The following is a 98876-nucleotide window of genomic DNA, read 5'->3' as shown; positions in this document are numbered from 1 at the left end:
ACGCGGAGACATGGAAAACCGCATCAAGGATCAGCAATTGGATCTGTTCGCGGGCCGCACTTCCTGCCACCGCTGGTGGCCGAATCAGTGGCGGCTACTGCTCTCGGCATTAGCCTGGATACTGTTCGAAGAGTTGCGAGAACAGCTCAAGAATACGCCGCTGGCAAAAGCGTCGGTTGGCACCTTACGCAATCGCTTGATCAAGGTCGCAGCTGTGGTGATTAAAAACACACGGCGCCTGCGGTTCCTGCTACCGACGTCAATGCCAGACAGAGAAATCTTCTGCAAGGCAGCGGCGAGACTGGTGCCTATATAGGTGAAAGAGTGCTGCTCCGGCACGGAATAAAGAATGGGGTAAGGGGCAATTGCGCCCGGCAGAACTGGAACTGGTTGCGTTGTAGTCGAGTAGATCAATTAGTGACCTATGGTCGCGGATCTTCGAGAGTCAGAAGAAAATACTGTGCTCTAGGCTGGATCATGAAATATCCGGGCTAGCCCAGGCGATTGCTCGGGTAACTCGCAAGTTTGAGAGCAATAGAAAGGGGTTGGTGGTGCATTATATTGGTATCAAAACCAATATATACAAAGCGCTGAAGAATTTCGATGGCAGACATACTGGCAAGTTTGAAGATATCGTGGCATCTATTGTAGACGTGTGCAATTACCTGTATTCACTCAACCGAGCTGTTCACCACTTGGACAGCAGTAATTACGTTAGCGGCGATCCAGTGTGCTAGCTGGACTGCCTGAATGAAATGGAGCATGTGGGGAATTTCAAGCAGCATCGGATGGCTTAGGTGGTACGATTTTGCTTGTGTAAGTTGTCAATAAACTCAGATGCTGAGAAATACTATTGTAGTAACACGCAGGAAATCGGCACCGGGTCAGATAGGTGTCTAAGAGGGCAACCCAGGATAGACTTTTGGGTAGCTCTTTATGCCGAAACACCTATTTGACCCATTGCTCCGGCTCAAAAGGCCACTTCCTCCACTTCCCGGACCGCCGGCTCAATTTCTGAACGGGAGGCCTTGGCGACCAGTGCTTCGACACTGACGGACTCTTTATTGACACCACCAAAAGCGGCGAGCAGATCTTGGAGCATGGCGGAGATTTCAAGGGTCATCACCGCAAATTCCGTATCGAAACGCTGTGCCGCATCCTCACTGTCGACACTGTCCGCTTTTTCCAATAGCTTATCGCTGAACTTAACGCGCTTGAGGGCAAGCTGCTCATCTGCCAGGAACTCCACCCCACCGCGCCATACCAGGCCGAGTTTATAGACCTGCAGTCCGGCCACCAGGTGGTTGTGAATCTCTTCGGCACACAGCTCCTGGTTTTTGCAACGAATAACACTGCCACTGTCTTTGGGGTCGCGCAGCTCACACTCGTGCCCAAACTCAAAGTGTGCGGGTGCTTCTGTCGCGGTAAGCCAATGGGTCATCGCCTGTTGGGGCAGGTTTTTTGCCGAGAGCGGTATGACGGCGAGGCTGCTGATGGCTTCGCGCAAATTCTCCAGCATTTCCTCTGCCGCAGAGGCGGATGAAGCATCCACAACGATCAGGCCCTCATCGGGGGCGATATATGCATATTGCAGGCGGGAGCGGGCAAAGGCCCTGGGGCGCATCTCCAGCAGTACATCGTCCTTGAGGTTTTGGCGCTCTTTGCGGCCCACCCGGCGGGCCTCTCTCTCGTAAATACCCTGTGCCAGCTCTTCCACCTTTTCATTGACCACGGCTGCGGGAAGAACCTTCTCCTGCTTTTTGGCACAGATCATTAAATAGCCGTTGGTGGCGTGCACCAGTTGACTGCCGTGACGGCCCAGGGGGGCCACCCAGCCATAGCGGGCACTGTCCTGGCTGCCACAGGGCGTGAACGCGAAGGCTTCCAGCAGTTCGCTCAACTTGTCGGCGTCCAGGGTGAATTCTTTGGTGAAACGATAGAGCCGGAGGTTTTTAAACCACATACATCAGGCCATCTGTTGTTGCGTTACATGGGTGGCAGGCAATTATGTAGCATCCCGCTTGGGTCAGCCAGTGGATTTTTAGCAGCTATTGGCCTGCCACCAGCCTATGGGGTTCCTCAATTCGCGGGCTAAGGGGAGGGCGGCGCGGTCTTGGTGTCATCATTCAGCGATACAGCTCACATTGTATAAAATTTGGACGGGTGGATTAGACTAACTGGGACTGGCTGGATAAGCTAAACCCCGGGAAGCACCGGATTTGCGGGGTTTTTACATGCTGCCTGGGACAGTGCTTTAGCAAGGGGCGGGCCTGCGGCGCCCCCTGGATTGTATTGCTGCGCTGGTCAAGGACAAGCAGCCTTGACCTTCGGGCAACACCTTGCCAAGGGACGCCACGGGTTCCGCTGAGGGAGTACTGAATTAACCGGAGGCACCTTGGCAGATTGTTGAAAAAGCCCTCCCTGGCTTTCCTCAGCCCGGGTTTGCGGCGCATGTCTGCAAGCCCTCCACGACAAATCAAGCAGTTACATGCTTGATTTGTGGTCCAAACATTCCTGTTCGGGGCAGTAGGCTGCAGAAAATACTTATTCAACAGCCTGCTAGAAGGCAATGACTTGTTTTCAAAAGCTCGCCTTTTAGGCATTGGAGGAATCCACTAGTTTATATTTCCATACCTGAAGTTTTCTTCTGCCCAGGAATTTTTTCACAAGGATATTTAACTTTTAGTCATTCAATAAACCCACTCCTGGATAAAGTCACCAGGATTATAAAACTACCGGGAGACAATTTCCTGCAGGCTCAGTTTTGGTAACGGCAGGGTGATGGTGGTGTTAGGAAGGGCTTTGTTCTGCATAAAAAGCTGCATATTTTCCAATACTTCGGGTGACGACATAAACAAGTTGTGCCCGCCATACACCACCTTTACCTGGGTCAGGTTGCTGAGGCCGCGTACCGCAGCTTTCTGTCCTTCAGGGTAGGTTCGCCCGTCCAGGGTGCCAGTAAATAATAAGGTAGGGATCGACGATTGCGGTGCGCTGCGAAAGGCATTCCCCAGGTCCAGTTTTTCATCCAGCCTGTTCAGCGCAGGCATCGGAAAATTCAGCCAGGTCCCCAGCAGGCTCGACTCGGCCTGTTGCGTCACCAGTCTCAGTCGCGCAGGAGTAATACCAGACGCCATGTCCATGGCCAGCGACATCAAGGAAAAACTTAGCGGCTTGTCCCGGAAAATACCGCGCTGCAGAACACCTGTCAGGGTGCGGGTGTTGCCTTTATCCAGTTCGTTGTAGGTGAGGATCAACATTGCCAGGTATTGGTTGGGATCGGCAATCATCATACCGGCCAGGCGCTGCATATGGTGTGCCTGAAACAGCATCTGCTGCTCACTAGCATCTTTTTTCGGGATGGCCAGCTTCAGAGGCGCCTCATGCAGACGTCGATGCACTCGTCTAACCAACGCGGGCAAATCGGCCACAGCGGATTTTAGGGGTTGCTGATCGATCACCTGCTGGACACGGGCAAAATAGGCATCTGTGCGAGCAGGCAATTTAACCGTCTGGTTCAGGCCTTCCGCACTGGCAAGGATGACTCTGTTAATCTGTTCGGGAAACAGTTTCATCGCTGAGAGTGCCAGATGGCTACCGTAGGAAATTCCCCACAGGTTAACCCGCCTGGCGTTCAGGTGCTGACGCAGGTCGTTGATATCCCACGCATTTTGCACGGTGGTGTATCCGTACACGTCGATACCCTGTTCCCGCCACCTGGCCAGGCATTCGCGCGCCGCCTGTTGATATCCCTGGACAAATGCTTTCGCAGTGACCACTTCTTTTAAGGGGATAGTGACGGAAGAATCACATCTTGGCGCCTTTTCCGACTCGCCGGTACCGCGTTGATCCAGTGCAATGACATCACCGAACTCCCGCATCGCCATAAACAGTGGAAAGCGCCTCCACTTGGCCGTTCCTATCCCCGAGCCGCCGGGTCCTCCCGCCAGGTAGACCATGGGCGGCCCCTGGAGGTCACCGGTAGCAGCAAAGCGCACATAATTAATGCGGATTTTTCGGCTTTGTGGATTGTTGCGGTTCTCGGGTACCCAGAAATGGCCTGAGAAGGCCTCTGTACTTTGCCCATCATTGGCAGTAAAGGTTATGGGGGTTTCGTTGGCGTAAGTCCGGGTTTCGGCCGATTCGGAATGGTCCTCCGAGGCCAGGGCGCTCAGCGTAGATATGGCCAGGGTTGTGGCTACTAAAGAACCTACAAATCGCATACTATGACTCCTTATCAATGGGTGAAGCCATTAGGTCGTATGCATCGCCCCGATGCCCACCGTTATTCGCCGAGCGGGCGGTTTTACCGGCCTGTACCGTTAAGCGGTAGCGTTTTTTCGATGAACGGCTACAAGGGAAGATGTTGAAATCAGGTCTTTTTGGTCCCTGGCAGTATCTGCTATGGCTGCTGCTATGGATGAGCCCCCTCAGTAGCCTGGCCGAGGTTCCCATCCCCTTTGATGCTGCGCCTATTGTCCGCGTCTGCGAACCTATGGATATACCGGAAGGGGTGCCGGATTTTGACGACCCGGGATGTAGGGATTTACCCCTCTATCAGGTTAACCCCCAACACACCTATTTGTGGCTCAGGCTCACCTTCGATCGCAGTTCGCACTGGCGGCGGCTCACTCCGCCTTACGGGGTGTTTGTGTTGGGCAAGGCGGCCAGCCGGGTCTATCTCAACGGTCAATTATTGGGCAATAATGGCACGCCTGCGGCTGACAAGCGGGAAGTTCCCGGCACCATGGATAAGGTGTTCTATCTGCCCGAAGCTCTGCTCAAGGACACAGGCAATGAACTGATTCTGGAGTTGTCTGGACAGCATAGCCTGGTCGAACTGGGCTACCCCCTGCACTTTATCGGCTTTGGTCACTACCATGACCCCAGGCTTTTCGTGCAACAATACAGGGGGGTGGGGCTGATTTTGACCGGCGCCTTTTTGCTTGGCGCCCTGTATTTCTTAACCGTCAGCTTTGGCCGGCATGGGCATCGCCACCAGAAGTTGTTTGGGGCCATGTGTCTGATAGCCGCACTACAACTGCTGGCGGAAATGTCCCGGGGCCTGGTCCCCTATAGCTACCCCTGGCACGACGTGCGCCTGGTCACAGTCACCGCTCTGTCACTGCTGTTTGGCATGTCGATCCTGGTTTACAGCTCCTACAAAACCATGGCTGATCATGCCCTGCACTGGATCTATGGGGGTTTGCTGGTTACGGTCACGGTTATTATGCTGGCTCCGGGCTTTGATAGTAAAACCACCGCGGGTGTGTTTTTTCCCCTGCTGGTCAGTCTGATACAGCTGCTGATTGTGTGGCGCCGCCAGCGGCAAAATGCCTGGCTGGGCTGGTTCCTGGTGCAGCTTCTGGTTGCTATTACCATCGTAGCCAATAAAGGCAGCTTTCATGAAATCATGCATTTCCTGATCATTGCACTGTTTCTAGTATATTTGTTTGTGCAACAGGCAAAGGAATATCGCCTTCAACAACAGCAAAGTAAGGACGACCAACAACTGATTGCCAAACTGGAATATAAACTGGCCCAGAACAGCCAATCCGACACACCAGCGCGCCTGGAAGTCAGCTCCGCGGGGAAAACCCTTTGGGTGTCGGTCAGCGACATTCTTTACTGCAAAGCGGCCGGCGATTACGTGGAATTACACCTGGTGGAGCAGGGTGAAAAACTCTATTCAGGCAGTCTAAAACAACTCGAGACTGAACTGCCCGATACCTTTATCCGGGTACACCGCTCTTTTCTGGTAAACCTTGAGCAGGTGGTGACACTTAGCAGAAAAACTGCCAGCGAATCCGGTGGCTACCATCTTCAGCTTACTGATGGGCAGGCTATTCCAGTCAGTCGCAGGCTGATGCCCGCAGTCAGGAGTTCGTTAAAGCAAGAAAGTGCTGTCGGGTTGGTTTGTGCCCAATAGCAGGCATGGGGTTCACCTAACCTGGGTAATTCACCAAAACTTTTTTGTGATTAGACCGTAATGGGTGGCGCAGCTTGTATTTTCTGATAGAGTAATAACGCCGGGAAACTGTAAAGTCTTAATTTTTATTAATCTATTTAAAAGAGCAGTCATCATAAGAGCATCTGCTGTTTATCTTATTTAATCGAAGCTCAAGGTTAGAAGAGAACCTGAAAAGGAATTTCTTTTCTAAGAATACAGTACCAATTCGATTAAATAATATTCATTGATGTATATTTAAAGAAATTCGAAAAAATTTGACAGGAAATTTCTTTGTCTCGCTAATCGTCTTGTTATTAGTCCAGCCAGATAAACTACAAGGGTTCATGCTCAGGTAGTTTAAAAAATACTGACAGGATTAACCATCGGATTCAAAATTGAACGGTGGGGTGATATTCATTAGGTCTTGCGCACCTTTATGAGGATTATTTCAATGAATGCAATTTCTTTACGCACAATATGCCTATTATTTGGCTCAGCGCTTTGCCTGTTGTCAATTGGCCAGAGTGAAGCCAAGGATAATGAGCTGGTCGGTATGTGGGAAGGAAAGCGTATTGCGGGACCGGAAATTCAGGGTGATATTATTATTACACGCGAATCGGACCGCTGGCGGATCGATTTATCCGGTTATAATCTGTCAATCCCACTACGGGAGGGTAAACGCAGTACTGAATTATCTTTCAGTATTCCAGGCGGGTTAGGCTCCTTTAATGGAAAACTTGACCCTGCAAGCCATCAGGTCAGGGGCTATTGGACTCAGCCAAGCACGATCAATAACGGAATGCCTTATGCCTCACCGGTGATATTAACGCCTGACAGTGACAATAGGTGGCGTGGGAAAATAGTTCCTATGCCAGATGAATTTTCTGTATTTTTACCTGTTTGGGAGAGGGAAGATGGGGCCCTGGGCGCTTTCTTTCGCAATCCTGATCGCGGCTTTGGTGTGTTTTACAATGTTGACCGAGTGGAACGAAAGGGCGATTCAGTCCGCTGGCTGGGCCGGTTCTTTCGTGACAAGAAGGAAACTGTCCTTGTCGAAGCACAGTATCAACCGGGTCGTATGTCTGTAGATATTCGCGGTAATCTTTATGACCTTAGATTAACCCCAGATGATAACCATAGTCATTTTTATGCGCGCGGGAAAAATCCAGAACCATATGACTATATTCCACCACCTGAAATCCCTGGAGATGGCTGGTCTGTAAGCAGCCTTGGGGCCGAGAAAATCAGCGAGCAGGGAATCTCCAATTTTATCGAGCAGGTCATATTGCCGGCTGCTGATTCGATTGATGACCCATATATTCATGGAGTGCTAATCGCAAGGTCAGGTAGGCTGGTTCTGGAAGAATATTTTCATGGATTCCACAGAAATAAAGCTCATGACACACGCTCTGCCAGTAAAAGCCTCGCCAGTGTGCTTGTCGGGGCTGCCATTCACAATGGAATAGATTTGGAGTTGGGAGATCCTGTGTTTGTTCAAAAGGTTTTAGGCAAAGAAGCGGAGGGAGTTGTCGGTGTGGATCCGCGCCGCCAAAGAATAACATTGGAACACCTGCTGACTATGTCATCCGGGCTGGATTGTGATGATAGTGATGCTTCCTCAAAAGGTAATGAAGACACTATGCAATCACAACAAGAACAAAATGACTGGTATCGTTATACAGCGCATTTGGATATGGTTAGGGAACCTGGTGAGAAAGCAGTCTATTGTTCAGGTGGGATCAATCTGGTGGGAGCGGTTCTGGCAGCTGCCAGTGGGCGTAGCATAGAGGAGCTATTCTTCGATTTCATAGCCAAGCCATTGCAGATTGATCACTACTATTTGAATCTCTCACCGACTGGGCAACCTTATTTGGGCGGGGGAATCTACTGGAAGCCGCGCGATTTCATGAAGCTGGGCCAACTGATGTTAAATAAAGGCATTTGGAATGGACAGCGTATAATCAGCGAGGATTTTGCAGAAGATTCAATTTCTACGAAATATAAAATGGCGAACAGGGGATATGGGTATGCATGGTGGATAACGCGTTACCCTTATAAAAATCGCCAAGTCGAGGCTTTTTTTGCCGGCGGTAATGGTGGTCAAATCGTGATGGGTATTCCAGACCTGGATTTGTTGGTAGCTTTTTACGCTGGAAACTACAGTCACAAGACTTTTCGTAAGATTCAGCAGGAATTTGTGCCTCAGTATATTTTACCTGCATTAAACTAAGGAACCCCTGAGTAATTCACTGACGTGAAACCTGACGTTGCATTGAATTCAGCATAGGTTCCCTAGCAGCCTGTTGTTCCGAACAGGGATGTTCGGGCCGCAAATCAAGTATATCACTGCTTGATTTGTCGTGGACGGTTTACGGACATGCGCCGCAAACCCGGGTTGAGGAAAGCCAGGGAGGGCTTTTTCAACAACCTGCTAGAAGTTCTTTTTTACTGTTCAAGCTCAGCAAGCCGAGTATCAATCTCGGCTATACTTTGAAAACCATCAGGCTTAAGCATGTGTTTGTGGGGGCTTGATCAGAGATTCAGCCGGAATACCCAAGCCTTCATGCAGCTTCCAGATCATTTTTAGCGTGAGCGAGCGTTTGTGATTAAGAATTTCATAGACTCTATTGCTCTTACCAATCATGGGCTCGAGGTCTTTCACTGTTAAACCTTTGCGCTCCATCTCAAACTTGATGGTCTCAACAGGATCAGGCAAATCCATAGGGAAATGCCTGGCCTCATAGGCTTCTATTAGCGTAACCATCACATCCAGCTTCTCACCTTCGGGAGTGTCAGGGTCTGCCATCATCAGGCTTTCAATTTCTTTCAATGCCGCTCGGTAGTCGGCATCCATTTTAATAGGTTTGATGTCCATAACTTTTACCTCTCGTTTCTACCTTTGGGGGCATTTAAATAGTTTGCACGTCAATCTTGTCATATTGCGCATCGGTATCGATAAATCGGATGTAAACCACACAATAGGCATAATTGATCCACACGACCAGTCGGTACTTGTTATTCGCAATGTTAAGTGACATTGGAGCGGTGGTGGCCTGAGTGCTTAGGTCCGGTTTACTTGAAACTGGGTGGTCAAGTCAGGTACAGGCGAGAGGATGTGCTGGAGTATGAGGCCAGTTGCTTGAGAAGGAGTACACTTGAAGCTGTTTGAGTGCTCATAGAGGGAAGCCCGCATTAACCCGCATGTTCTGTGAGTAAAATTGCGGGTCAAATAAAAAGCCCTAATGGCTGGTGAGGGCTCATTAGGGCTCTTTAAGGTGGTGGAGATGGCGGGAGTCGAACCCGCGTCCGTCAGCACTCTGCCAGAGGCTCTACATGCTTAGTTCCGTCTATTGATTTAACTCACGCAGCCCGGCGGGCAGGACGCAATGAGCGAGTCTGTAAAGTTTTAACCGATCCACTCCAAACAGGCTTCACGGCGATCCAGTTCTGTATTACAGCCGACAGCGCGGTACTGGAACCTTGCTGGCGACCGCTAGCGGGCTTAAGCCGCTAGAGCGTAGTTGTCGTCGTTGGCAACTATAAATTGCAGCTTTGGATTTACGTGATTGGCTGCCATCACGGCATGCACCCATGGTTTCGTCACCGGCGTCGAATCCAAGTCATCCCCGATGTGAACCTTGCGGCTTGGTGTCCATTATACCTCAATTGGCGGCGGGGCGAACTGGCGGACAAGGCCCAATTTGCCCCGCGGGTCACATTTTACAGGAGGGTTTGTACAAAGGCTGCCAAAATCAGCAGCGGACAGACGACGCGCACATACCAGGGCCAGATTTTCCAGAACAGGGTCTGCTCTATGTTTTCGTGGCCCTTGCGCAGTTCCTGCAGCAGCTGGTCCCGCCGCCATATCCAGCCGGCGAAGATGCACAGGGATACCCCCAGCAGCGGCTGCCCATACTCGGTACTGATGCTGATGACGAGCCCGAAAAGGGCGTCGAAATTGAAGATAATGACACTGCTGATGGCAAAGATGATCAGGCCCACCAGCAGGGTGGCGCTGCGGCGGGGCAGCTTCAGGTTCTCGATGGAGAAGGCCACGGGGACCTCCAGCATGGAGATGGAGGAGGTGAGGGAGGCGATGGTCATCAGGGCGAAGAAGGCTAGGGCCACAACCAGACCGATGGTACCCATCGAGTCAAACAGGGCCGGCAGTACCTGCAGGATCAGGCCCGGGCCGGCAATGAGGCTGCCGTCGTCGGCGAAGATCTGGGTGCCCGCCTCCTGGGCCACGTACATGGCCGGCAGGATCAGCAGCCCCGCGGTGAAGGCGATACCGACATCTATCAGGGTAACCAGTACCCCCAGGCGTGGCAGGCTCTCCTGCTGGCTGAGGTAGGACCCATAGATCAGCATGGTGCCCACACCCAGGGACAGGGAAAAGAAGGCCTGGCCCATGGCGGACAGCAGCAGTTCCGGTGAAACCTGGCTGAAATCCGGCATGAGGTAGACCTGCAGCCCGATAATGGCGCCCGGCTGGGTCAGTACATACATGATCAACAGCAGTAACAGGATGATCAGCGAGGGCATCAGGAGCGTGGACCAGCGCTCGATACCTTTTTCCACCCCACTGGCGATGATCAGCATGGTGAGCCCGCTGAAAATCGCGGTAAAGGTCATATTGCGTGCGGTACTGCTGCTGGTAAGCCAGTCGGCCGTGCTGCTGGCGCCGATCAGGGTAGCGAATGGCTCCGCCAGGTGGGCGACCATCCAGCCGGCCACGATGGCATAAAAACTCAGGATCAGCGAAGCGATCAGGATGCCGCCAAATCCGGTGAGGTTGGCGAAAAACCGGCTGACTGGCCCGGTGGAAATCTCCCGCAGGGCTTGCACCATATTGCGGCGGGCGTGACGACCGATGGTCAGTTCGGCCATTAGCGCCGGGTAGGCGAGGACGAACGCGAGCAGCAGGTAGATGACAACGAAGGCGGCGCCGCCGTTGCTGGCGGCCTTGGTGGGGAATCCCCAGATGTTGCCGAGGCCCACGGCGGAGCCAGCCGCGGCCATCAGGAAGCCGACGTTGGAGCTGAATTGTCCTCTGGGTGCACTCATGAGAAATCCTGTAATTATGTTCTTGTAAGCGGTTTACCTGTGGTCAGCGGTGCGTCGCGCGCATCAGGCGTTGTTTTTCGCGATTCCAGTCGCGTTCTTTTTCCGTTTCGCGCTTGTCGTGGCTGGCCTTGCCCTTGGCCAGGGCAATTTCACATTTGATCAAGTGCTTTTTCCAATAGAGTGCTGTGGCGACCACTGTGTGTCCCTTTTGTTCCACAGCGGCGATGAGCCTGGACAGCTCGCGCTTGTTCAGCAGCAGCCTTCTGGTGCGGTCCGGCTCGGTGACGAAATGGGTGGAGGCGCTGGGCAGGGGCTGTATGCGCGCGCCGAGCAGCCAGGCCTCGCCACGCTTGAAAATAACGTAGCTGTCGGTGAGCTGGGCCTTGCCCTCGCGGCAACTTTTTACCTCCCAGCCCTGCAGTTCCAGGCCGGCCTCGAACCTGTCCTCAATGAAGTAGTCGTGCCGGGCCTTCTTGTTGAGGGCGATGGTATTCGAGGGTGCGCTTTTCTTTTTGGCCATGAAAACAACGATTGCCTAGATGAAACTGTAACCGAAGAAATTGATTGCGACGGTGTTGATAAAGATCAGCAGCAGGATCAATGGGATGAAGCTGCCCAGAGAGAAGTTGACGTACTTCTGGGATAGCGAGCCCATGAAACCCGTGTCCCCCTCCTGCAATTCCAGGTCCAGATTGCTCTTTTTCCATTTGTAAATCACAAACAGGCACACCAGTAGGCCGTTGAGCGGCAGAATGGTGTTGTAGAAAATCAGTTCAACCAGGTCGAAGAAGGATTTATCGCTGCCGGCGAGATGGATGAAATTGGTGAACCAGTCAACCATACCGAAGGAAACTGCGCAGGCTATGGCGAGCACCAGTTGTACTGCGGCGATCACGTAAATCGCTTTTTTGCGCTCCATGCCGCGCTCGTCGCGCAGGGTCGCCACCGGCACCTCGATAATGGATACCAGGGAGGTGAGTGCCGCAACCAGCACCAGAAAGAAGAATACCGCAGCGAAGATGCTGGCACCCAGGTAGCCGATATTTTCCTGCAGGGCCAGGAATATCTTCGGCAGGAACAGGAAGATCATGCCGGCGGAGGAGTCGCTCAGCTCGGTGGGGTCTATCTGCGGATTAAAGTGGAAGATACTGGGCAGAATCAGCAGACCCGCGGAAAAGGCTACCAGGGTGTCGGTGAGCGCAACGACTTTGGCGGAGCCGGGGATGGAGTCCTTGCGCTTCATGTAGGAGCCGTAGGTGATCATGATGCCCATGCCCATGCCCAGAGACAGGGAGAAGAATGCCTGGGACATGGCGTTCTTGACGACTTCCGCATTCAGTTTGGAAAAGTCCGGAACCAGGTAGTATTTGACCCCCAAAATAGCGTTTTCCTGCGTCAGCACGAAAGTGGCGAGGCCGATGAGCATCACGAACAAAGTGGGCATCAGGGTCTTGGCGGCGCGCTCGATTCCGTCTTTTACCCCCAGGGCGAGAATACCGTTGATCGCCAGCATCAGCACAAGCAGGTAAACAAATACCACCGGTGAGTTGATAAACTGACCGAAGTAGGCTTCGGTGGCGAGCATATCGAGGTTGCCGGTCAGGGTTTCGATCAGGTAGCCGAGGACCCAGACAGTTACCACCAGGTAGAAGACAGCGATCATGAAGGGGGTTATCAGGGCCAGCCAGCCGGGCAGGCTCCACAGGCGGGAACCGCCGGAGAGCTGGCGGTAGGCACCTACCGGGTCCTTGTCAGTTTTGCGGCCAAGGGCCAGTTCCGCCATCATGACCGGCAGACAGATAAACAGGACAAACAGGGCGTAGACCAGCAGGAAGGCGCCGCCGCCGCTTTTTGTGGCGGCCACCGGGAATGCCACCAGATTGCCGATTCCTACAGCGGAACCCGCCGCGGCCAGAATAAAACCCAGTCGGGATCCAAAGTGCTCTCTTGCTGCTGCCATAGTTCTCGCGCCTGCCTGTTATTCTTTTGCCCCGGGGGCAATCTGGGGGCCGCTATGGTTTGTATTTGAGCTTGCGGCCGATTAAAAGTGCGATTGTTACAGGAATTGCCTTGCTTGAGTAGCGCCCCCTGGCAAAATTGGGGTTTGTCCCTGCGGCAGGGCCGGATTGTTACCTGATAGCGGAAGTGAACCAAAAATGGCACAAATAGAGCGCAGTGCGCTGGTGATGTACAGCGCCGAGCAGATGTTCGACCTGGTTAACGATGTGGCCAGTTATCCGCAATTTCTGCCGGGTTGCCGTGGAGCCGAAATTTTGTACAGCGATGAGCATACGCTGGAAGCGCGTCTGGATCTGGCCCGGGCGGGTATCCGCCAGAGTTTTGTGACCCGCAATCAGCTGCGGCGTCCCGAGCGGATGCTCTTGAGCCTGGTGGATGGGCCCTTCGCGGATTTTTCCGGTTTCTGGCAGTTTACGCCCCTGGCGGAGAGCGCCTGCCGGGTGACCTTTTCACTGGCATTCAGTATGAAAAACCGCCTGGTTGCAGCGGCGGCTGGCAAACTGTTCAGCGACCTCGCCAACCAGATGGTGGATGCCATGTGCGAGCGCGCAGCGCGTGTTTACGGTGAGGCGTCATGACTGAGCTGAAAACCATAGCGGTGGAAGTGGTCTACGCGCTGCCCCATGAGCAGCGTCTGGTGCGATTGCTGGTCGCGCCGGGTACCACGGCCCAGGAGGCGCTGCTGCGTTCGGGCATTCCGGAGGAGTATCCAGAGGTGGATGCAAATACGGCCCGGCTGGGCATCTTCGGCCAGGCGCTGGGTACCAGGGGGCTGGCACCGGCGGACCAGTATGTTCTGCAACCGGGGGACCGGGTGGAAGTCTATCGCCCGCTGATCGCGGACCCAAAGGAGGCGCGCCGGCGGCGGGCGGAGAAAGCCAGGGGGGGCTGAGGGCCGGTTTACTGGGGCCAGTCCGCCGGCTGCCAGTCACCGCTGGTAGCGATCAGTATGTCGCCGTTGAAGAACACGGAGAAGTTCTTCTCGGTGACCCTGCCGCGGGGATCGCGCACCCGGTTGACGTAATCCCAGCGGTCGGCGTTAAAAGTATCCTCCAGCAGCGGGGTACCCAGTACAAAGCGCACCTGACGGCGGGTCATGCCGGGCTTGAGCTGATCCACCATTTCCTGGGTGACTATGTTGCCCTGCTGTATGGGAATGCGGTGCACGCCCGGGAACTTGATCAGGCTGCATGCGCTGAGCAGCGCATACAGGCAGGTGATCAGGAGGATTTTCGCGATGGCTGGCATTGGTGACTCCATACTGTATCGCGGTGGCAATGGATCGCCGCCGCGGGCCCAGGGCTTTGTTTTTGTCGCTGGTAAACAGGGTAGTTCTTCGCGGGAGAAAAAAGTTCCCCCGGGACCGCCCGAGCTGCTCAATGGCCTCTTGGGGTTCCGCTGTATCCGCAGGCCGTGGATAATACCCGAAGAGGCGCACCGCTGACAGGCGGGGCGCGGCATACAATGGTCCGGCGGCACTTGGGTTGGCGAAAATCGGGCCCAACGGCGGACAAAAGGAACCCTGAGGGGGCAGGATATTCATGGCGAACGAGAATCAAGAACTGCGCAAGGCGGGGCTGAAGGTCACCCTGCCCAGGGTCAAGATACTGCAGCTGCTGGAGAGCGCCAGCGATCAGCACCTGAGCGCTGAAGACGTGTACAAGATGCTGCTGGAGGCGGGTGAGGACGTGGGCCTGGCCACTGTCTACCGGGTCCTGACCCAGTTTGAGAGTGCGGGCCTGGTGATGCGGCACAATTTCGACGGCGGCCACTCTGTGTTCGAGCTGGATCGGGGCGACCACCATGACCATATGGTGTGCACTGACACCGGCAAGGTGATCGAATTCCACAACGAGGAGATCGAGCAGCTGCAGAAACGGATTGCCGAAGAGCACGGCTATGAGCTTACCGGCCACAGCCTGGTGCTGTATGTAAAGGAAAAGAACGGTAAGAGCTGAACCGGCGCCCCCAGGGCGTCAGGCCCGGGTCAGCATTTCCCCGGCGTGAGCCAGCGACTGCTCGGTGGCCTCGCCGCCCAGCATGCGCGCCACTTCACCGCGGCGCTCGCCATCCCCCAGTTCCCGCAGCGACACCAGAGCCGCTTTTCCGCTGCTGTGCTTTTCCACCAGGTAGTGGCGGTGTGCCCGCGCGGCCACCTGGGCCAGGTGCGTCACGCAGATGACCTGGCCGCTGCGGTCGTTGCGGGATTCGCCCAGCTGGCGCAGCAGGCGGCCGACCACATCCCCGGTGGCACCGCCAATACCCACATCCACCTCGTCAAATACCAGGGTGGGGGTGCGGGAGGTCTGGGCGGTGACGACCTGAATGGCCAGGCTTACCCGAGACAGTTCGCCGCCGGAAGCGATTTTGCCCAGGGGTCGGGAGGGCTGGCCCGGGTTGGTGGCAATCAGAATTTCCACTTCTTCCAGGCCGGTGGCAGCGGGTTTTTCCAGGGGCTGCAGGGCCAGCTCCACCCGCGCGTGGGGCATGGCGAGGTCCGCCAGCTGGCGGTTGACCGATTGCGCAAGGGATTCTGCCGCTTTGGTTCTCAGGGCGCTCAGCCTGGTGGCCGTGTCGCGGTAGTGCCGCTCCAGGTTGGCGCAGGTCTCTGCCAGCTTGTCCAGGGCATCCGGGGTTCCCATCTCATCCAGTTCTGCCTGCAGCTGCTGTTGCAGTCCCAACAGCTCATCCGGCTGCACCCGATGCTTGCGCGCCGCCTGATAGATGGCGCTCAGGCGCTCCTCGACTTCGGCGAGACGCTCCGGGTCCATCTCGAAGCGGTCGATATGGCGGGAGAGGCTGCTACTGGCTTCATCCACCTGGATGCGGGCACCGTCGAGCATCTGCGCCACTTCGGCCAGTGCCGCCGGCTGTTCCGGCATGGCCGACAACAGCTGTAGCGCGCGATGGAGCTGTTCGGCGATATCCCCTTCACCCCCGTTCAGCAGGGCGGCCAGCTGATAGCTGCCGTTGAGGATCTGGCCGGCGTTGGCCAGCTGGCGCTGTTCACTTTCCAGCTGTGCTATCTCCTCCCCCTGCAGATCCAGTTGCTGCAGTTCCTCCAGTTGATATCGCAGCAATTGGCGCCGGGCCTCGGTTTCCTCGGCGCTGTCGGCGAGGCTGCGGTAGCGCTGGTAGTGGTCCCGCCAGCTTTTGTAGCGACTGCGGGTCTCGGCTGTCAGCTCCTGGGCCTGGGCGAATTCGTCCAGCAGGCGGCGGTGGGTATCCCTTTTCAGCAGCGACTGATGCTCGTGCTGGCTGTGAATATCAATCAGCTGCTCGCCGAGGGCGCGCAGTTGCAGCAGTGTCACCGGCTGTCCATTGATATAGGCGCGCGAGCGCCCGTCGGCGCCGATGGTGCGGCGCAGAATGACCTCGCTGCCGGTATCCAGTTCCTGTTCCTCGAGCCAGGCGGACGCCTCGGCGTGGCCGCTGATGTCGAAGGTCGCGTGGATATCCGCCCTGGGGGCGCCGGCGCGCACCAGTTCCGCACTGCCGCGGTCACCGAGCGCCAGCCCAAGGGCGTCCAGGGTGATGGACTTGCCCGCTCCCGTCTCACCGGTCAGGGCACTTGTGCCCGGGCCGAATTCCAGCTCCAGCTGGTCCACTAGGGTGAATTGGCTGATCGACAGGTGCAGCAACATAGAAACGGCTTCCCGTGGCTCTTGTTATCGTGAGCGGGCGGGGCGCCAGAACTGGGATAATCGCGCCGATCCGGCATCTCCGCCCCGCCGCCGACTAGTGGCTGTTTATACAGTATTTGTGCTGCCCCCGCCACCTTGGCGGCGCAGTGCCAAACAGCGCCAAAATACCCCTTGAAGATTGCGGATAAGGCCCCATATTGCACAGCAACGCCCACACTGGGGCAGATTTCCATGTAACTGACAATCCACGCGACGGAGACAGCAGTGGCCAGAGAGCGCAGCGAAGAAGACCAGATCGAACAGGGGGCGGCGGATACAGAGTCGCTTGGCGCGGACACAGATACGGCGGAGGAGAGTGTGGCTGCCGACCTCGAGGAGCCTACGGAGGAGGCGCAGCACCAGGCCGAAGAGGCCCTGCACGCGGCTTCGGAAAGCCCCGAGGCACTGCAGGAGGAGATCATCGGCCTGCGCGAACAGCTGGCTATACAGAAGGACCTGGCCATAAGGGCGCAGGCGGAGGCGCAGAATGCCCGCCGCCGCGCACAGCAGGATGTGGAAAAGGCGCACAAGTTCGCGGTCGAGCGATTGCTGCAGGATCTGTTGCCGGTGGTGGACAACCTGGAGCGGGCGCTCACCAGCATCGATGTGGACGACGAGGCCAACAAGGCGGTGGTGGAGGGCATTGAACTCACCCACAAGTCCTTTTTGGACACCCTGAACAAGTTTTCGGTGGAGGTGGTGGACCCGGTGGGGGAGCCTTTCGACCCGGAGTTGCACCAGGCCATGACCCAGATACCCAATGGTGATGTAGAGCCAAACACGGTGCTGGAGGTGTTCCAAAAGGGGTATCGGCTCAACGGTCGCCTGGTGCGTCCGGCATTGGTGGTGGTCAGCAAGGCGCCCTAGGCGAATCTGTGGTGCGGCCTTGATTTTTACCGGCCGGCACCAATATAGCTGACATCAGAGGATTTATTCGCGCACGGCAGACAGAACAGAAGTGGCGGTGCGCATCAAACGAGGATTTTACAAATGGGAAAAATTATCGGCATCGACCTGGGCACCACCAACAGCTGTGTAGCGGTATTGGATGGCGACAAGGCGCGCGTGATCGAGAATGCTGAGGGCGATCGCACAACCCCCTCCATCGTCGCCTTTACCGACGACAACGAGATACTGGTGGGTCAGTCCGCCAAGCGCCAGGCGGTTACCAACCCCCAGAACACCCTGTTCGCGGTCAAGCGTCTGATCGGCCGCAAGTTCAAGGACGACGTGGTGCAGAAAGACATCACCATGGTGCCCTACAAGATTGTCGAAGCCGACAACGGCGATGCCTGGGTGGAGGCGAAAGGTGACAAGAAGGCGCCGCCCCAGGTCTCCGCCGAAGTTCTGAAGAAGATGAAAAAGACCGCCGAGGACTTTCTCGGTGAAAAGGTGGATGCCGCGGTGATCACCGTGCCGGCCTACTTTAACGACTCCCAGCGCCAGGCCACCAAGGATGCCGGCCGTATTGCCGGCCTGGACGTCAAGCGCATTATCAACGAGCCCACGGCGGCGGCGCTGGCCTACGGTCTGGACAAGAAGGGCGGCGACCGCACCATCGCGGTCTACGACCTGGGTGGCGGCACCTTCGATATCTCCATTATCGAGATCGCGGACGTGGACGGCGAGAAGCAATTCGAGGTGCTGTCCACCAACGGGGACACCTTCCTCGGCGGCGAAGACTTTGACCTGCGCCTGATCGACTATCTGGCGGAGCAGTTCAAGAAAGAGCAGGGCATCGACCTGAAAGGCGATCCCCTGGCCATGCAGCGCCTGAAAGAAGCTGCGGAAAAAGCCAAGATCGAGCTGTCGTCCAGCCAGCAGACCGAAGTGAATCTGCCGTACATCACCGCGGATGCCACAGGTCCCAAGCACCTGGTTGTAAAACTCACCCGGGCCAAGCTGGAAAGCCTGGTGGAGGACCTGGTGACCCACTCCCTGGAGCCGGTGAAAATCGCCCTGCAGGACGCCGACCTGTCCGCCTCCGGCGTAGACGAGGTGATTCTTGTGGGTGGCCAGACCCGTATGCCGCTGGTACAGCAGAAGGTCACCGAGTTTTTCGGCAAGGAGCCGCGCAAGGACGTCAACCCGGACGAAGCGGTGGCCATGGGTGCCGCTATTCAGGGTGCGGTGCTTTCCGGTGACGTGAAGGACGTTTTGCTGCTGGACGTGACCCCGCTGACCCTGGGCATCGAGACCATGGGCGGTGTGGCGACCCCGCTGATCGACAAGAACACCACCATCCCCACCAAGAAGTCCCAGGTGTTCTCCACTGCGGAAGACAACCAGACGGCAGTGACCATCCATGTGGTGCAGGGCGAACGCAAACAGGCGGCACAAAACAAATCCCTGGGCCGCTTCGACTTGGCGGACATTCCACCGTCACCGCGGGGCATGCCGCAGATTGAGGTGACCTTCGATATCGACGCCAACGGCATACTGCACGTACACGCCAAGGACAAGGCCACCGGCAAGGAGCAGTCCATTGTGATCAAGGCCTCCTCCGGCTTGTCCGAGGACGAGATCGAAAAAATGGTGGCAGATGCCGAGGCCAACGCCGAGGCGGACAAGCAGTTCGAGGAGCTGGTGCAGGCCCGCAACACCCTCGACGGCATGATCTCCGCCACCAAGAAAACCCTGGAAGAGGCCGGTGACAAGGCTACTGCCGAGGAAAAAACAGCGATCGAAGCGGCCATCACTGAAGCCGAGGAAGCGGTCAAGGGCAACGATAAGGAAGCCATCGATGCCGCCACCACCAAGTTGACCGAGGCTTCCGGCCCGCTGGCGCAAAAGATGTACGCGGAGCAGGCACAGGCGGCCCAGGGGGCGGAAGCCGCCGGCGGTGAACAGGAGCAGCAGTCCGCGGCCGGTGATGACGCCGTGGACGCCGAGTTTGAAGAAGTTAAGGACGACAAGAAGGAGGGCTGATGATCACTCGCTGAATATCAGCGAATCCCTCCCGGGGCGCGGTGGCATTCCGTAGGAATCGGCCCCCGCGCCCCTCTAGTTTATGTGTTGCCGGTATCCCGCCGGCAGCCCCCGGCCGGACTGCTGCGGGGTGTTGTTACCCCACAGGGAGGTCGCACAAGAACAAACGGGTCGGCCCGGTGACCGGCTCTGGGCATGAGCAATATGGCGAAGCGCGATTACTACGAAGTCCTCGGTGTCAGCAAGGGAGCGGACGAGAGAGAACTGAAAAAGGCTTACCGTCGGGTGGCGATGAAGTACCACCCCGACCGCAACCCCGATGACAAGGAGTCGGAGAGCCGGTTCAAAGAGGCCAACGAGGCCTATGAGGTGCTTTCGGACCCCCAGAAGAAAGCCGCCTACGACCAGTTCGGTCACGCCGGCGTAGAGGGTCAGATGGGTGGCGGCGCCGGTGGTTTCGGCGGCTTCTCCGATATCTTTGGCGACGTCTTCGGCGATATCTTTGGAGGTGGCGGCGGCCGCCGCGGCGGACCGGCGCGGGGCTCGGATCTGCGCTATGACCTGGAGCTGGACCTGGAGGACGCTGTGCGCGGCACCAGCGTCAAGATCCGCGTGCCCACCCTGGTCAGCTGTGGCAGCTGCGATGGTTCCGGGGCCAAGGCCGGAAGCAAACCCCAACCCTGCGGCACCTGTGGCGGTGTCGGCCAGGTGCGGATGCAGCAGGGCTTCTTTTCGGTCCAGCAAACCTGCCCCAACTGCCGCGGCCGCGGCACCGTTATCAGCGACCCCTGTAGCAGTTGCCACGGTGCGGGCCGGGTGGAGGAAACCAAGACCCTGTCGGTCAAGGTACCGCCGGGGGTGGATACCGGCGATCGCATCCGCCTTGCCGGCGAAGGTGAGGCGGGGCCGGACGGGGGACCGCCCGGTGATCTGTACGTGCAGGTGATGGTGCGGGAGCACGATCTGTTCCAGCGCGACGGCAAGAACCTCTACTGCGAGGTGCCGATCGGCTTTGTCGCCGCGGCTCTGGGCGGCGAATTGGAGGTGCCCACCCTGAACGGCAAGGTGAAGTTAAAGATTCCGGCGGAAAGCCAGACCGGCAAACTGTTCCGCCTGCGGGGCAAGGGCGTCACCCCGGTGCGCGGCGGGGCCCCCGGCGACCTGCTGTGTCGAGTGGTGGTGGAAACCCCGGTGAACCTTTCCGGCAAGCAGAAAGAATTGCTGCAGGAATTTTCCTCTACCCTCAGCGAACACAAGAATTCACCGCGCCAGACCGGCTGGTTTGAAGGGGTGAAAAACTTTTTTGGCGATATGAAACTCTGACCCGATCCCCGCAGGTTATTGCAACCGGCCGGGCGGCCCATAAGCCGCCCGGCCGGTTGCGAAAAGCGGGAAACGGAGCTGCTTCAGGGGTTGTACGCCATTAGGCGCCGGTTAAATTCCTTCTGAAATTCCATCTGTATTTCCTTTAACAATTCAAACTGTTTGGCATCCAGTACCGGCGCCAGTTTGGCGCGGAACTCGGCACTGATCCCCAGCATTTTTGCACTAAGCTCTTCTTTCTGGACCCGGCTCAGTTTGGGCCTGGCGGTCTTAGAAAAGCCGTATTGCGTCAGCAGACTTCTGCGGCGCTCAGAATCCTGATCGAAAATGGGCAGTATCACACTCTCCTGCTCGGGGGTAAGCTTGAGGCGCAGGGTGACCGCGTTGACGATGTCGTCGTGCCTTTCCCAAAAGTCATCTTCGGAGCCCTCCTGTGCCAATGCATTTGTGGCACCGAAGGCGAGCCCCAAAACGAGCAGGCCCGTCAGGAGAGAGCGGGGTATACCGGAGTACAGACGCATAACTGGCGCTCCTTTCGTTACTCTTCCACAAGCGTAGCAGCTTCTCTGTGGGCGCACCGGCGCGCCTGGAAGCTGCGGAATCAAGCCGTTTTTTTGACATAAGGATCCAACTGCTTATGTGCGAATGCTATTTGCCCCGGCCGTTTGCGGGCCATAGCTCGGCGTCGGGCTGGCGAGTTAGAATGTGCGGTTCAACTCGGGCACGGAGGGCGCAATGACCATTAACGTGGGTGTGACAGGGTTTGGTGGACGTATGGGCCGCGCCCTGGCGGAGGTATTGGCACAGAGCGGGGAGGCCGTGCTATCGGCGGCAATTGTGCGGCCGGGCTCCAGTCTGGTGGGGGCGGATGCGGGCGAGGTCGCGGGGTTGGGCGCGAGCGGGCTCGCCGTCGGCGATGCCTTGGCAGAGGCGGAATTTGACGTTCTGATCGATTTCACCACACCGCAGGCAACCCTGGCCAATGCGACTTTTTGCGCCGACGCCGGCCGCCCCATCGCGATCGGCACGACGGGCTTCACCTCCGGGGAAAAGGAAGCGCTTCTGGCGCATGCGGAGAGGATACCCATGTGCCTGGCCAGCAATTTTTCCACCGGGGTCAATCTCTGCTTTAGCCTGCTGGAAACCGCCGCCCGTGTGATGGGGGATTTTGCCGACATCGAGATAGTGGAGGCCCACCACCGCCACAAACTGGACGCACCCTCGGGGACGGCGCTGAGTATGGGAGCCGTGGTGGCACAGACGCTTGGGCGCGATCTGGACAAAGTCGCTGTATATGGCCGCGAAGGCCGGGCGGATGCCCGCTCGAGTGACACTATCGGATTTGCCACAGTGCGCGGCGGCGATGTGGTGGGTGAACACACGGTGATGTTTCTGGCCGATGGCGAGCGGGTGGAGATCAGCCACCGCGCCAGCAGCCGCCTGGCATTTGCGCGCGGCGCAGTCACCGCGGCAATGTGGCTGCTGGGGGAGGACCGGCGGGGTTCGCGGGCCGCCGGACACTATGATATGCGCGATGTGCTGGGGCTGAGGGCTTGATTGTGCTCCCGAGTTGAGGTGGCAATCGTGGAAAAACTTGTTGTCGGCAGTGAGGAGTGGTGCGGCCTGGCTTCCCTGGGAATTCCCGCTATCAAGGCGCGGGTGGATTCCGGGGCTAAAACCTCCTGCCTGCACGCCTACAATATTCAGACCTTCAAACGGGACGGCGAACCCTGGGTGAGCTTTGAGGCTCACCCGCTACAGCATTTGCGCCGTCCGTCGGTGCGCTGTGAGGCAAAACTCCTGGACCGGCGCACGGTGCGCTCCTCCTCAGGCGATGCGGAGAAGCGCCCGGTAATCCGCACCTCGCTGTCCGTTGGCGGCAGTGTCTGGGATATCGAACTCACCCTGACCAACCGCGATAGCATGGGTTACCGTATGCTGCTGGGCCGCGAGGCCATGCTCGGCCGCATGATGGTGGATCCCTCGGAGAGTTTTTGCCTGGGGGAGATCAGCCCCAGTGAGCTGGAAGAGTGCTATCGCGACGAGCACCATATCGCCGGCACCGGGCTGCGTATCGGCCTGCTGGCCTCCAATCCCGACCTGTACAGCAACCAGCGCATCATGGAGGCGGGTGCCGAGCGCGGCCACCGCATGAGCTTTCTGGACGTGCGCCAGTGTTATATGAAGCTGGACCCGAACGAGCCGGAAGTGCATTACCGGGATGGCCGTATCCTCAATACCATGGACGCAGTCATACCCCGTATCCGCCCCAGCCAGACGTTTTATGGCTGTGCGCTCACACGGCACTTCGAAAGTATCGGCGTCTTCGCGCTCAACGATTCGGCGGCCATCAGTCAGTCGCGGGACAAACTCTTCTCCCTGCAGCTACTGCAACAGAATGGCCTGAATATCCCCACTTCCGGTTTCGCCAATTCTCCGGTGGATACCAACGAGCTGATTGAAATGGTGGGTGGGGCTCCGCTGGTGGTGAAGCTGCTGGAAGGTACCCAGGGCCGCGGCGTGGTACTGGCGGAGACGCGCAAGGCCGCCGAGTCGGTGATCAATGCGTTCAAGTCTCTCAAGGCCAACCTGCTGGTGCAGGAGTTTGTGCGCGAGGCCCAGGGGCGCGACCTGCGACTGTTTGTGATCGACAACAAAGTGGTCGCGGCCATCCAGCGGGAGGCGGCGCCGGGTGAGTTTCGTGCAAACATCCACCAGGGCGGCACCGCATCGGTGGTCAAGGTCACTACGGAGGAAAAGCGCCTGGCGGTCAAGGCGGCCAAGGTGCTGGGGTTGAAAGTGGCGGGGGTGGATATTATCCGCTCCAGGAAAGGGCCCCTGCTCCTGGAGGTGAACTCTTCGCCGGGGCTGGAGGGCATAGAAAGCGCTACCCGCAAAGATATCGCCAGCGCCATGATCATGGCGATCGAAAAGGCGCTGAAATGGCACTCTACGGCCATCGAGGCGGAAGAGCTGCGGCCCGCTATGTCGCGCAGGGAACCCTGACTGTTCCGGATTTCGACGGCTGGGGGGCTATTGCTGTGTGACCGCCACTCTACCCGGCCGTAGCCTCTGGTCCCCAGTGCCACTTTCGGGTAGAATCTACGCCCGGTTTGGACCGGCCCCGTATGTGGGTTCGCCCCGTGCAAAGGCCCTGGTCCCGGTTGCGACCGGCGGTAAGATGCCGGCCACTGAAAGTGAGAGCCGCGCGTGAAAGATTCAGACAAAGCGAGATGAAGCTGCACAGTTTCATCTCGCTTTTTTATAGGGCGCGCAAACACCTGCCTCAATGGGGCAGAGCCGAGTCCCGCCGCAGTGGTTTGGCCGGTGTCAGCGCCTGCCAGCCCCGCCCGGAAGCCGTTCACGAGATTGGAGAGCGATTTGACTAACAGCATCCCCAAGCCAGAGCCCCTGATGCCCCGCAGAACCCCGGCCCTATTGGTGCTCGCCGACGGCAGCGTGTTCGAGGGGCGCGCGATTGGGGCCCACGGCAGCTCCGTTGGCGAAGTGGTGTTCAATACCTCCATGACCGGCTACCAGGAGATCCTCACCGATCCCTCCTACGCCCGCCAGATAGTGACTCTGACCTATCCCCATATCGGCAATACGGGTACCAACCGCGAAGACGAGGAGTGTGCCGACATCTGGGCCGCCGGCCTGGTGATCCGCGACCTGCCACTGCTCGCCAGCAGCTTCCGCAGTGAGCAGTCCCTGGAGGACTATCTGCGCGGGCGCAATGTCGTGGGCATCGCCGATATCGACACCCGCCGCCTGACCCGCCTGCTGCGCGACAAGGGTGCGCAGAGTGGCTGCATCCTGGCCGGGGAGGACATAGACCGCGAAGAAGCCCTGGCCAAAGCCAGGGAGTTTGCCGGCCTGAAAGGTATGGACCTGGCCAAGGTGGTCAGCACCAGGGAATCCTACCCTTTTAACGAAGGCACCTGGGAGTTGGGTGAAGGCCACAGGGCCGCGCCGGAACAGCCCTTCAAAGTGGTGGCTTACGACTTCGGCGTAAAGCGAAACATCCTGCGCATGCTGGTGGACCGCGGCTGCCATATCACAGTGGTACCGGCGCAGACCCCAGCCTCCGATGTGCTGGCGATGAATCCCGACGGCATCTTCCTGTCCAATGGCCCCGGCGATCCAGAGCCCTGTGACTACGCCATTGCCGCCATCCGCGCCTTTCTGGAAGCGGCTATCCCCACTTACGGCATCTGCCTGGGACACCAGTTGCTGGGCCTGGCGGTGGGGGGCAAGACTGCCAAGATGAAGTTCGGCCATCACGGGGGTAACCACCCGGTGCAGGATCTCAACAGCGGCAAGGTGATGATCACCGCGCAGAATCACGGCTTCGAGGTGGACGCGGGCAGTTTGCCGGACAATGTGGAGGTAACCCACAAGTCCCTGTTCGACGGTACCCTGCAGGGCATCCGCCTGCGGGACAAGCCGGCTTTCAGTTTCCAGGGACACCCGGAAGCCAGCCCGGGTCCGCACGACGTGGCTCCCCTGTTCGATCAGTTTATCGATCTGATGAGCGCGCGCGCCTAGCAAAAAGTTTTGTCAGTAAGACACGAATGACATTGAGCACTGCCGGCCCGGCCGGTAGCAGAACGGAAGAAAGATGCCAAAACGCACAGATATCCACACGATTCTGATTATCGGCGCCGGCCCCATCGTAATCGGCCAGGCCTGCGAATTTGACTACTCCGGCGCCCAGGCCTGCAAGGCACTGCGCGAGGAGGGTTACCGGGTCATACTGGTGAACTCCAACCCGGCCACCATCATGACCGACCCGGCCATGGCCGATGCCACCTACATAGAGCCGGTGGAATGGCGCACCCTGGCCAAGATTATCGAGCAGGAGCGGCCCGACGCCATACTGCCCACCATGGGGGGGCAGACGGCGCTGAACTGTGCCCTGGACCTGGACAAGCACGGCGTCCTGGAGAAATTCAATGTCGAACTGATCGGTGCGGATAAAAACGCCATCGAAAAGGCGGAAGACCGCGACCTGTTCGACAAGGCCATGCAGGCCATCGGCCTGGAGACCCCGCGGGCCAGGATAGTGCACTCCATGGAGGAGGCGAAGCTGGTGCCGGAAGAGTTCGGCTTCCCGGTGATTATCCGTCCCTCCTTCACCATGGGTGGCTCCGGTGGTGGTGTGGCCTACAACTGGCCGGAGTTCGAGGAAATCTGTAAGCGCGGCCTGGACCTTTCCCCCACCAACGAGCTGCTGATTGACGAATCCCTTCTCGGCTGGAAAGAGTACGAGATGGAGGTGGTGCGCGATAACAACGACAACTGCATCATCGTTTGTTCCATCGAGAACTTCGATCCGATGGGGGTGCACACCGGTGACTCCATCACAGTGGCGCCGGCGCAGACCCTCACCGACAAGGAATACCAGCTGATGCGCAACGCCTCCATCGCGGTATTGCGCGAGATAGGCGTGGAGACCGGCGGCTCCAATGTACAGTTCGGTGTCTGCCCCAGGACCGGCCGCATGGTGGTGATCGAGATGAATCCCCGCGTGTCCCGCTCCTCGGCGCTGGCCTCCAAGGCCACCGGTTTCCCCATCGCCAAGGTGGCGGCCAAGCTGGCGGTGGGCTACACCCTGGATGAACTGCAAAACGATATTACCGGCGGAGCCACACCGGCCTCGTTTGAGCCCTCCATCGACTATGTGGTGACCAAGATCCCGCGCTTCACCTTCGAGAAATTCGGTGAAGCCGATGCGCGCCTGACCACCCAGATGAAGTCCGTGGGCGAGGTGATGGCCATAGGCCGCACTTTCCAGGAGTCTTTGCAGAAGGCCCTGCGCGGTCTGGAAGTGGGCAGCTTCGGCCTGGAGAGCAGGATCGATCCCAGCGAGGACGGCGCCGAGAACCGCCTGCGCAAGGAACTGTCCGTGCCCGGCGCCGAGCGCATCTGGTATCTGGGCGACGCCTTCCGCATGGGGATGAGCGTGGAACAGGTCTATGAATTGTCCGCCATTGACCCCTGGTTTTTGGTGCAGATTGAGGAGCTGATCAGGATAGAGGAGCCCCTCAAGTCCCTGCCCACCTCGGCCTTGACCGCTGAGCATATGCGCTTCCTCAAGCGCAAAGGCTTCTCCGACCGGCGCCTGGCGGATCTGCTGGGCGTGAGCCAGAAGACAGTGCGGGAATTCCGCCACAAGCTGGGTGTATTCCCCTCCTACAAGCGCGTGGACACCTGTGCCGCTGAATTCAGCACCTCCACCGCCTATATGTATTCCACTTACGACGAGGAGTGCGAAGCGGCCCCCTCCGACAGGAAGAAAATCATGGTGCTGGGCGGTGGCCCCAACCGTATCGGCCAGGGTATTGAGTTCGACTACTGCTGTGTGCATGCCGCTCTGGCCATGCGCGAGGACGGTTACGAAACCATCATGGTCAACTGTAACCCGGAGACAGTTTCCACCGACTATGACACCTCCGACCGTCTCTACTTCGAGCCGGTCACCCTGGAAGATGTGCTGGAAATCGTCGGCAAGGAAAAGCCGCGGGGCGTGATCGTTCAGTTCGGCGGCCAGACACCGCTGAACCTGGCGCGCTACCTGGCCGCCGAAGGGGTGCCCATCATCGGCACCACCCCGGAGCAGATAGACCGCGCCGAGGACCGCGAGCGCTTTCAGCAGATGATCAAGCGGCTGGGCCTCAAGCAGCCGAAAAACGCCATAGTACGCTCAGTGTCGGAGGCGGTTCTGGCCGCCAACGATGTGGGCTATCCGCTGGTGGTGCGCCCTTCCTATGTACTGGGCGGCCGCGCCATGGAGATCGTCTACAAGGAAGACGAGCTGCTCAACTATATGAAAGAGGCGGTACAGGTGTCCGATGATGCACCGGTGCTGCTGGACCACTTCCTCAACGCCGCCATCGAAGTGGATATCGACGCCGTATCCGATGGTAAGGACGTGGTAATTGGCGCCATTATGCAACACATCGAACAGTGTGGCGTGCACTCAGGTGACTCCGCCTGCTCCCTGCCGCCCTACAGCCTGCCGGCGGATGTGCAGGACCGGATGCGCGAGGAAGTGAGAGCCATGGCCCGGGAACTGGGCGTGGTGGGCCTGATGAACACCCAGCTGGCCTATCAGGACGGTGAGATCTATGTGATCGAGGTGAACCCCCGCGCCTCCCGCACGGTGCCGTTTGTGTCCAAGTGTATCGGCACCTCACTGGCCAAAGTGGCCGCCCGCTGCCAGGCCGGCACCAGTCTGCAGGAGCAGGGTTTCACCGAAGAGATAGTACCGGACTACTTCTCCGTCAAAGAGTCGGTATTCCCCTTCAACAAGTTCCCCAAAGTGGACCCGATTCTCGGTCCCGAAATGAAATCCACCGGAGAGGTGATGGGAGTTGGCGCCACTTTTGCCGAGGCGTTCGACAAGGGCCTGCTGGCTGCCGGTGACCGGCTGCCGGAGTCCGGTAAGGTGTTTATCTCCGTGCGGGACTTCGACAAGCAGGAAGCCATCGCCGTGGTGCGGGACCTGGAGGGACTCGGATTTGAGCTGGTGGCGACCCGGGGCACTGCCCGGGTCTTGCAAGATGCCGGTATTCCCGTTACAACCGTCAATAAGATGAGCGAGGGCCGTCCGCACATCGTCGATATGATCAAAAACGACGATATTGCATTAGTGGTGAATACCACCGAGGGACGCCAGGCCATCCGCGATTCCGCCGATATCCGTCGCAGCGCTGAAAATCATCAGGTGTGTTACACCACCACGCTGGCGGCGGCCAAGGCCATGGCTCTGGCCATGCAGCTCGGTGAGCCCCTCGAGGTGCGCCGGCTGCAGGACCTGCATCAGCGCGTGACCGAACTGCCGGAATAAAGCTACGTAAACGGCAATCGCCAGTGGAGCCCGCCGGAACCCGATTTACCCTCGGAGTTTTCGCCGGGCCGCGGCTTGCTTTGACCAAAAGTGGAGGTTCCAACTTGAACCGGGTACCAATGACCGTAGAGGGTGCCGAAGCGTTGCGCGCTGAACTGGAAAACCTGAAAAAAGTACAGCGCCCCGCAGTGGTGCAAGCCATTGCCGAGGCACGCGAACACGGTGACCTTAAAGAAAACGCCGAATACCATGCCGCGCGCGAGAAGCAGGGCTTTCTCGAAGGCCGTATTCAGGAAATCGAAGGCAAGCTGTCCCACGCGCAAGTGATCGACGTCAAGGCCATAGAGCCGGGTGACAAGGTCATTTTTGGCACTACCGTCACAATTATCCACTTGGATAATGACGAAGAAGTGACTTATAAGATTGTCGGTGATGACGAAGCCGATGTGAAAGATCGCAAAATTTCCGTCAATTCCCCTATCGCCAGAGCACTGATCGGCAAGGAGGTCGGGGATATTGTGGTGGTACACACCCCGTCCGGTGCGGTGGAATATGAAATTGACGCCGTGGAGCATTTGTAATCGGCAGCTGCTGCAAAAGCTGGCTCCATAGCCGTTGTTATATGCCTGGCAAAAGCCTCTGGAAAGCAAGCGGTTCCAAGTAATGGTGCAGTTTTTCAGGGGCGACAATCCAATGGATGAGGGGCCATCTATTGGATTTTTTGCTTAAAGAGTCTGGTTGCCCAGATGGCAAAGCAACTGGCGGGGCCTCCTTCTCCGGGTTAGCAAGGCTTCCGATTTGCTTTCTTTACTGGGTGGCCTCGACAAAATGGACAGCCCCATATCCCTTCTGTGACCGTTTCAAGCACTCTCCTTCTGCTGTTTTAGAAGGCGTTGGTCCCTTTATCCTTCTGACCGTCTGTGATAAAAATTAAGCGGGCTAATAGCTTGCTGATAGGGAATCACCTATTCCGGATATCTGAGCTGGGCAAATGGGATGGGCCACTGGATATGCCAGGATTTGCCAATCATCAGGTATTTTTCGTTCTGCCTGGGCCCCGGGGTGTACTGGACAGTATTGAATGTTGCTGCTTTTGAGGGCATTAGAAATCAATCATAAAAACTGTAGCTTTGATAAGGTATTAAAAAAATGAAATATCAGGCATTAAATTTAAAGGAGAAATTTTCACTGTTCGATGAGCAATGGATGCCGAAAGTCATTGCCGAAATAAATGACTATCAATTTAAAATTGCAAAACTAAAGGGTGATTTTATTTGGCATGATCATAAAGAAACTGATGAAGCCTTTATTGTTTTGGAAGGAAATCTCCTTATTGAGTTTAGAGATGGAAAAGTGGAGCTGTCTGAAGGGGAAATGTTTGTTGTACCTAAGGGAGTTGAGCATAAGCCCTACGCCGAAGAGGAGGTAAAGTTACTGATGATTGAGCCGCGTGGAGTAAAGAATACCGGTGACGAAGGTGGGCAGCGCACAGCACAAAATGATATCTGGATTTGATATTTTACAATAAACACATTGGCGCTGATCGCAGATAGATCAAGCTGCCCTTCAGTGGCTGTTGTGAGGCATTGTGAATATGATGGGTAATTTTGGTACAACGATTATTGTAAATTTGGCGCATTCAAGTATCTGGGTAGATAGTTTAGTTGCGTTTCCATTTATCGAAAGGTGTTTTGGATCATCCAGTCCTTCTTAGCTTATCAATTTAAGCAGAAGCCCTAAAAATTCACTGCTGCCTTAAGTGTTAGATTTAGGTATTGAAAATCGATAAATTACAGTTGTTTTCTTGCAGGTTAGGTTTGATTTTTGTCTAACAATTGCGTCAGTTGGCATGTTATATGTAATCCAGTAGTTCATAGAGATTTCCATAGCTAGCCGTATACAGAGGCTGTAGTACTAACTATGTTTCAGGGCATGGGCTGGCATGGAAACTACCGAGATCATATCCCAGTGAACAATCCCTCAGCAGCTTAAAAAGAGAAGACGCCTATTGGCTAAAATTTTATCGTCAAAGACGAAAAGAGACCTGGATCACTATTAGTAAAGCAGTTGAGGGAGCTTTGCAATACACGATTCATCATTTTTATAAATCTTAGAGAGACCATATATGGATAGTAAAATAGTATCGCTTGGACAGCTGGCTTTAACGATGTCTAATGTGCAGCGGGCACTGGAATTTTATCGAGATATTTTAGGTCTGAAGTTCTTGTTTTCACCTGCAGAAAATTTGGCCTTCCTTCAATCTGGTGAAGCGAGAATAATGCTCACTACTTCACAAGGTGCAGGAGAGCCGGGTAAAAATTCTATTCCTTATTTTAATGTGTCCAATATAGTGGAGTTTTATGACTCCGTTTTAACTAAGGGTGCAATTGCAGAAAGGGAGCCTCAGATTGCTGCCCAGATGTCGGATCACGAACTGTGGATAGGTTTTATTAAGGATCCAGAGGGTAACTTGGTAGGACTAATGGAAGAGAAATGATCAGTGCTTGACAAGCTCGCCAAAAACCATTTCGCTGAATTTCCCTGCGCTAGGCTCTAGCTGGCTCTTTATATTGGCGTTTGATTCCAATCATGAGATCAAAAAAATCTTATAAGGAGAGTATGAATTGATACGGGGATGAACAATTGCATTGTTGTGTCTGGTAGCCGCAGTTGGATGCTATGTTTTCGAAGTTCCAGATGGCGGTATCATATTTTTTACTTTGGGGATAGTTTTTGAGGGCTTACTCTGGATACGGTTGTCCAAGTACAGGTCTCTGAAAGAGTAACGATGCTTGTATAAAGTAATGTCAGTCAGGCTTGATAAGATCCGGCTTTACACCCGGGTGCCATGTGATTGCTCGGGGTTGTGCTTAGTTTGCCTTTCTGGATGAGTGACGCGGGTTGCTCCAGCGATAATTTTGAATAAGCTTACCGTGGCAAATAGATCATTCTTTGTTCGATTCGACTACCGGTAGCGATTGTGCCGCCTTCTGCTGGTAGGATTGTGTCAATTCAGCATCTGATTTACGGGGGAACCCATTGACCGACATACTACCATCACTGCCGTTGTGGCTATGGTTTCTGCTGGCGCTGCTGGGTTTATTTGTGGCGCGCAAACCGGTGCAACGGGCCTTTATGGCACTGGCGCGCTTCTGTCACCAGTCTCTGCGTCTCGCGGCGGTTTCGGTGGCCGACGGCGAGCGGCGGCTGCGGCGGCGCAACCGGGAGGTGCTGCTGGCCGCGGGTCGCGAGGCCGCCGAGCGCCGTGTCGAGCGGGAGTTGGATCATGTGGAAAATGCCGTCAAGCGGGAGCTGGCTCGGTACCCTGAACTGCACCGGCGCCTGAGTGAGCAGCTAACCGCCATCGATAAAGACTATGCACTCAGTGTGGAGGTCCCGCCGGAGCCCGGCAACTGGTCAAAAGCTATCCGGGCGGTGGCGGAAATTCCCGCCAGCAGGGACCCGGTGGTGTGCGATGTACTGGAGGCGATCCGTCACTCCATGCACAAGGCGGAAGCCAAGGCGTTGGAAGTCTATCGGGAATCCGCCCGCGAGCGGCATCAACTGTTGCGGCGCATGATGCCCGCCTGGCGCTCCATTTTGTCGGCCCTGAGCGGCGTCAACCGGAACGTGGAAACGGTGATACGGCGAGCCGGGGACCTAGACCGGCATATGAATCGTCTGGAGGAGATACAGCGGGGCAGTGACAGGGCGTCGCGCAGGCTTGCGGCGTCCGCCACAACCCGGTTTTTTGCCTCGCTGGTGGCCTTGTCGATTGCCGCGGCGGCAGCAGTGGTGCACTTTCACCTGATCGCGTTGCCGGGGGTGGTGGGCAATGCCGCGCATATCGTAGGTTTCGGGGCTGCGGAGGTGTTCGCGCTGGTAGTGATCCTGCTGGAGATCTTTGCCGGCCTGGTGGCGGTGGAGTGTCTTCGAATTACGCAGTTTTTCCCCGCTGTGGGCGCCCTGGATGACAGGCCGCGCAGGGGTATGCTGTGGGTCGCGTTCACAGCCCTGTTGGTCCTGGCCGCGGTGACAGTGAGCCTGATCTGGGCGCGGGTGCTTGCGCCCGGGGAGGGGGGTGTTACGGAGGTTGCGAATTCCAGTGCCTATTGGTTGTACATCACGGCGCAGATGGGGCTGGGTTTGGTGTTGCCCTTCGCACTCGCGGCTGTGACTATTCCCATGGAGACTTTTATCGTCTCGGCGCGCACTATGGTGGGGGTGCTGAGCAGTCTTCTGTTGCGGATACTGTCCCTGGGGCTGCGCCTCTGTGGCACGGGCGCCCTGGTAGCGGGCGGGGTGCTGGTGCGCCTGTACGATATAGTGATTTTTTTACCCTTGTGGCTGGAGCGGAGGTTCCTGGATTGGCGCGCGGAGAGGGGCCGCCCGTCGGGAGAGCCCGAGGCTTCCTGACAGGCTTCGGTGCCAGCCAGTGAATACGGCAATCAAACCGGTGTGAAAATGTCTGTTCGACTGCCCGCTGAACAATCTCTGGCGCGTATAGTGCCAACAGGTCCTAGTGTCAACAGGCCCTAGCTTTTTTATTTGCCGCAGAGGGCCAATTCCCAGGGCTGAGTTCTATGTTATCGCCGACGCTGTTTTGTATTCTCCTGATATTGCTCTGGCTTTACGCCCGCGGGCGACCGGCACCGCCTTCGGTGATGGCGTTCCCCACGCCCGAACGGCCACTGGTGATCGCCCACGGCGATGAGGGTGGCAGAGGTTTCTACCCCGGCAACACATTGCTTTACTTGCGCAAGATGGTCGAACTGGGCGTGGATGCTCTGGAAATCGACCTGGCGCTGACAAGGGACGGCCAACTGGTGTTGATCCACGACACTGAGGTGGATCGCACTACCGAGTCGCGGGGTGCGGTTGCTGCCATGACGCTGGCGCAGTTGCGCAATCTGAACATGGCGCACAGTTGGAGTCGGGACGGCGAGAGGTTTCCCTACCGGGACAAACCGCAGGTAATTGCCACTATCGACGAGGTATTTGCCGCTCTGCCCACTACTCCACTGGTGATCGAGCTCAAAAATGACGATGCGCGCGCGGCCAGGGCGTTGTGTGCGAGCGTGCGCGCGGCGGGTAGCGAGCGGCGGGTGATAGTGTCCTCCTTTCATGGCGGCGTGGTGCGCGAGTTCCGCCGCCTGTGCCCGGAGGTGGCCACCGGCGCAGTTAGATTCGAGGCCATGTTGTTCTTCGCCGCACACCTTTTTCGCATGGAGCGGCTGCTGCGGCCAGCCTATCAGACGATGCAGCTGCCGATGCGCTATCACGGCATTCCGGTGTTCTCACCAAAGCTGGTGGCTGCCGCCCGCAGATGCCGTTTGCACCTATCAGTTTGGACTGTGAACGACACTGTGGATATGCAGCGCTATGTCGCACTGGGTGTGGATGGCCTGGTCACCGATCGGCCGGACAGATTATTACAATTACTACAAACTCGGCAAATCGCCAAGCAAACAGGAGAATAAGATGAAACGACTTTACCGGTTACTGGGGGCAATGTGTTGTCTTGCCGCCGTTCACGGCCAGGCACAGGACCGTTTTGCCGACGTTACCATCAACAGTGAAAAGGTGTCGGACAACCTCTATATGCTCACCGGGGCCGGTGGTAATATGGCCCTTTTGGTGGGGGATGATGGTGCTTTTCTGGTCGATGACCAGTTCGCCCCGCTCACTGATCGTATCGTTGCCGCAGTCGCTGAAGTTTCCGACAAGCCGCTGAAATTCGTGATCAACACTCACTGGCACGGCGACCACACCGGTGGCAACGAAAACCTGGGCAAACAGGGAGCGCTGATCGTCGCCCATGAAAATGTGCGCAAGCGCATGAGCGCCGACCAGTTTATGGAGACTTTCGGTCGGGAGGTGCCTGCCGCACCGCTGGCCGCACTGCCGGTCATCACTTTTACCGATGCCACTACGTTCCACTGGAATGGCGAGGATGTGCGGGTGCAGCATGTGGACCCGGCCCACACCGACGGCGATTCCATTGTGCGGTTTGCCAACGCCAATGCGGTGCATATGGGTGATACCTATTTCAATGGCAGCTATCCCTTTATAGACCTGTCGGCGGGCGGCTCGGTGGACGGTGTGATCGCGGTGATGGACCGGGTGCTGGAGCAGGCGGATGATAATACCCGCATCATCCCGGGCCATGGTACGCTGAGCAACAAGGCGGAGCTGCGCGCCCAGCGGGATCTGCTGGTTACCCTGCGCGACCGGGTGCAAAAGCTGATTGATCAGGGCATGAGCCGCGATGAGGTTATAGCGGCACAACCGACCAAGGAGTTCGATCAGCAGTATGGGCAGGGTTTTATGAAGCCGGACGTCTGGACCGGTATTGTGTTCGACTCACTCACCAGCTCCTAACGGTTTGTTGAAAAAGCCTGCCCGGTTGTTCTCAAGCCGGGTTTGCGGCGCAGGTACACAAACCCTCCACGACAAATCAAGCGGTTATCCGCTTGATTTGCGTTCCGACGATTACTGTTCGGAACAGCGGGCTGTTGAGCAATACTTTTTCAACAGCCTGATAAACTGCCGGGGGCGTGAGGTGCGGGCCTCTGGGGCCCGTGTTCCCTCACTCAGGATTTGATCCGGTAGCCGCTGCGAAAGATCCACCAGATACCGGTCATGCACAACAGCATAAACAGCAGTGTCATGCCCAGGCTCACCACCACATTCACGTCTGACACTCCGTAAAACGCCCAGCGAAAACCGCTGATCAGATAAACCACCGGATTGAACAGGGTGATTTTCTGCCACAGCTCCGGCAGCATGTTGATGGAGTAGAAGGCACCCCCGAGGAAGGTCAGTGGAGTGATCACCATTAGCGGAATCACCTGCAGTTTTTGGAAGTCGTCGGCCCAGACGCCGATGATGAATCCAAACATGCTGAAAGTCACCGAGGTCAGCAGCAGAAATCCCAGCATCCAGAAAGGGTGGAGTATCTGGTAGTCGACAAAGAAGCGCGCGGTGACCAGGATCAGGGCGCCCAGAATCATCGATTTGGTCGCCGCCGCCCCCACATAGCCGGCTACAATCTCGAACGCCGACACCGGGGCGGAGAGAATCTCGTAGATGGTGCCGGAAAATTTGGGGAAAAAGATCCCAAAAGACGCGTTGGAGATGCTCTCACTCAGGAGAGACAGCATAATCAGACCCGGAATAATAAAGGCGCCGTAGCTCACTCCCTCGATAGCGCCCATGCGCGAACCAATGGCCGCACCGAAGACAATGAAGTAGAGGGAGGTGGAAAGCACCGGGGAGGCGACGCTCTGCATCAGTGTGCGCCAGGTGCGGGCCATTTCAAATTTGTAAATTGCGCTGATGCCGTACCAGTTCATTGTGCATCTCCTTCCGCAGCCGGGGCCACTGTATCCCGCTGCTGTACGCGGGCGTCCCGGACCAGATCGACAAAGATCTCTTCCAGGGAACTCTCGCGGGTGTGCAGATCGCGGAATTCGATTCCGGCCTTGTCCAGGCGGTGCAGCAGTGTGGCAATTCCGGTATCGCTGTTGTTGATGTCGAAGCGGTAGACCAGCTGGTTGCCGCCGTCAACCAGCGACAGAGGCAGATCTTCGAGGGAGGCCGGAATCCTCTCAACCGGTGCCGGCAAATGCAGGGTGAGTTCTTTTTCCCCCATCCTGCGCATCAATGTGTGCTTTTCCTCCACCAGCACCACTTCCCCGTGGTTGATGACGCCCACACGGTCTGCCATTTCCTCTGCCTCTTCGATGTAATGCGTGGTGAGGATGATGGTCACACCCGACTGGCGCAGTTGATGCACCATGTCCCACATGTCCTTGCGCAGTTCCACGTCGACGCCCGCTGTGGGTTCGTCGAGGAACAGAATAGAGGGTTCATGGGACAGCGCCTTCGCGATCATCAAGCGGCGCTTCATGCCCCCGGACAATGCCACTATCCGGCTGTCTTTTTTCTCCCACAGGGACAGCTGGCGCAGCAGCTGTTCAATATAGACGGGGTTGGGGGCCTTACCGAACAGGCCGCGGCTGAAATTTACCGTCGCCAGCACACTTTCGAAGGCGTCGGTACTGATTTCCTGGGGAACCAGGCCGATTTTGGCGCGGGCGGCGCGGTAATCTGACAGGATATCGTGCCCATCGGCCGCAATAGAGCCACAGCTGGGGCTGACGATTCCGCAGATGATGCTGATCAAAGTGGTTTTGCCGGCACCATTGGGGCCCAGCAGGGCAAAAATCTCCCCTTTGTGAATGTCCAGGTTGACGTCCCGCAGGGCGGTGAACCCACCGCTATAGGTCTTGCCGACCCCCCTGACTGTAATGATTGGCTCCACGATGGCTCCTTTTCTATTTTGGTATCCAGCGCGAGCCGGGCCAAGCTCCCCGAGCGCGCCGACTCCAGTTTACTACCGGCACCAGTAATAGCTGAACCAGTCGGGACAAAAACTTGACCCGGATCCCCGGGCTTTTCTGTACAGGCTGTTCCTCCGGCCTTTTATTGATACTTTCCACCATTGCTCTGTTCCACACTTGCCAATAACCGCGATGGAGTGTAAAACCTCAAGTTAACTTATGGTCAATAGTCGAGGGTAGCGGTGCAGCAGAAAAGCCAGGGGCGAGTCCAGATGGAGGGCCTGACAGTGGGTGAGGTGGCAAAGCGCAGTGGTGTAGCTGTCTCCACACTGCACTTTTACGAGACTAAAGGGCTGATTCGGAGCTGGCGCACCACCGGCTATCAGCGTCGCTTCAAACGCGATGTGTTGCGCCGGGTGGCGGTGATCAAGGTGGCCCAGAGTGTCGGTATCCCCCTGGCCGAGATAGGCGATGCGCTGCAGACTCTACCCGCGGGCCGTACACCGAATGCCTGCGACTGGAGTAAACTGTCAACGCAGTGGCGGCAACAGCTGGAGGCCCGGATACGCCAGCTGCAAGGGCTCCGTGACCGGCTGGATGGTTGTATCGGCTGCGGTTGCCTGTCGCTGGAGGCGTGCCCGCTGCGCAATCCGGGGGATGCCGCCGGGAAGGAGAACAGTGGCCCGGCCTACCTGCCCGGGCCATAGCAGACTGTTAAAATTCGAAGAATTTCGACGCCTGCTACCGGAATATGGATGTTCCGGCAAAATCGGCGACGGCTAAGTCGTTGATTTTGGGAGAAAAGTGAAAATCACATTTTTCGCTTTTCGTGTTTTGAAACAGGCAGGATGCCTTTTTCAACAACCTGATAGGGGGTTGGAGAAAGGCCTGAATGCCCGTTGCCCACTCGCGTTCCGGTTCCAGCGTCGTTTGGAACGGGCCCTGGCAGGGCCGTGTAGCTGGTCGTTGTGCTCTGGCGGGCTGCTGACAAAAGTCAGGAAAGGCTTTTTCAGCAGTCTGTCCGCGTGATTGAGCAGGCTTTCAAGAGCGGCCAACCTGTCGATACGGGACCATCTATTGGATTGCCGGGTTAAATGGTTGCCGCAGTTGGCGCCTGAAGTGATTTTTACGCCAGGTTTTCCAGGCCTTGTTCATCGGGGTTCAGGTAAAGCGGTAAGATGTGTTGGCTTGTGGGCAAGGTAGGGAGCCACCTGAGCGGGGAACGGCATCTGGCTGGGTACTGTTTGCGAGAGCTTGGGCGTGAAGCTCAGTTGCCAGCTGTTACATCGCCCATCACCGTTGTATGGTGATTCTGCGGAGTAACAAAAGCCCGGGGAAAAGCAGTGTGAAAGTACATCAACAAAGGAGTGGTGAAAAATGGAATTGATTATTTTTGTGATTGTCATGGTGGCGATACTTGTGCTGCCGCTGAAGATGGCAGCCGCCATGATGGGGGCAAAGAATACCGGAGTATTTTACTGCCTGTTTGCGCTGCTGCTGGCGTTGATAATACAGAGAGTCGTGGGGGGTATGCTGCCGGGTGTGAGCGACAGTGTTGGCCTGTTGCTGACCATTCCACTGGCGGCCATCGCCTATATGCTGGTTTTGGGTACGGGTTTTCTAAAGGCGATTATTATCGCATTGTTGCAGGGTATTATTACCTTCTTTGCCATGCTGCTGTTTGCGGGAGTATTCGCGGGTATTTAGCGTCCAGGGCAGGCTTCTCACTGCAGAGGCAATACAGCATTATCTCTCCTGGTTGCCAGGCCGGAGATACGGGGCAATTTGCGCGAAATTGATTCCACTTCAATGCTTCGCTCCGGTACTCGCCTGGGGGTCCATGCTTTGGCGGGGTTAAGTCCCGATGGGTAATTTCAAAGGCTTAAGTTAGAAAGCTGAAGAGAGCTTTGTTCTATCTATCCGTATGGATTCTATGGCTGCATTTTGAAGTGCTTTCCGCAAGATGGGCGCCGACCTGGACCATTTATCGGCTTTTAATTTACCTGTAAGGTGCAAAAAAATTTTCCTCACACTGCGCGGGCACGGATTTTATCTGTTGGCAGTTCAAATCACTATGCTCTGGGGTTTTGTGAGTTTAATCACAGAACTCGGCCTGATTTTCTTTGTGTTCACTGGGGGAAGATATATATAGTCGAGGCGTCTCTGATGATATTTGTTCGCGTTCCTCTGCCAAAAAATACGTTGTAGTAAGGCTGTTGGCAATGCATGAGATTGGCTATTAGTCCAATTGGAAATTATGGGGGCGAAACAGTATAGGGATATAACCAAGTATAAATTCTCATGGAGGGATCTTCCAATGCGACTACTAAACAACACACAACCTCGAGGAGGTAGCTGGATTGCAGGCCTGATATTGCTTTCGTTGGCAATATTTACGCCAGGGCTTTTTGCCGCTGGTTTGCCTGGAGATCAGCAACCATTGTTGCGTTGTGGTACCAAGCAAGTTAATGCGTATCAAGCGGCATTGCACACAAATTATGTGAAGGACATGCACAATGCGCTGAGTAGCTATCTACCCTCCCAGCGCAATGTGGCCAATGTCAATGTACATTTCCATGTTATCGCCGATAGCTCTGGCAATGGTATTGTTCCTACCATGGTGATCTTCGACCAGATGGATGTATTGAATACCGCCTATTCAGGGACACCTTTTATTTTTAATCTGGCAACGATTACCGACTCGGTAAACGACAGCTGGTATACGGCCACCCCGGGTACCTTCGCCGAGTTTGAGATGAAGTCGAATCTGCGTATTGGTGGTGCTGCGGATCTCAATATCTATCTGACCAGCCCCGCTGAAGGTTTCCTGGGCTGGGCAACCTTCCCCAGCGACTATGCCTCCAATCCCACCGATGACGGTGTGGTTATATTGAATGATGCCCTGCCGGGTGGTATTGCCGCGCCTTACAACGAGGGCGATGTTCTGGTGCATGAAGTGGGCCACTGGGTGGGTCTGTTCCACACTTTTGAGGGCGGCTGCAGCAATCCGGGGGACTTTGTCGACGATACACCGGCGGAGTTCGGCCCGGCCTTCGGTTGTCCGGTGGGGCAGGATTCCTGCCAGGGGCCCGGGTTTGAGGGTTTGGACCCGATCAACAATTATATGAATTTTACCGACGATTCCTGCATGTTTCGCTTCACGCCAGGTCAGGTTGACCGCGCTGATCTGCAAAGTGCGTTTTACCGCGGGCTCTGATTCCCGGTCTTCCCGGGGATCGAAATATCCCCGATTGATGTTGGCCTAGCAGGGATTCATGTACATTAACCCGGTAGCTACATAAGTTGCCGGGTTAATGGTGACAAAAGCGGTGGCACTTCCTATCGGTATTGATGTTGTGAGACAGGCAGTTAAGCTGGTTGTTGAAAAAGGCATGCTGCCTGTTTCAAAACACGAAAAGCGAAAAATGTGATTTTCACTGTTCTCCCAAAATCAACGGCTTAGGTGTCGCCGATTTTGCCGGAACCTCCATATTCCGGTACCAGGCTTCGAAATTCTTCGAATTTCAACAGCCTGCTAGGTGGTTTCGCCGTACCTCACTGCCAGCCATCCCCTGCAAATTGTTTATTCTCTGTCCACTTCGAACTCACGGGGTTTTCGCTGATTGCCCTTTGGCTTTCGGTGCCGGAAGTCCCGCGTGAGTAGGGGGAGGCGCTTTTTATCAGGTATCTTAGCCCCTGTGATAAAAACGTGAGAATTTTGTGATCGGCAGTAGATATTTCCCGCTTAGTCTGAAATGCGCTGTTTAACCTTCAACCGCAAAAGCAAAGACTTTGGGGATAGCTATGAAAATAAAGTCCGTTCTCGGTGCCCTGGCACTGGCAGCCGTCGCGACCGGAGCCCAGGCACAAACCGTTTCAATGACAGTCACCAATCTTACTCATGGTATTTATTTCACTCCCTTGCTGATATCCGCCCATGGGAGCGAGTTTCACCTGTTTGAAGCCGGTGCCATGGCCACCCCGGAACTGCAAATGATGGCCGAGGGCGGCAATATCAGTGGGCTGGCCACTGCTGCGGGGGCCATGGGCGCGGTCAATGTGGAAAACCCGGCCGCGGGGCTGTTGGCGGCCGGTGCCAGTGTGGATGTGGACGCGTTCGATACCGGCAGTAATGGCTACCTGTCCATCACTGCGATGCTGCTGCCCACCAATGATGGTTTCGTTGGGCTCGATGGCTGGAAGATTCCCACCGAGGCGGGCACCTATACCCTGTTGCTGAATGCCTATGATGCCGGTACTGAGGCCAACAACGAATTGGTGGTTGAGGGCAGCGGCATGCCTTTTGTCGCCGGCATCCCAGCCAATCCCGGTGCCAATGGTGGTAACGGGGGCACAGGGGTGACCGCAGACGAAGTTAACCAGCGGATACATATCCACCGCGGGAATGTCGGGGATACGGACCCCAATGGCGGTGCCAGCGATCTGGATGCGCGTATCCACCGCTGGCTGAACCCCGTGGCCAGGGTTGTGGTAACCGTCCAATAACGGTGGCAACGGGAGAATTCACTATGAAAAGAATGAAATTGAGCGCTTTGCTGGCACCTCTGGCAGTCGCAGCCCTGTTAGTCGGCTGTGACAACGACAACAGCTCGGCCGGGCCGGTCAACCCGCCACCCGCTCCGGAACCCGAGCCTGAACCCGTCACGGTGACTTTTGAAGTGGAGGTCACCAATCTGACTCACAACCAGCCTTTTTCACCGCTAGCCATAGTGGCCCACGACGACAGCCTGCGTGGCTGGACTCTAGGCCAGGCTGCCGGCGACGGCCTCGAACTTCTGGCTGAGGGCGGGGACAACAGCGGGTTCGTGATGGAATTGGAAGATGCGGGCAGCTTCGCTTCCGCCAGCGCGGAAGGGCCCTTGGGTCCCGGTGCCACCGAAACCCTGTCCCTGAGTTTGACTGAGGAGGAGGCGTTGACGCTGACCATTGTCACCATGCTGGTCAATACCAACGACGCCTTCACCGGCGTTACCGGGGTGGATGTTTCATCCCTGGCGGTGGGCGATTCTCTGCAACGACTGGCTCCGGTATACGATGCCGGGACTGAGTTTAACAGTGAGCTGGCCGGTACCATTCCCGGTCCCGCTGACGGTGGCGAAGGCTTTAATGCCGAGCGCGACGATGTGAACTTTGTCGCACGCCATTCCGGGGTGGTCACCCAGGCGGATGGTTATGCCGAATCAGTGCTGAACCAGTCGCACCGCTTTGATCAGCCCACTATGCGCTTGAGGATCACCCGCACCGAGTAATAATCGCGGCGTTGGCACGACAGAAGAGTCTGGCTCCTGCCCGCCCCCCTCCGGGGCCGGGCAGGTACATGACTGACGACCGGTGGGCTGCCATGAGCAAACGTATTCTGGTGGTTGAGGATGACCCGGACATCCTGCGACTCCTGCATCTGCACCTGGAGAACCTGGACTATTCGGTAACCTCCTGTGACAACGGTGAGAAGGGCTTGATGCGTGCCCTCAACCAAAAATTCCATCTGCTGGTGCTCGATGTGATGCTTCCGGGCCTGGATGGACTGGAGATCTGTCGCCGCCTGCGGGATGCCGGCCACTCCCTGCCAATCCTGATGCTGACCGCACGCAATTCAGAACTGGACCGGGTGCTGGGGCTGGAACTGGGGGCGGATGACTACCTGCCGAAGCCGTTTGGTGTGCGGGAGCTACAGGCGCGGGTCAAGGCGCTGTTGCGCCGCACTCTGCTCAATGACCAGGCGCAGCATCGGGCCGAGGCAGATAGTTTAATCCGCTGTGGCCGCTTGCGTATCGACTGTGACAAGCGCCTTGCAACCCTGGATTCACGTCAACTGGACCTGACCGCGCGGGAATTCGACCTGCTTTACTACCTCGCCAGCCACCCGGGCCACGTATTCAGCCGCACTCAGATTCTGGACGCGGTTTGGGGTTATCAGCACAGTGGCTATGAGCACACGGTAAATTCCCATATCAACCGCCTGCGCGGCAAATTGGAGCGAAATCCATCACAACCGGAGTATGTATTGACGGTCTGGGGGGTGGGATACAAGTTCAATGATGCAATTTCTGCGTGATGCTTTTTATCGGCGCCTCGCATTGCTGCTGCTGTGCAGCTTTGTGGTTGTCGGTGTGTTGTTCCTGCTGCTGATGCACTATATGGTCAACGCCTACCAGGACGAAGTGGCGCAGAATCTGCACCGCGAGCTGGCCCGCCACCTGGTGGATGAAAAAGCCCTGTTCGTTGACGGCCAGCCGGATCGGGACGGACTCTATCACCTGTTCCACAACCTGATGGTGCTAGGGCCAAACTTCGAGTTCTACCTGCTGGGCCCCCAGGGCGAAATCCTTGCATATTCCGCAGACCCCACTCAGATCAAACGCCAGCAGATTGACCTGGAGCCTGTTCGCGCTTTTCTGGACAGTTCCGCAAAAGATCCGCGCACCATTTATGGCCAGGACCCTCGCGACCGCGGGCGGCTCAAGGTTTTTTCCGCTGCCCCGGTGGAGCGGAATGGACAGCTCAAGGGTTACATGTACGTGATTATCGGCAGCGAGATATTCGACGACGTGGCCCAGGGGGTGTGGCAGAACCACATTGAACGCTGGGTGGTGGCGGTTTTCCTCAGCGGTCTGATTCTCAGCCTGATCGCCTCTCTGTGGGTATTTGGCCTGCTTACCCGCCCGCTGCGGCGCCTCACGGGGGACATGCAGCGCTTTCGTGCAGTCGGCTTGCAACAGGAACTGGCGCCGACACCCTGGGATACCAATGCCAACGACGTGGTTCACCGTCTCGGCAGCACTTTCAATGAAATGTCTGTGTCGCTGCGGGAGCAGTACCGGCGCATTAAAACCGTGGATGAGATGCGGCGCGAATTGTTGACCCATATCTCCCACGATCTGCGCACGCCACTGTCGTCACTGCAGGGTTATCTGGAAACCTGGCTGTTGAGCGAGCAACTGCATCCGGAGGAAAGCCGGCGCTATGTGGAAACAGCCTACCGCAACAGCAAAAAAGTAAACCGGCTGGTGGAACAGCTGTTCGAACTGGCGTGTCTGGAAAGCGCCGATGTACCGATGAATATTGAAAAGGTGGTGCTGGCGGAACTGGTGCAGGATGTGCTGCAAAAGTTTACCCTGAAGGCGCGCGAGCGCTGTGTGGGAATGGATGTGACGCCGCGGGACACCGCTATTGTGGTGTACGGCGATATCGAAAAACTGGAGCGGGTCTTTTCCAACCTGGTGGAGAATGCGCTGCGTCACTGCGGACCGGGGGACGAGATTATCGTGCAGTTGCAGCCCCGCGGCAGCCGGGTTGCGGTGAGTGTAAAGGACAGTGGCAGTGGAATTCCCGCCGCGGACCTGCCGCATATATTCGATGCACACTACAGGGCTGCTAACAGCGTATACGACGGCAACCGACAGGGCGGCCTGGGGCTGGCCATTACGAAAAAACTACTGGCGCTGCACCAGGCGGATATCTGTGTTCAGAGCACTGAAAATCGCGGCACCGCCTTTGAGTTCCAGTTGCGCTGCAGCTGAGCTTGGCAGCAGCTACTGCACACAGGGACACAATTGTGTCGGCGCCGCCCCGGGTATCCAGGCCGCAGCACTATTTACCCGGCAACCCACTAGCAGGATATCTTTTTCAAGAACCTGCTGAAGGAGATCCCTCATCCATTGGGTTGTAGCCCCCGAAGGCTTTCGCAAATACTTAAAATAGCTTGCTTTCAAGAGTTTACCCTCGGCGGCCGCACACCCTCGCGGCCTATTAACCCGACAATTGGGCAAAAAAAAGCCCCGCAGTGCGGGGCCTGTTGGGTATAAGTATTTAAGGCCGCTTACCAGATAACCACGCGCTCCTCTTCCGGCAGGTACATGCCATCCCCCTCCTTGACGTCAAAGGCGGTGTAGAAGGCCGAGATATTCGGCAGCACGCCCCTGACCCGGTATTTTGCCGGCGAGTGTGGGTCGGTTTTCAGGCGCTCGCTCAATGCCTCGTCGCGGATCTTGCTGCGCCAGACCTGGGCCCAGCCCATAAACAGGCGCTGGTCGCCGGTAAAGCCGTCGATCACCGGGGCCTCCTTGCCGTCGAGGGACATCTTGTAGGCTTTGTAGGCAATACCGAGGCCGGACAGGTCGCCGATGTTTTCACCCAGTGTCAGTTCACCGTTGATGTGCTCTCCCTCGAGGGGCTCGAAGCTATTGTACTGGACCACCAGCTTGCCGGTCAGGTGCTCAAAGTTGTCCCGGTCGGAGTCGGTCCACCAGTTGTTCAGATAGCCTTTGCCGTCGAACTTGCTGCCCTTGTCGTCGAAGCCGTGGCCTATCTCGTGACCGATTACGCCGCCGATACCGCCGTAGTTGACCGCATCGTCCGCCTGCATATTAAAGAATGGTGGCTGCAGTATGGCGGCCGGGAAGACAATCTCGTTCATCGCCGGATTATAATAGGCATTGACGGTCTGTGGTGACATGCCCCATTCGTGCCGGTTGATGGGCTGTCCCAGCTTGCCGCGCTCGTACTTGGCTTCGAACAGGTTCGCCGCCAGTACATTGCCAGCCAGGTTATCGGCACTGACTTTCAGGCCGCTGTAGTCACGCCACTTGTCCGGATAGCCGATCTTGGTGGTGAAGTTGGCCAGCTTGTCCAATGCCTGGTGTTTGGTTTCTTCGCTCATCCAGGTCAGGTCTTCGATGGAATCCCGGTAGGCCGCCTTGAGGTTATCCACCAGCTCCACCATGCGCGCCTTGGCTTCGGGGGGGAAATATTTTTCCACATACCGTTTGCCCACCAGTTCGCCCACGGAACCATTGACGAACTGTACCGCGCGCTTCCAGCGCGGCTCCATTTCCTTGATGCCGCGCACTGCGGTGCTGTAGAAATCGAAATGGGCTTGAGCCAGTTCCGAATTCATATAGGGCGCCATGGCGGTCAGAACCTTGACCTTTAGGTAGCGGCGCCAGGTATCCATATCGGTGTCGTTGATAATCTTGCTGGCTGCCTGCAGATATTCCGGCTGGCCCACGGCAACATGGTCGGCTTTGCCCAGCATCGCCTTGGACAGGTAGCTTTGCCAGTCGACGGCCGGCATCAGGTCGGCCAGTTCGGCGGTGGCTTTCTTGTTGAAGTACTTTTCCGGATCGCGGTTATCGACACGGGTGCGCTGGTGTTTCGCCAGGCTCTTCTCCAGTGCGTAAATTTTGTCGGCAAATGCACTGGAATCCTTGAGGCCGGCGATATCCTGCACTTTCACCAGATAGTCCATATAGGCCTGTTGCAGCTTTTGGCCTTTCTCGGATTCGTCAAAGTAGTAGTCGCGATCCGGCAGGCCAAGGCCACTCTGCCACAGAAAGGCTATGTAGTTTTCCACATCCTTGATGTCCTGGTAGATGAACACCCCGAGTGGAACCTGGTAGCCCACAGTATCGGCATAAGCGAAGTAGTCGGTCAGGTCCTTGCGGCTGTCAATAGCATCGATTTTCTGCAACTCTGCGGTCAGCGCATCCAACCCTGTTGCTTCAATTTGCTTTTCGTCCATAAAGCTGTTGTACAGGGCACCAATCTGCCGGTCATCGGCGCTGTTGGCGCCTTCACTCGCTTCCATGATCAATGCCTTGACCCTTTCGGTGCTCTGGTCACGCAGGATACTGAATCCACCCCAGCGGGATTTGTCTGCGGGGATCTCGGTGTTGTTCATCCAGTTGCCGTTGACATAGGCAAAGAAGTCGTCCTGGGGACGCACACTGGTGTTCATGGCTGCGAGGTCGATACCGGACCCGAGGCTTGCCTGCTGTACCGCGGTGCTCTCGGTGTTGTCCGCCATTCGGGCACTGGTGTCAGGGGCCTCTGACTTGGAACAGCCGGCGAGAATGCCGGCGATGGCGAGGGGAAGGAGTAACTTGTTCATGAAAGTGTCTTCTCTGGCCTGGTTATAATAGGGTGCCGATGTTATGCCGGCCGGCCAGGGTGGGGCAACCGCCGTGCGATTAGCGGCCACAGTCATGCGGTAGGGGTGGGCCCTGGAGGCTGGTCCAGGGGGGAGGTGTCGCCGACCTCCCCCGGCAGCTTAGCCCCCCTATGCTGTACTAGCAGGTTGTTGAAAAAGGCATCCTGCCTGTTTCAAAACACGAAAAGCGAAAAATGTGATTTTCACTTTTCTCCCAAAATCAACGACTTAAGCGTCGTCGAGTTTGCCGGAACATCCATATTCCGGTACCAGGCGTCGAAATTCTTCGAATTTCAACAGCCTGCTAGGCCGGCGAACTGGTCTTCGCCGGGTAGTGACCGGGGTCAATCCGGCAGGCGGAAGGTGATCGGTAGGGTGAATTCATAGGTATCCTGCGCCAGTTGCGGCGGTACTGCGGGGTAGGGGGCCGCAGTTTCCACCGCGGCCACCGCCGCGCGGTTGAGGCTGCCAAAGCGCGATTCCTGCATGGTCTGTACTTCGGTCACATAGCCTCTGGAGTTGATGATCACTTTCAGGCGTACACTGCCTTCCTGCCCGCGTTCCTGGGCGCGTTTGGGGTAGCGGATGTGCTTGAAGGTGTGGCGTGCGAGCACTGCCTGGTAGACCTGTCGTGCCAGCAGTATATCCACGGTAATGGGGGCCTCTTCTTCTTCCTCAACAGCTTCTATTTCGCTCTCCGGGGTGGCTTCTTCGGGCGGTGGCGCTGCGGGTTGCGGCTCGCTGCGCTGTGGCGGTGCAGTGTTTGGAGCGGGGGACGGCGTCGGTTGCAGTGACGCGAGCGAGGGCGGAGGAATCTCCGCAGCCAGTTCCGGCCTGGCGGGTGCAGCAGTAGTCGTGACTGCGGGCGCTGTTGCGACAGACTCCTGGCTTGCTGTTTGCTCGGACTCAGGGGGTGCGGCGTAACTGGTGCGAACCTCTTCAATACGACCTTCGCTCGGTGCCAGCAATTCGTATCTGTCCAGCAGGGAGCCGGAGACTTCACCGGCGGCCAACAGTGCTTCGCGAAAATCCGTGGATGGGGGAACAGGGCCTACCCAGGCGCGCAACAGAGTGTTGAAAAAGTTTCTGCTGTCGATGCTGCGCAGGGCCACACCGTCGAGAGCAATGGTGGTTACCCCCGACTCGCCGGAAAAGTCCACGCTGAGCTGGTCGCCCTGGTATAGCCGCCCCTTGAGAAGGTTGGCGAAAGCCACCATATTTTCCGCCTGGTTGCTCAGGGTATCGCCGGGATTGTTTATGGCGATACTCTCCACCCACTGATTGCGCAGACTGCGGGAGGACAGGCTGTCGGCGACAATGCGCACCTCGATCCTGCGGTTGGTATTGTTGTCCAGGAGCAGGCTGGTGGTATTTGCGGGGACATCCGAGTAGACCGCCACTATGTAACGATCCTTGTTGAACTGTTGCTCCAGGGCAAGTCCGTTCAAAAGGGGTTCGGCTTGAGCGGATAGTGCCGTCGCGAACACCATGAGGGCGATGACATATTTTATCGTTTTCATGGCTTAGAGGATTCCTTTTTACCGGATGGGAAGGATCCGGCGGATAGGATTACTGGCACCCCCCCTCCCCGGAGCGCACCGGCCAGACCGGCAGAAGGAGACAACTGCTCCAACTGCACAAAAAAGCGGAGTTGAAATTGATCTGGACTGAGTCTAACTCTACTGAAACTGCAACGGAGTTCAAGTCCGGAATGGGCAGAAAGTCTCGTTTTAGAGACAATGGGCTTGAGGGGGGAAGACAGTGGCCATCCTGGAGATACACTGCCTCCGCCGATAAATAGTTACAGCCTGGTTTGGATTGCGCTCCCGGTATTCAAGAGTCGCTTTCCGGGTCCGCAGGCATATGGAACCCCCCGGCCTGGCGGCGACACCTGCCGGTGCCCACTATAGGACTGTCTGAGGCGAGGGTTCGCCTTGACCGGGGGTTGGCTGACAACGGAACCTTATCTTAATGATTGATTACTTGAACCATGAACACTAAACCACTCAGTGACTTTCCGCGGGAATCCATTGATCGCCTTTTAAATGTCATTCATTTGTTTCGCGACATTCGCGCTGCCAGTGAGTGGCAGTATGACGTACTGCTAAAACGCTCCCAGTTGGTCACTTTGCAATCAGGCGAAAAACTTTTCCGGGCCGGCGACGTCGATCAGTGGGTTTACTTTCTTCTGCGGGGAGAGCTGCACGTACATATGCCGTGCGGCGACGGCAAGGATCCACCCTCCGGCAAGCCACTGGCGGTGATTCGGCCCGGTGAACTCTTTGGTGACCTCTCCATGCTGCTGGCTGAGCCGCGCAGTGCAACCATTGTCGCTGCCCCCGACAATGGGGAGATGCAGGTGTTGGGGCTGGATTGCGCACTGTTCAGCGATCTGGACGACTTCTCCTTACTGCACCTGACCACCAAACTGGTGTTTTACCGCAATATGGTGCACTCACTGCGCTGGAAGCTGGAGGTCTACCGTTCCAGGTACCCGGAGCATGAGCTGGCGGATAGCCACCGCAGGCTCCGGCTCTATACCGGCGCCAAGAATACTCGCGACGAATTAGTGGCGCTGGCCGGGCAAGCCGGAGCCCTGGCACGGATACTGCTCGACTGGAATGTCGAATTCGGCAGCGGGGAGCTCGTCGATGAAGAAACGGATATGGCGGATTTTCTCGAATCCCTCCTGAACTGATCTGATCCAACCGATCGACGGTATTACTAACCCGGTAACTCAATAGGTTGCTGGGTTAATCATAGCCGGTAATGTCGATCCACCTCCCAATCCCATCTCCCGTAAGGGAAGGGGTAGGGCCCGTGTGTAATTTGTTTGTGCCTTCTGAGGAGAAGTAGTGTCTGCGACTGCCTTTTACGGGCGGACGCTGACGAATTCCGCAATCAGAGTGATTCCACCCGCACCTTTCCTGGGGCCCGGCCGTATACTGTTTAAGGCACCTCTGGTTTATCGGAGGAGTGGACTGGGCTTGCACCGAATTAATAACCCGGCAGCTCAATAAGATGCCGGGTTACTGGGGTACAAGGATGTGTCACTGCCGGCAGGGGCCGGTGCAGCCCCTGAAGCGCAAGTGATCCTGCGTAATTCGCAGCTTTTCAGGAGTGACAATCCTATGGATGGGGGATCTCCTCTTCCTCTATTGGGTTGCCGGGTTAATAACAAGTGGTGGCTTAATCTTTCCGAGTACAGCTTTGGGCAGAGCGGCCCCTGGTTTTTTATATGGGTGTCTATTACATGGATTTTTTCACATCGATCTGGCGGCAACGCAACTACCGCATAGCGATATCGTTTGCCTTGCTGGCACTGGCCTGGCTGGTGACTGGCGTATTGAAGTCAGAGCCACAGAATAGGACTGCCGCAGCGACCGCCGGGGCGGAGGCAAACAGCAGTCCCCTGCGGGTTGTGGTGCGCCGGATCAATGCGCAACCCTTTATCACCCGTGTGGTGGTGAACGGACGCACCGAGCCCAACCGCAGTGTGCGCTTAAAGGCAGAACTGGATGGGGTGATTGTGCGCCTACCGGTGGCGGAGGGCGAAGCGGTAGTGAAAGGACAGGTTATCTGTGAAATTGGTGCCAGGGACCGGCCTGAGCGTCTGGTCCAGGCTAAGGCGGTATTGCGCAAGGCGGAGCTGGATTACGCCGGTGCCGAAAGACTGCAGAAGAAGGGGCTGCAGTCGGAGACCGATATGGCCCAGCGCGAGGTGGCGCTGGCCAACGCGCGCGCTGAACACAAGCGGGCCGGCCTGGACGTTGACAACCTGCAGATCCGCGCCCCTTTTGATGGCGTGGTCAACCGGCATGCAGTCGAACTCGGGGACTTTGTGCGCCGCGGCGACGAATGTGCAACGCTGCTGGACCTGGACCCAATGCTGGTGGTGGGAGAAGTGGCGGAGTCCCAGGTGGCCGCTCTGTTATCCGGCGGACCGGCCAGTGCCCAACTGCAGGAGGGACAGCTACTCAGGGGGCAGTTGCGCTATATCAGTCGGCAGGCGGATGCGGTGACCAGGGGTTACCGGGTGGAGGTAGCCGTGGACAACCATTCCGGTGCTCTGCGCGGGGGGCTCAGCGGGCGGCTGGTGTTGCCCATGGGAGAAGTATCGGCGCACCGGATTAATTCCTCCCTGTTAACGCTGGATGATGACGGCAACCTGGGAGTCCGCACCATCGACGACGACAACCGGGTGCAATTTGTCCCGGTGGGTTTGGCCGGTGACAGCGAAGACGGGGTCTGGGTGACGGGCCTGTCGGATCCGGCGGCGCTGATCACGGTGGGGCAGGAATATGTCAGCCCGGGCGATGTCGTGGCAGCAGAAATTGAGCCAGCGGCTAGTCATCTGTCAGTATCCATACCGCTCGAGCGGCAAGGCGCTGTGCCCGCGACGGACAGCCAAACGCCACAGCGTGGAGAGGGGCAATGAAACTGTTGGAAAGTGCGGTGCGGCGCGCCCGCAGCACGGTTTCACTATTGTTGCTGGTGCTCGTCGTCGGCATTGTCGCGCGGTCTATGATGACCATTGAAGCCAACCCCGAAGTCAACCCTCCATTTGTAGTGGTGCAGGTGCGCCATGAGGGAATTTCGCCGGAAGATGGTGTGCGGTTGCTGGTCCGTCCCCTGGAGCAGGAACTGAGAAGCATCGAGGGTGTGGAAGAGGTTATCTCCACAGCGCGCGAGTCCCTGGCATATGTGGTTCTGGAGTTCGATTCCGGGATTGACGTCGACGATGCGATAGACGAGGTCCGCACCGCAGTTGATCGCGCCAGGGCCGAACTGCCGCGCGAGGCAGATGAGCCCATGGTGGAGGAAGTGGCGGCGCAACCGTTTCCCGCCATTGTGGTAACGCTGGCTGGCGCTCGGGTGGGTGAGCGGGCGCTGCTGCAGGCGGCACAGCGCCTGCAACGCAAAATCGACAATATCAGTAGCGTACTCGATTCCGATTTGCGCGGTAACAGAGAAGAGGTGGTGGAGGTCTCCATAGACCCTGTGCGCCTTGAGCACTACGGCATTACCAGCAGGGAGCTGATCAACGCGGTGCTCGGCAATAACCTGCTGATCACCGCCGGTGAGCTGCAAACGGACGGCGGTCGTTTTTCGGTCAAAGTGCCGGGCCTGATCGAGTCGGCGCGGGATGTTTACGGTATTCCCCTGCGCAGTTCCGGTGCCGGTGTGGTCACTCTGGGCGACGTCGCCAATATTCGCCGGACTTTCAAGGATGCCGAGAGTTTTACCAGTGTCAACGGCCGGCCCGGCCTGGCGATCAATGTGAACAAGCGCAATGAGGCCAGCTCGGTGGAACTGGCGGATGCGGTGCGGGTTGCGGTACAGGAGGAGCTGCCCTACCTGCCGCGGGGAATAGAAGTCAATTTTGTCTTCGATCAGTCGGAGTTTGCCCGCGACATGGTGAGCGAGATGCAGGGCAATATTCTCACGGCGATGCTGCTGGTGATGATTATTGTGGTGGCCGCGCTGGGGTTCAGGTCCGGCATGTTGGTGGGATTTGGTATTCCCTTCTCGCTCCTGTTTGGCTCCATTGTCACCTGGTATTTGGGCTACTCATTCAATTTCATGGTGATGTTTGGCATGTTGCTGGCGCTGGGCATGCTGATTGATGGCTCTATCGTGATCACCGAGTACGCCGATCGCAAGATGGCGGAGGGCATGTCGGCCGGTGTCGCCTATAGGCTGTCCGTGCGGAGGATGTTCTGGCCGGTGGTGGCCTCCACCGGCACCACACTGGCGGCTTTTCTGCCGATCATGTTCTGGCCGGGTGTGGTTGGTGAATTTATGCGCTATCTGCCGGTAACCGTATTTGCGGTGCTTGCGGGTTCGCTTTTGTACAGCTTGTTTTTTGCCCCGGTACTGGGCTCCCTGTTTGGCAGGGGCCACCTCGATGTCTCCAGACAGCGGTACCTTCGACAATTGGAAAACCAGCCGGAAAAACTGCGCGGATTGACGGGCACCTATGCGCGGATACTCGGCGCTGTAGTTCGCCGGCCGATATGGGGCCTCGTGATTACCCTGCTGATCCTGCGGGGTATCCTGTTTGCCTACGGCCAGTGGGGCGTCGGCGTGGAGTTCTTTACCGACACGGAGCAACAGTACGGCAATGTTGAGGTTCGGGCCCAGGGTAACCTTTCGGTGGCGGAGAAAAAACAGCTGGTCGGGCAGGTTGAAAGCGCCGTACTGGCGGTGCCGGAGGTGCGTGTGGCCTACACGGCGATAGGCTCCGGCGGCCTGACCGGCAACAGGGAGCAATCACCGGACATGATCGCCAATATACTGGTGGAGTTGTACCCCGCACAGGAGCGTGAGCGCCGCAGTAGCGAAATCTTTGCCGACCTGCGCGCGCGCAGCGCAAATCAGGCCGGTATCAAGGTGAGTGCCAATGCGTTCGAGGGGGGGCCACCGGTGGGTAAGGATATAGTGCTCGAGTTGCGCTCGCGGGATTACGATACCCTGCTGGCGGAAACCTGGCGCCTGCAGCGGGCGATGGAAAGAGAATTCAATGGTTTGCGGGATGTCGTCAATACAGCACCGCTGCCCGGTATTCAGTGGGAGGTTGAGGTGGATCGCGCCAAGGCCGCACTCTACGGTGCGGACCTCACTGAAATTGGTCATGCCGTGCAACTGGTCACCAACGGTGTACTGATGGCGGAGTATCGTCCGGACGATAGTGATGACGAAGTGGATATCCGCATCCGCTATCCGGCGGATGCCCGCGGGCTCTCCGCGCTCGGCCAGTTGAAGGTAAATACGCGGGCCGGCGCAGTGCCCATCAGCAGTTTTGTGCATACGCTGCCCAAACCAAAGGTGGACAAGATCGAGCGGGTGGACGGCATCACCAGAATGCAGGTAAAGGCCGACGTCGATGAGGGAGTACTTGCTGACGATAAGGTGGCTGAATTACGCGCTTGGTTGGAGCAGAATCCCCTGGACAGCAGGGTGGCGATATTGTTTCGCGGCGCCGATGAGCAGCAGAACGAATCCATGCAGTTTTTAGTGGTGGCATTCCTGCTGTCGCTGTTCCTGATGTTTATCCTGCTGGTGACCCAGTTCAACAGCTTTTACCAGTCGCTGCTGATACTGTCGTCCGTGGTGATGTCCACCATAGGCGTATTGTTGGGGCTTCTGGTGACCCAGACCACTTTCAGTGTAATCATGACCGGAGTCGGTATCGTCGCACTGGCGGGTATCGTAGTGAACAACAATATTGTGCTGATCGACACCTTTAATTTTGTGCGCAACAGCGAGCCCGGGCTGTCACCGGCAGCGGCGGCCATCAAAGCAGCGGCCCAGCGGCTGCGGCCGGTATTTCTCACTACCGCCACCACCATCCTGGGCCTGTTGCCGCTGGCGCTGGGGGTCAGTATTGATATGGTGAACCGCGACGTGGTCGTGGATGGGGTAATCGCCTCTTTCTGGGTAAAACTCGCCAGTGCGATCGTTTACGGCCTGACCTTTTCCACCCTGCTGACTCTGGTGGTGACGCCCATCATGTTGGTGCTGCCGGGACGCCTGCGGGATCTGGCCAGCCGGTGGTTGCCGCTACGCGCTGGAGGGGCACCACTGGGGAGAGGGTGAGCGGCTGTCCGGTTTTTCCAGTGCTGACGGCAGGGTAACGACAATTATCTCAGGAGTGTCCAGTATGCCAGCGGAGTGGCCGACTGAAGTAGTCAGACGGGCAGAGTCACTGCATATGGAGTTGTGCGCTGACATTGACCGCTTTGTCGATTGGCACCAGTTGCCGGAATTCTTTCGGCCACTGGTGGAGCACTACTATCTCCCCTTGGCACTCTGGCTCTCTGACTGCAAGCGACAGCAGCATACGCTGGTGGTGGGTATCTGCGGTGGTCAGGGTTCAGGTAAGTCCACCCTCGCTGAGTTTTTACATCTGGCCTGGGAGTATCTCGGTCTTCGCAGCGCGGGTTTTTCCCTGGACGACATTTATCTGACCCGGGCGCAACGGGCCCAATTGGCGGCGGATGTACACCCGCTTCTCGCCACTCGTGGAGTGCCCGGCACACACGACATACCGCTGGGCATGGACATCATTGATCGACTGTGTGGACTCGGTGGACCAGGTCCAGTGTCGCTTCCCATGTTCGACAAGGGCGCCGATGATCGAAGGCCGCGGTCTCTCTGGCCAGTCCAATCCGTGCCGGTGGATATTTTGCTGCTGGAAGGCTGGTGTGTCGGGGCCCGCCCTTGGAGGGGTGGGGAAGCGCCAATTAATACCCTTGAGCAGCATGAAGATTCCGATGGCAGTTGGCGCAACTTTATTAATAAGCAGCTCCGCGGCCCCTACCGCGATCTGTTCGCACGCCTGGATAGACTGGTAATGCTGAAAGTGCCGGATATGGACTCTGTGCTGGACTGGCGCTCCCTGCAGGAGCAAAAACTGCGTGCGCGTGGCGGCAAGGGAATGCGCGCAGATGAAATTGGGCGGTTTATCCAGTATTACGAGCGGATCACTTTCAATATGCTTGCGGAGATGCCACAACGGGCGGACTGCGTCCTGGAGTTGGGGCGGGATCACTCTATTTGCGGTGTGCGCCTGAACCCCGGGCCCCCAGGGGATAGGGTTGAAAAGCAAAAAACCCGGCGCTAGTGGCCGGGTTTTTTGTGCGGTGGGTGAGGCCCGCCGCGATGGTCTTCGCTCAACCGGCGATTATTTGGCTTTTGGCGGCCGGCCGCGACGCCCTGGGGTTTTCTTTGCCGGGGCGGCTTTCACAGCGGTAGCCTTTTTCGGACGGCCGGGTGATTTCTTTGGACGGCCGGGTGATTTCTTTGGACGGCCGGGTGATTTCTTCGGACGGCCGGGAGATTTTTTCTCCTCCCCGGTGCTGGCGGCCGCTTTCTTTGGTCGACCCGGCTTCTTTTTGGCTTTAGCTGCCGCCTTTTTCTTTTCAGCAGCGGCTTGCTTTTTGGCCTTGGCGGCTGTCTTTTTCGCCTCGGCGGCTGCTTTCTTCTTGGCGGCCGCGGCCAGAGTCTTAGCTACCGCGGCTTCTTCCTTGGCCACAGCCTTGGCCACCTGGCTGGCAATCTTATTGGCAGACTTGATGCTTGCCAGCTGCGCTTTGGCGTCCTCTGCGGCTGATTTGGCTTTGTCCGCAGCCGACTTTGCAGCTGCGACGGCAGCCATAGCGGCCTTGAGCTGTTTCTGCTGGGCAGCAGTCTTCTTTTTGGCGCGAACAGCTTTAAGCTTGGTCCGAGCGGTTTTTGCTTTGGCGGCGGTCTTGGTTGCGTCTTTGGACAGCTTGTCAGCAGCCTTGGTTGCATCTTTTTCCTGCTTTTCGCGCGCGCTTTCCAGCTTGGACTTGAGCGCTTTCAGCTCCGCCTCTAGTGTTGCAACAGTTCCAACCGTTGCCTTTGCTTTCTTACGTGCAGCCATAAAATATCCCTGTGTTCAATTGTTGTGGTGGGTGAAAAAAATCTTCGCGCTAATTGCATCGTATTTATATACTGAAATGCAAGTCCTTTAAGGCGATTTTACTGTGATATGAATAAATTTAAGGGTATTTTTACATTCATCGGCTTCATTTGGCTGTGGATTTGCGGCTTTTGGGCGGTTTATCAATATTGTTATTCCGGACAGGTTGCCTGGCTGGGAGTGTTATTGAGTGCCTGGAGTTTGCCGGTGTGGATGTGGCTGAGGTATTGCTGGCCACTCAGATTTAGTGGAGATCAGCGCGAATCCCCGGCCTTCGCGATGGTCCTGCTGGGGTTGGCAGTCGCCCTGCTTTTCGACCGGGGATATGGGCCGCCCGTCTACCTGACAATCTACAACCTGTTTCTCCTGTTACTGTATCTGTTTCACATGAGTGCCGTGAAACACCCCTCGCTACCACCGGTGAATGGCATATTTCCCGGCCTCAGTTGTGTGGGCGGTATCGATTGGAATGCCACCGCAGCAGCGGGACAAAGGGGGATGGAAGGGGTGCTGTTGTTGTTTTTGCGCGGCACTTTCTGCGCAGACAGCCTGCGACAGGTCGCGACACTAGGCGCTTTACGGTCCAGCCTGGAAAAAAACGGAGCCATGGTAGTGCTGGCCAGTACCGAGAGTGAAGTGCACTGGCAGAAGCTACAGGCGGAAGGTCTACCTGTGGAAATTATCCAGCTGGCGGCCGGGGCAAAAGAAAATATGGCCTTTGTCGCCGCACAGGCTATGCCGGTCTGGCTGAGGCTGGCCGCAACTATAGTGCCGCGGTTTCGCTACCTGGCGGATTCGACAGCTGTGTGTCGCCCGAGCGCCTGGCTGCTGGATAAAGACGGCTATGTGCTCTGGCGGCAGCCGGCGGCAAACTACCGGCAGCCGGCTGAGATGTCAATGTTGCGCAGCCAGTTGTTCCGTCTGGGTGAATGACCGCTGCTCGGCACTGTGGTTCCAATTGTGAAACAGGGAACTAGCCATCAGTTGGGGGGATGGCTGTTGGTATCTGAGTGCCAGAAAGAGCGAATTACTCGCCGAATAATGGACAGTAGTCCAAGTCTTTTGGCCTGTTATCCCGGCGAGTTGTCTCAGGTAGGAGCAAAGGATGGGCGTTACAGGGGTCCGTAAGGGAGGTAGCGGTTGCTGGAGTGTTGTTTAATCCACTGCAACTGCTCCCGCTCCAGTGGTGCGCGACGCTGACGCAGCGCCCTTGCCAGTGGGATTACTGCCGATTCCGCGCCGGCATCCCAGCCGGGCAGCTGTTGTTCGGCGAGGGTAAAAAACTGTATCAATCGCCACAACTGGGAGTTATCCCAGCGCGCGGTTTCTTTCTGCCACGCGGATGCCGACAGTCGAATGAGGTGGGATGCCTGCAGGGCATCGCTGTCCAGCGTTTCCTGCAGCGGTGACTGTGCCTCTACTGAATCGATAAACTGCAGCAGTAGTTCGCGCTTGATGTCGCCGGCGGTGCCACTCTCTGTAACCGTTTGTTTTGGTTCCCAGCTTCCAACACTCATTGCTCGATACCCTTCCGGTTGTTGTCACTGGCTATTATAAAGGGTAGGGGCGCAGGTTGCCGAGGTGAGACTGCTTGGCAAGAAGCGACAATAGACGGCATATGACTATGACAATGATTTAAGAGGTCAGAGATGGAATTTACTGTGCAACCGCTGCCGGCCAGCAAAAGAGTGGCACTGGTGGCTCACGACCACCGCAAGCAGATGCTGGTCGACTGGTGCGGGCGCCACCGCCAGCTCCTGCAGAGGCACCGGTTATTGGCTACCGGTACCACGGGCAATTGGGTTGAAAAGGCCACTGGCCTTCCGGTGGAAAGACTCCTTAGCGGACCTATGGGAGGGGACCAGCAGCTGGGGGCGAAAATCTGTCAGGGTGAGATAGACCTTTTGGTGTTCTTCTGGGACCCCTTTGAACCCATGCCCCACGACCCGGATGTCAAAGCGTTGCTGCGGATAGCGGCGGTATGGAATATTCCTGTGGCCTGCAACGCGACCAGTGCGGATATGATGGTATCGTCGCCATTGATGAATGAGGAATTCGAGCGACAGGTGCCGGACTATCAAAGTTACCAGTCTGCACGGGGCAGCGAATCCCCCCTCTGAGTGCTCAAAATTTGCTCTTCGTGACAAGTTTGATCTACTAACTCATTGAATTTAAGGAATTTTTTTTCACGCAGTTATGTATGACTTGCAAATCGGGCAATTTCGCGGCAATCTTGCCCACCTGATCAGACCGGTCAAACCGGCGCCATTCGCATTAGATATTAGATAACTGTACGGTGTTTTATGAGTAGACGACGCGGTAAGGCCGTAGAAGAGGAAAAAGCTGATATCGACCTCACGCCCATGCTGGACGTTGTGTTTATCATGCTGATCTTCTTTATTGTGACAGCCTCCTTTGTCAGGGAGAAGGCATTGGACGTGAATGTGCCGGATCCCGATCAGCAGGTGGAGACACCGCCGGATCCCGACAAGCAGAACATCCTGCTGACGGTAAATGCCAACGACGAAATTTATATGGGGCAGAGCCGTATCGATACCCGTGCCGTGCGTGCCCGTATCGCCCAGCTGTTTGCAGAGAATCCGCAGGCTATAGTGATTGTGCGCGCGCACAACAAGTCCAGTGCGGATACCTATGTCCAGATCGCGGATGCGGCCCAGGAAGTCAGCCCGGGCATTCAGGTCTCTCTGGTACCGTTTGAGAATTGATTAGGTCACTGGGGTGACGGCCCCGGCGAACTGCCGGTATTGAGTCATCGCTGCCACCTAGTCCAGCAATCTGTAAGCGAGCCTCATCCGAGGCTCGCTTTTTTGTATCTACCGCTATTCACAAGCCAGGCGGCTCTACTCTCCTGCCCTTTAGCAGGTCCGGAAAAGTAGCTTTCAACCCTCTGTTGTCCCGAACAGGGATGTCCGGGTCGCAGATCAGGCGTGTAACTGCTCGACTTGTCGCGAAGGGTTTGCGGACAGACGCCGCAAACCTGGATTGAAATCAGCCAGGGAGGGTTTTTCCAACAACCTGTTTGAAACAGCTCCCATTGCCCTCAGTGGGACAATCAGAACTCAGACCGAATTGCCCAGAGGTCCGGGAACACGGGGTTGAACAGGGTGCCCTGCAGATACCCGACGCCGCTGGAACCGCCCGTCCCCATCTTGTTGCCAATGGTTCTTTCCACCATTTTCACATGGCGATAACGCCATTGCTGCAACGAGGTGTCGATGTCCACCAGTGCCTCACAGATCTCGCTCACCAGCGGGTCGCGGCGGTAAATGTCGATAAGCACCTGCTGCACCTCTGTGGATGGCTCCGCCGCTTTGGTGAGATCCCTCTGCAGGGCGCTGGTGGGAATAGGCTGGCCTTCCCGGGCGAGAAAATTCAGAAACGCGTCCCACAGGGTGGGGCTTTGCAGGCGCTTTAACAGGCGATTGTAGTGCTCGGAGCCGGTTTCATAGTTGTCCAGCTTGCCGGCATCTTTCGCACCGTAGAGGAACTCCAGCTCGCGAAACTGGAATGACTGGAAACCACTGGCGCTGGAAAGGCGATCACGAAACGACAAAAACTCCAGCGGGGTCAGGGTTTCAAGGATATCCACCTGCTGGATCAGGGTCCGGTAAATAGTGTCGATACGCTTAAGGGTGTGAAGGGCACGATACTTTTCTCCATCGTTGAAGAGACGCATGAGAAAGTCCAGTTCGTGCAGCAACTGCTTGAACCACAATTCGTAGCTCTGGTGGATGACGATAAACAGCAGTTCGTCGTGCTCTGGTCCGTCGGAAAGGGGTTGTTGGCACTGGAGTAATTCATCGATTTTTAAATAGGAACTGTACGTAACGGTCATAAGAGGGTGATACCTGATTGTGTTTTGACCAGCTTTTAGGCTTGTTCCGGCAAGGAAATCTTGGCCGTAATAACCGCCAGGACGCTTGGTCCGGCTGCCAGGCAAAACTGAATTTGGGAAAAATATAACTATGGCCGCATTATAAGCCGGGGGCCTTGGGAGTGGAAAAACAATCCGGGGCCGGTCCCGGTAGCGCCAATTGGCGGGATAAAGCCGTGCCGGGACGCCTCGCCGCTGGCCTTTTGGGGAGGTCCCGGGGCAGTCGCCGTCAACCAAACTGGTCGAATCGGGACTCCTACTGTGTGGAGAAGCGGTTACCATGTGCAGATGTATTCGCGGCCCGGCGCCATCTCAATCCCGACCAATGGAGTTGTCCATGGAAAGTACATGCACTGAGATTCTGTCCCAAGTCACTGATCGCGTGCTGGAAATCACCATCAACCGCCCGCAACGTAAAAACGCACTCACCATGGCCATGTACTCTGCCATGGCCGAATTACTCAACACAGCCGCGGATAGTCCCGAGGTCCGCGCTGTTGTGATCACCGGCAGCGCTGGGGTGTTCACCAGCGGCAATGACCTGGCGGACTTTCTCGGTGGTTCGGCATCCGGCGATGAGTCGCCGGTATTTCAGTTTATGGTGGCACTGTACAATTTCCCCAAACCGGTGGTTGCGGCAGTGAATGGGCCGGCGGTGGGTATCGGCACCACTATGCTGCTCCACTGCGACATGTCGTTTGCCGGTGAGGATGCGATGTTCCAGATGCCTTTTGTTAATCTGGGCCTCTGCCCGGAATATGGCTCCAGTTATTTCCTGCCGCGGATGGCGGGGCATGCCAAAGCCTCGGAACTCTTGTTACTGGGCAAAAAATTTGGGGCACAGGAGGCCGTACAACTGGGTATATGTAATGCCGCAGTGTCCGCCGATGAGGCTATCACCCAAGCGCGGCTGGCGGCGGAGGAACTCGCGACCAGGGCTCCGGCGGCGGTGCGCCTGACCAAACAGCTACTGCGTCGGGCAACCCATGCGGAGGGTCTGCAGTGGATGCAGGAGGAGGGCGCGCAGTTTCAAAAACGACTGAATTCGGAGGAGTTCAAAGAGGCGGCCACCGCGTTTATGGAGAAGCGCCCGGCCGACTTCTCCCGCTTCGACTGAGGGTATCCCCCGCCTGCTGCCTGTTTGCCGGTCTTATTTCGCCGCAATGGTTGCCGGTGACGCCGCGGGGTCGGATCAATGCTTATCAGGCTGTTGAAATTCAAAGAATTTCCACGCCTGGTACCGGAATATGGATGTTCCGGCAAAATCGGCGACGCCTAAGTCGTTGATTTTGGGAGAAAAGTGAAAATCACATTTTTCGCTTTTCGTGTTTTGAAACAGGCAGGATGCCTTTTTCAACAAGCTGCTATGGCATATTTGGTCGCGGCAGTGGCGAATAGATTCGCCGCAATGAGGTCAATGGAGAAGCGGCGATCTGCTCAGAAATCAAACAGTTCTGTGATCAGGTTGCGGCGCTTTTTTTGCGCCAGGGGTGTAGCTTCAGCTTCCGCTATGGCTTTCGCTGGCGTGGGCAGCGGCATTTCACCTCGCGACCGCTCAACCAGTTTGTCCAGTTCTCCCCGGTCGAGCCAGACACCGCGACATTTCGGACAGTAGTCAATTTCTATGCCGCTGCGTATCTCGCTGAGCATGCCTGAATCCTTGCAGGCGGGACATAACATAAAGACCTCCAGTAGGCACTTGAGCGGGTTGCAGAAGCAGCCGCCACTGCGGGCTCTGCCGGGCGCCTTATTAAAGACTATACCAATACCGCCCGGTTGGGGTGGCTGCGGCTCTGATACTGCCTTACCGCGCGCCAGCTGCCTATAGCTCCCAGCTTGCAATCCGGCGAGGTTGTCACCAGCGCACAGTTGCCTGGATCAGTGGTGCAGATAGTCCCTTACCTTATCCGGGTGGTCCGTAAACAGGCCGTCAACCCCTAAATCCTCCGTATACATCCGCACAAGCTCCTCAAAACCCTCTGTGGCGGGAAGCAGCAGGTCATCCGCGCGAAAAGTGTAAGGGTGAACCGCCAGCCCGACGGCGTGGGCCCGGGCCACTACACCATTGTCGCCAAAATTATCCCCCTGTTTTTGCACCAGCATCATGGCCCAGGGGCCTATGGCATCCGCGTAGCCCGCAATCCGTTTCAAACCGCCTTCTTCCAGCATCCAGTCGTAGTTGTAGTGGACCAGTTGTCCATCCACTTCGATCTTCTTTGTGCCCCAGGATGTCAGGGCGATCAGTTGTACCAGCGGTATGCTCATGTTCATTCTGGGCAGCAGTTCGCGTTCGATACGCTGCAGCTCTTCTGCATCGAAGCTCTGTAAAAAGATTTTTTGCTGAGGATTGTCGTAGCCGTACTGTTTGAGCAGGGCCAGGGTCAGTTTGGCAATATCCTTGCCCTCGCGGTGGTGAAAAGCCGGATTCTTGATCTCGGGATAGATACCTATATCGTAACCGAGCGATAGATTCAGACCCTGGATCATCTCGATCTCTTCGGCCAGAGTGGCCAGCTTGAAGCTGGACCGCCAGAGTGGAAAGCGCTGGGGATACCTGGGGACTGTCTCGCCGTTGCGTCGGTCGAATGCCTCGGTTACGCGCAGGCGCTTGATTTCCTCCAGGGTAAAGTCGATGGTGTAAAAGTGGCCGTCCGGGCGGGCGCGGTGAGGGAAGACATCGGCCACGTCAGTGACATGATCGAGATAAATATCGTGTAAGACGATAAGGTGGTCGTCTTTGCTGAGCACCAGATCCTGTTCTATATAATCCGGCCGCATGCCATAGGCCAGTGCCTTGGATTCCAGTGTGTGCTCCGGCAGATAGCCGGAGGCGCCCCTGTGGGCGATGACCAGCGGTGCCTGGCCCCGGTCAAACTGGGCCGGGCTGGCGGCGGCGAGCACAGCCGGCAGTAGCAGGCCGGCGGCAATGGAGCAAAGGCTTCTCAACAAAAACATAAGTGGGTCCTATCTGTGAGTGAGATCGATGGTATTGTCACCCTTGAGAAAGCTGTGCAATTACGCGGAATCGGCTGCTTTTCAGGGGCTGCGCCCGGCAGCGGCGCATCCTTGCACTGCCTTAGCGCGGCAATTTGTTTAGAGTCGGGTTAATAACAGAGGATTATGACCATAGTTTGGCAGCCCACAGCCACTAGACCAATGCGTCGATGTCGGTATACAGGGTGACGACCGGGCGGCTCAGGTTATTCGGGTACAGCGATATGCCGCCTCCGCTCGTTTGAGGCAATACCGCTGGCTGCAGTTGTTATTGCCGCTGGCCGATTACTGGACTATCTTGATCCACTCTCCCGGCTGTGGTTCGCCGCGGGGGTAGTAGCCGTTGAGCAGGCGCAACTGCTCCTCGGGGTAGTCGCCAATCTCCATGTGCCGCGCCAGGGATGCGAAGGTGGTTTTGTCGTTTGCCTGGACATACCGCAACCGCTTGATATCGGGCTGCGTCACATCGCTTTCGCGCAGTGGCCGGAAGCTGCGGATGCTGGTCAAAAACAGATTGTCGTACTGCTCCGGCTGTTCGTCCTCGGCCCCGGTGTCGCCGATAATTTTTCCTTCCATAAGGTATTGGCGGCTGCCGTAAAAAATAACCGCTACCCGGTCCGGCGCCTCTGCGCCTTTATCCTTGAGCTTGCCGGTATGGCCCTTGAGTCGATATTGGTTGAGGGCCTCATCCTGAACCAGGCTCCGCACGTCGTAGGCCTCCCTCAGGGCCATGGACGGCGGCTGGTTGCTCTGCCGGCTGGAGACTTTGATGGTGATGCTGGCGGAGTTGTCCGGTGCTGTGCCGATAATCGCCGAGCGCCGGTTCTCCACCGTCCAGTTGTCCGGAAACAGCAGCGAGAACCCCAGGCGTTTGTGGCTGAAGCGGTTCTTGTCCGACTGACGGGCGTTTTTACCGTATACCAGACCATCGGTTTTTTCGCGGTAATATTCCATTTTTACCACTTTCTTGTCCTCGGGCAGCTGGCCGGCCGCTTGAACCACTTCCTGGAGTCGGATGTCGTTGCGCGGGTGGCTGGAGAAAACGCCGTGATAGGTTTTGGGCTCCTTGCCCTCGATACGGGCGCGGCGGCGGGCGAAGGTTTCCTGGTCTTTCAGCAGGCCGATGACGTTGATCATCGCCTGGGGGTCGTAACCGGCGTTATACATATACTGGGCGCCGAAGCGGTCCGCCTCCAGCTCCATTTCGCGCCCATACCCTTTCACCGCCGCAGTGCTCCACAGGTTGGCCACGTCGCCAACCACACCGCTGCCGGTTACCAGCACCGACAGGACCGAAGCGACGCTGGCGCCGGTGGCGGCGGTTCTCTGACGCACCGCGTGGCGCGCCGTGATGTGGCCCACCTCATGGGCGAGCACGGCCGCCATCTCCGCCTCCGAATGCAGGTAGGTCAGCAGTCCGCGGTTGATGTAGACATAGCCTCCGGGCAGAGCGAAGGCGTTGATGTCCTGGCTGTCGATGATGGTGAAGTGATATTTCAGCTCCGGCCTGTCGCTGGCGGCGGCTACTTTCTGGCCCACATGGTCGACGTAGGCGGTGAGCACCGGATCCCGGTAAATGGGTGTGCTGTCGATCAGCTTTTGATGCATTTCACGCCCGACCGAGATCTCCTTTTCCTCCGACATCAACACCAGGTCGGGGCGGTTGGTGGCCGGGTTGAAGGCGCAGCCGGTGGCCGCGGTGATCAGGGCCGCGATGGCAATCTTATAGAAATAATGCATCGGTTTTCTCCTTAGCAGGTTGTTGAAAAAGGCATCCTGCCTGTTTCAAAACACGAAAAGTGGAAAATGTAATTTTCACTTTTCTTCCAAAATCAACGACTTAGGTGTCGTCGATTTTGGCGGAACATTCATATACCGGTACCAGGCGTCGAAATTCTGCGAATTTCAACAGCCTGTTAGGACTTGCGCCCGGCTGCTCCCGACGGGAGCAAGAATTCCTGCAACTGCGATGCCATGCCCTTGCAGGCATTGGTCTGCACACGGGCGATCAATGGAATCGGGATCACAATTGCCGGCATGTAGGAGGTACCCTTGGCGTCCGCACTGAGCTTGCCCGACAGTTCCCGATCGCGGAAATCCCACACCGAAGCTTCATAGTCGGATTCCTTGTCCCAGGTTCCGAAGCCGAAACAGCCGGCGCCGCCGGTGCCGATGGAGCAGCCGATGGAGCCGGCGCTGGCGGTGGTCTCGGTGGAGCCGTCAATCCACACTATGTACTTTACGCCAAAGGCTTCCAGCCGCTCGCGCAATTGCGGGTTGTTCATCAGGCGGTCCAGGGAGCGCAAATGCATTGGCGCGGTGCGGGGCTCGAACCAGGGGTACATGGCGTCCACAAAATGCTTTTCCGGAATCACGGTTACGCCGAGTTCCGGGTCGTGCAGTTCGCGGCCGACACAGTCGATCAGGCCCGGTTCTGTCTCGTAATCACTGGAGTGGCGCCGGCCCAGGATGACCACAGAATCGCCCCGGGCGAGTTCGCCGCTACTGCGGCGATATTCGTCGATGACGACTGTGGTACAACCACTCAGCAGAGCGAGCCCGCAAACAAAAAGTGCTTTCATGGCGGTGACCTCCTGTTAATCCGCAATTTCCTGCGCGGCTGCCTCTGCCTGCTGCAGTGACAGTGCGCGCCTTTTGGCGACCAGCAGCGCCTGCATTTCCGGAACCCGAGTAAATCCGGTGTAGAGGGTGGCACCGGCGTCCCGCAATGCAACGTTGATTGCCTGTGCCAACGCCGCTTCCGGGGACTGCAGGAAGGCGGTCGGCGTCTTGCCGTAGGCGGTGATCACCCAACTGGCGACCGAGGTGCCATCCGGTGCATAGGCGTTGATGTCGTACTTGATCCACACTTCGAAAATGTTGACCCGGGTCTCCCGCGGCATGGTGAACTGGAGTTCGCGGATCTCCGGTACTATGACCAGTTCGACGTCTCCGGGCAGATCCTGGGGATAGCGGGCCAGGGGTATGGTCTCGGTGAACATGGCGCCGAGAACCGTTTCAAAGAGGTTTCTCTGTGCGCGGCCGGTGTCGATATTCCACTCGTCCCGGTCTTCGCTGTCCTCGTGGTGCCTGTGCTGGCGGAATTCCTCGCTCAGGTAGACGCCCACGGTCAATGGGTGTTGCGGGCCCAGTGGGCGGGGAAAGCCCCCGTCTACGCGCACTGTGTGCGTGCAGGCGGCTGCCAGCAGCGCCACGGCGATTAGGGTGATTTTCGCGACTTCTGAAAATCCGTTTGTGACTTTGGCCATTGTCTACTCCTCGACTGGCTGTCGGCTATCTGAAATCGTTGAGTCCTACAAAAGTGCCGCCATTGCGATAGGTGAGTTCCCGCATCAGGGCGGCGAAGCGCAGGCCAGTGGTTTGCAGGTGCGGTGGCCGCGAGAACTGGATCGGGAACCCTATGGCGTGAATCCGTATGTTGCGCTTGGATTCACCGTATTGGGCATTCACCCTATCCACTGCCAGCATCACATTGCGGATCGATTTGCCGGTGAATTCATCGCCGAGTACATAGATGCTGATTTTCTTGTTGGGGTCGTAAAAACTTCGCACTGCCTTCTGAATGCCCTCGACCGGGCTGGAGTTACTGAAGGGGTTCCAGGAACGCAGGCGCTTGAGGATGGCGTCGCGACGCCCCGGGGTGTCGGGAATCCACTTGTTGCGGTAGTTGGAGAACATATAGTCCCCCATGTCATTCATCACCTGGATACCCTTGACGTTGGGATACAGATCCAGGGTATTGACCATCTCGCCCATCATCCGGTCCCAACCGTAGTTGAACATACTGCCGGACGTGTCGATGATGAAGAGTATGTACTCACTATCGACGGGGATACCGCCAATCACGTTATTCTTGCGCTGGTAGTTATCCCCCAAAAGGCGGCGCATTTCTTCGGTGAGGCTTTGCAGGGCCACGGTGAGTTCGCCGCGCACGCGCCCCTCCTCGGTCTCCCCTTCGGTTTTTGCGGCAAACTGAGCCTGCAGAGTGTCGAGTCTGCCGCGCAACTGCGCGATGCGCTTGCGTTCTATGTCCAGTTGTTCGCGTTTGGCGTTGAGGTCCCGATTCAGGACACTGGTCTCGCCGCGGATCACGGCCAGCTGGCGGCGCAGCTCCGCCACCTGTCCGTCCAGGTCCTGTTCCGCCTCCTCCAGGATCACCGGCTCCACCGTCTTGGCGATCATCAAGAGCAATACTATGGCACCGAAGCCACAGCAGATGACGTCCAGAAACGATATGCTGAATTCATCCTGGTTGCGTTTGTTGCGGTTTCTTTTCATGGCCAGTCCCTCGAAGGTGCGAGAAAAGAGCCCTGGGTCTCCATGGCGAGCTTCCAGAATTCACTGGCCGCGAAGGGGTCCCCCTCCATCGGCGCAAGGATTACGTTGACGGGAACATTTTTGGGCAGAACCTTTACCGCCTGCTTAAACAACCTGCGGCGGTTCTTGCCGGAAATCGTGTTTTGACGCGGTCTTGACATGCCCTGGGTGGGCAGGCCGTCGGTGATCAGGATGATATTGTCCGGCAGGGGCGTCATACCGTTGATGGCGTTGAAAACTCTTTCCAGGCTGGTACCGTCGGCGGGCACTATCTTGTCCAGCTCCTTGATGACTTTATCCAACTGGTCGCGGTCGTCCACGTTCAGCCAGCGGTCCTCGGTACCGGGTATCGCGGCCTGGAACCCGGTATTAAAAGTGTAGATCTGGTATTGGCTGTCCTGGGGAAACTGGGCCGTCAGCCAGGAGACGGTATTCACCGCGCGGCGCCATTTTGCCGTTCCGCGCTTGACGCGGTTGGACATGTTGCGGGTGCGTATTACTTTGATCAGTTCGTCGCCGAGCATACTGGCGGATGCGTCCAGCAGGATCAGAATGCGGTCGCCGCCAAGGCGCAGGCCAGTCAGATACTGCCGGTCCCCTTCGCCCACATATTTGCGCACATTGTTGCCCAGCTTTTTGTTTTCCGCCTCCAGGTCTTCCTTGGCCTGTTCCAGCTTGCGCAGCTTTTCCTGCAGGCGCTTGATATCCTGCTTTTCCGTGTTGCTGTCTATTTCGGCGATATTGCCCTTGATTTCCTCGATTTGCTCGATGATCCGGCGGGCCAGGCCCTGTGTGTCAGCCAGTTCATCACTGGTGACATCCAGGGTATTGCGCGCCAAAACCAGATGCTCGCGGCCGAATCGCACTTCCTCTTCCAGCAGGTTGACCTCTGCGGACAGATCCTGGTTCTCGACTTCGATATCGTGGTCCGAGCCGTGTTTGATAATCAAAAAGATCAATGCTACGGCGCCAAAGCCGCAGGACATGATGTCGAGAAACGACAGGCTGAAGGTGGTAAATCGCCGTTTCTTACGCGCCATATTGCTCCACACTGATTGCGGTAATCACTTCTTCCGGATCCGGGCCCCCGATTCTGTCCCCAGCGCTCAAGTTCACCGGCGTGGCTATCTCCTCGCCGTTGAGCACCAGCTGCGCGCCCGCATCGACACGCAGCGCCAGGCGTCCGGCATGATTGGTGATGGTCGCTGCCGGGTGCTGTGGCGGAGTAGGGGTGACCTGTAGTTTGCCGGTCTGCCAGCTGACAAACAGCGGCTGCTGCGCGGCGAGCGCACGACTGCCGAACAGCAGGTGTGTTGCCGCTGCCTCGGTGGTGCTGATCTGCACAACGACCTCTGTGGGCGCCGCGGCACTGAGTGCCTTGACCAGGCGCGGGGCCTGACTATCGCTGCGAATTTCCTTCCAGCGGCCCTCTGCCGCGGTGGCGATGCTGTTGTGAGGCAGCAGGTGGATGCGCTCCGCCAGCTGCGCGCCGCCGGGAATCTCGGCCCAGCGGTGGGAGACGAATACGATACCCTTGGGGTGGGATAGATTCTCGATCAGCGCGCGCACGCGGGACAGGAGTGGCGCACTGGCATCCTGGAGTTGGCGCAGGTTGACTTTGGCGGTGCGGTCATCGAGTTCCGCCATTATTTCGCCCTGGCGCATGGCGCGGCCGACCCACTGTGGCATCAGATCGTAAAGTTGCTGCTCCGCTTCCGCAGAATGCAGCGGGTCGAAGCGGCACTGCATGATAAAGGCGTCGGTAAATACCCGCGCCCAGGCGTCCTGGAAATTCTGCAGGCCGCTGTCATTGACCGTTTCGGCGCTTTCCAGCACCGCCTGTTCGCGGACCGAGACGCGGCTCACCAGTGTCTGGTGTCGCTGCAGTTCGACGTGCAGGTGTGTGCCGCTGGGGGCAGCGCCACTGACACAGGCAGCGGCGGTATCCACCAGTCCCGCAACCTCGACGGAGCTTTCCCTGACAATCCCCAGAAGCAGGGCCAGTTGTTCGTGGGTGAAGTTGCCCGGTACCGCGAGAACCACCTCCTGCGGCAGGTCGCAGTGATCGGCGATATCCTGCAGATGGCAGTAAGCGAGATCGGCGTGGTGGCGGCAGCGGGCATTCTCTGATTTTAGGGTTTCGAGGCTGAGGCGGCGCCAGAATTGATTGTTCACCTGGGTGGGATGGCTGCGCGAGCGCATCAGGGCCGCCGTGCCCACAAGAATTTTCTGCGCTTCTATGACCGCCACACCGGGGCTGTCGAGCACTTCATCGCAGCCCGAAAATACCCGCAGGCCGCAGTCGTTGATTTCCAGTACACCTTTTGTCATCACCGGCTCCTGTCCTCCGGCCGGAGTCTGGCCTCGACTCCGGCAAATGCCACACTTTATGTGCGCATACAATTACACCTGGGTTTCCACACGCGTCTAGCTGACCTTGAGGAAACGCAGCAGATTGTTGTCGCAATAGTTCTGCGCGTCGAGAACCAGCCTTTCCTGCATCAGTTGTAGCTGGTGGGTGAAAAACATAATCACGATACTGATCACCAGGGCAATAAAAGTTGAATTGAATGCAACGCCGAGGCTGACAGTGACCCCGGCGATATCGCCCTCCACGGCGCGGTGAGCCTGGGACAGGGCTTCACCAATACCGCGCACAGTGCCGATAAATCCGATCGAGGGAATGGCCCAGGTGATATAACGCACCATGGCCAGCTCCGAATCCAGGCGGTCCCCCTCTGTGTCACATATTTCCTTTACTGAATTGGAGACGGCGGCGACGTTGCGGGTGGAGCCGAATCGCTGCAGGGCCGTCAGCAGTGCCCGTGGCAGCAGGAAGCGCCGCTCTTCTTCCGGCAGTGCCTGTATAGGGCGCGACAGGTCGCGGGCGTCTTCCGGCAAAATCGGCGTGCCCTCGCTGACATTGAGCAGTGCCTTGTCCAGCAACTGGCGTTCGCGCAGGCTGCGGCGCGCTTTCAGGCCCATTATGGCCATGGCCCAGAGCATCAGCACGAAACAGGCTTCCTGTTCGTAATCGCGCATGACGATGTAGAGTGAGCGCTGCTGTACATAGGTTTCACCCGCGGCCTCGCGGGCCAGCTGCTCCTCGATCAGAGCATCTGCATTGGGTCGGATTATGGCCACGTAAATCGCGTGCACCAGGATGATCGAACCCAGCAGTGCGAACAGCTGGAACAAAAAATCGGACGATTTAAATTTCATGGTGTGTCTTGCCTAGGTCCGGTTGTCGCCATTGTAAAAATCCCGCTCGGGCTGCTGCCTTGATGCCCGGCCGCCACTAGCGGCCTTCAAATATCCACTGGATAGGAGACTGACAGGTCCTCTGAGATCTCCTCGGTTGCCCGGTAGTCATCGGCATCGCTCTGTGTACTGGATTCACTGTTGCGGGCCTGTGCTGGAATAGTTTCCTGCTGCCCGGGTTTCCGCTCCGATTGCTGTTTCGTTTGCTGCTTCGGCTGCTGTTCCGCTTGCTGCTGCCCAGCTGTGTCTCCACTTGTCTGTTCCTGTGCCGATACCGGCAGAGAGAGCAGGGTGGCTACGAACAAAACGAGTAAAAATTGCATTGATAATTCTCCTAGGCCCTAGTCTACCCAGCGCGCCAGGCGGAAGCCGACGTCGTCCCGGGGTTCCGCACCATAATCGCGATAGGACAGTCGCAATTCGGTCAGGCCCGCGTGGCGCCAACTGGAGCCGCGAATAACATGGTAATCGCCGTCCTGCGGGCCCACAGGATTTTCCTCCCTGCGGGTGGAGAGACCGGTGCCGATGGTATAGAGGTCGTTGACCCACTCGGAAACATTGCCACCGAGGTCGTGGATGCCGATGGCATTGGCCGCATAGGAGCCCACCGGGGCGGTGGCTGCGTAGCGGTCACTGTATGTGCGCAACACCGCTGGCACCAGTTGGGCAGCGTTGCTGTCGGCGTAATTGCCGGAATTTTCGCGCACGGGCAGATTGTTGCCCCAGGGAAATTTGCGCATGCTGCCGGAGCTGTCGTCGTAGCGGGCGGCCCAGGCCCATTCTGCCTCCGTGGGCATCCGGTAGCCGTTGGCACTGATATCGAAACCGGTTACGCGCCCGGCGGAAATCTGATACACGGGTTTTAGACCTTCGCGCTCGCTGAGCCAATTGCAGTAGCTGGCGGCATCGATCCAACTGACATTCACGACCGGTAGCGCATCGTTATCCAGACTGACCCCGTTGACGTGACTGGAGCTGTGCATGCGCTTGAAGCGGCGATATTCGCGATTGGTGACTTCGGTCGTGCCTATGTAGAAGGGGCGGGTCAGAGAAATGTTGCGCAGCACTTCATTGGCGCGTCGCCCCTGTTCTCGCCGGGAGGAGCCCATGGTGAATTGGGCGTTGGGGTGGAACAACTTGAGACGGCCGCCGTCACTGCTGGTGATTTCCGCAGGTATACGGCTCCAGCGCGCCTGTTCGGCGGTGAGTAGAACCGCGCGAATACTCTGTTGCAGTTTTGCACTGGGCACTATGGTAGTCCGATACGCTTCATAGCCATCCTTGCGCACCACTATGTTGTGACTGCGCGCCGGCAGGGTGAAGCTTCGGCCGGTATTGCCGGCGAGTTTACCGTCGATGAACACCTGCGCATTGTCCGGGTTGCTGGTAATCCGCACCTCACCGAATACGGCGGTGAGGTCGACGTTCATATCCCGCTCTGTACTGGCACTGATGTCGATAGTGCGCACAACCGGCGCATAGCCGTCTTTGAAAAATCGCAATTGATGGCGGGTGCCGGAGGTCAGTTCCAGATCCATTGGCGTCTGGCCGCGAAATTCCCCGTTGACGGTGACGCTGGCTCCCGACGGGATACTGGTGAGGCGCAAAAGGCCGTCGGCGGCATGGAGGTCCACCGGCGCCAGCCGCTGGTCCACACCGGCAGTCACGGCTACCGGTACTGCCTCTGTTTTGTACTGCCACAGCGAAAGCTCCACTATCCGGTCGCCCTGTATCAGTTCCGCGGTCAGCGGTGTTTTCCCCAGCACCTGCCCCTCCACTGTGACGGTGGCACCGGCAGGGTTGCTGCTGATTTGTACCTTGGCCCAGGCCGGGCGCAGCTTCGCCTCGATTCGCTGAGTATTGTCCAGGCCCTCCACTTCGATTTCGCGCGTAAACGGCAGATAGCGGTCGGTGAGCACGGTGATGCGTTTGTGCCCGGCGGCGATGTTTCGGGCCAGCCCCTCCTCGCTGGGTATCTCCTCGCCGTCGATTAGTATCCGCACCGCTACGGGCGGGTCGGTGACGACCTGCAGGTGGCCTGGCAGGCGCTCCAGGGTGACTGCGTGGCGGCTGTGTCCTTCACCGGTTACCTCCAGCTCGCCGCTCTTGGGGAGATAACCGCTGGCACTCACTGTGTAACGGTAGTGGCCGGGCAGCACCAGGTGGCCGTCGCCCAGGGGCAGCGCCAGTCCGCTGATTCGCACATTGGCATCCGCCGGCTGGGTTTCGATAATGAGTGAGCGTGCGAGTAGCAGATAGACCAGCATCAGAATGCCGAGCAGCAGTGCTCCGGTAACCGCCAATAGGCGTGGCGACAGCAGAAGTCTTCTGCCACCGGCCTCTTCATGCAGCGGAGAGAAGTCAGCGGGCTGGATGACTACCGAATGCTTCTCTGGGCGCTCGTCACTGCGAGCGGGTACCGCTTCCTTCGCTGTCATTTATGGATTCCTGTTACTGCCTGCTTATCGGCTTGTCGCTATTGTGTGACAATCCTGTCATCCTGGGTGCAGCCTGGGTTTCAGCGAGGCCCTTCAAGTGCCTTGTTCCGTGTCCTACAGCTTAGCCCGCAACCGGTCCGGCCATGCCTTTCGGTCAGGCGGTTGGCGTATAAATTACTTTATTGCAGATACTGGCGCCGCGTTCCAGTCCAGCATTCCCCGGCAAAAAAGTACAAGGAATTGGATGGGAAAATACCCTTGATGGTTCTGCCGGTCAGCTGTTATTGGCGCTGATTATTTTTTCTGCGCACTGTATGACCACCACGGGCGTCTCCGCACCGGGTTCCACGGTAAATTCGCGCCGCACGTCCCGGTAGCCGGCGCGTGTGCCCACTGCGGTATAGCGACCTGGTTTCAGCGCAATCTCCCGCTCGAGAAAGTTGCCCAGTTGCCCTACGTGGTAAATGGTCACCTGTGTGCTGCTGTCGGATCTGAGCCTCACCGATACCGGAACCAGGGACTTGGCCAGAGCAGTGGTGAGGGCGTTGATCTGGCCCTGCAACCGCGGCGTGTCGCTGTGGATCTGGCGCGCGTCCGCGAGGACTTTGCGGGCGTACTGGTTGCGTTTGCTGGCACCTAGGGAGAGGGGGTCGTCCAGCAATTCCTGCAGCTGGTCGTCGAGCTTTGCACGGGCATCGGCCTGCGCCTTGCCGGTGATAGCCGCGACAAGGCTGGCATCCATTTTAATCAACTCCGCATAGTGCACGACGGCCTGGTGCCACTGTTCACTCTGTTCCGCCTGATGCGCGCTGGAAAACAGCCGCTCGATCTGCTGCTGTTCCAGGCCGTTGTCGGCCTGCTGCAATCCGGCGGCCGGGTCCGGGGATTGAGGTTTGAGGGACTGGGCGCTCAGGAAAGCGGTTTTTGCGCGGGCGAAATCCCCGGCGGCGATGGCGGCATAGCCCGTCGACATCGCCTGGGTGTAGTTTCGTTCGCCGATAGCGGCTGTCACCTGGGGCAAAAGCTCCCTGGCCGGGCGGGTCTCGGGATCCAGGCGCAGCGCTTCACGCAGTGCTTCCTGCGCTTCGTCCAGCTCACCGGCTGCAAAGGCGTCCCGGCCGCGGGTGAACTGCTGCCATACCTGCGGCAGTTTGGCCGCGCGGTCGAGACCCTGCAGGCCCCGGGGGTGGCCCTCGGAAATCGTCAACACCAGTTCAAAGGCGGCCTGTGCGGTTTTGGCGTCGCCGCGCTCCAGCGCTGCCTGGCCGTCGGCCAAATGCTGTTCGATACGGGCGGGAATACTGTCGCGCAATTGTTGCAGTGCCGCGAGAGACGCCGAATATTTATCCAGGGCACGCTTGAATTGGCGCTTTTGGTAGATACCGTCCGCCTCTTTGGCGAAGTCCAGTGCCGTCTGAAATTCGTCGTTCGCCCATTGATCCACTTTGCGCTCTTCCAGCTCTTCCTGCTGTATCAGGATATCTGTCAGTATCTCCTGTACCCTGCGACGCTGCTGCGCGATCTCTGCGTCGCTGTAGGGGGAATTCCGGATCGCTGGTGTCGCCTGCCGGACCTGGTCAGTCGCGGTTTGGGTAATCGCCGGGTTAGTGGTGGTGGGCTTGCCCACCATTTGCGGCAGCACGAAAAAGACGGCAAAGATGCCGGCCACCAGCAGTGCGCCCGGCACAATGATCTTCAGTCGCGGAGGGATTCTGGGCTGACGCTTGGGGGTGGCGTCGGTCTCCCGGCTGGTGTCGTCACTTTGCCCGCCCCCGAAGCTGAATTCCGCCGGGCGGATCAGGTTGTCGTCTTGCGAGGATGAATTGCGGTGTTGCATACCGGGTCCGCCGGGCTGTGGTTATTTTAGGGGCGCAGGAAAACGCCTGCCGATCAGGATACCCACGCAGGTACATGGGCGTTCACTGGATCAGATTTGGGTTCCCAGTGCCCCTGTTTCCGCCTGATAAATTTCTCTCAGTAATTCGCGCCACTGGCGATACTGGTTTTCCACTGTGCCGGTCAGGGTTACCGTGCGGTCCTCCAACTCGACAATTTGCGGTTCCACCTCTGCCTGCATGGAGTCGCCCAGCTCCAATAGCGCTTCCATATGCATTTTGGCTTCACTGCGGCGGTCAAAGCCACTCTTGATCAGGTAGCCGCCACCGGCGATCCCCACCTGACCCGCCGCTCGCGCACTGCCGGCACCAGAGCCCGCCGCCGCGATACCACCGATGATGGCTGCGGCACCCAGGATGGTGTGATTACGCGCCTTGCGTTTCAATTCGCGCATCTGCTTGACTTCCTCGTAGCTGAGCGCGCGCCACTCCTGGTAGGGTTTTTCCATCGATTTGACGAAAGTGCCGTAGTAGCCCTGCAAGGTATCGACAAACAGGTAGTCGCGCTCCCGGATGCGCCGTACGCGGTTCAGCATCGGGTCATTCTCCGCCGGTAGGGCGGTGAGGTGATAGATGCCATCCTTACTTCTGCTCAGATAGCGATCGAAGGCGTGGGGAGAAAAACTGCGTGCAAACTTTATTTCGGAAATGGTGCGCAATTCCGCGATCTGCCGGTTGGAGAGCTTGCGCCGATACGCAAGCATATCGTTGGCGACATTGTTATAGATGCCCTGAAACGCATCCCCCTTGGTGGGGTGTTTGCGATCGTAGGCGTAGTGGGATGCGTGCTCGGAATAGCGCTTGCTAAACCAGCGCTGTCCACGGGAATCGGTAACAGTGATATCCAGGGTCAGTGTTTCGCCATCGGATTGCACAATCACACCGGTTACGGTGACGTCTATATTGGTGCGTATACTGGGAATAACCCGCACCGCTCCCCAGCCCTGGCTGGACTGCAGGGCCTCCGATAGTTTGACCGCCACGTAGCGGGATTCCGCCTGGCGCAGCTCCGGAAACACCAGCGTATCCTCCCCGGCTTCCACCCGGTCCAGGCCTGGGTTGAATTGCACCACCCCCACGTCCAGAAGGCGGTTTTCGGCAATTGTCGCGTCTTCGACAGTCAGTGGGGTAAAGGCGGTGGTACGCACCTCGGTGGTGGTGCAGGCAGTTACCGCGAACAGTGCCAGGATGGGCAGCGCGCGCACCATGGCAGTATGGAATAAACCGGAAATAGAAAAGTCCATGTCAATTTCCCCTGCGGTTACCGCTTGGCGTTTTTGTATTTGCGATACTCTTCCCACAGTTTTTCCCGCAGCTCCGGATCCGTTTCTCGGGTGGCCGCTTCGCGGATTTGCCGTGCCACCACGTCATCGTCGTTGCCGTCGGGAATATCCGCGGGTACCACCGGTGTGGTTCCCTTGTGGTCGAATTCGCCGATACGCCCCGCGGTCGGTGCGCCAGGGCCCGTAACCTGCCCGCTGGAGTTGTTTTGCTCGGCGCCACCGCCCTCCGGGCCACCGCCCGGGGGCTGCGGTATCTCCGCTTCAGCGGATTCGATCAGATCCTCCAGCGATTCGCCCAGGGGAGGTTCGTCCATGGATTCTTCATCATCCTGTGTATCCGCCGAGGGACGATTGCGGACATAATCCCGCTCGCGGAGGATCATGCCGTCGTAGCTGACCATGGTGGCGTCGAACTCACCTTCCAGCTCCGCCACACGTTCTGCGGAGCTCGCCGGGGCTTCATTGGGAGCGGAGCCGGACGCTGCCGGGCCGCCGGCGCTGGCCTGGGCTGCGCTCCTCGACGACGAACTGCCGCCACTTGCGGACGATGGGTTGCCGGAGGGCGCGGCATCGCTGGCTGCACTGCTGCTGGAGGAACTGGAGGATTCCTCTTCAGAAAAATCAATTTCGTCCGGCGGCTGTCCCTCCGCGCTGGTGGACGGGTCCGGCGGCATATTCCGCTGCTCTGGCGGCGTGTCCGCGTCGCTGTATGTCGGGGTGGCGCCACCCGGTTCACGCCCTCTTGGGTCCGGCGAGCCGTCGCGCGCCGATTCCCGGCGGCGGGCAGAATCTTCTCCGCCGTCGGAGCCACCGCTGGTCTGTCGACCCGGGTTCCTGCCGGATTCAATGGTCGGCATGGGGTTGCCCGCAGCGCCGGGCGGGCGCGGAGTACTGCCGGGAGACGTCCCTGCTGTCTGTGGCTGGCTGCCGCTGGGCGAGGGGGATGGACTGCTGGGCGAACTGGATTGCGATGACGATGAACTGGAGGAGGATGACTGGGATGGCTGTGCCGGCGGCTGCTGCTGAGTCTGCTGGGTATTACAGCCAGAGATAATGGCGCCAACCACCACTGCAGAGGCCAGGGCGGGCCAGCGGGATTGTTTGCGGCCGGGTCGCTGCGCCGCTTTCCATATCGTCATTTTATGTCTCCTGAGGTGCCGGGCAAATGCCGCCGTTCCGGTACTGTCTGGACGGTGATCGCCGCTTGGGTTGCCGGGTTTCGGTGCCGCGCCAGTGAGCGGATCAATCGAAAACAAATCGCTGCACTATACCTTTGGTGTCCACCGGCTCACCCTGTTCAAATCTGGGACGAAATTTGGCGCGTTTTAGCGCGTTGCGAACCCGCGAGCGGATACTGACCCGGTCCGACGGCCGCGCGTGCAGAATTTTGATATTGCGCGCCTTGCCGAACGCCGTCACATCATAGGACACAGTGACATAGGATTCCGACAGTAGCCGCCGATCCTCGTCCAGCATCGGCAGTGAAGGCAGTGCGGTGGGGCGCCCGAAAATTTCCTCTATCTCCTGGTTGCTGGCGCCATTGTCCCACAGTGCCTGGTAGGCTTCGCCATAGGTTTTCTTGGCGGAATGCCACTTGTTGAACATCATATACCAATCGCCCAGTTCCACTTTCGCTTTTGCGGACGCCGCCGGGGGCGACTGCGGGTTTTTCTGATACACGTCCACGATGCGGGCTATGGCTTTTTTCCCGCTGGCAAAGCTGTTGAAGCGATAGTGGTCCAGTTGGGAGCGAAGCTGGGGCTGTGGTTCGGAGGCGCCGGAAAAGCTGGTTTTGATCACCACTGGTTCCTGCGGTTCCCCGTCGTAGGTGGAGAGATAGTAGTTCGTCACCTTAAGGCCGCGCAGGGCATCCACCAGGCGTAAATCGTTGGCGCCGAAATTATTGGTGATGATGTCCACCGCCAGCGAGTAGAGGTTTGTGGCACTGATCAGGTGCTCTGACATGGTGCCGCCTTTTTCCTCTACGTAAGCCTGCAGGTGCCAGCGGCTCAGGTTGTCGATCACCGGCAGCATGCGGGGATCATTCTCGCCGTAGTTTCTTACATAGAGCCAGTAGAGGTATTGATGGTTGTCGTTGGCATCCTCCCATTGATCCAGCGCTATCTGGCTTTCGATCATGCGCTCTATCATTGCCACCTGATTGAGGGAATAGAGACCCCCGTTAACACGATTGATCAGCATGGCGCGGCGGAATTCCCTGATCGCCTCCTGGTGTGCCCCGGACCTCTGCAGCGCGGTGCCAAGGCCGAGCAGCTCTTCGTCCATGCCTGCACCATAGGCGCCGTATTCCGCCTCTATCTGTTCGATGCGCTCGCGGTACCTGTCTATATCCCCGGAGGGGCGCAACTGTCTTTTGACGGTTTGCAGCGGGGTTGAGGCCGCCTCGATATAGGCGGGAGGCGGCGCATAGGCGTCTGCATCTTCCCGCGACCCAGCCTCCGCGCAGACGCGGCCACACAGCAGAGCTGTGGCTGTAAACATCAAGCCGATAGCAAATTTGTTGCTGGTATCTGTCTGTGTCACGGTCGAACCACTTCTGTTCCATGTTGAACTTCACCCACTCTCCACCACAGTAGACGGCGAGTTTGGGCACGGCTATCCGCTCTGGCACTGGCGCCGCGCGGAGTTTCTCTCCCTGAAGTGTGGTCCTATATCCCTGACGGTGCCCGGAGTGATTTAGTTCCGGTCTCCAGAGTGGTCGGAGGTGTAAAACTGCGCCGTTCTGGAGTTTGCGCTCCCGGCGCCTGTTATCCGGCGCCTGGGATACGTACAAATTTGAGTATAGCCAACGGCAGATGGCCTTCTGCCGGACAGTTTGGAATGGCTCGCCTATTGTTTTTATCTACGGAGGGTAACATCACTTCGGTTTGATCGTCCGAATATAAAGCCGTGCATGGATCACAAAAATAGGATAAAAAATACGTCAACAGGCAACTGCATTGAGTGGTGGCCACCTGTGGATCCGAATATCCCCCCCCGGTTTCGGCTTCCTCAGTGCCCCTGGGGTAGTCGCCGGCACACCTGTTCCCGACGACCTGCGAGCGTGATGGCCTTATGGAGCAATTCGGTTATTTTTGGTGTTTCTGTCCTAGCAGCATCGGTTTAACAGGGTTGTGCTGTGCGCACTAGTACAGATGCTTGGGCGGCGCATTTGGATTGCTTGCCGTGAGAGGCGATAATCGGCGCGTCAGATTTACAGGAGAGTCCCGGTGAGTGTAACAATTGATCCCGCCGTTGCAGCTTGTTTGCGCGGCTTCGAGCCACCGGAGAGGCTGGGTTTTGGCTCTGTAATGGCGCCGGTCATGTTTCGCGCAACCTGCCAGGACGGGGTGTGGAGTAGTGGTGAACTGCGTCCCTATGCCCCCCTGGCTCTGGACCCGGCGGCAAAAGTATTGCATTACGCGCAATCCTGTTTTGAGGGATTGAAAGCCTATCGGGTCCGGGGGAATGAGGTGTGCCTGTTTCGACCCGAGCGCAACGCCGACCGGCTGGCGCACTCGGCGGAGCGCCTGTGCATGCCGGCGGTACCTGTGTCGCTGTTTATGGAGGGTGTTAGGACAGTCGCCGCCTACTGTGCCAACCTGATTCCCGCCAGCAGCGGTGAGTCCCTCTACCTGCGGCCAATACTGCTTGGCACACAGCCGGACCTATCCGTATCGGCCAGCAATGCGTTTGAATTCCTGGTGATCGCCAGTCCTTCGGAGGCCTACCATACTGGAAACATGCGCCTGTGGGTTGAGCGACAGGATGCCCGTGCCGCCCCTGGCGGCACCGGTGACGCCAAAGTGGGAGGCAACTATGCGGCCTCATTGCGGAGTACTGCGCAGTTGAAGCAACGCGGCTTCGACCAGTCCCTGTGGCTGAACCCGGCCGACCACCGCTCCATTGATGAGCTTTCCGGGATGAACTTTTTTGCGGTAATGGAGGGAGAACTGCACACCCCGGCGCTGAATGGCTCCATCCTCCCCGGGGTGACCCGGGACTCACTGATCGCCATCGCACGCCATCATGGACTGGTGGTACACGAGCGTGCGATGGATATCGACGATGTGTTGGCGCTGGTGCAGTCGGGCACCTGTAGCGAAGCCTTTGCCTGCGGCACGGCAGCCATCGTCAGCCCTATCAGTGTGCTGGGGGATGGCGAGGCCAGCTACCAGTTGCACCAGGTACCCGGCCCAGTGTCCGAAATGCTGCGTGGTGCCCTGCTGGATATCCAGGAGGGGCGGGCCGAAGACCGGTTTGGCTGGATGCAAAGGGTTGAAGCGGTGTCTTTAGACGACTGATAGCTGTAGAGCGCGCCACTTTTGTTTCTAAGCGGTCTTTCCTGTATTTCACTTGATTTCGCGCTGGTTCCCCAGCGCGATATTCGCTAACCCGTATCCCTTAGTGCTTTCCCCAAACGCTGCTGTATTATTTGCTGCAGCGATACTGCCGGACTCTATTACCGGGTCAATTTGTAGCAATCTTTAATACCCAAGTGTTTCCTGCAGAAACGCTTGGGGAAAGTTCACCGCCAGCCGCCCTTCAGTCGTTGACTTGAACGACCGAAGTGCTACAACTGGAGCGGCAAGATAAGAAAGGCTGGAACTTTGGGAATGACCTGTTTGCGGTATTCTCACTTTGATAGGCAGTATCCAGATCAAATTGAGTCTCAGGGTCTCGCCCCGAAATTCCGTGCAAAGAGCGAGGAAAGACGGGATGTTGAGCCATATGTACGGATTGCTGATACAGCCGCGTAGGCAGTGGCAGCAAATAGGAAACCTGTCGGAAAAAAATCTCCGTCGGCAAATTACCTATGTCATAGTGTTGGCGCTGTTGCCGGCGCTGGCCTGGTATTTTGGCACCACCAGGGTGGGCTGGAGTGTCGGTGGCGGAGAGCCGGTGCGTATCACCCGTGAGAGCGCCCTGTCGCTGGTAGCCGTGTTCTATTGCACAATGGTGCTGGCCGTGGTTGCCATTGGTTACTTCATCCACTGGATGGGTAAGACCTATGGCGCTGAAACTTATCCAATGAAGGGTATAGTGATCGCCGGCTTTACCGCCACGCCAATTTTCCTTGCCGGCGCCGCCGGTTTTTATCCGCTGCTGTGGCTGGATATTCTGCTCGCTACCGGGGCGGCGGCCTATGCGGTTTACCTGCTGTATCTGGGGATACCCATAGTGATGGGGGTATCGGAAGAGCGCGGTTTTCTGTTCGCCAGCGCCATAGTTACCGTATCACTGGTAATGGCAGTGCTGGTCATGGTGGGAACTGTGTTGTTCTGGAGTTTCGTGTCTGCACCGGTATTCCACTGACCTCGACCCCATACCCGGCTTCAGGCATTAGGGCCAGCTCAGTGAGTGTGAGCCGGCCCTAGTCAGTCGATATATCCTGCGCCAACCGGCTGCTGACTTCTGTTCCAGCCCCGCCCGGGTTGTAGCGCAGCAGGAGTTGGTAACCGTTGGCCAGCTGCCGTTGTTCCGATGTGGCACTGCCGCGTTCCAGTTCAATTTCCACCAGGGATCTCGCCACCTGCACCGGCTCCATATCGGTACAGTGGATGCTCATTGCCTCTATATTGGCATCGGCACTGACGACGGCATACTCGACAATCTGCAGGAGCAGGCGCTGGCCCTCAGCGCGCAGGACATAGCCGGGCCCCTCTGCGAGTTTCAGGTGATATTTTGTCGCTCCCCAGGGGCCGTCACAACGGATGGCCTGGTATTCCCTGGAGGCCTCTTCGCCCGCGATCACTCCGGAGCTGAAAGCATCGAAGTCACTGTCGAGCCCCTGGCGCGCAGTGAGCCTGTCACCGGATGGAGTGACTATCTGCAGTTCCAGCAGATCGTCAGCCGATGCTGCCGTGCTGCAGCAGGCGCTAAGCAGGAAAAGAAAGGCTCGGGCATTCATGGTGATCTTTGGTTTCCAGGCTGACGGTTGTAGAAAATCCCGACTCAGTCCGCCGGGAAACTGGGCGTTTAAGCAGAGACTCCACAGACACTAACCCGGGGTGGGCCTCGCGGCAAGAATCAGTTCCACCGGCGCGCTTGCCCACCGCGGAACGATTGGATAAGCTCTTTGGGCGACTGGCGTCTCCAGCAATATCTGCAATCTAATTGGTACAGGCGTACCGTTTAAGTCAATGAGTGGCAGAATCCGAGTGCGTCGGGCGGAAAAACTCGAATAACAAGGAATACACCATGAAGATCGCAGCATACGTGGGTGTGTCACTGGCCGTGCTGATAGCCGCCGGCTGTGCCCCGGAATCTGACCCCGATGGCGAACAACCACAGTCCCAGTCGGCCTCCGCCGACTTCCAGAAGCAGCTGCTCAAACAGCTCATCTCCGCCCGCCCCGGTCAAGTGATCGAGCTGCCGGCAGGGAAATTCCAACTGAACCGCAGTCTGTCGCTGAACGTCGACGGGGTCACCATTCGCGGTGCCGGTATGGACGAAACCGTGCTCTCTTTCAAAGACCAGATTCAGGGAGCCGAGGGTTTGCTGGTTAATGCCAGCGATTTCACCATTGAGGACCTCGCCATTGAAGATACCATCGGCGACGCGCTAAAGGTGAATGAAGGCAAGAACATCATTATCCGTAATATCCGGGTCGAATGGACCAACGGACCTGCCACCGAAAATGGTGCCTATGGCATTTACCCGGTGCAAACGGAAAATACCCTGGTGGAGGGAACTGTGGCTATCGGAGCCTCTGATGCGGGTATCTATGTGGGGCAGTCGCGCAATGTCATAGTGCGCAATAACCGCGCTGAATATAATGTGGCGGGCATAGAGATCGAAAATACCATCGGCGCGGATGTATATAACAATATTGCTACCAATAACACCGGCGGTATCCTGGTGTTCAATATGCCCAACCTGCCGCAACCAGGCCATAGCACCCGTGTTTACGACAACAAAGTCTTCGCAAACAACGTGGACAATTTTGGCCATGAGGGCACTCCCGTAGCGGCGGTACCTGCCGGCTCCGGTATAGTGATCAACTCCAATGACAATGTGGAAATTTTCAATAACGAAATCGCCGATAACGATACCGCCAATGTCATTGTCAGCAGCTATTACACCGCGGGCTATTACTCTGATAAATCCACGCAGAAGGATTTTGATCCTTACCCCGAAGGTATTTATATCTATGACAACCAGTTCAAGGGCGGTGGCAGTTCCCCGGATCACCTGGAATTGAAAGCACTCAAGCTGGCCAAGTTCGGTTTCAATGGCAGCTTGCCCGATATTCTGTGGGATGGTGTCGTGGATCAGGCGAAGCTGGTGGAGGGCGAGTTGCCGACGGCGCTAAAACTCTGCATAGACAACGGCGATGCGGGTATTGTTAACGTGGATGCCGCCAATGATTTTAAAAATATCTCCACAGAACTGGCACCACACCAGTGTACCCTGGCGAAGTTACCGCGTATCGAACTGGAGTTTGATAAGCCCGCGGATCAAGAGGTGGACGTCGTCCAGGTAGAGGCCGCAGATGCGTAGTTTTTCCCTCGGTTGGGCGTTGGCGCCGCTGTTCGCTATCGCGCTCGGTGGCTGCGATGCGCCGCGCCAGCAGGTCACCATTCACGCTCGCGAGGCGGTGCCGGATCATCTCAGTGACTGGCACCTGGTTGAAGCTTCCGGTGGTGAACTGCGACTCGCCGACGGTGTGGTTCCTTACGATCTGAACACGGCGCTATTCACGGATTATGCGCACAAGCTGCGCACCCTGTGGATGCCGGAGGGCACTGCGGCACAGTACGGTGATGAGCGATTCGATTATCCAGTGGGCACCATCATTACCAAGACCTTTTACTATCCGCGCAATAGCGGCGATGCGGTACTGCGCACGGAGGATCACAGCGGCGATTATGTGCAGGGCAAAACCGGTGAAACACTGGATTTGGGCCGGGTGCGGTTGATGGAGACCCGACTGCTGATCAAGCGGGTCGATGGTTGGCAGGCATTGCCCTATGTTTGGAATGCTGCGCAAACCGATGCGGTGTTGGAGATCGCCGGTGATACTGCGCCGCTGATGCTGGTCGGCGTCAATGGGGAAACTCAGAGCTTCACCTATGTGGTACCCGATGCTAACCAGTGTGCCGGTTGTCACGCGGACAATCATACTGAAAAAGCCGTTATGCCACTGGGGCCGAGGGCAAGGCACCTGAACAAGGACTACAGCTATGCCAACGGGGTTCAGAACCAACTACTGCATTGGCAGCAGATCGGCTATCTCAGTGGCCTGCCGGGGGCGGAAGTGATTCCTCGCAATGCGGATTTTGCAGATACGAGCTTGCCGCTGGAAGCACGCGCGCGCTCCTACCTGGACATCAACTGCGGCCACTGCCACAACCCTTCCGGCGCAGCGGATACTTCAGGTCTGATGTTGCATCATGCCGAAGTCGACCGCCGACGTCTGGGCTTGTGTAAGCCACCGGTGGCCGCGGGAACCGGCAGCGGCAATCGCTTGTTTGCAATAGTGCCGGGACACCCGGAGGACTCCATCCTCAATTTTCGGGTCGAGTCCACCGATCCCGGGGCGATGATGCCGGAACTGGGACGAAGTCTCGCGCATGAGGAGGGTGCAGAACTGCTGCGCGAATGGATCGCTGCCATGTCGGGTAGTTGTTCCTAGCAGACTGTTGTCCCGAACCGGAATGTTTGACCCGCAAATCAAGCTTGTAGTGGTTTGATTAGCTGTGGAAGGTTTACGGATATGTGTAGCAAACCCAGGTTGAGACAGCCAGGGCAGCCTTTTCCAAAAATCTGCGAGGGCCAGCGGTCAAAAAATCAACTGCCCACTCGGAATCGCGGTCTGATTGAGCGGGGTGCAAGGGGCTCGGAAACTGCGAATTGAACGGTCAATAAGGGCTTGGCTTACGCAACAAGGCGTTACTCCTAAATACAGGTGGTTGAGCTGCTGCGCTCACCGACTCAGTCTGCGGCACGAATCATCCCAATAGTCACGCGGTATAAGTAGCGCCGTATTCCCAACCCCTGGTCGGAGCACTTTCCCGGTGACGGTATAAATGGCTTAAATACACTGTGACTCGACCGCCTCATCTTGGGAGCGGCCCAAGTTTCTATTGGGCGCAGGCGGCAGGGAGGGCCTTCCATTGGGAATCCGGCCCGGCTGATCGTCTCCTGCGTTGTTCGCCTATCTACTCTACCAGTGGTCTGATTTGACTGCTTTTTCATCAATCTATCAATCCAATATACGAGCCACCTGCTAGTTGATCCATTGATCAGTAGCCGTTAAAGCTTTTCCAAAATGTGATCAAGTTTATAGGCATTTCTGGCATTTTTTTAAAAAAAACAGATATAACAATAAGTTAACTGCATTTATGGGGGCTAACTACAAAGTTAATTTCATTGAAATCAAAGAAATTTTGAAAAAGGGATTGATATTCCGCCCAGACATGCGATGATAGATATTCATACCAATTGGTACGGTTTAAATGCTTGTTGTTATCAGTGGTGTGAAAATAGGTGTGTACCTTCACGCGAAAACGACTAAAAAATAATCGCATGGGAGAATAATAGTGATTCTAAATACAAAATATTCTGTTCTGTCGGCTTGTATTTCCATGGCGATTTTGGGTACCCCCATAACGGCCGCCCAATCTGGCAGTGAGCCGGGAAGTGATAGTCTTGAGGAAGTGACGGTTACCGGCATAAGGGGCAGTCTACAGAGCAGTGTAGATGCGAAGCGGAATAACAGTGCAATCGTCGATGCAATTACCGCGGAAGATATAGGCAAGTTTCCCGACAAAAACGTGGCTGATTCGCTGTCCCGTATCACCGGGGTGTCGGTAACAAGGGATTTCGGTGAGGGTGAGAGAATCGCCGTGCGGGGCACCGACCCCAGCCAGAACCGGGTGTTGTTGAACGGGGCCTCTGTCACCTCCGTGGACTGGTTCACACTGTATCGCGCCAGCCGCGCCTTCAACTACTCTATCCTGCCTTCCAGTGTGGTGTCCTCACTGGAGGTTTACAAGTCGCCCCAGGCGGATATTCAGGAGGGTTCGCTTGGCGGTACCGTTTACTTGAAAACCCGCCGTCCGCTGGAATTGAACGCCAATACCCTGTCTTTGAATGCCGAGGCACAGTACTCGGATATTTCCGGTGAAATCGATCCCCAATTTAGTGGCCTTTACTCCTGGAAGAACGAAGACGAAACCTTTGGGGCACTGATATCGCTGACTCGCCAGGATCGTAGCGTGACCCGCATCGGTCGCGAAACACTTGGCTATGATCGCGTACAAGTGCCGGGTGTAGCGGGCGACCCCGCCGATAGCAAAGTCTGGTTCCCCAAAACTGTAAATCACGCAATTTTCGTTCAGGATCGTCAGCGGGAAACGGCTCTGGCATCTCTGCAGTGGCGCCCTACCGCCCGTATCGAGACAACATTGAATGTCCTTGATACGTCTCTGGAAGCCAACAATCAAAACTATTCCTATCTCGCTACCTTTAACGATGGTGGCAACCGTATGTTCGATGCCAGCAGCGCTGTGGTCGAAGGCGGTGGCGTGGTGGCCGGTCAGGCGCTGCCCAGTGTAGGGGAAGACGGTTCCCTTGGCGCCGGCCCCGAAGCACACACCCAATGGTTTGGGCGCGATTCCTCCATGCAAACCCGGTCTTATGATTGGACTGCAGACTACTCTGGCGATAACTATGTATTGAGTGGCCGCCTCGGCCGCAGTACTTCCGACGGAGGTACGCCACGCCAGCGCTATATGTTGCTGCGCAACTATATGGACCGCGTGACCTTTGACCAAAATCTGAATTTAGGGCTTTACATCGAGGGTGACCGCCAGGAGTCGGAACAGGAACGTGGCCAGCGTCAGCTCGCCTGGTTTAATGAAATAGGCACCGAGTACAGCGACGAGGAAAATTATGGTGGCTTTGACTTCGAGTTGATGCTCGATGGCGACATCTTCCAGAGTGTCAAAACCGGTGTTTTTCTGCGCGATCATACCAAGGGTCAGAAACAGTACCTCACCTCTTTCCATTGGTGGCGCGATGATCAGCGCAACCCAGATGGTTCAATCAAAGCGGGTGAAGAGCGCTGGTTTACGCAGTGGAATGGTGAGCAGACTACCCTTGACAAGCTGGCCGGTAGCGAATCTATTGATGGCTACCCACTGTTTGATCTCGGTGAAGCCTACAGACGGTTCGACCCCACTGGGGCCTTTAGCGGTGCGCGCGTGCCGGTACTGGCGTCCACTTGGGAAATCGAAGAGGACATTACCGCAGCCTATGTAATGGCGGAATTTGACCTTGACGCGCGCATATCTGGCGATATGGGCGTTCGGGTTGTCTACACTGATTTGACCTCGAGTGGCTATACGTGGCAGAACGGTGATGACGTATTTGTCGCGGGCCAGCTAGTTGGCGGCTACGACGGAACCCTGGGGAATGCCGGTGTCGATTACAATCTGCGCTGGGATTCCATTGGCCACGATTACTGGAATATCCTCCCGAATCTGAACCTGACCTTCGAATTAAATGACGAAATGAAGCTGCGCTTCTCCGCCAGCCGTACCATGGCTCGTCAGACGTTCAATGACATCGCCTATCAGGAAACCTATTCCACTCTGACCCGGGCCGGTACTCGCGGCAATCCGCAACTGGATCCGACGGTGGCAAATCAATACGACTTTGCCTATGAGTGGTATTTTGGTGAGGGATCTTATCTGTCCGCCACCTATTTTTTCAAGGACATCAGTAACAACCCCACTGCGGTCAAGACGACTGAGCAGCGCTTCGATCCGCTGCTTAACGATACTATTGATATTGAATTTACCCAACTGGATAACGGTGTGGGTGCGGAAGTTCAGGGGGTCGAACTCAGCTACCAACAGATGTTTGGCAATTTCGGTTTGGTGACCAACTATACCTATACCGATGCGCAAAGCTCGGAAAAGCGGGACCCACTCAACAAGCCCGGTTCCGGTGTGGTGTTGGGTAATTCCGAGCATATGTTCAACATCTCGCCCTTCTATGAAAACGATAGTTTCAGCGCACGGTTGTCCTATAATTTCCGCTCCTCTTACCTCGACAATGTCCACTTCTTCGGCAACGAGTACTGGACTGACGATTACGGGCAGCTGGACTTCTCTGCGAACTATGCGCTGAACGACCGGCTTAGTTTCAATCTGGAGGGAGTCAACCTGACCGGAGAGAAGATTCGCCAGTATCATATTGAAGAGGCACAGTTGGCATCTCTTTACGAAAACGATACACGTTTCGTGTTTGGTGTGACCTATCAGTTAGACTGATTTTACCTTGTAGAGGCTCATTGCGCGGCCTCCTTTTTCTTGCGGGGGCACTAGCCCCCATTTTTATTTTCCAGCGGAAATTGGATTTTTTGCAATACAGCTAAAAAGCTTGGGGATCGGTCTGTGAATAACCTGAGTGCCAGGTAAATTGACACAATATTTAAAGTTGGAAAACGATTTACTTGTGGTGCGGGTAGCTCCCCGCGGCGCCGAGTTGCGCAATATAAAAGACAAGTTCTCCGAGAGGGAAATTCTCTGGAGTGGCGACCCCAAAGTCTGGTCCGGGGTTGCCCCCATTCTATTTCCGGTAGTGGGCAGGTTGCGCACCGGAGGATTTCGCCATCGGGGAAGGTTTTATCCTATGCCCATTCATGGGTTTGCTGCCGGCAAAAAGTTTTCCCTGGTGCGACACAATCGGGTGGAGCTTATCCTCGAGTTGCATGACTGCGCACAAACACGTGCCGTATATCCCTTTGCCTTTTGTCTGCAGGTTACCTTCTCATTGGAAGCTCAAGTGCTCAGTGTTGCTTATCAGGTAAAAAACACTGGCTCCGATACCATGTATTTTTCTATTGGTTCACATCCCGCCTTCGCTCTGCCGGGTGCCACTATGGAGAAATCTGAGGCCGAAGTGCTGTTCGACCGGCTCGAGCGCCCTTATTGCCACCGGATTCGCAACGGCTTGCTGAGTGAGGCCGGGCCTGTGGACCTGGATGGCCAGTGTCTGCGGCTGCACTCGGGCACATTTGAGAACGATGCGATCATTTTTTCTCAAGTGCGGTCCTCTTATATTCAGATACTCAGTGGTGGAAAGCAGTTGGTGGTTATGAATACCGGTGGTCTGCCATATTTGGGCCTATGGGCGAAGCCCAATGCACCCTTTATCTGTGTTGAGCCCTGGCTGACACCCGACGACACAAATGTGGCACCGGAAAATCTGGCGCAAAAACCAGGCTTTCAGGCCTTGGCTTCAAGGGAGATTTTTCGATGTGGCTACCAGATTTTTTGCTAACCGGCGATAAAAGTAGTTTGACTGGTTACTAAAAGTAGTAGTGGCTGCTCTTGCATGTTCTCTAGGGTCAACAGTCAGGTAATCACCGATGTGGAGCGGTTGTCGTTGTCCACACTGTTTCCCATGGCATCGGCAAACCATTGCGCCACCACTTCGGTGCGGGTGATGGCTGTACCTACGGTTACCGCCCAGGCACCTAGGCGTTTGGCCTGGGCGCATTGCGCCGGCGTATTGAAGCGCCCCTCTGCCATCACTCGTGGAAACTTTGCAGCCATGGCCTGTAACAACTCAAAGTCCGGCCCTCGGGGAATGGGTCCCCCGGTATAGCCGGAGAGGGTAGTGCCAACAATGGCGGCGCCAGCCGCAAAGGCCTGCTCCGCTTCGTGCATACGGCTACAGTCAGCCATGGCGACCTTGCCCAGTTGGTTGATTAGACTGATAAGGATGGCGACCGGCTCCGGTCTTACCCGTTCAGTGGCATCCACGGCGATAACATCTGCACCAGCCTGTGCCAGCGCACGCACATCCTCGGAAAGGGCGGTGATGCGCACCGGGCTGTCGTTCAGGTTCCGTTTGACGATACCGATCAACAATGTGCCCGGCAGTGCCACCCGGACTTTGGCGAGGCGTGAGATCCCCTCGATTCGAAGTCCATCTGCACCGCCGGCAACCGCAGCTTTGGCGAATCGCAGGACTATGTCATCACAGTCCATGGGGCCGCGATCTACGGGTTGGCAGGATACGATCAGCCCCGTTTTGAGCTTTGCATCAATGGCGGCAATCGGGGCATTTGCTGCACGATTCATCATTCGTATACCGTGGCCAGGCTTGTGCCATTGCGTTGGACCAGCACGTTGAATCGATAACGATCAGCGCGGTACAGACTTTTGGCCAGTTCAATAATACGGCCCTGCTCATCATAGACAGTGCGTTCCGCTAACAGGGCGGGGCTGAAGGTGGGAATTTGCAACAGGTCTGCCTCTTCCTCATTCACTACTGTGGCGCTGATTTGCTGTTTGGCCTGGTCCACCACAATTTCATATTGGCGGTGCAGGAGGTCGTACAACGAACTGGTATGGAGTTCTTCAATATCGAGGTCGGGAAAGATCGACTTGGGCAGGTATACGCGCTCGATAGCTACGGGACAACCATCCGCCAGTCGCAAGCGGCGTACCAGAAACAACTCGGCACCGGGAGCCAAATTGGTCTTGCTGGCGATCTTGACATCGGCTTTAACGACATCGTTGAACAGTAACCGGTTGGAGGGTTTCAGGCCCAGTTGCTGCATTTCTTCGCTAAATGACATCAACCTGAGCTGGTTTGCCAGGGGCTTGGCGAGCACGAAGATGCCGGCACCCTGCCGGATCTCAATACGTTGCAATTCCTCCAGGTACTTGAGCGCACGGCGCAAGGTGTCTCTGGACACCTCAGTGAGTTCCGCCAGTTCCCGCTCACCTGGCAGGCGCGCTCCCGGAGGCTGCTGATCGATCAGTTGAAGCAATTGCTGGTGCAGGCGCTGCTGCTTGCGTGTCATTGCCATGGGGGATCTTTTTCCGGCAGATAAACAACCAATACTTCCGTTTGGTGTGAAATTATTGTTGAGACTTTACAGATAGTATACCAAATGGTTTGATTTGGAAAGCATAGTTCGTTAAAGTCGTACCAACCTCAGTGAGAATTTAATAATGAGAGTCAGTCCTGCTGCAACTATGCGGGCGCTTCTGGTCACTCTTATGGTGGGAGTTTCCAGTAACGCGGCTGCTATCACTCAGATCCAGTTCTGGACTATGCAGTTGTCGCCTTTCTACGACGACTATGTACACGGCCTGATTAACGAATTTGAGCTTCGACACCCGGGTATCCGAGTCAAGTGGGTCGATGTACCCTGGAAGGAGATGGAGAAAAAAATGCTGGCCTCGGTCGCGGCTGGTACTGCTCCGGACGTGGTTAACCTCAATCCGCAGTTTTCCGCCAAGCTGGCTGAGTTTGGCGCTTTGGCAAATCCAGAGTGCTATCTGAGCAAAGGAGAGATTGCCAACTATCTACCCAATATCTGGAATGCCAACCGCTTTGAGGGCCGGGCTTTCGCCATTCCCTGGTACCTCTCTACCACAATCACCATTTACAACCGCGCCCTACTAGCTGGCGCTGGCGTGAGTGTACCAAGGAACTATGTCGAGCTGCTAGCCGTTGCGCGCCGTCTGCACGAAACTCTCGATAAATATGCCTATTTCCCGGCGATGGATGGCAGTGGGCCTCTGGAAGATATGATGGCGATGGGTATACCCCTGTTGGCGGCTGATGGCAGGGCAGTGGGCTTTGACAATGCACAGGGTGAAGCCTTCTTCCGTTTCTATCGCGATCTATACCAGCAGGGTTTGATTCCGAAAAATGTGCTGACCGAAGGGCACCAAAAGGCCGTTGACCTTTTTCAGTCGGGAGAAGTGGCGATGATCGTTACCGGGATGCAGTTTTTGCAAACAATTCGCACTAATGCCCCGCAATTGTACGCGAATATCGGTGTGGCCTCGGAGCCGAAGAGTGCTAGCAGCAAGAGCAACGTCGCGGCAATGAATTTGGCTGTGCCTAAGACGTCGGCACACAAGGCCCTTGCCTTTAAATTTGCGGAATTCGTTAGCAACCACGAGAATCAAATGGCGCTCGCGCGACAAATACCCATCTTGCCTTCCACTGCCGACAGCTATAGGGACTCGTTTTTTACGCTACCGGACAATCCCAGTTTGATAGATCGTGCACGCTACCTTTCGGCCCAGCAGGTTCTCAAGGGCGAAGTTCTGGTGCCACCACTGCCGCATTACAGCAAGCTAAGGACCAGTTTCGTATTCAACCTGCAATCTGCGATGGTTGGGCAACTATCCGTCGAAGAGGCGGTTAAACGTACTAGTGAGACATGGAGCCACTTTCTTCAAAGCGAGAGGCGCAACCATCGCGCGGGCGTTGACCGCTCCGATCAGGATTGTCGAAATGAATAGCGCCGGGTCTTTGTATATTGGAGCGGATCTGGGGGGAACCAAAATCCGAACCGCGGTATTCGATCGCGAGTTACGAATACAATATGTAGACCAGGTCTCCAGCGCGGCCAACGGAGGGCGTGATCGAGTGTTGGCCACGTTGGAGGCGGCGCTGGCACAGGCCTTTGATTGGGTAGCGAAAAATAAAGTGGCCGTATCGGTGGATGGAGTCGGCATCTCCACCGCCGGCATTGTCGATTCGCGCAACGGAGTCATTTTGGATGCAACGGATGCAATTTCCGGTTGGCGCGGTACTCCATTAGCTGCGTGGCTGCAGGGCAAATTCCGCACTTCGGTTGTGGTGGAAAATGATGTCAACTGCGCTTTGCAGGGTGAACTCAGTGTCGACTCTACTCTGAATAGTCAGCGTGTGGTAATGCTCACTTTAGGTACCGGCCTGGGTGGCGCTCTGGCTGACAGGGGTAGGATTATTAGTGGTGCGCACGCGGCGGCCGGCCACTTTGGACGTATGCCGGTGCCGAGCCCATGGGAGCCAGGAGCCATAGTGCCTTTGGAAAGCCTGGTATCCGGTTCGGGGCTGGCAAATATTACCAGTCACCTGAATAGAGCGCGTGAGTTCACCGATGGCCGCTCAGTACTCGAGGCGTCTGCAGCGGGCGAGACACATGCCCTAATGGGCCTGGACCGATTTTGCGATTTTCTGGTAATGGTGTTGGAGCAGCAGTATTGGGCTCTGGACCCCGACATCTTTTTGATCGGCGGCGGCTTGATTGAGGCACAGGACCAATGGTGGCCCCTTTTGAACGATAAATTATCACGTTGCCCGCTGCCTATCTCCGTTCAGCCTGCACGATTAAACAGCGATGCTGGTGTCCAAGGTGCCGCTGCATTGATCAGAGCGGCAATGGAACCCGCGGAGAATGTTTATGCAAATTGAAGGTCCCCGTCGTGAAACCGCGTTAGAGAGTAATCCTTCAGTGCTGGATACAGGTACCCCGGCAGTTGTAGATAGCGCACTGCTCCGTCGTTTGAATTTCAGCAAACGACAGGGCTCGGCAGGCGGATCAATTGCCAGTGACTTGGCGCCCTACCTGTTCCTATTGCCGGCCTGCTCCTTGATCGGCGCCTTTGTCTTGTATCCGATGTTGCATGCGCTTGCAGCCAGCCTCACGGATTACAATATGATAACTGACTCCCGGTTTGTGGGAATAAATAATTACAAAATGTTGTTACAGGACCCATTTTTCTGGAACAGCTTAAAAAATACTCTTTTATATTTATTGGTGGTTGTGCCTGTACTGGTCATAGCACCAATCTTCCTTGCGCTGCTGGTCAATAAATCCATCCCTGGGGTAAAGCTATTTAGAGCCATATTTTATCTTCCGGTAATTACCTCGCTTGTAGTTACCGGTTTGATTTGGAAGTGGGTTTATGAGGAGCAGGGTATTCTCAACTACTTTCTTCTCAGCAGCGGAATAACCGATGATCCAGTGGCGTTTCTTACCGAACCTGCAAACGCACTCTTTTCGGTGATGGCGGTTACCATCTGGACGGGGCTGGGTTATTACATGGTGATCTATCTCGCTGGACTCCAGTCTATACCCAAGCACTTGTACGAGGCGGCGGAAGTGGAGGGCGTGTCAAGTTGGCGGCAGACGCTGTTTATTACCATTCCGATGCTAAAACCCTCCATTGCTGTGGTTGCCGTAATGTCATCCATCGCGGCCATGAAGGTTTTTGAGGAGGTTTATGTTATGACCCAGGGTGGTCCTTTGGATGCGACTAAAACCCTGGTCTACTTCATTTACCAAACAGCCTTTGAAGAATTCGAGATGGGGTATGCATCTGCTGCTGGAGTAGTGCTGTTCCTGCTGACGTTGATACTGTCGATGATTAATTTGTTTTTGCTGAGAAAAGACCGATGAATAGTTCTGCTATGGCCATGGCGGGACGCTATTTGGGGCTTCTCTGTGTTGCGCTGTTGACCATGGGGCCCTTTCTGTGGTTATTGTCCACTGCACTCAAATCGGGCGGTGAGAACATTTTTGCTTATCCTCCATCGCTGCTGCCCAAACAGCCGACACTACAAAATTTTGACCGTGTTCTGGAAACGCAGCCATTCCTTTTATACCTCAAGAACAGTGTGCTGGTGGCTGTGTTGTCAGTTGGTGCGAATCTAATTTTTGCCTCGCTGGCCGCCTATCCGCTGGCGAGAATGGAATTTCGTGGTAGAAATTTGATGTTCTTGATGCTGCTCAGTTCAATGATGATCCCATTCCAGCTGCTGATGATCCCAGTCTACAACATTGCCATTAACCTGGGATTGCAAAATTCGTACCTTGGTCTCGTGTTGCCACACGCCTGCACAGCATTTGGCGTGTTTCTAATGCGACAAGCTTTTCTGGGGATACCAAAGGCCCTGGAAGAATCGGCAATACTGGAGGGACTCAGTCGAATACAAATCTGGTGGTTTGTGTTGCTGCCACTGGTGAAACCCTCATTGGCAACCTTGGCAGTTTTCAGTTTTATCGCTGTTTGGGGAGATTTTTTGTGGCCATTGATCATTTTAGATGACCCGGCTTATTACACTCTGCCGCTGGGTGTGAACCGGCTGGCAAATACCTTTTCAATGGATTGGCGTCTGGTTGCTGCGGGAGCAGTTTTCTCAATTATACCGATACTTGTGGTGTTCTTGTTCAGTCAAAAATATTTTATCGAAGGCGCGATGCGCGGTGCGGTGAAAGGTTGAGGGGGTTGGCCATGACCAAAGATGTTGCTGTAGTGGTGCAAACCCACTGGGATCGGGAGTGGTATTACCCCCATCAGACCTTCCTGGCAAGGCTACTCCGGGTTATGAAACATGTAGTGGAACAACTGGACGCTGGTCAATTACAAGGCTTTTTATTTGACGGTCAGGTTTCGGCCATAGAGGATTTTTATCGGGCTGCAGAGCCGGTGCTTGCACAGCGGGTGTCCCAGTATGTGAAAGCAGGACATATTGTTATTGGCCCCTGGTACATTATGGCCGATGAGTTTCTAAGTTCCGGAGAGTCACTGGTCCGGAACCTGGAGTTGGGTATGGCACGTGCTGCCAAGCATGGTTACTGCCAGCGAATAGGATATTTGCCGGACACTTTTGGGCATATTGCGCAAATGCCGCAGATTTTGTGCGAATTCGGAATTGATGAAGCCGTAGTTTGGCGTGGCATTGATGCGAAACAGTCTGAAGTGGTATGGCAAGCCCCAAATGGCAGTAGTATTTTTACCGCGTTTTTGACCGAAGGTTATTACCAGCATCCATTCAACACGGCGGACTGGTGCGGTGCGCTGGATGCCTACCTGGAAAAAATAGTGAACTGTAGTGGTGGTGAATTACTTCTTACCCAGGGCGGTGACCATCTATTAACTGTAGAAGACCTGCAGAAAAAAATCGACCTATACAATGCAGAGCAGGACGAATACCGGCTGGTGCAGCGTAGTCTGGAGGACCATATCGGACGATTGCGGCGCAATGGCACACGGCTCGAATTGCCGGTAGTGAACGGCGAATTAAGGGATAATCAACTTACATTCGTGTTGCCAGATGTTCTCTCCACACGCCAATATTTAAAAGTTCAAAACCAGCTTGTGGAAGACCGGCTGACAGGCCAGATTGAGCCATTGTTGGCAATTAGCCAGCCCGAGCAGTACCCACGCCATTACCTGGAAAAAACCTGGCAGCTCCTGATTGAGCAACAGGCCCACGATTCTATTTGCGGTTGCAGTATTGATGAGGTGCACCGGGAAATGGAAGTGCGTTTCAGTCAGTTACATCAACGGTTGGACGCGCTGCAACACCAGGCGCAAATGGCGCTGGGGATGCGCAATGATTGTTTAAGTGCGCACCGGAACTGGGGTGCCCCCAGTCCGTTTGCCGACGACAGCCAATTCACCTTATTTAATCCTTCGCCAAAATCCCGCCAGGGTTGGCAATGCTTCGACCTCTTCTTGAGCGGGCGGGAGCGCACCAATATTACCCTGCGGACAGTGGCTGGAGAGTCGTTGCCCACGGTATTGCTGGGTACAGAAAAATGCAGTGAATTTCATTCTCCGGTGGACGATTTTCCGGAAAAAGTAGCAGGGTATCGCTATTTGGTGGCGATAAACTTCCGACTGTCGGGTTTGCAAATGGTGGCTTGTGAAGCCATAGAGCCGAATTGGGCTAAGCCTGCCGTAGCAGCGGCGGAATGGATAGAGAATAGTTACTACCAAATTTCCGTTAATGGAGATTGGCTCCAGCTGACAGATAAGCGAAGCGGGCGGTGCTATGAAGATATGCTGTCTCTGGTAAGTGAAATGGACGCTGGCGATACATACAATTTTTCGCCAGTGGGTGAGAAAGAGTATCGTGCGGAAATTGTCAGCGCTCGCGGCCGGTGCTTTGATTCTGAGAACTTGGGGGTACAAGTTCAGGTGCTCGATATTGGGTTCCGGTTACGCCAGCCTCAAGGCTTGACAGAGGAGCGCAATATTCAAGATGAGCGAGTTGAAAGCAGCGGCCGTTTAAGACTTCGCCTGATGCCAGACGACGACCTTATCGAGGCTCAATTGGACTGGCACAATAACGCCCGGGATCAGCGCCTGCGTTTGCATTTCGCATTGGGTCAGCTTGTGGCTGATACCTCTGCTGACTGTGCCTTCCACTGGCTCAAGCGTGCGAAAGTCTATAGAGACAGCGCACCAGTAAGTGGCCAAAGAGAAGCTCCGGTTGCGGTATTTCCTTCACAGTCGGCTATCACTGCAGGTCCGCTGGGATTTGTGCATCGCGGACTTCATGAAGGTGAGATCGTTTCGGTGGCGGGGGAGGATCGCCTGGCCGTAACGCTCGTCCGCAGCGTTGGCTGGTTATCACGGACAGACCTGAAAACCCGTGGATTGGGGGCTGGCCCCAACTTGGCGACACCGGAGGCCCAATGCCTGCGTCCGCACAAATTTGAATTTGCCTTTACTTTACAAAAGCCAGAGAGTCGAACTTTACTCAATCGCGCTAATTCTTGGCGTAAACCTGTCATGGGGTTGCGCGGTCATGTGGCCACAGCGTGTCCGGAACTACATTTGCAAGAAAATTCGCTGCAGGTCAGCAGTCTGCGCAGCATTGAGTGGGATGGAGTTCCGACCCTGGAGTTACGCCTCTGGAACCCCAGCGGGGGTCAGGTTGAGGCGAAATTCAACACCGCCGGCTTTACCCGCGTGGATCTCTCTGGTAGAGCACTGAACGAGACCATGGTGGTGACACCACACCAGATAGCGACTTTCATTATTCCCCTCGCGAAACTGCCTTTTGGCGGGGGAGCGTTGTGAGTAATTGCAAGATTCTGGCCCTGCCGGTAGACGGCCGCCCGGTTACCCGGGAGCAGGTACAAATGCTTGCGCGGATTGCCGACTGTGAGTTGCTTTGTCCACCGGTGAATGCGCTCGGTCACTTTCGTCGCCCGGCAGACCGGGGGTCGCTTGTGGAATGGATTGCGCGATATGCCGGAGAGGTACAGGGCTTTATTATTTCCCTGGATATGCTGGTGTACGGGGGGTTGGTTCCGAGCCGGTTTATTGATGATGAGTTTGAATCTCTCAGTGTCCGACTGAAGTTATTGGAAGATTTGAAGCGTCAGTACCCCGATAAACCCCTGTATGGCTTCTGTGCGACGATGCGCATATCGAACAACAATGAAAACGAGGAGGAGAAGCTCTACTGGGCCGAGTATGGCACCGATCTTTGGGCCTGGTCTTTTCACTCGGACCGATTTGAGTGCAAGGGTAACCGCCAGGACCGAGAGCGGGCGGAGGCTTTTCGCAATCGGATTCCCGAATCTGTTCGGCGGGACTATTTGGATACCCGGGCGCGCAATTTTGCAATTACTTTGCGAGCATTGGAACTGGTTG

At 56.7% G+C, this 98876-nt stretch carries 81 protein-coding genes, 1 other RNA gene and 2 pseudogenes (1 of these 84 cut by a window edge); 48 read left to right on the top strand and 36 right to left on the bottom strand.

The genetic code is table 11. The annotated features are described in order from the left end of the window. Positions 1-316: transposase (locus ABVT36_RS08070; protein WP_368456095.1), on the top strand; the 316-nt coding region annotated here is incomplete at its 5' end. Between the two features lie 654 nt (positions 317-970). On the opposite strand, the gene rdgC is transcribed toward ABVT36_RS08070, so the two are convergent. Beyond that, positions 971-1963 carry a recombination-associated protein RdgC gene (gene rdgC, locus ABVT36_RS08065; protein ID WP_368456094.1) on the bottom strand — a complete coding sequence of 331 codons (993 nt, stop codon included), beginning with the start codon at positions 1961-1963 and terminating at the stop codon, positions 971-973. A 769-nt stretch (positions 1964-2732) separates the two neighbouring features. Beyond that, on the bottom strand, positions 2733-4223 hold the full coding sequence (locus ABVT36_RS08060) for an alpha/beta fold hydrolase (protein ID WP_368456093.1): 1491 nt from the start codon (positions 4221-4223) through the stop codon (positions 2733-2735). A gap of 197 nt (positions 4224-4420) precedes the next feature. On the opposite strand from ABVT36_RS08060, the gene ABVT36_RS08055 reads away from it, so the two are divergent. Continuing rightward, positions 4421-5929 (top strand): LytTR family DNA-binding domain-containing protein, encoded by a 1509-nt coding sequence (locus ABVT36_RS08055; protein WP_368456092.1) that lies wholly within the window; start codon positions 4421-4423, stop codon positions 5927-5929. 472 nt (positions 5930-6401) lie between these two features. Beyond that, on the top strand, positions 6402-8180 hold the full coding sequence (locus ABVT36_RS08050; protein ID WP_368456091.1) for a serine hydrolase domain-containing protein: 1779 nt from the start codon (positions 6402-6404) through the stop codon (positions 8178-8180). A gap of 276 nt (positions 8181-8456) precedes the next feature. Here ABVT36_RS08050 and ABVT36_RS08045 read toward each other — a convergent pair whose 3' ends face one another. The 6 genes and pseudogenes from ABVT36_RS08045 to ABVT36_RS08020 all read right to left on the bottom strand — a co-directional run bounded on the left by ABVT36_RS08045 (position 8457) and on the right by ABVT36_RS08020 (position 12977). Continuing rightward, positions 8457-8825: a type II toxin-antitoxin system HigA family antitoxin gene (locus ABVT36_RS08045; RefSeq protein WP_368456090.1), complete on the bottom strand. Its 369-nt coding sequence runs from the start codon at positions 8823-8825 to the stop codon at positions 8457-8459. 34 nt (positions 8826-8859) lie between these two features. After that, positions 8860-8979: pseudogene (locus ABVT36_RS08040) on the bottom strand (type II toxin-antitoxin system HigB family toxin); the annotation flags it as partial. Positions 8980-9226: 247 nt separating this feature from the next. Further along, positions 9227-9578: a transfer-messenger RNA gene (ssrA, locus tag ABVT36_RS08035) on the bottom strand. 92 nt (positions 9579-9670) lie between these two features. Next, a complete protein-coding gene (locus ABVT36_RS08030; RefSeq protein ID WP_368456089.1) occupies positions 9671-11017 on the bottom strand; it encodes a sodium-dependent transporter in 1347 nt (448 codons plus the stop codon). Positions 11018-11060: 43 nt separating this feature from the next. Then, on the bottom strand, positions 11061-11537 hold the full coding sequence (gene smpB, locus ABVT36_RS08025; RefSeq protein ID WP_368456088.1) for an SsrA-binding protein SmpB: 477 nt from the start codon (positions 11535-11537) through the stop codon (positions 11061-11063). 15 nt (positions 11538-11552) lie between these two features. Further along, positions 11553-12977 carry a sodium-dependent transporter gene (locus tag ABVT36_RS08020; protein ID WP_368456087.1) on the bottom strand — a complete coding sequence of 475 codons (1425 nt, stop codon included), beginning with the start codon at positions 12975-12977 and terminating at the stop codon, positions 11553-11555. Positions 12978-13173: 196 nt separating this feature from the next. On the opposite strand from ABVT36_RS08020, the gene ABVT36_RS08015 reads away from it, so the two are divergent. Together ABVT36_RS08015 and ABVT36_RS08010 are read left to right on the top strand one after the other, a co-directional pair. After that, the gene (locus ABVT36_RS08015; protein WP_367151769.1) at positions 13174-13614 is read left to right on the top strand and encodes a type II toxin-antitoxin system RatA family toxin; all 441 of its coding nucleotides are present in this window, start codon (positions 13174-13176) and stop codon (positions 13612-13614) included. Then, positions 13611-13928, top strand: a complete 318-nt coding sequence (locus ABVT36_RS08010) for an RnfH family protein (RefSeq protein WP_368456086.1) — start codon at positions 13611-13613, stop codon at positions 13926-13928. The genes ABVT36_RS08015 and ABVT36_RS08010 overlap by 4 nt, the downstream gene beginning before the upstream one ends. Before the next feature lie 8 nt (positions 13929-13936). On the opposite strand, the gene ABVT36_RS08005 is transcribed toward ABVT36_RS08010, so the two are convergent. Continuing rightward, on the bottom strand, positions 13937-14284 hold the full coding sequence (locus tag ABVT36_RS08005) for an outer membrane protein assembly factor BamE (RefSeq protein ID WP_367151771.1): 348 nt from the start codon (positions 14282-14284) through the stop codon (positions 13937-13939). Between ABVT36_RS08005 and ABVT36_RS08000 the strand changes: the two genes are divergently transcribed. Both ABVT36_RS08000 and fur read left to right on the top strand, forming a co-directional pair. Then, on the top strand, positions 14274-14480 hold the full coding sequence (locus ABVT36_RS08000) for a hypothetical protein (protein WP_367151773.1): 207 nt from the start codon (positions 14274-14276) through the stop codon (positions 14478-14480). The genes ABVT36_RS08005 and ABVT36_RS08000 overlap by 11 nt on opposite strands. A 97-nt stretch (positions 14481-14577) precedes the next feature. After that, complete coding sequence (gene fur / locus ABVT36_RS07995; protein WP_367151774.1) at positions 14578-14994, top strand: ferric iron uptake transcriptional regulator; 417 nt, start codon at positions 14578-14580, stop codon at positions 14992-14994. Positions 14995-15012: 18 nt separating this feature from the next. On the opposite strand, the gene recN is transcribed toward fur, so the two are convergent. Then, positions 15013-16680: a DNA repair protein RecN gene (gene recN, locus ABVT36_RS07990; RefSeq protein WP_368456085.1), complete on the bottom strand. Its 1668-nt coding sequence runs from the start codon at positions 16678-16680 to the stop codon at positions 15013-15015. Positions 16681-16944: 264 nt separating this feature from the next. Between recN and grpE the strand changes: the two genes are divergently transcribed. The 3 genes from grpE (at position 16945) to dnaJ (ending at position 20970) form a co-directional block, all read left to right on the top strand. Further along, positions 16945-17586 (top strand): nucleotide exchange factor GrpE, encoded by a 642-nt coding sequence (gene grpE, locus ABVT36_RS07985; RefSeq protein ID WP_367151777.1) that lies wholly within the window; start codon positions 16945-16947, stop codon positions 17584-17586. A 123-nt stretch (positions 17587-17709) separates the two neighbouring features. Further along, on the top strand, positions 17710-19647 hold the full coding sequence (gene dnaK / locus ABVT36_RS07980) for a molecular chaperone DnaK (RefSeq protein WP_367151778.1): 1938 nt from the start codon (positions 17710-17712) through the stop codon (positions 19645-19647). 204 nt (positions 19648-19851) lie between these two features. Continuing rightward, complete coding sequence (gene dnaJ / locus ABVT36_RS07975) at positions 19852-20970, top strand: molecular chaperone DnaJ (protein WP_367151791.1); 1119 nt, start codon at positions 19852-19854, stop codon at positions 20968-20970. An 83-nt stretch (positions 20971-21053) separates the two neighbouring features. Here dnaJ and ABVT36_RS07970 read toward each other — a convergent pair whose 3' ends face one another. After that, the gene (locus tag ABVT36_RS07970) at positions 21054-21491 is read right to left on the bottom strand and encodes a hypothetical protein (protein WP_368456084.1); all 438 of its coding nucleotides are present in this window, start codon (positions 21489-21491) and stop codon (positions 21054-21056) included. A gap of 214 nt (positions 21492-21705) precedes the next feature. Here ABVT36_RS07970 and dapB point away from each other — a divergent pair, with 214 nt between their 5' ends. The 11 genes and pseudogenes from dapB to ABVT36_RS07915 all read left to right on the top strand — a co-directional run bounded on the left by dapB (position 21706) and on the right by ABVT36_RS07915 (position 35203). Then, positions 21706-22527, top strand: coding sequence for a 4-hydroxy-tetrahydrodipicolinate reductase (gene dapB, locus ABVT36_RS07965; RefSeq protein WP_368456083.1), 822 nt, complete (start codon positions 21706-21708; stop codon positions 22525-22527). Positions 22528-22545: 18 nt separating this feature from the next. Further along, a pseudogene (locus ABVT36_RS07960) lies at positions 22546-22953 on the top strand (ATP-dependent zinc protease); the annotation flags it as partial. An 84-nt stretch (positions 22954-23037) separates the two neighbouring features. Continuing rightward, positions 23038-23976, top strand: coding sequence for a 30S ribosomal protein S6--L-glutamate ligase (gene rimK / locus ABVT36_RS07955; protein ID WP_368456098.1), 939 nt, complete (start codon positions 23038-23040; stop codon positions 23974-23976). 408 nt (positions 23977-24384) lie between these two features. Next, entirely contained in the window at positions 24385-25518 is a 1134-nt protein-coding gene (gene carA, locus ABVT36_RS07950) for a glutamine-hydrolyzing carbamoyl-phosphate synthase small subunit (RefSeq protein ID WP_368456097.1), read from the top strand. Positions 25519-25591: 73 nt separating this feature from the next. After that, complete coding sequence (carB, locus tag ABVT36_RS07945; RefSeq protein ID WP_368456082.1) at positions 25592-28822, top strand: carbamoyl-phosphate synthase large subunit; 3231 nt, start codon at positions 25592-25594, stop codon at positions 28820-28822. Positions 28823-28926: 104 nt separating this feature from the next. Further along, positions 28927-29403, top strand: coding sequence for a transcription elongation factor GreA (greA, locus tag ABVT36_RS07940; RefSeq protein WP_367151789.1), 477 nt, complete (start codon positions 28927-28929; stop codon positions 29401-29403). A gap of 568 nt (positions 29404-29971) precedes the next feature. Then, a complete protein-coding gene (locus tag ABVT36_RS07935; RefSeq protein WP_368456081.1) occupies positions 29972-30337 on the top strand; it encodes a cupin domain-containing protein in 366 nt (121 codons plus the stop codon). 610 nt (positions 30338-30947) lie between these two features. After that, on the top strand, positions 30948-31319 hold the full coding sequence (locus tag ABVT36_RS07930; RefSeq protein ID WP_368456080.1) for a VOC family protein: 372 nt from the start codon (positions 30948-30950) through the stop codon (positions 31317-31319). A gap of 542 nt (positions 31320-31861) precedes the next feature. Then, positions 31862-33238 carry a hypothetical protein gene (locus ABVT36_RS07925; protein WP_368456079.1) on the top strand — a complete coding sequence of 459 codons (1377 nt, stop codon included), beginning with the start codon at positions 31862-31864 and terminating at the stop codon, positions 33236-33238. Between the two features lie 167 nt (positions 33239-33405). Further along, positions 33406-34302 (top strand): glycerophosphodiester phosphodiesterase, encoded by an 897-nt coding sequence (locus tag ABVT36_RS07920; RefSeq protein ID WP_368456078.1) that lies wholly within the window; start codon positions 33406-33408, stop codon positions 34300-34302. Position 34303: 1 nt separating this feature from the next. After that, entirely contained in the window at positions 34304-35203 is a 900-nt protein-coding gene (locus tag ABVT36_RS07915; RefSeq protein ID WP_368456077.1) for an MBL fold metallo-hydrolase, read from the top strand. A 212-nt stretch (positions 35204-35415) separates the two neighbouring features. Here ABVT36_RS07915 and ABVT36_RS07910 read toward each other — a convergent pair whose 3' ends face one another. After that, positions 35416-36177, bottom strand: coding sequence for an ABC transporter permease (locus tag ABVT36_RS07910; protein ID WP_368456076.1), 762 nt, complete (start codon positions 36175-36177; stop codon positions 35416-35418). Continuing rightward, positions 36174-37148 carry an ABC transporter ATP-binding protein gene (locus ABVT36_RS07905; RefSeq protein ID WP_368456075.1) on the bottom strand — a complete coding sequence of 325 codons (975 nt, stop codon included), beginning with the start codon at positions 37146-37148 and terminating at the stop codon, positions 36174-36176. Before ABVT36_RS07905 ends, ABVT36_RS07910 begins: the two co-directional genes overlap by 4 nt. Before the next feature lie 261 nt (positions 37149-37409). On the opposite strand from ABVT36_RS07905, the gene soxR reads away from it, so the two are divergent. The 7 genes from soxR (at position 37410) to ABVT36_RS07870 (ending at position 44708) form a co-directional block, all read left to right on the top strand. Beyond that, positions 37410-37874, top strand: a complete 465-nt coding sequence (gene soxR, locus ABVT36_RS07900; protein WP_368456074.1) for a redox-sensitive transcriptional activator SoxR — start codon at positions 37410-37412, stop codon at positions 37872-37874. A 670-nt stretch (positions 37875-38544) separates the two neighbouring features. Next, a complete protein-coding gene (locus ABVT36_RS07895; protein WP_367152330.1) occupies positions 38545-38874 on the top strand; it encodes a hypothetical protein in 330 nt (109 codons plus the stop codon). 802 nt (positions 38875-39676) lie between these two features. Next, positions 39677-40384 (top strand): zinc metalloprotease, encoded by a 708-nt coding sequence (locus ABVT36_RS07890; RefSeq protein WP_368456073.1) that lies wholly within the window; start codon positions 39677-39679, stop codon positions 40382-40384. Positions 40385-40971: 587 nt separating this feature from the next. Next, entirely contained in the window at positions 40972-41673 is a 702-nt protein-coding gene (locus ABVT36_RS07885) for a spondin domain-containing protein (protein ID WP_368456072.1), read from the top strand. 23 nt (positions 41674-41696) lie between these two features. After that, on the top strand, positions 41697-42437 hold the full coding sequence (locus ABVT36_RS07880; protein WP_367152682.1) for a spondin domain-containing protein: 741 nt from the start codon (positions 41697-41699) through the stop codon (positions 42435-42437). Positions 42438-42529: 92 nt separating this feature from the next. Next, positions 42530-43243 carry a response regulator transcription factor gene (locus ABVT36_RS07875; protein ID WP_367152681.1) on the top strand — a complete coding sequence of 238 codons (714 nt, stop codon included), beginning with the start codon at positions 42530-42532 and terminating at the stop codon, positions 43241-43243. Further along, positions 43224-44708: an ATP-binding protein gene (locus ABVT36_RS07870; protein WP_368456071.1), complete on the top strand. Its 1485-nt coding sequence runs from the start codon at positions 43224-43226 to the stop codon at positions 44706-44708. Before ABVT36_RS07875 ends, ABVT36_RS07870 begins: the two co-directional genes overlap by 20 nt. Before the next feature lie 299 nt (positions 44709-45007). Here ABVT36_RS07870 and ABVT36_RS07865 read toward each other — a convergent pair whose 3' ends face one another. Together ABVT36_RS07865 and ABVT36_RS07860 are read right to left on the bottom strand one after the other, a co-directional pair. Beyond that, positions 45008-47077, bottom strand: coding sequence for a M13 family metallopeptidase (locus ABVT36_RS07865; RefSeq protein ID WP_368456069.1), 2070 nt, complete (start codon positions 47075-47077; stop codon positions 45008-45010). Between the two features lie 383 nt (positions 47078-47460). Further along, the gene (locus ABVT36_RS07860) at positions 47461-48636 is read right to left on the bottom strand and encodes a TonB family protein (RefSeq protein WP_368456068.1); all 1176 of its coding nucleotides are present in this window, start codon (positions 48634-48636) and stop codon (positions 47461-47463) included. A gap of 470 nt (positions 48637-49106) precedes the next feature. Between ABVT36_RS07860 and ABVT36_RS07855 the strand changes: the two genes are divergently transcribed. The 4 genes from ABVT36_RS07855 (at position 49107) to ABVT36_RS07840 (ending at position 55742) form a co-directional block, all read left to right on the top strand. Next, positions 49107-49814, top strand: coding sequence for a cyclic nucleotide-binding domain-containing protein (locus tag ABVT36_RS07855; protein ID WP_367149145.1), 708 nt, complete (start codon positions 49107-49109; stop codon positions 49812-49814). 555 nt (positions 49815-50369) lie between these two features. Next, positions 50370-51554 (top strand): efflux RND transporter periplasmic adaptor subunit, encoded by a 1185-nt coding sequence (locus ABVT36_RS07850; RefSeq protein WP_367149146.1) that lies wholly within the window; start codon positions 50370-50372, stop codon positions 51552-51554. Continuing rightward, positions 51551-54715 (top strand): efflux RND transporter permease subunit, encoded by a 3165-nt coding sequence (locus ABVT36_RS07845; RefSeq protein WP_368456067.1) that lies wholly within the window; start codon positions 51551-51553, stop codon positions 54713-54715. The genes ABVT36_RS07850 and ABVT36_RS07845 overlap by 4 nt, the downstream gene beginning before the upstream one ends. Before the next feature lie 64 nt (positions 54716-54779). After that, positions 54780-55742: a phosphoribulokinase gene (locus ABVT36_RS07840; protein ID WP_368456066.1), complete on the top strand. Its 963-nt coding sequence runs from the start codon at positions 54780-54782 to the stop codon at positions 55740-55742. Positions 55743-55802: 60 nt separating this feature from the next. Here the strand turns inward: ABVT36_RS07840 and ABVT36_RS07835 are convergent, their stop codons facing one another. Next, positions 55803-56525 (bottom strand): hypothetical protein, encoded by a 723-nt coding sequence (locus ABVT36_RS07835; protein ID WP_368456065.1) that lies wholly within the window; start codon positions 56523-56525, stop codon positions 55803-55805. Between the two features lie 225 nt (positions 56526-56750). Between ABVT36_RS07835 and ABVT36_RS07830 the strand changes: the two genes are divergently transcribed. Next, on the top strand, positions 56751-57497 hold the full coding sequence (locus ABVT36_RS07830) for a hypothetical protein (RefSeq protein WP_367149150.1): 747 nt from the start codon (positions 56751-56753) through the stop codon (positions 57495-57497). Between the two features lie 179 nt (positions 57498-57676). Here ABVT36_RS07830 and ABVT36_RS07825 read toward each other — a convergent pair whose 3' ends face one another. Next, complete coding sequence (locus ABVT36_RS07825; RefSeq protein WP_367149151.1) at positions 57677-58081, bottom strand: hypothetical protein; 405 nt, start codon at positions 58079-58081, stop codon at positions 57677-57679. Between the two features lie 132 nt (positions 58082-58213). On the opposite strand from ABVT36_RS07825, the gene ABVT36_RS07820 reads away from it, so the two are divergent. Together ABVT36_RS07820 and ABVT36_RS07815 are read left to right on the top strand one after the other, a co-directional pair. Next, positions 58214-58684: a methylglyoxal synthase gene (locus ABVT36_RS07820; RefSeq protein ID WP_368456063.1), complete on the top strand. Its 471-nt coding sequence runs from the start codon at positions 58214-58216 to the stop codon at positions 58682-58684. Between the two features lie 183 nt (positions 58685-58867). Next, positions 58868-59290 carry an ExbD/TolR family protein gene (locus ABVT36_RS07815; RefSeq protein WP_367149154.1) on the top strand — a complete coding sequence of 141 codons (423 nt, stop codon included), beginning with the start codon at positions 58868-58870 and terminating at the stop codon, positions 59288-59290. A gap of 347 nt (positions 59291-59637) precedes the next feature. Here the strand turns inward: ABVT36_RS07815 and ABVT36_RS07810 are convergent, their stop codons facing one another. Then, complete coding sequence (locus ABVT36_RS07810) at positions 59638-60420, bottom strand: tryptophan 2,3-dioxygenase (protein ID WP_368456062.1); 783 nt, start codon at positions 60418-60420, stop codon at positions 59638-59640. 376 nt (positions 60421-60796) lie between these two features. Between ABVT36_RS07810 and ABVT36_RS07805 the strand changes: the two genes are divergently transcribed. Further along, positions 60797-61576, top strand: a complete 780-nt coding sequence (locus tag ABVT36_RS07805; RefSeq protein WP_368456060.1) for an enoyl-CoA hydratase — start codon at positions 60797-60799, stop codon at positions 61574-61576. Between the two features lie 320 nt (positions 61577-61896). On the opposite strand, the gene ABVT36_RS07800 is transcribed toward ABVT36_RS07805, so the two are convergent. The 15 genes from ABVT36_RS07800 to ABVT36_RS07730 form a co-directional block, all read right to left on the bottom strand. Beyond that, on the bottom strand, positions 61897-62139 hold the full coding sequence (locus tag ABVT36_RS07800; RefSeq protein ID WP_368456058.1) for a zf-TFIIB domain-containing protein: 243 nt from the start codon (positions 62137-62139) through the stop codon (positions 61897-61899). Positions 62140-62337: 198 nt separating this feature from the next. Then, complete coding sequence (gene glpQ, locus ABVT36_RS07795) at positions 62338-63414, bottom strand: glycerophosphodiester phosphodiesterase (RefSeq protein ID WP_368456057.1); 1077 nt, start codon at positions 63412-63414, stop codon at positions 62338-62340. A 324-nt stretch (positions 63415-63738) separates the two neighbouring features. Then, positions 63739-65193: a M48 family metalloprotease gene (locus ABVT36_RS07790; RefSeq protein ID WP_368456055.1), complete on the bottom strand. Its 1455-nt coding sequence runs from the start codon at positions 65191-65193 to the stop codon at positions 63739-63741. Positions 65194-65369: 176 nt separating this feature from the next. Further along, positions 65370-66035, bottom strand: a complete 666-nt coding sequence (locus tag ABVT36_RS07785; protein WP_367149161.1) for a hypothetical protein — start codon at positions 66033-66035, stop codon at positions 65370-65372. A 15-nt stretch (positions 66036-66050) separates the two neighbouring features. After that, on the bottom strand, positions 66051-66722 hold the full coding sequence (locus ABVT36_RS07780; protein ID WP_368456053.1) for a hypothetical protein: 672 nt from the start codon (positions 66720-66722) through the stop codon (positions 66051-66053). Positions 66723-66747: 25 nt separating this feature from the next. After that, positions 66748-67752: a VWA domain-containing protein gene (locus tag ABVT36_RS07775; protein WP_367149165.1), complete on the bottom strand. Its 1005-nt coding sequence runs from the start codon at positions 67750-67752 to the stop codon at positions 66748-66750. Further along, on the bottom strand, positions 67749-68831 hold the full coding sequence (locus ABVT36_RS07770) for a VWA domain-containing protein (RefSeq protein ID WP_368456051.1): 1083 nt from the start codon (positions 68829-68831) through the stop codon (positions 67749-67751). Before ABVT36_RS07770 ends, ABVT36_RS07775 begins: the two co-directional genes overlap by 4 nt. After that, the gene (locus ABVT36_RS07765; RefSeq protein WP_368456050.1) at positions 68821-70122 is read right to left on the bottom strand and encodes a hypothetical protein; all 1302 of its coding nucleotides are present in this window, start codon (positions 70120-70122) and stop codon (positions 68821-68823) included. The genes ABVT36_RS07770 and ABVT36_RS07765 overlap by 11 nt, the downstream gene beginning before the upstream one ends. Before the next feature lie 96 nt (positions 70123-70218). Beyond that, complete coding sequence (locus ABVT36_RS07760) at positions 70219-71013, bottom strand: MotA/TolQ/ExbB proton channel family protein (protein WP_367149168.1); 795 nt, start codon at positions 71011-71013, stop codon at positions 70219-70221. A gap of 86 nt (positions 71014-71099) precedes the next feature. Beyond that, positions 71100-71375, bottom strand: a complete 276-nt coding sequence (locus tag ABVT36_RS07755) for a hypothetical protein (protein WP_368456049.1) — start codon at positions 71373-71375, stop codon at positions 71100-71102. Positions 71376-71393: 18 nt separating this feature from the next. After that, on the bottom strand, positions 71394-73490 hold the full coding sequence (locus ABVT36_RS07750) for an SUMF1/EgtB/PvdO family nonheme iron enzyme (RefSeq protein ID WP_368456048.1): 2097 nt from the start codon (positions 73488-73490) through the stop codon (positions 71394-71396). A gap of 274 nt (positions 73491-73764) precedes the next feature. Next, positions 73765-75327 carry a tetratricopeptide repeat protein gene (locus ABVT36_RS07745; RefSeq protein ID WP_368456047.1) on the bottom strand — a complete coding sequence of 521 codons (1563 nt, stop codon included), beginning with the start codon at positions 75325-75327 and terminating at the stop codon, positions 73765-73767. Between the two features lie 90 nt (positions 75328-75417). Next, positions 75418-76629, bottom strand: coding sequence for a hypothetical protein (locus ABVT36_RS07740; RefSeq protein ID WP_368456046.1), 1212 nt, complete (start codon positions 76627-76629; stop codon positions 75418-75420). Positions 76630-76646: 17 nt separating this feature from the next. Next, positions 76647-77807, bottom strand: a complete 1161-nt coding sequence (locus ABVT36_RS07735) for a hypothetical protein (protein WP_368456045.1) — start codon at positions 77805-77807, stop codon at positions 76647-76649. A gap of 103 nt (positions 77808-77910) precedes the next feature. Further along, complete coding sequence (locus tag ABVT36_RS07730; protein WP_368456044.1) at positions 77911-79212, bottom strand: energy transducer TonB; 1302 nt, start codon at positions 79210-79212, stop codon at positions 77911-77913. Between the two features lie 686 nt (positions 79213-79898). On the opposite strand from ABVT36_RS07730, the gene ABVT36_RS07725 reads away from it, so the two are divergent. Together ABVT36_RS07725 and ABVT36_RS07720 are read left to right on the top strand one after the other, a co-directional pair. Then, entirely contained in the window at positions 79899-80972 is a 1074-nt protein-coding gene (locus ABVT36_RS07725) for a branched-chain amino acid aminotransferase (protein ID WP_368456042.1), read from the top strand. A gap of 415 nt (positions 80973-81387) precedes the next feature. Next, positions 81388-81984, top strand: coding sequence for a Yip1 family protein (locus ABVT36_RS07720; protein WP_367149176.1), 597 nt, complete (start codon positions 81388-81390; stop codon positions 81982-81984). A gap of 58 nt (positions 81985-82042) precedes the next feature. On the opposite strand, the gene ABVT36_RS07715 is transcribed toward ABVT36_RS07720, so the two are convergent. After that, positions 82043-82579 carry a hypothetical protein gene (locus ABVT36_RS07715; RefSeq protein ID WP_368456041.1) on the bottom strand — a complete coding sequence of 179 codons (537 nt, stop codon included), beginning with the start codon at positions 82577-82579 and terminating at the stop codon, positions 82043-82045. Between the two features lie 290 nt (positions 82580-82869). Between ABVT36_RS07715 and ABVT36_RS07710 the strand changes: the two genes are divergently transcribed. The 4 genes from ABVT36_RS07710 (at position 82870) to ABVT36_RS07695 (ending at position 89964) form a co-directional block, all read left to right on the top strand. Next, the gene (locus tag ABVT36_RS07710) at positions 82870-84171 is read left to right on the top strand and encodes a parallel beta-helix domain-containing protein (RefSeq protein WP_368456040.1); all 1302 of its coding nucleotides are present in this window, start codon (positions 82870-82872) and stop codon (positions 84169-84171) included. Next, the gene (locus ABVT36_RS07705) at positions 84164-85306 is read left to right on the top strand and encodes an SO2930 family diheme c-type cytochrome (RefSeq protein WP_368456039.1); all 1143 of its coding nucleotides are present in this window, start codon (positions 84164-84166) and stop codon (positions 85304-85306) included. Before ABVT36_RS07710 ends, ABVT36_RS07705 begins: the two co-directional genes overlap by 8 nt. A 952-nt stretch (positions 85307-86258) precedes the next feature. Next, positions 86259-88952: a TonB-dependent receptor gene (locus ABVT36_RS07700; RefSeq protein WP_368456037.1), complete on the top strand. Its 2694-nt coding sequence runs from the start codon at positions 86259-86261 to the stop codon at positions 88950-88952. 148 nt (positions 88953-89100) lie between these two features. Continuing rightward, positions 89101-89964 (top strand): aldose 1-epimerase family protein, encoded by an 864-nt coding sequence (locus ABVT36_RS07695; protein WP_368456036.1) that lies wholly within the window; start codon positions 89101-89103, stop codon positions 89962-89964. Between the two features lie 74 nt (positions 89965-90038). Here the strand turns inward: ABVT36_RS07695 and ABVT36_RS07690 are convergent, their stop codons facing one another. Together ABVT36_RS07690 and ABVT36_RS07685 are read right to left on the bottom strand one after the other, a co-directional pair. Then, complete coding sequence (locus ABVT36_RS07690; protein ID WP_368456034.1) at positions 90039-90773, bottom strand: N-acetylmannosamine-6-phosphate 2-epimerase; 735 nt, start codon at positions 90771-90773, stop codon at positions 90039-90041. Next, the gene (locus tag ABVT36_RS07685; RefSeq protein WP_368456033.1) at positions 90770-91504 is read right to left on the bottom strand and encodes a GntR family transcriptional regulator; all 735 of its coding nucleotides are present in this window, start codon (positions 91502-91504) and stop codon (positions 90770-90772) included. The genes ABVT36_RS07690 and ABVT36_RS07685 overlap by 4 nt, the downstream gene beginning before the upstream one ends. A 145-nt stretch (positions 91505-91649) precedes the next feature. Between ABVT36_RS07685 and ABVT36_RS07680 the strand changes: the two genes are divergently transcribed. The 6 genes in view from ABVT36_RS07680 to ABVT36_RS07655 are tightly spaced (at most 11 nt apart) and all read left to right on the top strand, a layout consistent with a single transcriptional unit that may run on beyond the window. Beyond that, positions 91650-92957 (top strand): sugar ABC transporter substrate-binding protein, encoded by a 1308-nt coding sequence (locus ABVT36_RS07680; protein WP_368456031.1) that lies wholly within the window; start codon positions 91650-91652, stop codon positions 92955-92957. Then, positions 92950-93894, top strand: a complete 945-nt coding sequence (locus tag ABVT36_RS07675; protein WP_368456029.1) for an ROK family protein — start codon at positions 92950-92952, stop codon at positions 93892-93894. The genes ABVT36_RS07680 and ABVT36_RS07675 overlap by 8 nt, the downstream gene beginning before the upstream one ends. Continuing rightward, on the top strand, positions 93884-94882 hold the full coding sequence (locus ABVT36_RS07670) for a carbohydrate ABC transporter permease (protein ID WP_368456028.1): 999 nt from the start codon (positions 93884-93886) through the stop codon (positions 94880-94882). Before ABVT36_RS07675 ends, ABVT36_RS07670 begins: the two co-directional genes overlap by 11 nt. Further along, a complete protein-coding gene (locus tag ABVT36_RS07665; RefSeq protein ID WP_368456027.1) occupies positions 94879-95706 on the top strand; it encodes a carbohydrate ABC transporter permease in 828 nt (275 codons plus the stop codon). Before ABVT36_RS07670 ends, ABVT36_RS07665 begins: the two co-directional genes overlap by 4 nt. An 11-nt stretch (positions 95707-95717) precedes the next feature. Further along, complete coding sequence (locus ABVT36_RS07660; protein ID WP_368456026.1) at positions 95718-98297, top strand: hypothetical protein; 2580 nt, start codon at positions 95718-95720, stop codon at positions 98295-98297. Continuing rightward, a protein-coding gene (locus ABVT36_RS07655; protein ID WP_368456025.1) for a DUF4127 family protein crosses the window boundary here: on the top strand, positions 98294-98876 show its start. 947 nt of this gene lie beyond the right edge of the window; 583 of the gene's 1530 nt are visible here — the first part of the coding sequence; its start codon is at positions 98294-98296; its stop codon lies beyond the right edge, outside the window. Before ABVT36_RS07660 ends, ABVT36_RS07655 begins: the two co-directional genes overlap by 4 nt.

The organism is Microbulbifer sp. TYP-18, assembly GCF_040932045.1.
Classification (GTDB): domain Bacteria; phylum Pseudomonadota; class Gammaproteobacteria; order Pseudomonadales; family Cellvibrionaceae; genus Microbulbifer.
The sequence above is the reverse complement of the archived record's forward strand: the minus strand, read 5'-3'. Positions and strand labels throughout refer to the sequence as shown.

Coding starts and splice junctions, on each gene's coding strand:
- rdgC (WP_368456094.1), bottom strand. CDS start 1,963: ATGTGGTTTAAAAACCTCCGGCTCTATCGTTTCACCAAAGAATTCACC.
- ABVT36_RS08060 (WP_368456093.1), bottom strand. CDS start 4,223: ATGCGATTTGTAGGTTCTTTAGTAGCCACAACCCTGGCCATATCTACG.
- ABVT36_RS08055 (WP_368456092.1), top strand. CDS start 4,421: ATGAGCCCCCTCAGTAGCCTGGCCGAGGTTCCCATCCCCTTTGATGCT.
- ABVT36_RS08050 (WP_368456091.1), top strand. CDS start 6,402: ATGAATGCAATTTCTTTACGCACAATATGCCTATTATTTGGCTCAGCG.
- ABVT36_RS08045 (WP_368456090.1), bottom strand. CDS start 8,825: ATGGACATCAAACCTATTAAAATGGATGCCGACTACCGAGCGGCATTG.
- ABVT36_RS08030 (WP_368456089.1), bottom strand. CDS start 11,017: ATGAGTGCACCCAGAGGACAATTCAGCTCCAACGTCGGCTTCCTGATG.
- smpB (WP_368456088.1), bottom strand. CDS start 11,537: ATGGCCAAAAAGAAAAGCGCACCCTCGAATACCATCGCCCTCAACAAG.
- ABVT36_RS08020 (WP_368456087.1), bottom strand. CDS start 12,977: ATGGCAGCAGCAAGAGAGCACTTTGGATCCCGACTGGGTTTTATTCTG.
- ABVT36_RS08015 (WP_367151769.1), top strand. CDS start 13,174: ATGGCACAAATAGAGCGCAGTGCGCTGGTGATGTACAGCGCCGAGCAG.
- ABVT36_RS08010 (WP_368456086.1), top strand. CDS start 13,611: ATGACTGAGCTGAAAACCATAGCGGTGGAAGTGGTCTACGCGCTGCCC.
- ABVT36_RS08000 (WP_367151773.1), top strand. CDS start 14,274: ATGGCTGGCATTGGTGACTCCATACTGTATCGCGGTGGCAATGGATCG.
- ABVT36_RS08005 (WP_367151771.1), bottom strand. CDS start 14,284: ATGCCAGCCATCGCGAAAATCCTCCTGATCACCTGCCTGTATGCGCTG.
- fur (WP_367151774.1), top strand. CDS start 14,578: ATGGCGAACGAGAATCAAGAACTGCGCAAGGCGGGGCTGAAGGTCACC.
- recN (WP_368456085.1), bottom strand. CDS start 16,680: ATGTTGCTGCACCTGTCGATCAGCCAATTCACCCTAGTGGACCAGCTG.
- dnaK (WP_367151778.1), top strand. CDS start 17,710: ATGGGAAAAATTATCGGCATCGACCTGGGCACCACCAACAGCTGTGTA.
- dnaJ (WP_367151791.1), top strand. CDS start 19,852: ATGGCGAAGCGCGATTACTACGAAGTCCTCGGTGTCAGCAAGGGAGCG.
- ABVT36_RS07970 (WP_368456084.1), bottom strand. CDS start 21,491: ATGCGTCTGTACTCCGGTATACCCCGCTCTCTCCTGACGGGCCTGCTC.
- dapB (WP_368456083.1), top strand. CDS start 21,706: ATGACCATTAACGTGGGTGTGACAGGGTTTGGTGGACGTATGGGCCGC.
- carA (WP_368456097.1), top strand. CDS start 24,385: ATGCCCCGCAGAACCCCGGCCCTATTGGTGCTCGCCGACGGCAGCGTG.
- carB (WP_368456082.1), top strand. CDS start 25,592: ATGCCAAAACGCACAGATATCCACACGATTCTGATTATCGGCGCCGGC.
- ABVT36_RS07935 (WP_368456081.1), top strand. CDS start 29,972: ATGAAATATCAGGCATTAAATTTAAAGGAGAAATTTTCACTGTTCGAT.
- ABVT36_RS07930 (WP_368456080.1), top strand. CDS start 30,948: ATGGATAGTAAAATAGTATCGCTTGGACAGCTGGCTTTAACGATGTCT.
- ABVT36_RS07920 (WP_368456078.1), top strand. CDS start 33,406: ATGTTATCGCCGACGCTGTTTTGTATTCTCCTGATATTGCTCTGGCTT.
- ABVT36_RS07915 (WP_368456077.1), top strand. CDS start 34,304: ATGAAACGACTTTACCGGTTACTGGGGGCAATGTGTTGTCTTGCCGCC.
- ABVT36_RS07910 (WP_368456076.1), bottom strand. CDS start 36,177: ATGAACTGGTACGGCATCAGCGCAATTTACAAATTTGAAATGGCCCGC.
- ABVT36_RS07895 (WP_367152330.1), top strand. CDS start 38,545: ATGGAATTGATTATTTTTGTGATTGTCATGGTGGCGATACTTGTGCTG.
- ABVT36_RS07890 (WP_368456073.1), top strand. CDS start 39,677: ATGCACAATGCGCTGAGTAGCTATCTACCCTCCCAGCGCAATGTGGCC.
- ABVT36_RS07885 (WP_368456072.1), top strand. CDS start 40,972: ATGAAAATAAAGTCCGTTCTCGGTGCCCTGGCACTGGCAGCCGTCGCG.
- ABVT36_RS07880 (WP_367152682.1), top strand. CDS start 41,697: ATGAAAAGAATGAAATTGAGCGCTTTGCTGGCACCTCTGGCAGTCGCA.
- ABVT36_RS07875 (WP_367152681.1), top strand. CDS start 42,530: ATGAGCAAACGTATTCTGGTGGTTGAGGATGACCCGGACATCCTGCGA.
- ABVT36_RS07870 (WP_368456071.1), top strand. CDS start 43,224: ATGATGCAATTTCTGCGTGATGCTTTTTATCGGCGCCTCGCATTGCTG.
- ABVT36_RS07865 (WP_368456069.1), bottom strand. CDS start 47,077: ATGAACAAGTTACTCCTTCCCCTCGCCATCGCCGGCATTCTCGCCGGC.
- ABVT36_RS07860 (WP_368456068.1), bottom strand. CDS start 48,636: ATGAAAACGATAAAATATGTCATCGCCCTCATGGTGTTCGCGACGGCA.
- ABVT36_RS07855 (WP_367149145.1), top strand. CDS start 49,107: ATGAACACTAAACCACTCAGTGACTTTCCGCGGGAATCCATTGATCGC.
- ABVT36_RS07850 (WP_367149146.1), top strand. CDS start 50,370: ATGGATTTTTTCACATCGATCTGGCGGCAACGCAACTACCGCATAGCG.
- ABVT36_RS07845 (WP_368456067.1), top strand. CDS start 51,551: ATGAAACTGTTGGAAAGTGCGGTGCGGCGCGCCCGCAGCACGGTTTCA.
- ABVT36_RS07840 (WP_368456066.1), top strand. CDS start 54,780: ATGCCAGCGGAGTGGCCGACTGAAGTAGTCAGACGGGCAGAGTCACTG.
- ABVT36_RS07835 (WP_368456065.1), bottom strand. CDS start 56,525: ATGGCTGCACGTAAGAAAGCAAAGGCAACGGTTGGAACTGTTGCAACA.
- ABVT36_RS07825 (WP_367149151.1), bottom strand. CDS start 58,081: ATGAGTGTTGGAAGCTGGGAACCAAAACAAACGGTTACAGAGAGTGGC.
- ABVT36_RS07820 (WP_368456063.1), top strand. CDS start 58,214: ATGGAATTTACTGTGCAACCGCTGCCGGCCAGCAAAAGAGTGGCACTG.
- ABVT36_RS07815 (WP_367149154.1), top strand. CDS start 58,868: ATGAGTAGACGACGCGGTAAGGCCGTAGAAGAGGAAAAAGCTGATATC.
- ABVT36_RS07810 (WP_368456062.1), bottom strand. CDS start 60,420: ATGACCGTTACGTACAGTTCCTATTTAAAAATCGATGAATTACTCCAG.
- ABVT36_RS07805 (WP_368456060.1), top strand. CDS start 60,797: ATGGAAAGTACATGCACTGAGATTCTGTCCCAAGTCACTGATCGCGTG.
- ABVT36_RS07800 (WP_368456058.1), bottom strand. CDS start 62,139: ATGTTATGTCCCGCCTGCAAGGATTCAGGCATGCTCAGCGAGATACGC.
- glpQ (WP_368456057.1), bottom strand. CDS start 63,414: ATGTTTTTGTTGAGAAGCCTTTGCTCCATTGCCGCCGGCCTGCTACTG.
- ABVT36_RS07790 (WP_368456055.1), bottom strand. CDS start 65,193: ATGCATTATTTCTATAAGATTGCCATCGCGGCCCTGATCACCGCGGCC.
- ABVT36_RS07785 (WP_367149161.1), bottom strand. CDS start 66,035: ATGAAAGCACTTTTTGTTTGCGGGCTCGCTCTGCTGAGTGGTTGTACC.
- ABVT36_RS07780 (WP_368456053.1), bottom strand. CDS start 66,722: ATGGCCAAAGTCACAAACGGATTTTCAGAAGTCGCGAAAATCACCCTA.
- ABVT36_RS07775 (WP_367149165.1), bottom strand. CDS start 67,752: ATGAAAAGAAACCGCAACAAACGCAACCAGGATGAATTCAGCATATCG.
- ABVT36_RS07770 (WP_368456051.1), bottom strand. CDS start 68,831: ATGGCGCGTAAGAAACGGCGATTTACCACCTTCAGCCTGTCGTTTCTC.
- ABVT36_RS07765 (WP_368456050.1), bottom strand. CDS start 70,122: ATGACAAAAGGTGTACTGGAAATCAACGACTGCGGCCTGCGGGTATTT.
- ABVT36_RS07760 (WP_367149168.1), bottom strand. CDS start 71,013: ATGAAATTTAAATCGTCCGATTTTTTGTTCCAGCTGTTCGCACTGCTG.
- ABVT36_RS07755 (WP_368456049.1), bottom strand. CDS start 71,375: ATGCAATTTTTACTCGTTTTGTTCGTAGCCACCCTGCTCTCTCTGCCG.
- ABVT36_RS07750 (WP_368456048.1), bottom strand. CDS start 73,490: ATGACAGCGAAGGAAGCGGTACCCGCTCGCAGTGACGAGCGCCCAGAG.
- ABVT36_RS07745 (WP_368456047.1), bottom strand. CDS start 75,327: ATGCAACACCGCAATTCATCCTCGCAAGACGACAACCTGATCCGCCCG.
- ABVT36_RS07740 (WP_368456046.1), bottom strand. CDS start 76,629: ATGGACTTTTCTATTTCCGGTTTATTCCATACTGCCATGGTGCGCGCG.
- ABVT36_RS07735 (WP_368456045.1), bottom strand. CDS start 77,807: ATGACGATATGGAAAGCGGCGCAGCGACCCGGCCGCAAACAATCCCGC.
- ABVT36_RS07720 (WP_367149176.1), top strand. CDS start 81,388: ATGTTGAGCCATATGTACGGATTGCTGATACAGCCGCGTAGGCAGTGG.
- ABVT36_RS07715 (WP_368456041.1), bottom strand. CDS start 82,579: ATGAATGCCCGAGCCTTTCTTTTCCTGCTTAGCGCCTGCTGCAGCACG.
- ABVT36_RS07710 (WP_368456040.1), top strand. CDS start 82,870: ATGAAGATCGCAGCATACGTGGGTGTGTCACTGGCCGTGCTGATAGCC.
- ABVT36_RS07705 (WP_368456039.1), top strand. CDS start 84,164: ATGCGTAGTTTTTCCCTCGGTTGGGCGTTGGCGCCGCTGTTCGCTATC.
- ABVT36_RS07700 (WP_368456037.1), top strand. CDS start 86,259: ATGGCGATTTTGGGTACCCCCATAACGGCCGCCCAATCTGGCAGTGAG.
- ABVT36_RS07690 (WP_368456034.1), bottom strand. CDS start 90,773: ATGATGAATCGTGCAGCAAATGCCCCGATTGCCGCCATTGATGCAAAG.
- ABVT36_RS07685 (WP_368456033.1), bottom strand. CDS start 91,504: ATGGCAATGACACGCAAGCAGCAGCGCCTGCACCAGCAATTGCTTCAA.
- ABVT36_RS07680 (WP_368456031.1), top strand. CDS start 91,650: ATGAGAGTCAGTCCTGCTGCAACTATGCGGGCGCTTCTGGTCACTCTT.
- ABVT36_RS07675 (WP_368456029.1), top strand. CDS start 92,950: ATGAATAGCGCCGGGTCTTTGTATATTGGAGCGGATCTGGGGGGAACC.
- ABVT36_RS07670 (WP_368456028.1), top strand. CDS start 93,884: ATGCAAATTGAAGGTCCCCGTCGTGAAACCGCGTTAGAGAGTAATCCT.
- ABVT36_RS07665 (WP_368456027.1), top strand. CDS start 94,879: ATGAATAGTTCTGCTATGGCCATGGCGGGACGCTATTTGGGGCTTCTC.
- ABVT36_RS07660 (WP_368456026.1), top strand. CDS start 95,718: ATGACCAAAGATGTTGCTGTAGTGGTGCAAACCCACTGGGATCGGGAG.